Raw genomic sequence first — 115,343 nt, forward strand, 5'->3', positions numbered from 1 at the left:
GAGGTACTTACACAGAATAAAGTCTACATACTCAATTTGCCGGGCAGCTTTCAAGCAGCGGATCTCCCAATCCAGATCCGCGCTGAGATTATCAGTTGGGTAATCAGGCGCAATGGTACGTTTCGCAACGAAGGCCTGGTGACAAACTTTCATGCCCAGCGCCATATCGCGCCAACTCAAGTGTTCAGGCAACGTATGAGGTGTAACCTGACTACGTAAACCTACCGGATCACCGTTTTCCTCTACAAACAGTGCGTCGCTATAATAGACATCCGACTGCGTGGTTTGAATTCGCGCTAGTAGGTTAGGTAATGTGTCTGAACTGTAAAGCTCATCACCGGCGTTCATGAACCAGACGTAGTTGCCGGTGGCCATGTGCAACCCTTTATTCATCGCATCGTAGAGGCCTTTGTCGGGTTCGGAAATCCAACGCGTGATGCTTTTTTCGTATTTCCTGATAATATCCAGCGTACCATCCTTCGAGGCTCCATCAACTACAATGTATTCGAAGTCGGTCACTGGTTGGGCGACGACACTCTGAATCGTGCGCTCCAGGAATCGCTCGGCATTGTACGTAATGGTGATGATGGATACGGTTGGCATGTTCAATGAGTGAAAGGGCGAAAGAGTGAAAGAGTGAATAGAACAAGCGCTCTTTCACTCTTTCGCCATTTCGCTCATTAATTCTTTGTAAAGCTCAACGTGTTTCTGCGCAACAACTTCTTCGGAAAAACGGGCTTCGGCTGATTGTCGGGCGTTTTGGCGTAGGGTTTCCGGTGCAGAATGATTCAGAACAAAGGCTAGCCCATCGGCCAATTCCTGCGCTGATCCGACGCTGGCCAGATAGCCGTTTTCCTGGTGGTCGATCATTTCGGGAATACCGCCCGTACGAAAGCCCACGACCGGCGTTCCGCAAGCTAATGACTCAATGACCGTATTGGGCAGATTGTCTTCTAAAGACGGTACAATCATCGCGTCGGCTGCGTTATAAGCCGCAACAATGTCTTCCTGACTGGTTAAAACACCAAGGTGACGTACCGTGTAGGGCAGTTCATCGAACAGATAGCTTCGCCCTTTTCCGAATATCAGAATTTCAGGGTTTAAGCCGGGCTGTTGTTGGTGCAATTGCTTTAATGATTCGGCAAAGTACCGAAAGCCTTTACGCGCATCCGTTACGTTCGCGCTGCCGAACAGAAACCGGGGCTGGTCGGTGTCTGGAATCTCCAGACGGGCGTTTGCATCTGCCCGGTCGATAGGCGCAAACGTCTGCTTGTCAATGGCGTAGGGGATCACGCTAAATGGAAATGTACATAGTAACGAGCTACGCAACCCCTCGTCAGCCAGCCAACGACTAGGCGGGGTGAAATGAACGGTAGCATCTTTGAAGAGCTGTGTCTTTTGCTCAAAGATCCGGTACGATAAATCGGTAGCATGCGGCTTTTTCAGGTACGGACAGTCGTGACAGTGCCTCAGAAAGTGGTCGCAGCCGCGTGAGTAATGGCAGCCACCCGTAAAGGCCCATTGGTCGTGTAAAGTCCAGACAATGGGTTTGCCGAGCGAAAACAAGGCACGTAGTCCGTCGATGGAAAGAAAGCCAAAGTTAATCCAATGCAGATGCAGTATGTCGGCTTGCCGGATGGCATCGTGATACGTTAAACCTGCACCGAAAGCCGCTGGCGAAAACTGAAATCTGACCGAGTGATCACGCTCATAGGGCAGAAAATAAAGACGTTCGGCCACAAATCGACCGAACGCCAGTTGTTCAGATAACAGGTTGCCTGCCAGATACGTAACACCGGGGGCGGGCTGGTGCTTTTCCTGTCGATTCGACGTGCCGATGAGCATCGTGCTGTCAACTCCTTGTTTGAGCAGCGCCGTATGTAGCCGAGTTGCCGCGACAGCTGCCCCGCCGAAAAGGTGATAGGTGCTCAGGTGCGTAACTCTCACCGGCCAAGGACTTGATTAAACTTCTTGACGACTTCGGGCCAGAAGCCAATACCCCAAACGCGCCCCCAAATCCGCCGACGGGAATACCGCTCCATCTCCGTAAAGATCGGATCGGTAAAGCGAGCTTTCGCCTTTTGAGTTAAGATCAAGGCGAATCCGTGCTGCTTAAGCGTCGTGGCGAACACCCAGCCCAATAGAACGTTACGTTGGGTAAGCGTATCCTCATCGGCAAACCGGTTCAGGTACGTCATTTCACCCCAGACGGCGCTGTTTTTGAGTGAGAATAAGACAAACTTCTTGAGCAACGGCTGTGTCGTGAAGCTGTCCAGCAAAGCGGGCGTAATACGTGGCGAACCCTTTGGCAAGAGCTCGGCAAGCCAGTGGCTACCGGTTTCTTCCATGTATTGCAACACTTGGTAGAGCTTATCTTCTCCATCGTAAATGGAGGCAATACCGGGCTCAAACTCGGCGGTTAGCACCCGTCGGGCGCGGTCGTTGCCAAGGTTACGGAACAGCCGGAGATCGGTACCCTGCGAGTCGGTTTTAAACCAGTCGACCTGACCAATGTTCAGGCTGTCAAGCGTCGAGCGAAGACTACGTGTCTTTAACTGAACCACCTTGGTCGGCTCAAATTTTGGGGCAAAAGCGTACTCCTGAATCAGATCGGGCCGTGGCTTGAGCAGACTAGAGCAGTGGGGTGAGACAGTGAGGTAGAAATCAGCGGTTTCAGTTTCGGTCTCTGCCGAACGCGGCCCGGTAACGATGTGATTGAACGTGTATAGTTTCCGAAAATGACTTGATTCGCTTTCGACGTAACCGAAATCGCGGTCGTCGGCGTCAAAGGCAATACAGACCGAATACTTGGCGAATGGCTTCCAGCGGGTATGTAATTGCCCCGAAGCGCCAATATCCACCAATACAGGCGGTTCGGTCTGAAACTCAGGGCGGCTTAAAATCTTGTCAATCATTGAAAGAATGGCATTAAATAGTCACTGGTTGTCATTGATGGTGAGCCCTTGTTTGCTGGCAATGCCAACCAACGACCACTTAATGTCAATAATGACTACGTTCTGTACGCAAAAATAGTCAATTGCAGGTCCATGACTGTATTGCCACGATACTGACGATTCACGAGTGGTTTAGTGCGATGCTGAGCCGTGTCAACGTAATAGCGGAAGCCACTGTCGGTCAGAATTTGCAACAGCTGAGGCAGAGTCTGAGGTTGACCAATGTAGGCGTGGTACTCGACAAACAGGTTCTGCACATGGGCTAAGGCGTCGCGGCAATCGTCGAGGACGGGTATTTCGGCCCCTTCAATATCAATCTTGAGCATGTCGATGCGTAACTCCTGCAAGAGCACATCGCGAAGCCGTACCGAGGGAACCCGGTGAACGTTAGTGGCAACGAAAACCGACGACACATCATCACCAGCGCTGCCGAAGTCGACGCCCAAGTCATCGGTCCAAACCGCTTTTTCTACAACTTCTACGTTGGTTACGCCATTGGTCGCCAGATTGCTACGTAGCGTTTTGGCGGTTTCGCCATCAGCCTCATACGCTACAATTTTAGCGTTGGGGTAGTGGCGGCTGAAATACACAACGCTCGTACCAATATTCGACCCGCAGTCGATAATAACAGGCTTCGGCGAAGTTGTTGGAAAGGCATAGCTTTCGTCGACAAAAATTTCTTTCACCTGCCAGAAGAACATCAGGCTATCGGGCGTCCGGAAGCGCAGACCGTTGTAGGTAAGCGTCGTCGATTGATTCCGTTGTATACCGCCATCCGTTACCAATAACCACAGGAATTTTCGACCGTTAGCGCTGCTAAGGAGCCGGTAGGCATCAGTGAAGAGGAAAGAAAATAATGTTTTCACGGGCGCAAGTTACGGACTAACAGACTTACGGCGGTTCATCCAGGCACCTAACACGAGCTGATTAATATCCGGCGAAATTTTCAGGAAATAAACCAATGCGCCAAAAGCGAGCGTAATGAACGCTGAACGCAGGGCTACGTCCAGGCCAACCCGCCACAGATTACCCGACAGATAAGGAGCCTGTACCGCAGCAACCCACACCAGCAAACCAATGGCGATAACCGCTACATTACGCCAGGTGAAGGGTTGCAGGCCAAATTTAAACCAGACAAATCCAGTCCGGGCGATATTGAACAACGCGGTAGCAATGGCCGCACCGATGGCCGCACCTTCCAGGCCAAAAACAGGGATCAGCGCTCGGGTCGTTAGAATGGTGACGACCACCATCAAAATAAAAAAAAGCGAGTCGTAGGCGTAGTAGCGCGACGTAGCCAGAATTGTACCGTTGACTCCGGTAGCCATGTCAATTAACTTGCCTAACCCAATCCACAAAATAACGTAGTAGCCAGCTTCGTAGCCTTTGGGCAGGACCTCAAACACACTGGGAAGATTCGCGGCAATGCCGATAAATACTAACGTTCCTATAACCAGTTGGCTCAGGCAGCTTTTGCGGTAAATACTGGCGATGTTGTTGAGGTCATTGGTCTTCCAGGAGTCAGCAATCACCACAGTTGATACTTTATACAGCATAGTGGCGGGCGCTGCTATTACCGTTCCAAAGTTGGCGCTGATGCTGTAAATACCCGTCTGGGCCAGACCGAGCGCGTCGTTCACCATGTATTTGTCGATGTGCAGAATCACCTGGGAAGAAAGTCCCGTCAGAAGAGTCAGCGCAGCGTAACGAAACAGCTCCCGGCGCAATTCCGGTGTTAGTTGTAAGTGTTTAACGTCGAGCGTAAAATGTCCATCGCGAATCACTTTCACGAGCATTAACGCTGTCTGTGCAAAATACGACCCCATCCACAAAATCAGCAGCGTTGGAAACGTAATCAAGCCCGCCCAGTATATGACTACGGCAAAAAGAAACAGCAGACGCTGCAAAAACTGCTGTAGAAACGTTCCCGTTACGCTGTCGTAAAGCAGTTTGGCGTAGTTGTCAAAAAGGTTAAAGAATAGTGTGAAAAAGGTGAATGGTATCAGCAGGTAATAATACTGAACAAATAAGGCCGATTTCTGGGCGTTTTCGGCAACGATATACGGCCGAAAGAGCAAAAGCAGCAACACACTTAATCCGAAGCCAACCAGCGATACAACGGTGGCCAGCAGCAGAAACCCTCCGTGGCCACGCTCATAATCGCGGAAATACGGAAAATAGCGTCCACCCGCGCCGTTAATGCCCAGATTTGAGAACTGCGTAAGAATGATGGATAGCGCAATTAACAAGCCGATCAGACCATTCTGGTCGGGGGTAAGAATTTTAGGCAGCAGCAGGCCCATCGTCACAAATCCGATGACGATGCCGGCGTACGTAAAAATCGTTCCCTGAATCGTTTGCCGCTTAATGATCCCCATCCGCAGCGAAAACAGCAGTTGATGAAACGAGATCCCAACGTAAGGCTGTACCTGCCGGAATGTCCTGCGTAGCCGTTTGGCCGAGAATGTCGTCGTAGTAGCGCGTGTGCAAACCGTTCGCCGGACGAATGCTACGTACGTTGTCAGCCGTGAGTAACTCACCGGCTTTAACATCCTTCACTACGTACAGCGACCGTTTGAATTGCAGGCTCTTTTCTTCTTTCGGCGTAAGCGTATAACTTACCTGCCCCATGGCTAAACGTGCTCGTTCGGTTTCAATAACCAGGCTTTTTAACTCTTCGGGTTCCAGAGAAAAGGCGGAATCAACCCCACCATCGGCCCGACGTAACGTAAAGTGCTTCTCAATCACTACGGCCCCAAGGGCCACAGCCGCTACCGATGCACCGATGCCCATCGTATGATCGGAGAGGCCTACAGGGACGTCGAACAATTGCCGCATGTGCGGAATGGTGAGCAGGTTCGTGGTTTCGGGCGTAGCCGGATACGTACTTGTGCATTTGAGCAGAATCAGCTCTGTACAGCCGTGCGCCCGTAACACCTTTACCGACTCGTCGAGGTCAGCGACTGACGCAACGCCCGTACTCATGATCACCGGTTTGCCCGTTTGCGCTACTTTTTTGAGCAGAATATGATCCGTGTTCTCGAACGAAGCAATCTTGTACAACGGTACGTTGAGCGACTCCAGGAAGTCAACGGCGGTTGTATCGAAAGGTGAGCTAAAGGCAAGCATGCCGTGTTGCCGGGCTCGCTCAAAAATTGGGGCATGCCACTCCCAGGGCGTGTACGCCTGTTCGTAGAGCTTATACAGGTTCTTATCGGCCCAGAGCGACTTCGCATCGCGGATGTAAAACTCTTCCGATGCTCCGTTGAACGTAATGGTATCGGGCGTGTAGGTCTGGAGCTTAAGGGCGTGAGCACCCGCTTCGGCCGCGGCATCGACAAGTTCAAGCGCCCGGTCAAGTGACTGGTTATGATTACCCGACATCTCGGCAATAATAAACGGCCGATGCGCCGGGCTAATGGTATAATTGGCAACCTGAATCGGTTGAGAATGCGTCATTGGCGATAATCCAAAATGGTGGCGTTCACACAAAAATAAAACTGTTCAACGCACCAAACCAGTCGAAAGGTTTCAGCGATACGTTGAACAGTTCTATAACGTAGTAGTAGCAGCTTATCTTTTTTTCAACGTATTTACCTCAAGTTGGAGCTGTTTAATCAACTCACTTTGCTTATTAATCAATAGTTGTTGTTCCTTTATTGCTTCCGTCAATAGTGGTATTACACCATCATAATTTAAAAACTTAATGCCCTCAGCGTTTTGTGATACCGCTTCGGGCAGCACCTGCTCCACCTCTTGCGCGAGAAACCCAACCTCGCGTTGAGTTACCTGACCTCGCCAGTTGTAAAAGTAGCCGTTTAAGCTATTAACTTTCTGAAGCGCTCCGGTCATTCGGGTTACATTTGATTTCGTACGTTCGTCTGACATCATACGTAATGTCCCGTACACAGCAAGTTTTGCACCTTCAACAGGGGCTCCGCCTAAACCTACGCTAGTACCATTGTCGGTTATCTGACTGTTCTGTAAGCTGCCTGATGCATTCAGCTTAGGTACATTATTCGGAGTCGACGCACCGCTAATCGAAGTCAGAGTCGAGTTCGCGGGTAAGTCATACCGGCTAAGGTTACCATTTCCATCGGCCATAATGAGACCAGTACCTAGCCCAGACGGAACACCCGCAAACCGAACAGTACCGGTGGTGTGCAGTTGTGCTGTAGCAGACATAGTACCGACACCAAGATTACCGTTCGCCTGCATCTGCATATAAACAGTAGTGTAATTACGCCAAGCAAATAAAGGTCTACTTGATATGGTGGTTCCTCCAGTCGTAATTGTATTGTCTGTATGCTTTCTTGCATCGAATAGCATCATTGGCCAATCTCCCGTGTCTCCATTGTAATCGGTTACACCTGCTAGAGTTAAGGTTGATCCACTTGGTAAGCTCTGATTATAAGCTAGTAGTACAGGGTTAAAGCCATTTGTCGTCGTTCCATTTCTGAACCCTATAAAATCGGAAGGAGCGTGGGTTACGCCAACACGGAGAAGTTCGTTAAATGTCTCAGCATTAGGGTTTCCTTTCAAAATAGATACTTTACCCGTAACAGTTGACGGAAGGGTAATCTGGGTTTCATCTCCGTTGTCTACCCATTTGTCGGGAGTTGGATCTTGCCCAAAGGTTCGAAGAGATACCAGAAGAAGTACGGAAGAAAGTACAAGACGCATGTAGTTGTTAACAATATATCTGTGAGTAAAACAATCGGATGAAATCGACTGCTAAAATTGCATTAAATGTCTACTTTGTACTATAATAATACACTAAGCTTTGTATACTTAGCTGATCCACTTTGTGCGAGAATGTAAATCCAGCTTTCTCAAACGACCGGATAGACGCCTGATTGTCAGCTTTAATATACGCGTGAATGAGTACGTCGCCCCATTGCTCTCGGCAAGCGACACAGCCTTGTCGAATTAATTCGCTGGCTAGTCCCCTTCCCCGGAAGTGAGTGTCTACTGATACCCCAATGATAACTTCACCTGATGTACGTTCGAAACGCACTTGCCCAACGGGTGTTCCCGCTTCGTTGCTGAACATGAGTAGCAACGCATTGGCATCTGCCAGCTTTCGGGAAAACCAACATTCATGGGTTTCCAATGAAATAGGGTCGGAGTTGAACGATTGACGACGCGTATCCGGATCGTTCGCCCAGTCAAAATAGAGCGGTGAATCTTCAGGAGTAGCTAAACGATAGGTGAGCATAAGCGGTCGAATAAAGCCCGGAAGCGTTCGGGGGAGCGGCCGTCGAAATATCGGCGCTGATTTTTAACGATGAGTTGCCGAACGTTGGCATATTCCGCAGACGTACCAATCCCAATGTTGCCCGCTATGTCATCAAGTGAAATAGTACTGGGACAAACGTTCGCTAAACTATTATTAACCAGAAATGAACTGATGCGGGCCTGATTGTCCGCCGTTTCAATGGCAATTAGTGGCCTGCCGATGCTGCACACTTCATACGCGACGGTGCTGCAGGAGGTAATGGCGAGCTGGCATTTCAGTAACTCGGCTACCATCTGGTCGGCCGTCAGATTCGACAGGATGTGAAGGTGTTTAAACTGACTTTGCAACGCTTCAACGGCTGGCCGGTTGCTCTGAAGAGGACCAACTACAATATGAATGCGCCACTCCTGCCTTATTTGGTCGAAATATCTCCGCAAACCGTTTAATACTCTCAGTGACGTATTGCTCGGATCGGCACCACCCAGACTAATAAAAATGGGACCTTCGGGAGGGACAGGCGTAGGTGGGATAAAAAACGCAGGACGCAGCAAGGCGTAGCGAGGACCTAACAGAAACTGTGTGTACACCTCCGCCTGATAATCTTCGGGTGTAAGGCTCCCTGCATGATTAATAACAATGTCAGCTACCTGATGGCTGCTCACCAGATCATCGATATACACCAGTTTCTTGGCCTTGGCTCGCACAGCTCGTTGGTACGATTCGTTGAAATCATAACCATCCAGCACAACGATTGTCTCAAGATCTAAACTGGGAAGGAAAGCAGCTACCTCGTTGGAATCCAGCGGGATCACCATCAGACCTTTCTCCTCAACCAGTTCGACTACCGCCTGTGAGGGTCGCACAATGGCGAAACGTCGTTCATAGTCGCTTCCGAGCATTTCGGCCAGAGCCAAACACCGCATGATGTGGCCAAGGCCAATCTGAGGGCTACCATCAGCGCGGAAAAGAATCGTTTTCGACATAGTGCTACGTCAGGTTCCGCTAGCAGTCGGTTTTATCGGTCGCTAGCGGGATAACAGTTGATATTTTAACTCGGCTACCTGCCAGTCTTCTTCGTTATCGATATCCTGCGCCTGCATTTCGGAGATGACAAGGCCACTCGTGTTATCGGTCAGTAATCGTCCCTTCTGTTGAAAGACCGTTACGTTAAAGAAATAGAACTGGCCAGCGTCGTGATAGGCTGGCTGCAAATCCTGCGATCGAGCTAGCGCATGTTCGGGCTGTAACCAGGTCAGCCGGTCGTCTTTGAACGTAACGGCCCGTTGTACCGGAAACCCGAACCGCTGTACGGGAAAGACGCAATCGAGAGCACCCGACTGGAGCTTGTCAAAAGCTTGCTGCAACAGTTCAGGGTTCACAAAAGGGGCCGTTGGATACAGGCAGCAGGCCATTGTGAATGTTTTGCCAGCCTGCGCATAAGCTGTGAGTACTTCGTTCAGGACATCGGCGGTTGTTGCAAAATCATCCGCCGTTGCCGCGCTTCGGCGAAAGGGTACAGAGGCACCATGCTGTTCTGCTAACTCGGCAATTTCGTCATCGTCCGTCGACACCATCACTTCATCGAACAAGCCTGATTGTAAGGCTGTTTCAATGGAGTACAACATGATCGGTTTGCCTAAAAATGGCCGAATAACTTTTCGTGGAATTCGCTTACTGCCGCCACGGGCGGTAATGATCGCTACGTTGCCCATAACTAACCGCAGTAGTCGCGTACGGACTTGATTACATACGCCTGTTCCTCATCCGTCAGCGTTGGGTACATCGGCAGGCTGAGGCAACGGGCGTAGTAGCACTCAGCGTTTGGAAAATCACCCGGTTTCCAGCCAAACTGACGGTAATAAGGCATTAGGTGCACCGGAATGTAATGCACCTGGGCCATTATATTCTGCATTCGTAAGAAGTCGTATAACCCTTTCCTGTCGTCGACCTGAATCACGTAAAGATGATAAGCGTGACCAACTCCGGCTGGCGGAATAATCGTTGTTACGTTTGTACCCGCAAAAGCTTCGTCGTAACGTTTTGCGATGGTCAGTCGGCGATTGAGCATGTCGTCGGCGCGCTGAATCTGGCTTAGCCCTAAAGCCGCCTGCATGTCGGTCAGGCGATAATTATACCCCAGTTCCTGCAATTCCATGTACCAGCCACCCCGTTCAGGGTTACCGGGTTCAAACTCGCTCAGCTCCGCTGGCTTATTCGTGATGCCGTGCGTTCTGAGTCGAAGCAAATGGTTGTACAGCGCTTCGTCATTCGTCGTAATCATACCGCCTTCGCCGGCAGCAATGTGCTTAACCGGGTGGAAGCTGAAAATCGCTAACTCTGCCAGTGAGCCGTCGCCACATCGATGAGTCACTCCTTTCTGGTCAACAAATGACCCTCCGGGCGCATGACAGGCATCTTCGAGCAGCCACAAGCCATACTCATCGGCTAATTGACGAAAGGTCGATAAGTCAACCGGGTATCCGGCAAAATCCACTGGAATAATACCGGAGAAGTATCCTTTGGGGTGCTGTTCTACTAACGCACGCACCGCGTTGATGTCAAGTAGAGCGGTGTTGGGGTCAATGTCAGCAAAATAGACTTCCCCCCCGCAGTACCGAACGCAGTTCGCTGAGGCTGAAAACGTAATAGGCGTTGTGATGACGCGGGTTCCTTCCTGTACGCCCAGCGCCATACAACACAGATGCAAAGCCGCTGTACCATTCGCCACCGCAACGGCGTATTGACAACCGATGTACTTAGCAAACGCTGCTTCAAAGTCGCCGATATGAGGCCCCTGGGTCAGGAACGGGCCACGAAGTACGTCAACGACCGCAGTAATATCTTCGTCGGTAATGTGCTGGCGGCCGTAGGGAATGGGGTGTTCAGGCATTATCTACTATACTACTAGAGTCTTGAATAATTTGATCGGATCGAATGAGGGGTAGGTAACATTTAGCTAAGACAGTTCCAGCAGTTTTAACGAATAAGATTCCTCGAATGGTTGGAGTAACAATATCCAAGAGAAAGCGGGCTAAATTTTTATCAAATACATACAGCTCGTTTTCTTGCCTAAAGACTTCCTCAAAGTTGCCAATATAGAAGGTCATCTCATTCACATACTTCAAAACTAGTTTAGCATTCACTGTGTCATAGTCTTGAACGTATCGTACTTCAGTGGTAAGCGTAATAGTCTTCGAATCTCCGTACGCAACCATATCTTTTCCTTCAATCTGAATTCCTAATTGGGACAGATCTGGATTCATGTCATACGAAAAGAGCGCAAAAAACTCTATATCACGAATGGATTCTATTCTTAAATCAACGTGTCCTTTCATAAATGAAGCTAGGCAGTCTGCACTCTCAAATCTTGGCTATACTTATCATCTTCGCTCGAACTCGAATAAGGTAGATCTTGAAGTTGATTAACTCGATATACCGCCTTGAATACATACGGAGAATTATTGGATCTGCGGTTGTCTTCAACGGTACATTCCTGCAAGTCTGAATACTGAATTTGAGGAACTTTGCCGATTGCCAGGGCCAAATCAACTAGTTTGCTGATCTTATGGTCGAAGTCGCCATTCAACAACTGAGAGACGTACCCCTTGGTTACATTTAACTGATCAGCTAATTGAGCACGAGATATTCCCTGCTCGTTCATGTACTGCTCAATCTGGCTGTATAGATCCAGCTGAATCTTAGTAATCCAATATTCTCTACTTCCAAGTAATTCTTCTCTGGTCATGGCTAAAGCGAATTTAAGTACTGTTCTTTCAAAGACCGGAAGCGTTTGAAGTCGGCTTTCTGAGTTGTCTTAAAACCGCCCAGAATTATAATTTTTCCGTTAGACTTTTTTATGGCGTAAACGCGTAAGTGTTTCGATTTGAACTCGTACTCTTTAACGACTACACCTTCTGGAGTTACGTCTCTGAACTTCGTATCAGGTAATGAGTTGCCGTTAGCAATGTATTCCATATAGGTGAGCAACGTTCTATACTCACTTAAAAAGCGCTTATCCGTTTTTTGTAACAACTCTTCGAATAGAGTCAGTTGCCCAATCTCATCTATCACTAATTCGTCTAACTCCTGTTTAGCATTAACTGCCTGCACTTTCCTTAATGCAAAGGTACTCATAAAGGTTTAGTTAAAGCTAAACTAGGCGGAAAGCGTAAAGGACTAAATGGAAAAATTTGGATCGACGTGCTCCCGAATCTGATCGCGTAGCTGCTCTACGTTCAACCAGTCGACGTTGGTACCCGAGTTGTACTTGAAGCCCATTTCGGTGACCCGTCCGTTGAATGCTTTCACATAGTCATCCATACTCCAGGTTGGTGTAGACGGTGTAATCACGTAGTATTTGTCCGTCTCGATGGTGTTCAGCGAGTCGGTTTCAGTAATCATCTCCTCATGTAGTTTTTCGCCGGGACGAATACCAACGATACGTTGCTCGCAATCTGGACCGATGGCCGTAGCTACGTCTGTGATTCGGTACGATGGAATTTTGGGAACGAAAACCTCTCCACCCCAGGCATGTTCCAGCGCATACAACACCATCTCAACGCCTTCTTCGAGCGAGATATTGAAGCGAGTCATGTCAGGGTGCGTAATAGGAAGTACACCGTCTTTCCGCTTTTCTAAAAAGAAAGGTACGACCGATCCGCGCGACCCGATGACGTTGCCATAGCGAACTACCGAAAAACGTAGGTCGCGGCTGCCTTTCATATTGTTGGCGGCCACGAACAGTTTGTCGGAGCAAAGCTTCGTAGCTCCATACAGATTGATCGGAGCGGCCGCTTTATCGGTTGACAGGGCTACAACCCGTTGAACCCCATTATCCAGGGCTGCATTGATGACGTTTTCGGCCCCAAATACGTTGGTTTTGATGCACTCCATCGGGTTATACTCGGCCGCTGGTACCTGCTTTAGCGCAGCTGCGTGAATAATAATATCAACCCCTTCACAAGCCCGCTTCAGGCGTTCACCGTCGCGCACGTCGCCAATGAAAAACCGGATGGATTTGTATTTCGACTGCGGATAGTGCTGCGACATCTCGAACTGCTTCAGTTCGTCGCGGGAATACACAACCAGTCGTTTCAGGTTTGGATACCGCTGGTATACCATTTCGACAAACTTCTTGCCGAACGAGCCGGTACCGCCCGTAATCAGAATTGATTTATTCGTTAAGTCAAGCATAAAAATCAGTTAGTGAGTCAGACAGTCGAACCGATCAACCAAGTAACATGTACAAGCTACTAGCCAACGGATCGGGTTACGGCCTGTCCTATTGTAATTCGCTCAAAGGCGTCGATGTAGCTTTTGGCGCTGGCATTTAAGATAGTAACACCCATGTGGTCGGCGTAGTTGCGTAGCACTTCATATCCTCGAAACACTTTGTGCAGAGATAAAAATTGTGACGCCATCGAGAACGTACGTTGCCGCTGCGCATCCGAATAAACGGGCTCATGACGAACATCTTTCGGCTTGTCGTAGAAATGGATTTGCTTAATCAGCAACTGGTTTTTCTCGTCGAGCCGGATCTGCTCGTGCCATGACGTATCAGCCCCGAACAGATAAATTGTGTTGAATCGTCGGTTGATCATTAACGTCAGGGCCGCAATAATAACCGTCTGAGCCCGAGGCATACCTAATCCTCTAGCGTATAGCCAATGCATTAACGATTGAAATCCACTGACAACGGTATAGTTAAAGTAAATTACCTGAATTACTGAGTTGCCCTGGGCAATCTGCCGGAGTAAGTACGAGCCTTTCGCGAAGTGCGGTACATACAACGTCATCGGCCAGTTTACCTGTTCCAGAAACACGCTGAGCGTTCGCCGGATATCGTCACGGTCAGTGGTTTTCTCTGTATACAAAAAGTAGTTTGGATCAGAAATAACGTAATGCTGCGGCTTCAGCTCCACAAAAATTGGCGCATGCGCAAAGTTATTGACGCAGACAATCTCGGTAGTTTTAATAAACTCAAAATGCTGCTCCAGCGATTCGTTCAGCGAAGGGCCATTGCCCAACACCGAACAAGTCGGTAACTGGCGGGCGGGCAAGTGAGTAGCATGGCGGCTGCGCAGGGCAACCTTTACCAACGACAGCAGCGAGGCAAAGAGCTCGCTCAGAAACTGACGGGCAGAATTGTAAATGGACTCAATCATTCGGTCGGCACGGAACAAGTGCCTCTTTTTTTTATACAAAATAACACAAAAAAAGGCAGACCGGCACGGGGCGAAGTTTCGGCACAGGAAGCGCCTGACTCATAATCTTTTCTCAACGACCAGCTTGGGTGATTCCTGGGCACCAAGGTTACGTTTGAACTGGATTAAGCTGGGTTTCGGCAGCTGGTTACCGTCTACGGATAGACCCAAATCGAGCAGGCTGATCCCTAGCTGCTGGCAGTAACGGTACAGTCCATCAATGAGCATAACCATTGGGCTGTAGGTTCGATAATCGGCATGAGATCCGGGAAGAAAGCTATACAGAATAGTGTCGGATACACGTACCGTAATCACAAGAGCGGCTATTCGTTCGTAGTTCATCACGGCAAATACTGAAAACTGATCCCGAAACTGATACAATACGTCTTTTAATCGTTCGGGCGTAATGCTGAGCCGGTAGCCGCGCTGTTGATACGTAGTGCCAAGAAACGTAATAGCGGCATCCATGTCCGGATCTTGCCAGTGTATAAACTGAAAGCCGGCACGCTGGCATTTTCTCAACCGTCTGCGTTCCGACTGGGCCAGGTGAGCCTCGAAAGGTTTGTGTGAAACCGGAATGTAAAATGTCGGGTGAGTAGACACCGTACAAAAGCCTTGTTCCGCAAAAAGTTGGTGCAATCGGTCGGTTTGTTCAGGGGCGTAACAGCGGGGGTAGTTGACGAGCCGCAACGTACTGGCCCCCGCTTTTTTACTTGTTTCGATTAGCGCCGTCAGGAGATCAAGGAGCACCGCATCGGGTAGATTCGAGGCAAATTCGATGGAGCCAAACGGAGCGGCCAGCGGACTAACCGTTGCGGTTGGCTCCCAAAAAATGGTGCAGCGGGCTTCGGCTAGCTGCGTAGCCTTGTTCAGTGCACTTACCGTGTAAAACGGCCGCTGACCTTGCTGACGGATGTGAGCCGGGTCATTGAACAGAAAACCGGTTTGCCAGAATTGAGGAGGAGCCGAAGGGCTATGTTGGCCAACTATCGTGTAAAAAGCCGTTTCTGTGCCCAACGCTTTTGAATCGGTTAAACGCGCTTCTTTTTCCGATAGTTAGAATAAACCAACTGGATTATCCCATCCTTTAAGCCCAGATCAGGCACAATGATGCGGGAGGCTCCGGCCCATTTCATGACCGAAATGTAAATGTCGGCAGCAGGCACGATTACGTCGGCGCGGTCGGCGTTCAGGCGAAGTTTATTGATTCGGTCTTCCAGACTAAAGCCGGCGATGTAATTACGAACCCGTTCAATCTCCTCCCGCGTAGTATCCACTTCGCCCGTTTTAGCGGCCAGATTAAACAACTTGCTGATGTTGCCGCCCGTACCGACGGCCGTTACTTCCTGCAAGGAGTCTACGTTCTCTTCGACCCAATCTTCAATTTTTCGCCACGCTCCTTTGGTCTCTTTGCCTTCCAGCAGTCGTACGGATCCGATCTTGAAGGATTTCGAATTGATTTTTTGCCGGTTTTTATAGATGTTCAGTTCGGTGCTGCCCCCGCCAACATCAATGTGCAGGAACTGACGGTCGTCCAGCGCCTGAACCACTACGTTATTGATGAGTTCAGCTTCTTTCTGACCGTCGATGATGTGAATTTTTACGCCGGTTGATGCTTCGATACGTTTAGCAATCTCGTGACCGTTGGAGGCCTCGCGCATAGCCGACGTAGCACACGCCATATAACATTCTACTTCATGCAGTTCCATCAGCAGCTTATAAACCTGCATGAGCTTAGCCGTTCGTGCTTCACTTTCGGACGTTAACTCGCCGAAGTTAAAGACGTCGTGGCCGAGTCGGAGCGGAAATCGTACGTATTCGACGCGTTTAAAGCTAACAACGTCGTCATTATGTAATACCGTTGAGATTTGCAGACGGGCTGCGTTGGAACCGATATCGATGGCTGCCAGTTTCATTGTGTAAAGCGTGAAAGAGCGAACGTTTTATACACTCATTCACTCTTTTGTTCGGGTCAAAAGTAACGCATTTTTGGCGACTATGACGAGATTCTGTACCTTTGCTAAAATGCTTATCAAGAAAGACGGAGGGATTGGACCCGATGATGTCTTGGCAACCAGCCGCTTACCGGAAAAGGTGCCGCGTTCCACCCCAGATAGATGTGGGGACAGATAAGTTAGCGTTTCCGCTGCCTTCGCCTGTTTCTGATAAGCCTTCGTTTTAGAACCAATATCATTTCGGTGCAAACATTCGTGTTTGTTTCGTTCTACGCTATAACTTGTTGTATCGCTTGAAATCGATTACAAACCTTCTCCAGGAACGTATCCTCGTGCTTGATGGCGCGATGGGGACGATGATCCAACGCTATAACCTCACCGACGCTGATTATCGGGGAGAGCGGTTTAAAGACTTCCCGCACGACATTAAAGGTAACAATGACTTATTGTCGATTACCAAACCGGTGGTTATTCAGGAAATCCACCGTAAGTATCTTGACGCAGGCGCTGACATTATAGAGACTAATACCTTCAGTAGTACGACAGTTGCTATGGCCGATTACTATATGGAGGATCTGGTCTATGAACTGAATTATGAATCAGCACGGATTGCCAAAGAAGTAGCCGATGAGTATACCCGTCAGAATCCCGAAAAGCCCCGGTTCGTGGCCGGAGCGATGGGGCCGACCAACCGGTTGGCTTCGATGTCGCCCGATGTGAACAATCCTGGCTATCGTGCCATTACGTTCGACCAGTTAGTCGAAGCGTTCTACACGCAGGTTAGTGGATTGGTAGAAGGGGGTGCTGATCTATTACTGGTCGAAACCATTACCGATACCCTTAATGCCAAGGCCGCGCTATTTGCCATTGATCGGTATTTTGCCGAAAAAGGCCAAACGTCGCTGCCTATTATGGTGTCGGGAACAATTACGGATGCTTCCGGACGCACGTTGTCAGGGCAGACAACCGAAGCATTTTTGTATTCTGTGTCACATCTGCCCCTGCTCAGCGTTGGGTTAAACTGTGCGATGGGGGCAGAGCTATTACGTCCATATGTACAGACGTTAGCAAAGGAATCTCCGTTCTATACGTCGGCCTATCCAAATGCTGGTCTGCCCAACGAATTTGGGGAATATGACCAAACACCCGATGAAATGGCTGATCAAATCGAAGGCTTCATTCGGGATAGTTTCGTCAATATAGTAGGTGGTTGCTGTGGCTCTACGCCGGATCACATCCAGGCGATTGCGCAGGTGGCCGCTAAATACCCGCCCCGGCAATTACCGCAACCTGAACCGTATCAGAAGCTGAGCGGTCTGGAGCCGCTAAAAATTACGGAGCAAACTAACTTCCTCAACGTTGGCGAGCGCACGAACGTAACGGGTTCGAAGAAGTTTGCCCGACTCATCAAGGAAGGTAATTACGACGAAGCGTTGAGTATTGCCCGTGGTCAGGTCGAGGGCGGAGCGCAGGTGATCGACGTCAACATGGACGAAGGTATGCTTGATTCGGTGGAGGCCATGACGACCTTCCTGAACCTGATTGCTGCCGAACCCGACATCGCTCGTGTGCCGATCATGGTCGATTCCTCGAAGTGGGAAGTGATCGAAGCAGGGCTGAAATGCGTGCAGGGAAAAGCCATTGTTAACTCCATTTCGTTGAAAGAAGGGGAGGAGGCATTCATCGAGCGGGCTAATCTGGTTAAGCGCTATGGGGCAGCTGCCGTGGTGATGGCCTTTGACGAAACCGGCCAGGCCGATTCCTACGAGCGACGTATTCAGATCTGCGAACGGGCGTACCGTATCCTGGTCGACAAGGTTAAGTTTCCACCGCAGGACATTATTTTCGACCCCAACATCCTGACCGTTGCAACGGGTATCGAAGAGCACAACAATTACGCCGTTGACTTTATCAATGCCACGCGCTGGATTAAGCAAAACCTACCACTGGCCAAAGTAAGCGGGGGCGTATCGAACATTTCGTTCAGTTTCCGGGGCAATGACGTAGTACGCGAAGCCATGCACTCAGCTTTTCTGTACCATGCCATCCGAGCTGGTCTGGATATGGGTATCGTAAATGCCGGTCAGCTCGAAGTGTACGACAACATCCCCAAAGACCTGCTCGAACGCTGTGAAGACGTCCTGCTTAACCGCCGTCCTGATGCTACGGAGCGTCTGGTTGACTTTGCTGAAACGGTAAAAGCGAAAGGCAAGGAAGTTGTTCAGGATGAAAGCTGGCGCTTGGAACCCGTTAACGAACGACTCAAACATGCGCTCGTTAAAGGCATTACCGACTATATCGATCAGGACGTTGAAGAAGCGCGGCAGCAATTTGAGCGCCCCCTCGAAGTGATCGAAGGTCCGTTGATGGACGGTATGAACGTAGTGGGCGATCTGTTCGGGGAGGGCAAAATGTTCCTGCCCCAGGTTGTGAAATCGGCGCGGGTCATGAAAAAAGCCGTAGCCTATTTGTTTCCGTTCATTGAGGCTGAAAAAGAGAAGAGCGGTAGCACACAGGTTGCCGGTAAAATTCTCCTGGCAACCGTAAAAGGTGACGTTCACGACATTGGCAAGAATATCGTTGGCGTAGTACTCGGCTGTAACAACTACGAGATCATCGACCTCGGGGTGATGGTGCCGACCCAGAAGATTCTCGAAGAAGCGCGTAAACAGAACGTGGACATTATCGGTCTGAGCGGTTTAATTACGCCTTCGCTTGACGAAATGGTTGGTGTGGCCAAGGAAATGGAGCGGCAAGGGTTTACCATTCCACTGCTCATTGGGGGGGCTACTACATCGCGGATTCACACGGCCGTCAAAATTGACCCGCATTACTCTGGCCCTGTTGTTCACGTGCTCGATGCGAGCCGGAGTGTGCCCGTAGCTGGTCGGCTGAACAATGAAAACCATACGGTTCGAGATGACATCTTCCGGGAAATAAAAGCTGAATACGTAAAGCTTCGTGAGGATCACGCCCGGCGTCGGCAGGACAAAGCCAGCCTGACCATCGAGAAGGCCCGCGACAATCGCACCGTTATTGACTGGAGCAAGTTCGAGCCAACTAAACCTGCGTTCCTGGGTAATCGTTATTTTGAGGAGTATTCTATAGAAGAGTTGGCCAAGTATATTGACTGGACGCCTTTCTTCCAGACCTGGCAATTGCACGGAAAGTACCCAGCCATTTTTGAAGACGCTGTAGTTGGTTCCGAAGCGCGCAAACTCTTTAACGATGCGAGCCAGTTGCTGCAGGAAATTATTGATAATAAGTTGTTGAAGGCAAAGGCCGTTGTTGGCTTTTTCCCCGCTAACTCAGCGGATGACGACGTATTACTTCACGATTTTGAAGAGTATACGCGTGAAATTCCCTGCGAACGGCACGGATCGCACAGTCATATCGAATACAAAATCTCGCGGGCGCAATCGCAGACTGCGGTTAGCTCAGCAGGTGAGCTGATCTACGATACCAAAACGGTGTTGCACTTCCTGCGCCAGCAGAATCAAAAGGCACCGGGTTTGCCGAACTTCTGTCTGTCTGATTTCATCGCTCCGCTGGAGAGTGGCCGTGAAGATTACATTGGCGGGTTTGCCGTAACGGCTGGCATCGGTATCGAAGCGTTGCTCGAAAAATACGAGCGTGACCACGACGATTATAACAGCATCATGGTCAAGGCTATTGCCGACCGGCTAGCCGAAGCCTTTGCTGAACGGATGCACGAACGGGTACGTAAAGAATTCTGGCCGTATGCTACCGATGAACGTCTGAGTAACGAAGAGTTAATTAAAGAAAAATACCAGGGCATTCGGCCAGCCCCAGGTTATCCGGCCTGCCCGGATCATACCGAGAAAGGTACGTTGTTCGAGTTGCTGGACGCCAATAAGATCGGGATTGAACTAACCGAAAGTTATGCCATGTACCCGGCTTCGTCGGTAAGTGGTTTCTACTTCTCACACCCTGAATCGAAATATTTTGCCGTTGGTAAGATCAACAAAGATCAGGTCCTGGATTATGCCATGCGGAAAGATATGCCCGTCGAAGAAATCGAAAGATGGCTGTCGCCCGTGCTGAGCTACGATGCGTAACTCTGGGTGAATGACGTAATTAAAAAAGCCCGGCTGAATAATCAGCCGGGCTTTTCTGATATAAACATGATGGATGCTTACTGAGGCAGCAGAACCGTATCGATAACGTGGATAACGCCGTTCGACTGGTTGACGTCAGGAATTGTTACCGTTGCCATACCGCCTTTCGCGTCGGTCAGCTCGATTTTCTTGCCTTTCTGCATCGCGGTCAGCGTACCACCTGCTACGGTTGTCAGGGTTGCTTTACCACCCCCATCAGCAATTGCTTTCATCAGGTCGGCCGCGCTCATCTTACCCGATACAACGTGGTAGGTCAGGATGCTGGTCAACGTAGCTTTGTTTTCTGGCTTTACCAGCGTTTCTACCGTGCCCTTAGGCAATTTGTCAAACGCCTTGTTTGTAGGAGCAAATACCGTGAATGGACCAGCGCCCTGAAGAGTTTCTACCAGGCCAGCCGCTTTAACAGCCGCTACCAGTGTGGTGTGATCCTTCGAGTTCACTGCATTTTCAACAATATTCTTCGATGGATACATGGGAGCACCACCGACCGTTACGGTTTTTTCTTGAGCGAACGAAACCTGAGCGGCTGTAAGTAAAGCAAGTAGCGAAAAAACGAATTTGAACGTTTTCATTTGTCTGTGTTCAGTTGAATTGAGAAAAAAGTTGTTATGTGTGATCGATCAACGGACAGACTTACGCAGGTGCTGGCGGGTTCGGATTTAAAAGCCGTAAAAAAACTGGATAAAGAGTAGAGCGAACGTAGCGGTAATAGGGCGGGAAGAGATGCCAAGGCCCTAAAAGTCAGATCGCCGGACCAAGGTCCGGCGAATCTGTTTGGGAAGGGAACATAAATGAATGTGAATAGAATAAGCGTTACAAAGCTCGCAGCTTCGTAGTTGAAAAAGTAGGGGGAATGCGCCTGAAAAAGACCGGAAAAAAGCGGTATTTAAATACGGGAAATTTCCCGTATTTAAGCAGATAGTTATTTTTATAAGAATATAATTTACTGATAGTCAAATTGTTGGCTTAAGGTTATTGTCCGATGTAATACTCTAGGCTTTTAAATTAACCACTTTAATCCTATTTTACTATGAATAATCCTTACCCGAAAAATTGATAAGTAATATGCTGGAATTTGTATTCAAAAAAGCCGAGATGAAGCAGCTGATCGACAGTTCAGGTGAAGCTGACGAAGGCAATGTCGTGGTCAGATTACGGTTTGATCACAAAACCGGCGATTCGTTCCCGGCTTACATAACCGCTTACTGCGAGCGAGCCGTGAACGAGATGACGACTCGAGAAATAGGCGGCTGTCCTCGCCCGCCCGGTTGCGATTAATGCGTATTTTTACCGGTATATAAACTAGCCGCCCAGCGAGCAATGTGGCATACACTTGCCCGAGTAATTGATTACCTCGATACTGTTCCTCCTTTGTTTTTACTAGTACTTGCTCTGACCTCGATGGGTTGGGGGAGGAGAGATTATATCCTGTACTACTTGGGTTGTCAGTTCCTGTTTAACGGATACGCTAATTTCCTGAATGAGTTGAAACGGGACAACCTATTCGCGTACTCGCTCAACTTCGCCTGGACCAATTTCCTGCTCTCCCAGTTTTTTATAAAGCTTTATTCAAATCGGTATTTTACCTGGCTGCTGCTATTGAGCACGCTGCTTTATCAGGTAAACGTATTGAGTACTACCCAAACGGCTTCCACAACGGCTACGTTTGATTCGTCATCGTTTGGCCTGGTTAGTCTGTTAATGACCCTCTATTGTATAGTATACTACACGAAGCAATTGTCGCAGCAACCGACAGAAAACATCCTGACGGTTCGCAATTTCTGGTATGTCAACGGGCTGTTCACCTATTATACCAGTAACTTCTTTATATTCTTGACGTACAATGCTTTAACTAAGATGAATGTTGCTAACATCGTCGTAATATGGAGGGTTCATAACGTAGTATTTCTGATAATGTGCGTATATTTCTTTGTCGGACTACGATGCAAAACTTCACCGGGGGAATAGAAATCGTCATGCTGGCGACTGCCTTCCTATTTCTTATTTCAGTGACTCCGATCCTGTTCGTGTTCCTGCATCGGCGCCAGTACCAGCGTTACCTGAGCGAGAAAGAGCAGCTCCGGAGCGTATACCAACAGGAACTTCTTCAATCACAGCTAGAAACCCAGAACCAGACTCTTCAGCAGATCGGCCAGGAACTGCACGATCATATCGGTCAGCTCTTAACGGTGGCGGTCATGCGCTTGAATAACCTTGAGGATGAAGTGACTGACCCCGATGCCCAGGGTTCGGTACAGCAAACGCGTGATCTGGTCAGTACCATCATCACCGATGTACGAACACTGGCAAAAACTCTGGATCATGATACGGTTCGTCACTTCGGTCTGCGCGATAGCCTTGCGTTTGAACTGGAGCGGATTCGTCATGTTGGTCGTCAGCAAACAACGCTTCAGGTAACCGGCGAGCCTTATTCATTAGGGGCAGATAGCGATGTGATTGTGTTCCGAATGATACAGGAAGCACTGAATAATGCGCTTAAACACGCAAAAGCCCAGGCGTTAACCGTATTGCTCGACTATCAAAAAACGACGCTTTCTGTCTCAGTCGTTGATGATGGCGTCGGATTTGTGATTAACGAATCAGCGGGTCGCAGCATTGATCAGATAGGCTCGGGTTTGCGAAATTTGCACCGCCGGGCTACGCTGCTGGGGGGAGAATGTTTGATACAAAGTAAGCCCGGTAACGGAACCTCCCTGCAAATTAAATTGCCACGTAACCATACCGTTTAAAATGTTGTGAGTTTAATGAGTAAAAATACCCTGATCGGGGTATTGTATTTGTTGATGTAACTGCCTACTTTTCAGCTAATAACCTCATACTACCCTGTTTTCATGTCCACCACCATTGCTATAGCCGATGACCACCAGTTGGTCGCCGAAGCTATGTCTGAATTAATCCGAAAGTTTGAGGGGTACGAGGTTGTGTTTGTGGTCGAAAACGGCCGCGAGTTGCTCGATCGAATTCGTCGGGGGCCCGTTCCCGACATTGCCCTTGTCGATTTAAGTATGCCCGTTATGGATGGCTTCGAAACGGCCGCCCAGCTCCGTCAGCATTATCCAACTGTTCGCGTGTTAGCCTTGTCCATGACCGACAAGGAGGAATCAATTGTGCGTATGATCCGAAGTGGCGCGCGGGGTTATCTATTGAAAGGCAGCCGACCATCTGAGCTGCGACAGGCCCTGAGCGACGTAATGACAAAAGGATTTTTCTACACCGATTTTTTAACCACTAAACTGATTGGTAACTTGAGTACTTCCCACACCTCCAACCCCTTAGGCTCGTTTAACCTCAATAATCGTGAATACGATTTTTTGAAGATGGCCTGTAGTGAACTGACTTACAATGACATCGCTGATCGGATGTGCGTTAGCCCGCGCACAGTAGACGGTTATCGAGAGGTCGTCTTCCAGAAAATGGGCGTCCGAACCCGCGTCGGAATGGTCATTGAAGCCGTTCGGCATGGATTAGTCCAGTTGTGATTGAACGTAGAACAGCACGTAAGGAGTTTGGATAAACCTGTACCTTTACACCCGAACTTCTTACGTTATTCTTGTTGCGATCACATTCATGGAGTTGCTTTTTCACCGCGTTGATCTTCGTTTAAAACATACGTTTACCATTGCTCACGATAGTCGTGATGTACAGCCGACCTTACTCGTAGAGCTACGTGACAGCGTCTACAGCGGCTTTGGCGAAGCAACAGCTACGCGTTATTACGGGATCACCATTGATGGCATGATTGCCGCTCTTGAAGCACTTCGGGAACGTATTGAATCGTATACCCTAACCGATCCGGAAGCGTTCTGGGCCGATATGCAGCCCCATCTGGCGCAGCATCCGTTTGCGTTATGTGCGCTGGACCAGGCCGCCTGGGACCTGTGGGCGAAGAAGCAGGAGCAACCCCTGTATAAGCTCTGGAACCTTGATCCCGCTACTAGTCCTCTGACGAATTACACCATCGGTTTAGATACGCCCGAGCGAATGCTCGAAAAGATGCAGGAATGGCCCTGGCCCTTGTACAAAATCAAGTTAGGCCGCCCGGAAACCGATCTGGACGTAGTGAAGCTGTTACGTCATCATACAGATGCATTGTTTCGGATTGACGCCAACTGTGGGTGGGAAGCGGCCGATGCCATCGCCAAATCGCGGGTTCTAGCAGACTTAGGCGTTGAGTTTATTGAGCAGCCGCTTCCGGCTAACGACTGGGCGGGTGCTAAAGCGGTGTTTGACCAGAGTGCCTTGCCGGTCATGGCCGATGAAAGCTGCATTGTTGAGGCCGACGTTGATCGGTGCGCGGGCTATTTTCACGGAGTAAACATCAAGCTAACCAAGTGCGGAGGGCTGACCCCCGCCCGACGCATGATTCGTCGTGCCCGTGAACTGGGGTTGCGCGTTATGGTTGGCTGCATGACTGAGTCCAGCGTGGGAATTTCGGCCATCGCTCAGTTGTTGCCCTTGCTCGATTACGCTGATCTGGATGGTTCGCTGCTCATTGCCAACGACCCAGCTACTGGCGTTACGTTCAACTACGGCCAGGTTATTTACGCTGCGGAAAATGGTACCGGAGCCCAATTGGTAGTGCGTGAATCCCGATAACGTAATGAGTGACACGTTTACCATCGATCACCTTCCGGGTCGTACGATTCAGTATAACGGGAGTAACTACTTATTTTTTAGCGGAACGGCGTACCTGGGCTTGCCACAACACCCTGCTTTTCAGCAACTGGTGCTGGATAGTATTCGACGGTACGGGAGCGTTTTCGGAAGCTCGCGGAACGGGAATCTCCGGATTGGCGTGTATGAGGAAGCCGAAGCAAAGCTGGCTGCGTTCGTTGGGGCACCCGCTGCCTTGACGCTATCGTCCGGAATGATGGCTGGTCAGGCCGTTGTTCGTTTATTGGAAGGGCAAAATCACGTATTCGTCTACGGGCCAAAGGCGCACCCGGCTCTCTGGAATCAGCCTACTGTTACGTTGCCAACGGCGTCGTTTGCGGACTGGGTAGCGCAGTTGCCCGGGCAGTTAAGAGCCATTGCCCGTGAGAATCATCCGGAACAACCCATTGCCGTGTTCGTCAACTCACTCGATGCGGTTTGTTCGGACTATTATGCGTTCGACTGGGTCGATACGTTACCCGCTGAATTGCCCATAACCCTCATTGTTGACGATTCGCATGGCTTGGGAGTGCTGAACGACGGTCGGGGTATATGGCCGCAGATTCCTCAAAAAACAGATACCTCTGGGAAGCAACTGCGCTTGCTGGTGACGGCGTCATTAGCCAAGGCGATGGGATTACCGGGCGGGGCTGTGCTGGGCGACTCCAAGCTGATTGCAGAGTTACGCCAATCCGCGTTTTTTGGTGCGTGTTCCCCCATACCACCTGCCTACCTGGATGCTTACCTAAAAGCCGACCATTTGTATACCGAAGGACGGGAGCGCCTTCAACAAAACGTGCTGCTGGCCGAAAAGCTGCTGCTCCCCACTGGCCTGTTTCGCCATGCAATGGGTTATCCGGTTTTCTTTACCGAACAGGACGACTTGTATCCTCATCTGTTGGCGCACAACATTTTTATCTATTCATTCGCTTACCCAACGGCGGCTGATCGGGCGAATACCCGAATTGTGATCAGTGCTTTTCACGAATTTGCGGATGTGCAGCAACTAGCCGAACGGGTGTATACGTACTGCTTTTAAGCAGGAGGCTCGACAAGACCGTTGCCTCGGTATTTAAAATAATCTACAGTTGCAGTAGGGTAATTGGCGTTTAGCAATAAACCGATTACCAAACTGTTATGAAAAAGAGTATTCTTTTCGTCTTGACTGTACTTGCCTTTGCTGCCTGTAAGAAAGACAATGATCCTGCGCCGAACGATCCGGCAACGGCTGTATCCGGCAATTATACGATCCGGTCGTTTCTATATATTGATGGAGCCGACACCATAAATCTGCCTACCTTGCCCGCTTCCAGTCAGGGCATATCCGTTTCCGGAACGCTCACCGCAGCCCGGAGCACGTCAAACTTCGTCAACCTACTATTAACGCTTAAGCAAACCGGAGCTACGGACAGCACGTTGCCAATTGATAGCGTTGAGGTACGTCAAACCGGCAACTCGTACGGGCTGTATCTGGACGATACGTCGTTAGGCACTGCCGATGGCTCCACGATTAACTTCAACGTAGCCGAGACGGACCCGCAAACGAATGAACCGTTTATTATACGGTTTGAGGCCCGCAAGTAGGGTTACTTTAAACCCGATAGAAAGGTGAGGCTGGCGGGTACCTGGTCCATCGATCGCGACGATTCATCTTCGATGAAGAAATGCTTGACGCCCGACTTTTTAGCTTGCTTCATAATGTCGGCAATGCCGATGTCGCCCTGCCCTAATGTTACGTTCGACTCTACGTCGGCGCGGCCATTGTTGCTGTCAGGGGTGCCCGGCTTACGGTCTTTCAGGTGCATGAGCGGGAAGCGTTTCGGGTACTTCTGTAGCAAGGCGACGGGGTTGTAACCGGGCGATTTTACCCAGAATACATCCATCTCAAAATTAACGTATTTGGGGTCGAAGTTTTCGGCCAGGTAATCGAAGAATGTACCGTCCTGATACGTCTGAAACTCGTAACCGTGGGTGTGGTAGCAAAATATAAGGCCGTTATCGGCCAGCAGTTTTCCAGCCGTATTGAATACGTCGATTGCCTGATCTGCATCCTGAATACGAAATGCATCACCTGGGTGGGGAATCCAGGCGCAGGTAACGTATTTCGCGCCTAATGCCTTCGCTTCGGCAATTATTTTAGGGACGTTTGAGTCGAGGTCTTCAAAACTGGCTCCGGTGCTAATGGCTTTGATGCCGTTCTGATCGAGCAGCTTCCGGAAGTCGGTGAGGCTGAGTCCGTAGGTGCCAGCAATTTCGGCTTCGCGAAACCCCATCTGCTTCACCTTGGCCATTGTGCCTGGAACGTCTTTGGCAAACTGGCTGCGAAAACTGTATAACTGGATGCCGACAGGCGCTGGTTTTTGAGCCAGCGCTGCGGTCGTCAGCAGGAGTCCGGCAATTAATGAGATTACACGCGTTTTCATGGTGGTTAAGAGTTAGGAGCGGGTCGTCTTTTATCGGTCCGTTTGCGTCGTAAATGTACTTTCGAAGATTTTATCGGCATTGCCGGTTTCAAAACCTTCGCGCCGATGGGCACGGGTGATCTCCTCGGCCGGAAGATGGTTGAACTGGGGTAATATCCGACGCTCGGCAAATTCGACGTAAGAGCCCGCAATTCGGAACGTATCACCGTCCGCAAAATCGGCATCAATCAGTTGGGCTACGGTTGAAGCCTGCCGTAGATCACCATCCGGACTTACCTTAATCGTGCCACCTGCTGAATTGAGTTTGAAGCCTCTGGCTTGCAGAAAAGCCACGAACTCATCGATTGTGTTATAACCGGGTTTGAGGTTATGCACACTGATGGTGAAGTGGTTGAGGTAATAACGGTTGTAAATTACCCAGGCGGCATATTCGCTTTCAGCCAGCAGTGTTTTGTAATCGCTGAGGGTGGGTGTGGTCCAAAGGGGCTGGTGCAGAAACTGGTCAACTGCCCCGGCATCGTCTAGGTCGAGGTCGTCAACGGGATCACTCGTTACGGTATCTGTGTAGCGGTGGACAATTTGCTGGGCTTCGTCGGACAGTTCCTGCACGCGCAGTTCACTAGCGAAAATACGAGGAAAACTAGGTTTGGGTGGCGCGTACCAATACGCCGTTAGCTTCTTCTCGGTGAAGTTGTATTCATCGCGCCTTTCGTAGCCGTAGTGCATGAATATCTTCTCGAACGAAGCTAATCCCAGGTTCGGTACGCCCATTGTCCGGAAAGCGATATGATCATTTTCGATTTCATCCGCCGACTGAACAATGCCTCCATCGATCATGGAATCGATTACGTTTTGTACATCCGGAACGCGTTCGCTGTACCGGCGCATTAAACCGTTCAGGACGGCTTCTGCTGTCTGAATTTTAGTTGGTGAAGTGGTCATGCCTATTTTGTTAGCAAGGAGGTTAAGGTAACGAATATACTACGTCCACCGGGTGCGGGCCAGCAGTACGTCTTTGCCTGAGTCGACCTGCTCAATCCGATGAAGCATACTAGACTCCGTTTCGTCCGCCGACTGTATCCGCAATTGATCCCGCCAATGACTTTCTGTTCGGAAAACTAAATCAATTTCGGCTAATTCCCGCGTTTGCAGCGTCTCATTGTCAACCGCTTCGAGCAGCCACTGCACGTACGCTACATTATTGACGTGCTGATTCTGATCAATACTAAGCCAGCCTACTTCGACCTGCCTATCGGCAATACCTTCGAAGGAAGCGTTCTGGAAATCGGGTTTGAGAGACAGTTTAGGCAATGGCTCAACGCCCGAAGGCACTGCTAACTGCCTGATAAAGTCGGGTAGAGGAACCATGGTACGTTTATCGATCGAGAACACAAGCCAGGTGCTTACCGCATCAGCCAGTAAGGTCCCATCCTCGGTAAGCACTCGAAAATCGCGATGAATAAAGAATTTTTCGACCGATGTGGGATAGGTCATCACCCGAATCGTCTGGCCGTAGCGCGGGTACTGATGAACCCGTAACCGAAAGCGCATCAGCATCCAGCCAAAGCCTCGTTGCGCCAGGTCAGCAATGCCGATGCCGTAGTCAATGGCGTTGCGATTGGCCGACTCCTGCATCAGATTCATTAAAGCCGGTATACTCATTCGACCGAATGCATCACACTCGTAGCCACGTAGGATAAACGTGTCTGTCTGGATAAAGCTCATGCAGTAAAGGTACTGCAGAGGGCACAAAAAAACTCCCCCGACGCGATTGACGTGACGGGGGAGTTTGGGGTAATTCGTACAGAAATCGAATTACTTGGTACCGTAGCGCTTGCGGAACTTGTCCACACGGCCGGCCGTATCGAGCAGTACGTTCTTACCCGTGTAGAATGGGTGCGACTGCGAGCTAACTTCAATCTTAACGAGTGGGTACGTTTGGCCCTCAAACTCGATTGTATCTCTGGTTTGAACCGTTGAGCGGGTCAGAAATTTGTAGTCGCTCGACAGGTCGTGGAATACCACATCGCGGTACTCCGGGTGAATGCCCTTTTTCATGGTCTAATGCTCAGTTTCTTGTCATCTTCTCGGTTTCCGTCCGAAAAGGATTGCAAAGGTACGGCGTTTATAATGGATTGGCAAGTCTTTTTGTCTGATCTTTTCTGTGTTGATAATCAGCACTATAAACTAGTGCCATTGCCTAATAAGAGTTCTCTGGCGGCTTGCTTTTCGAGTATGTCTTCCTACATTTAAGCACATAATCACTTCCTCAAACTGTGCGGTCGGCAAGTGTTGGCCTCCGCACACCGATCAGTAAATTCGCTCTTTTTAATTTCTTAGACTAGGCCTGCAATGGGGTATTGTTAAGTCACTAAGGCTTACGGCTTAACAATTTCTTAACCGATTCGCAGCTTTCTATTTTTCTAAGACAAGCAAAAACCGGTGAACCTTCCCGGTTGCTTTTCCGTCTATTTCAGCAGAACTTTAGAACGCAGTCGCGTTCTCGCGAGAGCCAAATTTAACGGATTGACCACGCCAGTCGGGCTGATCTGAACGTAACGAACGAATCAATATTTACTGCATATACCATTTTTCCTATATATTAACACTAGCTCAAACGCTCATGTATGTAATTAAACGCGATGGACGCCGGGAGTCGGTCAAGTTCGATAAAATTACCGCCAGGATTGAGAAGTTATGCTATGGCCTTGATCCCGCCTACGTGCAGCCTGTTGAGGTCGCTATGAAGGTTGTAAACGGCCTTTACGACGGCGTCAAAACGACGGAACTAGACAACCTAGCCGCCGAAACTGCCGCTTCGATGACAACCAAGCACCCGGACTACGCCATTCTGGCCGCCCGGATTGCCATCTCGAACCTGCACAAGGAAACGAACAAATCGTTTTCCGGTACCATCAAGAAACTGTACTTGTACGAAGATCCGAAGACTGGTGAAAACGCGTCGTTGATCTCGCGGGAGGTATATGACGTTGTTCGCAATAATGCCGCCCTGCTGGATTCTACGATTATCTACGACCGCGATTATGGCTATGATTACTTTGGGTACAAGACCCTTGAGAAGTCGTATCTGTTGAAAATCGACGGCCGGATTGCTGAGCGTCCGCAGCACATGCTGATGCGGGTTGCCGTAGGCATTCACATGGACGATGTTGAGGCAGCCATTGAAACGTATAACCTGCTCAGTGAAAAGTGGTTCACGCACGCAACGCCTACCTTGTTCAACGCCGGAACACCGAAGCCGCAGATGTCGAGCTGCTTCCTGCTGACGATGAAGGACGACTCGATCGATGGTATTTACGATACGTTGAAGCAAACCGCTAAAATTTCGCAGTCGGCGGGTGGCATTGGTCTGAGCATCCACAACGTCCGGGCGACGGGTACTTACATCAAGGGCACTAACGGTACGTCGAACGGGATTGTGCCGATGTTACGTGTGTTCAACGACACAGCTCGTTACGTCGATCAGGGTGGTGGTAAGCGTAAAGGTTCGTTTGCCGTTTATCTAGAGCCCTGGCATGCCGACATCTTCGAATTCCTGGATCTGAAAAAGAACTCGGGTAAAGAAGAAGTACGGGCCCGTGACCTGTTCTACGCCCTCTGGACGCCCGATCTGTTCATGAAGCGGGTGGAAGACAACGACGTTTGGTCGCTATTCTGTCCGCATGAGTGCCCCGGTCTGGCCGACTGCTATGGCGAAGAATTCGAAGCGTTGTATGAGCGGTACGAACGCGAAGGCCGCGCCCGTCGGACGGTGAAGGCGCAGGAGTTGTGGTTTAAGATTCTGGAGTCTCAGACGGAAACTGGCACGCCATACATGCTGTACAAGGATGCGGCTAACAAAAAGTCGAACCAGAAGAACCTGGGCACCATCAAGTCGTCGAACCTGTGCACCGAAATCATCGAGTACACAGCTCCTGACGAAGTAGCAGTTTGTAACCTCGCGTCGATTGCGCTGCCGAAGTTTATTACCCGCGGTACAGATGGTGTGATGCGGTTCGACCACCAGAAACTGTATGAGGTAACCAGAACAGCCACGCGTAACCTCAACAAGATCATTGACATCAACTATTATCCAGTTGAGGAGGCTCGTAGGAGTAATATGCGTCACCGGCCGATTGGCCTGGGTGTGCAGGGACTGGCAGATGCGTTCATCATGTTACGTATGCCGTTCGAGTCGGATGAAGCGCGTCGCCTGAACGAAGATATTTTCGAGACGATCTACTTCGGTGCCATGACGGCTTCGATGGAGCAGGCCAAAGAATACGGTCCATACGAAACCTGGAAAGGTTCGCCAATTTCGCAGGGTATTTTCCAGTTCGACATGTGGGGCACTAAACCAAAATCAGGTCGCTGGGATTGGGAAAGCCTCCGCAAGGACGTAGTGGAACACGGCGTCCGGAACTCGCTGTTGCTGGCTCCAATGCCGACCGCGTCGACTTCGCAGATTTTGGGGAACAACGAGTGCTTCGAGCCCTACACAAGCAATATCTACACCCGTCGCGTACTATCAGGCGAGTTCGTGGTCGTGAATAAGCACCTGCTCAAAGACCTCGTGAAGCTGGGTCTGTGGAACGATACCATGAAGAACAACCTGATCTTGGCCAACGGCTCGATTCAGGCGATTCCGGGTATTCCGCAGAATATCAAAGATCTTTACAAGACAGTTTGGGAGATCAAGCAGAAGCATATCATCGATATGGCCGCCGACCGGGGCGCGTACATCTGCCAGTCGCAGTCGCTGAACATCCACATTCAGGATTCTAACTTTGGCAAGCTGACGTCGATGCACTTCTACGCCTGGAAAGCGGGGCTGAAAACGGGTATGTACTACCTGCGCACGAAGGCCGCTGCCGATGCCGTCAAGTTCACGGTTGTTCAGCCACAAGCCGAGCCACAACTGGAGCCAGCCATGGCCGAAACCGCACCCGTCGAAAAACCACTCGATTACGCACAGTACGCCAAAGAGCACGCGACCAACGCGACTCCAACCCCTGTGCCGATGGTAACGGACCTTGAACAGCAGTATGCCGCTATGACCTGCTCACTGGACGACCCAGAAGGTTGTGAGATGTGTGGTTCCTAAACAGGTTAGAAACTTTAAATATGAACTCCCGGCTGCACAAGATGTAGTCGGGAGTTGTTATTATTGGATAATAGCAACTGACCCCTCCGTTCAGCGTAGTCTCAGACATACTAAAATCGAAGAGAATAACCGGTTAGCTTTGTTATATATTCTAATTCTAACCATGCAATATCGTACCGCATTCCATGCTGGAACACACGAAGACACCGAACGCTATCATGCCTAAACCAGCCCGCAACAATGGCTGAGCGGCTATGGGCAGTTATGTACCTCAATAGTGTTGTCTTTAACTATGATTTGAATAATCCACCCCGGCTTGATCGTCCCGCTTTTACTGCCCGCCGACACATCGAATAAATATTACAATCGTTTCTCTAACCCTATTAAGCTTATTTAGCTATATTCGTAAGCAATCAGTTAATAATTATGACGATTACGGACGACATACTTCTCGAAGCGAACATGAGCGAGGAGGAGGTTAAAACAGAACTGGCAGTATTACTTTATCAGAAAGGAAAACTGTCGATGGGGCAGGCTGCTCGATTAGCTGAGACGGATCGTATTCGCTTTCAGTTTCTGCTAGCTAGTCGTCAGATTCCGGTTAATTATGACGAAGTTGCTTTCCAGGAAGATTTGCAGATGATTCAGAAGTTAAGAGAAACACAGCATGGTCGTCGTCAGTGATACAACGACGCTGAGTAATCTCTTGATTATAGAACATACTCATCTATTAGCCTCCCTATACAACGAAATTGCGATCCCCCAAGCAGTAGCTGAAGAATTACATAAACTGACTAGCCATGAACTGTTAGTTAACCAATTTTTGTCTCAAAATTGGGTGATGGTACGAGCTGTTCAACGCGATGATTATGTTAACTTAATACATCAGCAAATAGATGCTGGTGAAGCAGAAGCAATTACTCTTGCTTTGGAGCTTAATGCGAATCTGTTAATCATCGATGAGAAAAAAGGTAGGGTTGTGGCAAAGTCAGTTGGTGTTCCAGTTATTGGCACATTAGGTATTCTTGTTTTAGCCAAACAAGTTGAGCTAGTTACTAATGTTGGAGAATTAATACACCGGCTAGCTACCGAAGCCGGATTCTGGATACATGACTCGTTAAGAAAACAGGTACTTGAATCAGTTGGTGAATAAGACTTTACTTCGAAGCAAAGTCTTATTCGCTCGTTTTATTGTTTACATCATCTGCGGTTCGGGGCCACGGAAGGCGTCGATCTTAGTGATAAGAGGAAGTTTAACAGGTTGTCCTTGTTGAGCCGATTGATAGATCGCTTCCATTATGCGGTGATCCTGTAAGCCCTCCTCGCCGGGTGTGAACGGACGCTTATCCTGTTGAACGCAGTCGGAAAAGTGGTCGATTTCCAGCGCAAACTGGTTCCGATTGGGTACTGATGTTTCGGCGGTTTGCTCATTCTGACCCTCGGCAAAGGATTGCTGTAACTCTAGACCTTCATAGGCAAAGGCATTGTTCATGTTCTGCCAGCCTCGTTCGTTTAACACTCGATACCATCGGGACTCGTGGGTGTAATAGTCGCTGGCGCAGTTGGCGATAACGCCACTCGGAAAGCGCATCTGCCACGTTATGAGTTCTTCAACCTCCCGAAACAAAGGATTGCCCGGCGTACTGTACTGATAGGCAAACACCTCGGTCGGTTCTTCCCCCAAAATAAACCGGGCCGTATTAAGGCAGTACAGGCCAATATCAGGTAAGGCACCGCCACCCGCCAAGGCCCGGATGTGTCGCCAGTGATTAGGATTGGCTTCCTGCTGGGCATTGTGCATGTCAAGAAATTTTGGCGCACCATATTTCTTCGTGCGTACTTGTTCACGAACCAGGCGGTTGTGCGGTTCGTACTGAATTCGGTAAGCGACCATTAGTTTACGTCCCGCTTTGTTGCAGGCGTCAATCATAGCCTGGCATTCGGCGGATGACGTAGCCATTGGTTTCTCGCACAGAATATGCTTACCGGCCTGCGCCCCACGGATGGTATATTCGGCGTGCATGGCGTTGGGTAGCACGATGTAAATTACCTGGACCTCCGGGTTATCTTTCAGCTTATCATAATTTTCGTAGCTATAGCAATTCTGGGGTTTGACGCCATACTGCTGAGCTACCTTCTGCAGCTTCTGTGGATTACCACTGACCAGCGCCACCACTTTCGACTTTTTACATTCGCCAAAGGCCGGTAGAAGTTGCTCTAGCGATAAGTGCCCCAGACCGACGATGGCATAGCCTACGCGAGAGTCGGGTGGCTGGGGTGATGGAAGGGGAGGGGTCTGCCGGTCAGCGTCTCCCCGAATGGGCTCCAGCTTGATCGGCTCGTCAACTTTGGGCGGAATCTCGGCGGGCGGTGAAACCGGTTTAATGATGGGAACATTGTTTGGAACTGTATCCAATGAAGCAACCGCCGATCGCTCGCCACCGCTACTAACCTGGGATTGGCCTTTTGTGGTGAGTATACCGCCTGCCGCACCTATGGCCAACGTTCGACCGGTTAGCTTAAGAAATTCCTTCCGTGACTGTAACGGTGCTGGCCCATCAATCAAGGATTTGATCAGTTCAGTAAAACGAGGCATAAGGCGGTTTTTTAAGTTGGTTGAGTTGATATACCAGTCCGATTAACAGCTTACTAAGCCGATAGTTAGGTGAAACGGCAAAAAATTACTTTGCTTAATCTATAGGTGAATAGGCTCATGCTCTACGCTCATTTCTGTACGTGTAGCGAGCCAGCAGACGAATAAGCGATTAGCGTTATGTCACTCATTTTCCGTTTAATCGATTTGCTATAAAATCTATAACTCTAGTTGACTTTAGTGGTATTGTAGGTTGGATCTATGTTCGTTTCTATCGTATCGGTTTATGGAGAACCAGTACCTAACGCAAACCAGCCGTTGGTGGCTGATGCTCATATGGATTATTAGTGTACCGGTAAGCACGAGGGCGCAGACAGCACAATCGTCAGTGATTCAGTGGCAGCGAACGCTGGATGGTGGCGATCTGACACCAACGTCTCACCTACGAGCGGTAAAAGCAAATGACGGTGGGTACGTAGTATTAGCTGGCAAAAACCTGGTTCGCTTCTCCATGACAGGCGATGTAACCTGGACAAAGCCGCTAAACGGTGCCTATCAGGATAGCATATCGAGCTACGTGCCAATTCGAGAAACGTTAGCCTTGACAACCACGCAGGACGGTGGATTTTTAACGTTGGGACTGGATGCTTTGAACCGCTATTACGTAACCAAGCTAAACGCGGAAGGAGCAATGGTCTGGACGAAAGCCGTGAACAACGCCAACGTAGGACCCAGCATTCGAATCAGCGACAATGCGATTACGTCAACGTCCGACGGCAGCATTTTGGTAGTCGGTACGTATCGTGATGCATTATCTTATCTGAACTTAACTAAGATCAACAAAGAAGGGGTAATCGTTAGCCAGTGGCGCGTGAACTACTCAAGTCCTCAGCCTGCAACACCGATTGTTGATAAAGTCTTAAACACCCGCGACGGGGGCTACTTATTGGTTGGTAAAGCGCTTGACAACGCGACCGCCAGCAGTCAGGGGCTGGCCATTAAGCTTAACGGTCAATACAGTCTGGCTTGGAAGAATACATATCCTGGTGTGGATTCGTTGAGCGACGTAATAGTCAACCCGTCAAACGACAATGCTTATGTTGCAGTCGGCTTGGGTGCTGGTGGCAATGGCCGTTTAATTAGCATTGCGCCAAATGGGGGTAACGACGGAAGCCCGATTGCTTCATTCACAGGCTCCAACGCGGTTGCGTCGCTGGCCAAAGATGGTGATGGCAACCTGACTGTACTCGATGGGATAGGGGCTAACAACGGTGATTTGCGTTTATTGAATGTGACAACGCAGTCGACTGAGCGGTGGCGGAAAACCGTTGGTGGGCCTGGCCGTGACGTACCGGCGAGTATACTGGCTACTGACGATGGAGGGTATCTGGTATTAGGAACGACGACGTCGACCAATGGCGATGTAGTGGGTAAGTCAACGAGTACCCTGGCGACATGGGTTGTCAAGTTGGGCACTTCGCCTGTCGTTACAACATTACGGTTGCTAGCCCCTCTCTACGATTGTCAGTCGGGCACCATTGTTTTCACCACAACTGGTGGGGATGGAACGCCCATTACGTATACAGCTCCGGGTGTAACTCGAGCGAAGGCCACCGATAATGTTGGGACCCTAGAACAGGGACTACGTAATGATCCTAAAGTAATACTGATTAAGGCGGCCCAAAGGGGCCAGACGGTTAGCTACGCATTTAATTTTGGGACGTATTGCCAGAACGTGCAGGCAACAAACCGCTCGTCTGACACCAGCCCGCTTAGGATGAGTCCGCCAACATATAACTGTCAGACAGGCGCTATCACGTTTTATACGACTGGGGGAGCGGGATCGTCGGCCGCACCCATTGAATACATGGCGGCTGGCATTACCGGTTGGACAACTAACCCCAGTCAGTTTGTCGACCCAGTGCTTCGGACGGCAACGGATGCACAACCGATCACGCTTGTAGCCCGTCAAGGAGAACAGATGGCTACGTACGTTCTTGACATCAAAGCCGCTTGTGGCCGGGCTCGAATGGCATCTACTGAACCCCTGGCCAGACCAACAATATCAGTGCTGGGTAATCCTGTTCGGGAATCGTTTCTAGTCGAAATAACCGGAGCACAGGACAAACCCTTGTCGATGCAACTCCTCGATGCTCGTGGTCGGCTAATCGAGCAACGGTCTGTAGAACAGCCAAGAGCAGCTGAGCGGCAAACGTTTGATGTCCGCCAACAAGCATCTGGTGTACTGTTATTACAGACAACGATCAACGGAGAGCTTCGGACGGTGAAAGTGATAAAACAGTAATGGGTAGTTATACATAAACGTATAGGGCAATACGTAATGAAATTAAGGCAACGTATTGCCCTATACGTGGCCTTTAAAAATTTATTACCTAAAAATATAGTTCATACGGGCAAAGGCCGCGATCAGTTCTGTTTACCTCCGAAAAGTTAATAATAGTTGCCAGGGTCAACTTATTTTCGTTATATTTGGTTTATTATCTATAAGACCGGGTTAACCCGCACGTATTGACTGATCGTCAATCGAATTGGCTCCCCTCTCTACAGGATCCCCCTGCTCAGTATCGGCAGGTTTATCTCATCATAATAATAATCCCGAATGGAGACATTTAGTAAAAAGGAAAAAGAAAAAGCAAGACAAAAAAAGAGGAAAGACAAAGAAGAAAAGAGAGAAGAACGGAAAGCGAATGCTCAAAAAGGGCAACGGCTTGACGACATGCTGGCCTACGTGGATGAAAACGGCAACATTACGTCGACTCCGCCAGACCCGCGTAAGAAGAGAGTTATTGATCAGGAAGACATTCAGATTGGGGTTGCCAAGCAGGAAGCGGCCGGACCCGAAGAAACCGTTCGGCGTGGCATCGTATCCTTTTTCAATGCCTCGAAAGGATACGGATTTATTCGCGATCTCCAGAGTCAGGAAAGCATTTTCGTGCACATAAACAGCCTGATCGATTCCATCAGCGAAAACGATAAAGTAAGTTTCGAAGTCACCAAGACTCCGAAAGGGCCGAACGCAGTTTCCGTCAGGAAGACTGAATAAGGCTCATATGCCTTTCTGGCGCCGGAAGGTATCCGGTTAATGAGTTAGATATGGTGCCAATCGGCACCAATTTTCATTTTTATTATTTATCCCAATGAGCAAACCAGTATACACCTCCATTCCGCCTACTACCGACAACGATTACTGGATGCTTAAGTATTCGGATGGAAAAACAAGTATTTACATCCCACGCGATAAAGAGCTTGATCGTCAATTAAAGGTGAAATTTCAGGCTGAATTGTCGGCCCGGACGTCGTTCAAACGCAAGAAGGGAGCGGGCAACTAAGGGGCAGTAATGCCTTGCCTAATTTGCGGCTCCGCCCAACCACAGGAGTCCATTTAACACGAGCTGGTTCTGCGTTTCATTTGCGAACGTAAAGGACAGCTCTCTGTTTGTTTTGTTCTCGTAGTCGATGTCGTTGTGGCCCATGTTGAGGTACAGCATTTTGTACTTTTTGTTGGTCCAGACAACCGGATAATACCCGTTATGCCAAATCTCGTGGGGTTTAGGCCCCGTACCGAGTGGGAAGCTACTCGGGTCGATCGACAGCAGGATGTCAATGTCAGGATTTGCCTTTAGGTCCTTTTCCCAGCGATACCATTCGTTCGGGGCCGATTTGAACGTTTGCGGGAGGTGCCTGGTTGCGGGATGCTTACGGTCTTCAACTTTCAGAATCGCCGAGGTGGGGCGCCAGGTGTTGCTACTATAGGAACCTGAGCCTAAAAATTGATTGTGATACCAGTTCCAGTCCTGTGGGTATTTGGATGGTGTCAGGGCAAAGGCGGCAAAATGAAAGCCCATCCAGCCTCCCCCGCGTTCCATGTATTTCTGAAAGGCTTCGCGCTGGGCAGGCTCTTCGGGGCGCGTATCCAGGAAAATTACGACCTGATACTGGGCCAGAAAGTCTGCGTTCAGATTCGCCCAATTATTCGTTGAATCAAATTTGAACTGGTGAAGATTCGCCATTTGAGCGAACCACCGATTGGCTTCGTGTACGTAGCTGATGTGCGCCTGGTCGTTCTTCGCGGTATAAAAGGCAATGACGTTGAACTTCGGTGCCTTGGTTTGAGCTAAGGCGTTATAAGCAACGAAAAACAAGCAGAGATAAGCCGTTAATAAGATTCGCTGATAAATTGAACGCATTGGATTCCTCAGAATAGTGGCAATACAAGAACAGAAAGACAGGCTCAACTTCCGTACAGATTTGTGCTCAGAAACTCGTTGCGGAATTTGCCTTGAGGATCGTACTCCTGAACCAGCTTCTTGAAATCGGCTAACTTTTCGTAACGTGACTGGAGTACAGATGGGGCTAACGTAAACAGCTTACCCCAGTGAGGTCGGGCGTTAAAAGGGGCGAGTTCCTTCTCGATCATTGGCAGCACCTTCCGAACCGATGCCCAATCCTGCTTCCAGGTAAAGTGAATAGCCAGGCTCGGCTGCTTGTAACATGGACTCATCCACAAGTTGTCCCCATCAATGGTACGTAACTCTGAAATGAGCAGGTGCGGACTGATGTGGTCGCGTAGTCGTTCCACGGCAAGAATAGCTTCCACCGCGTTCTTGCGGGGCACGAAATATTCCGATTGCAATTCTTTGCCACTGCTGGGCGTAAAACCCATCCGGAAGTGCGGAAGCCGCTCGTACCAGGGTCCGGGCACACCCATCTGCTCGGTGCAGTGTTCGGCCGATAATTCGGCAATGGGGTGGAGATTCTTTTTGGCAAGTTTAGCGCCGAAAAATTCAGGTTTAGCCGGTTGAGATTTTCCGTCGATAAGCTGTTTAAGCCAGACTTCGTTAATCCGTTGCTTTTGCCAGTCGGTGAACAAACTGACGCTGTAAGCGCTGGATGCAATAGCCTCAAAGTGCTCCTTCAACTGTGCCAGCGGCAGATTCTCATAGACGTATTGTCGCATTTTGAAGGTCGGCTGAAGATCGAGCGTAACTCTCGTTACGGCACCCAGTGCGCCTAAGTTAACGACAGCTGCCCGAAACGTTTCCCCGTCTTTTTGACGTGACAACTTCACCAAGTCGCCCGCGGCCGTTACTATTTCCATGCCCGAAACTGCCGTTGCCAGATTACCATTTTTCACGCCTGAGCCATGCGTGGCCGTAGCGCAGGCACCCGCAATGGAAATGTGGGGTAGAGAGGCTAGATTATGCAGCGCAAAGCCCTTTTCATCGAGGTATGGACTCAGTTGGCCATACCGCATGCTGGCGTCGACGGTTACGGTTTTAGCCTTCGCGTCCAGGGCAATCACCTGATCCATCTCCCGTAGCGAAACAAAGTTGTTTTTGCTATCGGCTATGCCGTTGAAACAGTGTCGGGTGCCCAGCACCTTGAGTTTGCTCTGTTTTTTGATGAAATCCTGAACCTGCCCGATTGATTTGGCCGCGTAGAGCTTGTCGGTACTGTAGGTATAGTTACCGGCCCAGTTTTTGAGCTTGTCATCGGCTACTAAATCAGTCAGAGGAGAGAGTACGGGAGCTGCCATTAAGGTTGACGATAACTTGATGAACGTTCTCTTTTTCATGGGTGCAGGTGTTAGGGTAAAGGTAATCAACAAGCTGGCAAGTCGTTTACTTCCGGGCCCAAATCAACCCATAATCCATTTGGGTAGGAATAGCATCCTCGGTCGGCGTTAAACCCACTTCCGTAAACCAACGGCGGTATTCAGCCCGGCTGTACGCCCGGCCTTTGGTATTCCAGAATAGCTGCGCCGAATAGTCCGTAACCGCCAATGGGCCGTCGAGTTCATCATTCAGAAAGGCATCGTGTACCCACAACTCACCACCGGGCCGGAGGGCATTGGCAAACCGTTGAGCCAGCATCTGACAGGTAGGCGTTGGCCAATCATGAAACAAACTGGCAGCCAACAGTAGATCGGTCTGCGGAAGCTCGTCGGTGAGCATGTCGCCCGGCAGAAATGTTACGCGTTCTTTGAGCGTATCGGCTCCTGGTCGACCACTTTTAGCAAGCTCATCGAGGAGTTCGGCGGCTACGTTCAGTACGGCCGGGCGATCTAAGAGCGTAGCTTTTGAGGAGGGATTGTTCAGCAGCCACTCATAGGTGTAATAACCGGTTCCTCCCGCAACGTCAAGCAGATGACCTTCTCGTTTCGACATATTAGCGGCTACAATTGGCGACAATTTTCGGGCTCGTCCGGCTAAGCCTAGCGTCAGGCTGCGGGCTAACTCCGGATCGTCCATGGGCGAAGGGCCTTCGCCTTCTTTCACGAACGAAATGCCTTCAGGAGCTTCTAGCGGACCATCGTTCTTTAAACGGGTTGCCATTTCGATAGCGCCGGGATCATCTTTTTCCAGTCCTACGTAGCCCGCTACGTTCGGTGTCTGGGATTGGGTCAGAAAGCGGCCTAACTCCGTTATTTGTAGTCTTCCGGACTCGTCTCGCTGTAATAAGTCCATAGCGCATAGCGCCGGAAAGAGCACCATAGCAGGACGTTCGTTTAGTTGAAGCCTGCGGCTGAGTTCATCAATCGTAAGCGGTTCCGCGCTTAACTCCTCGAAAACAGATAAGTGACTGACGGCTGCGATTAATAAGCGCGACCCAAACATAGCCCGCAAATGACGGGTAATGGGTGCAGGATCAGGGTGAAGACTAAACGGCATTGTACGGGTAGTTCGTCGCTGAGCAACTTAGCAAGGTAGATGCAACGAAGAAGGCAAAACCTTTGGGTATCTAACGTAGTGAACAGCTCATTTTGCCATCAAAAAAGTAGCCCGACTGTACAGAACGAAACAGCCGGGCTACGTTGTATGATGAGTCTTCGGGTCTACCGATTGCGGTAGCTATTCTGAGAATTGGCAAATTTGTGCTCAAGCTGGCGTTTGAGCTTACCCGTTACGTCATTCAGCAAGGTATCCCAGTTATCCCCGGATTCCTCGGCAAAAACGTCGCTGCCCGGTACGCCATATTTTATCCGCAGTGATTTTTCGTTGGGACCAGGGTGCGCTTCCTGCCGCATATACGCTTCCGCCGTGATCACATCACCACTATAATAGCGCCGAAGCTTACCTAACGCCTGAACAACCCGATCGCGAAACGCGTCGTCTACCTCGATATTGACGGCCTGGATATCTAACCGCACACCGTCTAATGACTCTTTATCTTCCATAATCAATTCGTTTAAGAAAAGATGACCCACACGGGGTTTTGTCTGTTAAAGACCAGATAAACGGATTTTGTTTTCTCGCCAAGCGAATGGCACGTACTGATTTTGTTCTTCATGAACAGGTCTGTTGCTCAAGCTAGCCGAATAAACTGGGCTACGAACCGTTCAAGGCGTAGAAATACCGTTCACGAAGATAGCGCCGGGGCGTCTAACAGAAATGGGGCGTTGTTACGTTTAGTAGGGTGATGATCCTCCCTAAACTAGCTATTCATGGCAAATGAACCCGGCGGCTGGCTCGGACGGTTGAGCCATCTGATTATTCCACCGAGCCGAACCGACGCCCATACAACCGCTGCTGTTACCAACAAACGTATTCTGGACGAGCTGGTTGATTCATTCGAAGACTCGATTCATCGGGAATCTGTGGGGTCGAGTATGCTGTTCAACGCTCACTTCCTGATTATCCTGCATCCTGATACGTATGAAGATCGACTCAACGCGTTTCCGGTCGTGGTTAACGAAGCGGTTCAGGCATTTAATGCGCTAATCGAGTCTAGTAAAGGACAATATACCTACGTATCGCCCGTGGCATCGAGCTGGTACTTTAAGTTTGGCGCGGGCCGCGAGTTTAACGGCGAACCGGTCGAGCCAACGGATATCAACGTGATTGGGGCGCTGACCGGAATTCTGCCCGGTACGGCGCAGCTTCAGGCGGCATCGGATAAGGTGAACGTAACGCGTCGGGTAAAGCAGACGAATCGCTACGAAAAGGTAGATGTCGATTTAAACGCGTTCCAGCATATTGACTTTCGGGAGCCGGGAGCCTTCGTCGTGAAATTTGGGTTTGCCCTACCGGCTACTTCCCAATCAGCTAGTCGTTCGTCGGTGGTAGGCGCAGGCGTTACGCGGCCGAACGCACCTAACCTGCCCCGCAGTCTGGATTCGGGCCTGGCTCAGCTCGACTACTACATTGCCGAAACCAATAAAGAGTATACGTATCTGATGCGTGATCGGGAGGTTGTTGTCGCCCGAAAAGAACCCGAAAATGAGTCTTTTCCCAATTATCTGCTGCTCGAATCGGCGTACGTATCAAACCCACACGCCCGGATTCGATACAACGAACCGACAAACTCGTTTCAGATCGCATCGTTCAGCCGGAACGAAACGCGGGTAAATGAACAGCTTGTGGCCCGTAGTGAACCTGCCGATCCGCATTGGGTAGACTTGCCCGACCGGGCGCAGATCCTGCTCAACAGCATGGTAACGCTTAACTTCCAACGTAACCTGTAGGGATATGATCGACGTTCTGCTTGTTTTTATTTTGTTAGCGTTCGTAGTGTTTCTGGCCCTCAGGCATTTCCAGGACCTGCCGAGGTAGCCTACGTAACAGTTTGAAGTCGGGTGTGTTTATGAACATACGCCAAGGTCTATAACCTACCTTCTCGTTTCGCATGCAGTCCATACAATTAGCTGGTCGGACGGATGTCGGCCAGCGCCGAACTGATAATCAGGATACGTTTATTTGCACACCGATCTGGTCGGATTCCAGTGCGTTGCTGGCGGTAATTGATGGCGTGGGTGGCTATGCCGGTGGCGACCGGGCCGCGGCTATTGCCAGGGAATCGATCGAACGATACATGGCCAAACCTAACGGCGATCCGCTGTCCATGCTGCAGGAGGCCGTTGTGTTTGCCAACAACCAGATCAATGAGCAACGCCAGCAGGAGGCTCGTTTGGGGCAGATGTGCTGCGTGCTGACCGCTGCCGTGGCGAATGCTGATACCGGAAAACTGTATTTTGTGCACGTAGGCGATACGCGTATGTACCGGTATCGGCAGGGAACACTCGAAAAACTCACCCACGATCATTCGCTGGTCGGTATTCGGGAAGATGCCAATGAACTGACCGAAGCCGAAGCCATGCAGCACCCCCGCCGAAACGAAATTCTGCGGGAAGTCGGCTCAATTCAGCACCGCGTGGATGATCCGGAGTTTCTAGAATCGGGTGAAACCGATTTTCAGCCGGGCGATCAACTGTTGTTTTGCAGTGACGGCCTGACCGATATGATCACACAAGCTCAAATCACGTCGGTGTTACGTCAGTCGATTCCGCTGGAACAGCAACTAAGCGAACTGATCGGACTGGCTAATCAGCAGGGCGGAAATGATAACATCACCGTTGTGCTGGCTACCAATAAAGCTGAGTCGAGCGAAACGCTGACCTCGGCGAAAACCGCGCAGCTGGTCGATACAACCAGACAAACCGCGCCCGTCCAACCGGCTGCGCAAACCCCAGCGCAACCGGCTGACAAACGTAACACGGGTTCGTCAACGGGCTGGTGGGTCGCTGGCGTTCTCGTGCTTTTAGGCGTTGCGGCTTTAGTATGGTATACATTTCAGCCGCCAGATCCAGCCGATTCGAACGGTATTGGTCCGGTTGCTGCCAGCGTTCAGCAGCCAGCCGCTCAGCCCGACACTACGTCCGCGCAGACAAAAGCGTCTGCTGAGTTGGATTCTTTAATAAAAGTGGCTTATCGTACCCCTGACCATCAATTGCAACTTGCCGACTACGACACCATTCGGCTCGAAGAACCCCTTGTACTGACCGATTCGTTAGGGACTATCCTGGGCCATAATCGACTAACAGTGATTGTGCCAGCCGATACTACGCAGGCGCAGGTGGCGTTACGGGTGCAGCAGCGGAAAAGCGTTAAGCTGGAGAACCTCATTATTTATGGATTCAGAACGGGTATCGAAACGACCGGGCCGGTGCAGCTACAATTGAATCAAGTATATTTTCGGAACGTCGACGTGCCCATCAGCGCTGCTGTTCAGCAGGATACGTTACGTAATGCGCTCGTATCGATTTCGGTACAACCGCAACCTGTTCCGCTTAAACCGTCTCGTCCCTGATGGCTACTATTCGATTCAATACGCAATTTCCCGGCTATGAGGTGCTGAGCGAACTGGGGCGGAGCAATGCCCGCATTCTCAAGGCGCGTCATCTGGCCACGGGCGATCTAGTAGCGATCAAACACTTTGCCCTCAACACGGATGAGGATACGCTTCGACGGTTCCAGCGCGAGTCGGCTATTATGACTAGTATCAATCACCCGAATATTGTGAAGGTGCGGGAAGTACGGCTGGATGCCGAGCTGCCGTATATCGTTATGGAGCTGATTGAAGGCGGAAATGTGCACAAGCTCATTGCTGAACAAGGTCGGCTAGACGTGCCAACAACAATTCGGCTGGGCCTGCAGATGGTGAGTGCGTTCAAAGCCATTCACGCTGAGGGAATCATTCACCGGGATATAAAACCCGAAAACATTCTGTATCGATCACTGCCTAGTGGTGAGCTGCATTTTTTGCTGACCGACTTCGGTGTTGCCCGCCTGCATGAGCAGTCGACAACGCTGACAGGTCATTCGCTGATGACGTACGAGTACGCATCGCCCGAGCAGTTCAACGATCCGAGAGGGCTAACGAAGGCAACTGACTACTATTCGCTGGGTGTGGTGCTGTACGAGTGCCTGAACGGTACGGTGCCGTTCTCCATGGGCGATCAGGCGGGGATTGTTACGTTCATGAACACGGTGCTGAACGAAGCTCCTCCGGCCTTAACCGTTGAGGCCAATGGGCAGCCACTGGGTCATATTGTCGATCTGATTCAGGGCCTGCTGCAAAAGAAAGCAACTGACCGGATCAGCGATCCCGATGAATTAACCTGGCTACTGAAACAAGCAGATTTAGATTACCTTAAAGCGAGCCGTACAGGTCAGTTTGTGCAACGAAGCGCTCCTCCGCTGGCCGCTATACCGCAAGAAGACAGGGTCGAGCCACCTCAACCCGTACAATCGGTCGCCAAAGCAGCAGTGGACGTACCGGCTGCTACACCCGTTCAACCGCGTGAGCCCCGAAAGAAGGCAGCAAGTAGTGACAACGTGCCTAAGTGGATTGGCCTGGGCCTTCTGGTACTGGCTGTAGGGTTCGGTTTGTATTACTTCCTGATCGCGAATCGGATGTCGTCCAGGATGGGTAACGAATTAAGTACAGCGAATGGGTCGGCCGGTAGTGCGAGTGCCAGTGAAGCCCGACGAGCGCAGGCTGAACGCGATTCGCTCGAAGCGCTTCGCAAGCGGCAGGCCGAAGAAAAACAACGGCTGGAACGGCTGCGGCAGGAAGCTGAGATTGCAGGCCGAAACCTGATTGCCGAAGCTGATAAATATGGAGTTGGGCTGTTCGGTGGTATCAAAGACGTAGTAATCAAACTGAGCAACCCCAGCGACGTAACGTTTAGCTACGTCATCGTTCGGGTAAACTACATAAAAGACAGTGGTAGCCTGTATAAGTCAGAAAAGGTTTACTTCAACAACGTAGGGCCCGACGCGGTTTTGACCCGACGAGCCCCCGACAGCGAACGTGGGACTAAAGTTACCTGTAAGATCCTGTCGTATGGGGCGCCGGTGCTCGACACGCCCGCCGATTCAGTAGATACGTCAATAGCAACTGATTCAATAGACTAATTTGCCAATGCCGACTGTTAGCGTGAATACGCACTTTCCGGGTTACGAAATATTAGGCGAACTGGGCCGCTCCAATGCGCGAGTCCTGAAAGCCCGCCATATCGCAACGGGCGATTTAGTGGCGATCAAGCATTTCGTGTTGGGCACGGATCCTGAAACGCTCCGTCGATTTCAGCAGGAGTCGACCATTATGACGAACATTCACCACCCGAATGTAGTCGGCGTGCGTGAGGTTCAGGTCGACATGCCCCTGCCGTTTATCGTGATGGAATGGGTTGAAGGGGGCGACCTCCGCTCGCTCCTTAAACAAGGGCCGCTGGACGTATCGGCCGTGATTCGGTTGGGTCAGCAAATGGCGGCCGCCTTTAGCGCCATCCATCCGCAAGGCATCATTCACCGGGATATTAAGCCGGAAAATATTTTGTACCGCCCATTACCTAGTGGGGAACTGCATTTTCTGCTGACCGATTTTGGCGTTGCCAGATTGCGCGAACAATCGAAAACGCTAACGGGTCAATCGTTACTGACGTACGAATATGCTTCGCCCGAGCAGTTTGAAAATCCGAGAGGCTTAACCGGAGCTACTGATTATTATTCGCTGGGTGTAGTGCTTTATGAATGCCTGACGGGACATCTGCCGTTTTCTATGACGGAGAGTGAAGGCATTGCTACGTTCGTCAAGCATGTGTTGCATACCCCCCCGCCTGAGATGGTGCTCCCGGCCGGGCATCACCTACCGCCTAGTCTCAACGAAATTGTAAACTGGACCCTGATCAAAAATCCAGCCGAGCGCCTGAGCGATGCCGACGAACTAACGTTACTGCTTGGGCAGGCTACCGTAGAGCAGTTACAGGCTAACCGCTCCATTGATCAGACGGCTCCCGTACGTCCACGACCCCAGACGGTGGCTGCTCCTGAGGTCGCAAATGAACTTGACGAAACGTACGCGCCTGAGTACGAAGAAGAACCCGCCGAGCGGTCGAACGGATGGATCATTGCCTTTGCGGTGATTGCTGTCCTGGCGATAGTTGGGTTGGCTATTTTTTACGTAAACAAACCGAAAGGAGCCTCTTCGCCTTCAGTTGCCGATACGACGGCAGTAGACGATACAATGGCTTCGGAAGATACCGCCGTTGACTCACCAGCCGATGGCGTCGATTATTCAGAGCAACAAAATCCACGCGATTCAACCGAAGTCAATACCGAGCCGAGTGCATCGCCCAACGCACCACCCAGCGTATTTTCTGACACAACAACCGTACCCAGGGTTGACTCAACCTCCGTCGCTGACTCCACCAATTCCGATACGTAACGCGGCCTTGTCGTATTTCGCATGAGATCAACCCCCGTACCGTCCGAACGATTCTATTTACTCGGCGCATCTGTTTTGTTACTGCTGCTGTTCGGACGACTGTATACCAATTTATTGCCTATTCTTGATCAGGCTAATCAGGCCTATGCAGCTGGGCAGGCCCTGAACCTGGAGCCGGGGCTTAAACCGGCCGCCGTTCGGCGTTTACTGACGACCGGTAACTACTACACTGATCCGAAAGACATTAGCCTGCTGGCTGATTCGTTACCGGCTAAGCTGGCTCGAAACGGTACGTTAGATAACGTGGGAAGCCTTAACAAACGACTCTTTGCTATAGCTGCGCCGGTTGCGTGGAGGAGCCCTATCGGAGGTGATGATTTTCAGAACCGGTTGCGGCTGTCACGCCAGCAGATGGGATTCGATTCGGTGTTGTACCGACGGGAATTGAAAGCGCCGAAAGCGTATGCCTCTACTACAAACGTTGGAACTGGTAATTTGTCGATCAGCGGTCGGGTTAGCCAGGAGGAGCGACCGATGGATGGCGTCTTGGTGCAACTTAAACGCCATTACGCCACAGCTCAACCCGATACGTTGTCGGATCGGTACATCTATGCCCGCACCGGTACCGATGGCCGATTTAGCTTTACGGGCTTGAAAGAGGGCGGGTCTTATAGCGTTGTTCCCCTAAAACCCGGTTTTGAGTTTGGTAGCCGACGGGGGACGAGTAAACTGACCGGTGATCAGGACTATATCTTTATCGCTCGACCGCATTATTTGCGGCTTATTGGGTCACTGGTGTATGGTCAGCTTAAAACCGATCGGGCCTTTACGGTACGTACGCCAGGCTCGTTTACCATCCAGTTTTGGGGGATTGTTTTGCTGTTTATCGGTTCGTTCTGGGCTGTGCATGGCATCTGGTCAGTCCGGCGCTTTCAGCCTGATCCGCTGCTGTTAACGGTGCTCATGCTGCTTACGGGTATATCGGTACTTACGCTGCTGGCGATTCAGGACCCGTTGCAGGATACGCTCTACGCCGGACAGACCCTGCAAGGCATCGCCCTTGGGTTAGTGGGCCTGACGATTCTGTCGCAGTTAAACATCGGTAAGTTTTATGCCAACTGGCGATACGACTGGTTATTCGCGTTTCGGAATCGGGCTTCTGTCCGGCTGTCGGGCTGGACCTGGTTAGTGCTGGCCATTGGCTTAGCGGCATTGACGTTGCTTTTTGGGTCGGGTCCAGAAGGTAGTGGCGTGCGGGTAAACCTATCCGTACTTGGCATGAGTTTTCAACCGAGTGAGATCACAAAATACCTGCTGCTACTTTTCTTCGCCGGGTTCTTCGCGGCCAATGAGCAACAAATACGGCAATTGCCCGATTTACGCTGGCGTTTCATCGTGAGCTTCGGAGCATTGGCCGGAGCGGTGTTTCTGATGCTGCTCTATCTGCTGCTGGGCGACATGGGACCGGCTTTGGTAGTGTGCTTTACCTTCCTGTTGTTCTACAGCATTGCCCGCGGCAACTTACGCTTAACCTTAGTTACGGGCGTTATCTACGGAGTTGCTTTGTGGTTACTGCCGGGCTGGATTGCTACGCTCGTTTGCCTGATTGCCCTCATTGGCTTCATGCTCTGGCAGGGTGAAGCACGGTCATCAACGGGCTTGGGTTGGGCGGCCTTACTGGTTGAAGCGCCCGTTATGCTGTTGCTGGTCATTGCCGTGTTTGCGTTCGGTGACCTGCTGCCTTTCGTGGGCGATCGCTTAGCCGATCGGAAAGCGATGTGGCTGAGTCCCTGGAATAATGATGTCTACGGGGGCGATCACCTGGCGCATAGTTTCTGGACTTTGGCTGCGGGCGGATGGACAGGGCAGGGGTTAGGTAAAGGATTTGCCAACGCTATGCCAGCCGCCCATACGGACATGATTCTGCCGAGTTTAGGTGAAGAGCTGGGCGGTCTGGGTGTCATATCTGTGTTTATTCTGTTCGGTATCTTACTGCACCGCACGTTTCTGCACGCCCGTCGGGCTGGTCAGCCGTTCAGCTTTTTTCTGGTAGCCGGCATCGCCATTGCCACGGGTGTCCAGTTTTTGATTATTGCCGGTGGTTCTATTGGCTTGCTGCCATTGACAGGAATCAGCGTTCCTTTCCTGAGTTACGGCAAGATTTCGCTGATTATCAACCTGACCGCAATGGGAGCCGTATTTAGCGTGGCGCACCGACCTGGAGCGGCTACGCAACGCGAATACCTCGAAAAACACTACGATACCGTACTCATGGCGGGTATCGCTGGTTTTCTGGCAGGCGTTGTGGTACTAATTGCGCGTTTACTGCCAATCGTCGGCTGGAACGGCGACGAATACATCGTTCGACCGACCCGAGTGGTTACACGTAACGGGGACCCAGTGTATAGCTATAACCCACGTATTGCGCGACTAACGCGGGCGCTGGCCGCCGGAACAATCTATGACCGAAATGGGCTGGTGCTGGCAACCAGTTCGCCAGAGCCAATCACGCGTCAGGCTGGTAAACTTCAACAGAGTGGGTTGCTACCGGATGAGTTGAAAACGCTGACACAAAAGCGGCAGCAGCGGTATTATCCGTTTGGCGAACACCTGTTTTTCTGGGTAGGCGATCTGAATACGCAACTGTTCTGGGGCCAGAGCAATGGGTATTACGCCGAAGCGACGCACTTAAGCGAGCTACGCGGTTTTAATAGTCGACCTCGCAAAACAGACCTTGTTACGACCGATTACCGGGCCGATCGATTTAGCCCGTCGGTGCATCAGACGCGGACGCTATCCGTTTACGATTATAGTGAACTAGCCCCAGCGTTACGGGCAGGACTGGACAGCCGCGAGGTTGAACGTCGGAAAGCGCAGAACCGGGATGTGTACCTAACCGTGAATGCTGAACTACAGGTTGCTTTGCAAAAGTCCCTGGCACAGTCGGATTATCGAAACAAGCGGCTGTCGGTCGTGGTGCTGGATGCGGCTTCCGGCGATCTGCTGGCCTCGGCCATGCACCCGTTGCCCAACCTCAAAACGCCCGACGTCATGCAACTGTCGGATCGTGACCGCCTGAAACTACCGTATCTGGTGACCGAACGTGATCTGGGCATGACGTTCCCCACCGCTCCCGGCTCAACTGCCAAGATCCTGACTGCGATGGCTGCGTTCAATAAACTAGGCGCATCCGCTTCCGACGTTACGTATCCGATTACGTGTCAAGAAATTATTCGCCGGGGGACTCGCGAGTCGGAGCCTTGTGGCGAACCCGTCGATATGCGAAAAGCCATCGTTCGATCGAGTAACGTCTATTTCATCCGTACGGCGAATGACAACCGACTGGACAACGAACTGGCTAATCTTTATCTGGCTACGGGGATGAACATCGATTTTATTGGTGGCTATTCGTTTACCGATACGCACACAGACGTCGAACGGGATCAGATTCTTAACCACTGGCGCGACTCCTCGTTTGCGGTTCGCCGGAGTTTGTACCAGAGCGATCGGTATCCGAGACGCTACCGGAGTGAATTCTCGGGCCTGGCCTGGGGACAGGGACAGTTAACGTCCACACCAGCTTCTATTGCCCGAATGGCCGGGGCCATCGCCAACAACGGTATCATGCAGCCCTCACGATACGTAGTGAGCCGCGCCGGAAAAGCGGAGCCCATAGCAACTGGGCAACGACTGGCCCGTCAGCCAGACTACGCCAATCAGCTCCAAGAGTTTATGATTGAGCAATCGAATCCGTCGGCGGGGCGAAGTAAAATTAGTGTAGCCAGAGTAGCGGGGAAAACTGGAACGCCGGAACGGATGGTGCTCGGTGAACGGGAGAATGACGGTTGGTACGTGTTTTTCGCGCCTACATCTGATGGTCGCTCACGTACGGTGGTTTGCGTGCGCATTGAGCTTGGCGACTCATCGGCCGACGCCGTTCAACTGGCGAATGACGTAGTGGCACCGTTGCTCAGACAACGCGGTTATTTAGGCAGCTTCTAATCCAAAACGTAGTAGTCATGAGCTTGATAGAAACGGTTAAAAAAATATTCGGACTGACACCTACTTCGTCTGATCCACCAGTCGAGCCGGTTGAGAAGAGCCCTGCAAACGTAGTGGTGCCTAAACCAGCGGCAACGGGTCTACCTCCAACGGCTCAACGGCGGGATCAGGTTTTGCGCTTTTTGCTGGAAAAGTTACGGCCTTACCAAAACGAACCCGGCGCAACGCCAACGGGGCTACGCCTTTGTATTCGTTGTGTAAATTCAGAAGAGGAAGAGCTGTATCGGGTTGCTTTATGGGCCAATCAACCCGGCAAATTTCAGGCGGAACTGAGTCGCCAACTCGCCGACAACTACATAACCCTGTCGAAAAACTGGCAATTTGACTATGAGCTTTTTGCCGATGAGCTTCCCGCCGAAGCCTTTCGCGAAGGGAATCTGGGGCTTATTATTTTTGATGAATCGAAGCCCGATACAACTCCGCTTCTGGCCCGAATCGTCACGCTGGTCGGCCAAACAGATCAGGACGAATACCTACTCGATCCAACCATGAAGGATTGTTATTGCATCGGACGGGGACGTACCAGCCAGACCACTTCGGGGCGAGTGCGCACGAACGATATTGTGATCTTAAACGAAGATGAGAATGGCTTTGACCCACAGCGGGGGGCAAACAATGCCGCGGTTAGCCGTGCGCACGCAACTATAAAGTACAACAAAGCGCAGCGTCAGTATTCGCTCGTTGTTGATACCGGCGGGTTACCGGCAAGCGGGAATAAGACAAAGATCGTTCACCCGAACGATCGGGTTGAACGAGCGGATATTGGTGGCCTGAATTACCCGTTGCAGGATGGCGATCAGATTGAGTTAGGTGGTGCTGTTACGTTACTGTTTGAGCTGCAACAATAAGGCTATCTGCCAAGAATTATGTAGAAAACTCGTGCAACAGAGCGCTTCGTCCTTAACTGGCATGCTGTTTCACCAAGCCTTCGAGTGCGTGCAATGACTGAACGCCCGACTGACGCCAGACAATCTTGCCGTTTTTAAACAGAATCATCGTCGGAATGCTCCGAATCTGATATTGATTGGCAGCGGCCTGACTGTGGTCAACGTTAACCTTAACGACCCGGACTTTATCACCGACGCGTTCAGTTAATTGTTTTAGAATGGGAGCCTGCTGTTTGCAGGGACCGCACCAATCGGCGTAAAAATCGACCAGTACCAGGGTGTCTCCGTTGATCAGGTCTTTGAAGGAGGCTTTGGGCTGACTCATAGAAGGTTGTGTTTATTGAACCGAAGTGCTTGTTTCGCATTATAATAACAGCTACAGACACCCGCCGGTTCGCGCTTAGAGCCGCTTCCGATTCGTTACTATGCGTATCTTTCATTTCATCCTGATTCCGTTACTGGCAACGGCAGCCGTAGCCCAAACGCCTTATGCCGAGCAGGTTGCCCAGCACCGACAAACGTATAAGCAGGAGTTTCTGACTATGTCGAGTAGTCCGCTCAGGACGAAAGAAGCCGTGGAGTACCTGCGGTTTTACGAACCTGATTCAACGTACCGGGTGGTGGCTACTGTAGAGCTTACTCCAAAAGCAGAGCCGTTTGAAATGCCGACGTATACCGGAAAGACGAGTACCTACGTCAAATATGCGTTGCTGTCGTTTTCGGTAAATGGTAAACCGCAGCAGCTGACCATTTACCAAAGCCTAAGTCTGGCTCGTATGCCGCAGTACCGTGATTATCTATTTCTTCCGTTCAAGGATGCTACGTCCGGTCTGGCTACGTACGGCGGAGGGCGCTACCTTGACCTCAGAACGGGCGACATCAAAGATGGTCAGCTAACACTCGATTTTAACAAGTCCTATAACCCATACTGCGCCTATGCTGAAGGCTATTCCTGCCCGATTCCACCCCGCAACAACGTACTATCGGTTGCTATTGAAGCCGGTGAGAAAACATACGGGAAAGTGCATTAAGCAATTAGTCATTTAGTCATCATTGGCCATTCAGTCATTAGTTGCACTCCGTTCCCGACTCTACTAATGACTGAATGGCCAATGATGACTAAATGACCTAACCTACATAGCCTGTTCCTGGTTAACCGGCTCAATGGGTTCAGTCATGATCGTATGACCCATCTTGTCACGTTTGGTCCGGAGGTAGCGTTCGTTGTATGGATTCGATGGGATTTCGATCGGTACGTTCTCGACAATCTCCAACCCGTAACCCATTAAACCTGCCCGTTTTTTTGGATTATTCGAAATAAGCCGAAGCTTGCGGATGCCAAGATCGCGGAGAATCTGAGCGCCGACGCCATAATCTCGGGCGTCCATCGGCAGGCCCAGATCGAGGTTCGCTTCAACCGTGTCACGACCCATTTCCTGTAGCTTATACGCTTTCAGTTTATTGATCAGACCGATGCCGCGCCCTTCCTGAAACATGTAGACCACGACGCCCTTACCGGCATCTTCAACCATTTGCATAGCCGTGTGCAGTTGACCTCCACAGTCGCAGCGGCACGATCCGAAAATGTCGCCCGTTACGCAGGAAGAGTGAACCCGCACCAAAACCGGCTCATTTGGCTCCCAACTGCCTTTGACCAGGGCCAGGTGCGTATCGCCGGTATTGCTTTGTTTGTACGCGATCAGGTCGAAGTGCCCCCATTCAGTTGGCATATCTACGCCGATTTCGCGCCGGATTAAGCTCTCGGTACGTAAGCGGTATTCGATCAAATCCTGAATGCTGATCAGCTTCATGCCGAACCGATCGGCCAGAACCCGCAACTCCGGCAATCGTGCCATCGTACCGTCTTCGTTCAGCACCTCAATCAATACGCCCACTGGCGACAGACCCGCCAATTTGGCCAGGTCAACAGCCGCTTCGGTATGGCCCGCTCGACGAATAACACCGCCTTCAACCGCGCGTAGGGGGAAAATATGTCCTGGGCGACCTAGATCCTCTGGCTTCGTAGCAGGATCGACCAGCGCCTGAATCGTTTTTGAACGGTCGGAAGCTGAAATGCCCGTTGTACAGCCATTTCCTAATAAATCGACCGAAACCGTGAACGGGGTCGTGTGAACCGACGTATTGCTGCTCACCATCATGTCGAGGCCCAACTCGTCGCAGCGTTCCTGTGTCAGGGGCGCACACATTAACCCACGGGCCTCCCGGATCATGAAATTTACCATTTCAGGCGTGATCATTTCAGCCGCGCAAATCATATCGCCTTCATTCTCACGATCTTCATCGTCCACAACCAGTACAATCTTTCCCGCCTTGATATCGGCGACAGCGTCTTCAATACGATCTAAACGTATTGGACTTAGTTCAGATTGGTCCACTGGTTCTAGGTTGGTATTATTATTGCTCATCTGTTTGACTGATGCGTGTCGGTGGAACTATAGTAGGTATACGGGTAAACTGTTCTATACAGATCGGATGCGATGGGATAGGACGGGTTTGATCTGAAAACTGATTTTAAGAAAGATACGTTTCGCCAAACGCGAAAATGTCCGTGGGTACGTTTTCACGGATAGGGCTGCTTGGATTATACGAACGATAAATTTTTTACCTTCCGTGCGAATTTTACGATCGAGGCTGGATGAAGTTGGAGCTAAGATGAGTTTGTGTGTGCATTGGCCACTCACCGTTACGATGCTGGCGCTAACCTGTATTTCTGGCTTTACACCTTCATTTAGCCAGAATGCCTGCACTAATCCGGCATATAAAGGGGACTTCTCGCTGGACAAAACCAGAACCTGTGTTGGCTCGGCCGTTACCATTACCAATGTGCCTACTACCTTAAGCAATACAGGCTACAATTTTCAGTATGATGGCAAAAGTTCAATCGAAAAGGTCGCGCTGACCACAGCGACATCGTTTACGTACACCCAACCGGGCACATATACCATTTTGCAGGGAGCCAGTGGCGCAGGATCAGGAACGGGCACTATCTTCTGCCGGGAAGTTACCGTGTTACCGTTGGAACCTATAAATTTTACGGCCAAAGCCTGTTCAGGTCGGCAGGTAACCGTTAATGCTACACTCGATGCGAAAACGGGCCAGTATGACGACTATATCATTGACTGGGGAAACGGAGTAAAAAGCAGCCCACTTAGCCGAACTGACATTGTAAAACCCCAGAGTTATACGTACAACAACGCGACTTCATACACCATCAAAATCATTGGCCGATATGCCGGCGTGAGCGGCTGCGATACGCCCGCCGACGTTGTTGCTAAAACGCAGCAGGTTGTCAATCTATCTCAGACCGTTACGCAGCCGGTTATCAACAAGCTGACAACGGTTGGCGAGAGTTCAATCTCGATTCAATATCAAATCACGCCCGGTACAAACGCACAACTGTATCAACGGGATGCCAATGGGATGTACCAGCCAACGGGCCAGACGGGAAATGGCACGGTGCCATTTTCTGTGTCTACGGATACCAAACAGGCGCAATGCTTCCAGGTAGTGGCCCAGGATGCCTGCAACGCGGCCGGACTACGTTCAGACGAGGTATGCAGTATAGTGGTTGACGCCCAGGCGATTGCTAAGCAGAATGACCTGCGCTGGCAGGCGTATCAGGGCACCGTGACGCCCGCTAAGCCATTCCGGTATTATCGGGTATTACGCAATGGATCGCCCGTTGGCGGTACATTAACCAGCCGGACGGCCACCTCATATTCCGACAACAACAAGATTGAATGCGGTACGCGGTACTGTTACGCCATTGAAGCTTACGTTGGACCAGCCATTGTAACCTCCGGACCGTCCTGTGTAACCGGTATCAATGGCGAAGTACCAACCAGTTTCACGAACATCGTTGTGTCGATAGAAGATGGCAAACCCCGTATCGTAGCGCAGTTGCCGACTACCGGAGCGACGGCGAGTTACACCATAAACGTTAGCCGGGCGAGTGGATCATCGGGCAGCTTTCAGCCGGTAGGCAGCGTAACGGGCAAGAATGTGTATATCGACGAAGGCGCGAATCCGTCGGCTGGCTCGTATTGCTACCAGCTAACCTTTCAGAGCAGTTGTGGGTTGAGTTCACCACCCTCCGAGCCGGTCTGCACCGTTTTTCTAAGCTCCCAATCCTCGGCCAGCGTCGATTGGACGACCGAGTCGCCATTTCTATCGGGGCCAGTAGCTAGTTATACCGTGGAAGTTATTGACTCCCTGAACGGCACAAAACGCGAAATTCCGGTAAGTGGCAATACGCGCTACGAACCCGACCCGGACGATCCGAATCTACAGTCTCAGAAGTACCGCATTATCTCGGTATCAAACTCAGGGGTAGTCAGTTACTCGAATTTCTTTACGTTCCGGCGTGAGGCTAAAATTCTTGTTCCCAATGCATTTACGCCCAACGGCGATGGGCAGAACGATGAGTTCGTTGCGAAGGGAATTTACGTGGATCAGTTCAGAATGACCATCTACGATCGGTGGGGCAGCGTAATCTACAGCACTACCGAGAAGGCAAAAGGTTGGGATGGTACCGAGAATGGTCAGCCTGCGCTGGCGGGTCAGTATATGTACCGGATAGAGGTCGAGGATTTGACAGGGCTGAAAACTGTTCGTACGGGTGCGTTGTTGTTAATCAGGTAGACCTGTTCACTCACCGGAAAATCGGTCTGTATCGACCGGACAAGGAACGTAACGGTTGACTCTTAACTCACTAGTCAAAGCAGTATGAATATGTTTGATATGTTCGGGAAAATGAAGGAAGTTCAGGCCCGAATGAAGGAGGCTCAGGAATCGCTCAGCACTATCACCGAAACCGGCGATTCGGGGGCAGGTATGGTGCGCGTAACGGTAAATGGTCTGAAAAACGTCCTGAAGGTTGAGATTGACCATGATCTCATTAAGCCTGACGACCGCGAAATGCTGCAGGACCTGATTGTCGCGGCAACCAATAAAGCCATGGCCAACGTAGAAACCAAATCCCGCGAACACCTCCGGCAGGCCACCGAAGGGCTGCTGCCCAACATTCCCGGCCTGAACCTGGATGGGTTGATGGGATAGTCAGGGAATCAGCCAGTTAGTTGATACGTTGATAATTCAGTCGGTTAGTGTACTCTTGTATTTGTGCATGAATTAACTAACCGACTGATTAACTGAGTAACTTGCCGACTGATTCACTCACCGAGCTTACTTTGTGAATACCCTCGCCATCGTAATTCTGAATTACAACGGTAAATCTTTTTTAGCCAAGTTTCTCCCGACAGTACTTGCCAATGCCGACGGCCATCCGGTTTACGTTGCCGACAGCGCATCGACCGATGGTTCAGTGGCTTTTGTTCGCCAAAGCTTCCCCGCAGTTCGCATCATTGAGCTGCCTCGTAATGAAGGTTACGCAGGCGGTTATAATCTGGCTCTGGAGCAGGTTCGTGTGCAATACGGTGGTGCTACGTACTACGTCTTACCCAATTCCGATATAGAAGTTACGCCAGGCTGGCTCACCCCTGTTCTGGAGTTGATGCAGGCGAACCCGCAGATTGCCGCCTGCCAGCCCAAAATCCGCTCGTACACCGATCGCACGTTGTTTGAGCACGCGGGAGCCGCTGGCGGCTTCGTCGACTGGCTGGGCTACGTATTCTGTCGCGGCCGCGTATTCGCTACGTTCGAAACCGATCGGGGTCAATACGACGACAATCAGCGCGTGTTCTGGGCTACTGGTGCCTGTTTATTTGTACGAGCCGATGTGTTTCACCAGGTTGGCGGTTTCGATGCCTCCTTTTTTGCCCATATGGAAGAGATCGACCTATGCTGGCGGGTTCAGCGGCTCGGCTATGAGGTTTGGGCCTGCGGGCAATCAACGGTTTATCACGTGGGTGGCGGAACGCTCCACAAATCCAATCCGCACAAAACCTATCTGAATTACCGCAACAGCTTGTTGATGCTGTACAAAAACTGGCCTGCTGATGGCTTACTGTGGGTAAAAATCTTTCTTCGGCTGGTACTGGACGGTATATCTTCGCTGTTGTTCCTGAAAGTTGGGCAGTGGCGCGACGTAGTGGCGATCTTGAACGCACACTTTGCTTTCTATGGCCGCTTGCCACAACTGCATCGTGAGCGAAAACGGCTGTTGAAGCAGCAAACAACATCCGTTCCGCTGTTTCCGCGTAGCATTGTCTGGCAGTATTTTGGTAAAGGAAGAAAGACGTTTGGTGAACTGGATAAAGGCTAACCGTAGGCTGATGGTGGCCGCTAATTGATGGGAAGGTGATTAGAGTTCCCAAATGGTTGGATGCGCGTGCCGCCGGAGATGCTTGTTCATCTCCATCCAGAAGGCCATAATCAGGTAAAGAACCACCGGTGAGCCCAGCGTCAAAAACGAGGTGTAGATAAAATACAGCCGGATGCTGCTGGCCGAGATATTCATTCGTTCGCCAAGCAACGTGCAAACGCCAAACGCCTGCTTTTCAACGAAATACCTGATCTTTTCCATAGCGTTTTAGTTTGTGAAGCGGACGTATATACGTTGAGTCTATTTTAAGTAGTTGTAACGGCTATCTAGAATAGAATGTTTGCTGTTTAGACCAAAAGCCGATATAAACTTAGTAAAAATGCCTAAAAAATTATCCAAACTACTATGAGATCGGAACATTTTTATTTTCTTTGTGTTGTAACCAAGTTAATATCAAGCCTACCTGATATTAACACATTTGCAAGCAAAGCCCGTTGATTCTCAGCCTAGTGCCCGGCCGTCGGCGTAGTATGGTGCCTGTTTCGCGTTCTTTCTTGTTAACTGACCCTTTGTATGTTTAATTGTTTAATTGTTTTTGTTTTATGCAAACAGGTGTAGTAAAATTCTTTAACGAGAGTAAAGGATACGGATTCATTGTTGAAGACGATACCAACCGGGACATCTTCGTCCACATTACCGGCCTGAACGGAATCACCATTCGCGAGAAAGATCGGGTACAGTTTGAAGTAGTTGACGGCAAAAAAGGACTCAACGCTGTAAAGGTGAAAAAGATAGACGGCGATTATTAAGCTGTCACGCCTAAGAAATTGAAACCCCACTCGGCTAACTGAGTGGGGTTTTTTATGAGTGAGCTGATTGAGTTTCGTTGTTGTACCCCTCCCAACCTCCCCTACAAGGGGAGGAGTTTTACCAGCAAACTCTGCTCCTCCCCTTGTAGGGGAGGTTGGGAGGGGTACAAATATCCTACTGACCCGCCCAGCCCCGTACTATCTCTAGAGTAGGCATGGGGACGTCCATCTTCAACTTTTTTCGGACTCCCCCTAGGTCGTTGAACAACTTGTTTGGGTTGGCCGTACGAAGTTGCTCAACCGTCAGGAAACCAAGCTTCTGAACGGCTGGCACCCATTCGGCGGGTACGCCCGCGGCCACAAAATCGATTTCGTCTGACTGTTCGAGTTTTTTCTCGGGTCGCATTTGCGGAAAGAACAGGACATCCTGAATGGAAGGCTGATTCGTCATGATCATGGTTAATCGGTCGATACCCAGACCCACACCCGCCGTTGGGGGCATACCATATTCGAGCGCCCGCAGGAAATCTTCATCCAAGGCCATCGCTTCTTCATCACCCCGTTCGGCCAGGCGCAGTTGCTCTTCAAAACGTTCGCGCTGATCGAGCGGATCGTTCAACTCCGAATAAGCGTTGGCAATTTCCTTCCCGTTGCAAATCGCTTCGAACCGCTCAACCAAGCCGGGTTTGCTCCGGTGTTTCTTGGTCAACGGCGACATTTCGACGGGGTAATCGGTGATAAACGTCGGCTGGATCAGGTTGGGCTCGCAGGCATCACCGAAGAGTTCGTCAATCAACTTCGACTTACCCATCGTACTGTCTACCTTGATGCCCCGGCTTTCGGCTACCTTCCGAAGCTCGTCTTCTTCCATGCTGGAAACGTCGATGCCGGTATACTCCTGAATGGCTTCGAACATCGTGAGCCGTTTCCAGGGGCGCTTGAAATCAATGACGTTTGGACCGACCGTAACTTTGGTGGTACCGGCGACGTCCAGCGCTACCTTCTCGACCATCTCCTCAATGGTGTCCATCATCCAGAGGTAATCTTTATAGGCAACGTAAAACTCGACCTGCGTGAACTCCGGATTGTGCGTGCGGTCCATGCCCTCGTTGCGGAAATCCTTAGCAAACTCAAATACGCCATCATACCCCCCAACAATCAGCCGCTTCAGGTACAGCTCGTTCGCAATACGCAGGTACAGCGTCATGTCGAGCGTATTGTGGTGCGTCCGGAAGGGGCGGGCAGCCGCGCCACCATGAATCGGCTGCAGAATCGGCGTCTCCACTTCCAGGTACCCTTTCTGGCTCAGGAACTGACGAATGGAGTTGACCAGTTTGGTGCGCTTAATGAACACATCCCGAACCTGCGGATTAACGATCAGATCGACGTACCGCTGGCGGTAGCGCTGTTCGGGGTCGGTGAAGGCGTCGTACGTTTCTTTCTCGCCTTTTTCGTTAACGACTTCTTTGACGACCGGTAGCGGACGTAGTGATTTATTCAGGATTTTGAACTCGCGGACGTATACCGACAACTCGCCGGTTTTCGTCGTGAAAATATGCCCACGAACGCCGATGATGTCACCAATGTCGAGCAGCTTCTTGAAAACGACATTGTACATCGTTTTATCCTCGCCGGGGCAAATGTCGTCGCGCCGGAAGTATAGCTGTATACGGCCGGTGGAATCCTGTAACTCCGCAAATGAGGCACTGCCGCTAATCCGAACAATCATCAGTCGCCCGGCGAGTTGGATGTTTCCCCAGCGTTCGTCGCCGGACAAATCCATTTCGGGTTCGATGGAAACCGTCGGTTGGGGCTGAAAAGCGGCCCGGATATCGGCAACGGTTGTTGTTACGTCGAATAGTTCGGCCGGGTAGGGGTCAATCCCCATCCGCAGTAATTCTTCCCGCTTTTGTCGGCGGTTTATCTCTTGTTCGCTTAGCTGCATAGCATTCAGACAGTTGGTCAGTCGGCTGACCCTACTAGTTAAGGCCGCAAAAATAGCGAAAAGGATTGTCGTTTATAGAGCTTATCCTGGGAAGAAACCCCGCAGGCCTGCGTCTCTTCAAAATCTCCGTCCTTATATACCGGTATAAACAGGTAATCAGAAAACCATAAGATGCTCTGGTTACCGGGCGGGATTGTGGCCTATCAAATAGCAGGCCAATCCTGTAATAAAAAAGCTGCTTGTCCACTTGTTGTCCTTCTCCGGTTGCCAATCAACGTATAGACGATTTATAATATGAAGTAAGTGTGTTAGATATTATTCCATAAAATACATAATTTAACAAAGAATATTTTTTAAAATTATTATTATGTAAAATTTTACATAGGTGATCGTTATATAATTAAAATTTAATTAATTAAAATTGACAGACCGTAAAACATTCATTCATGTCCTATGTAACCTCTCTATGAAGTTGTATGAACGCACGACTACTTGTTCTCTTCCTCTTAGTACCAGCGATTACGTTTGCCCAGCAACGTAGTATTCGTGGTAAAGTAAGCGATGCCGCAGAGAAGGCTGCATTGCCAGGCACAACGGTGACCGTAAAAGGCACTACCGTTGGCACCGTCACTGATGCACAGGGGGCTTACCAGCTAACTGTGCCCGACCGAACGGCCGTTCTGGTGTTTTCGTCCGTTGGATTTCAGTCCAAAGAAGTTGTAGCGGGTAACCAGCAGGTTATTGATGTCATTCTAACGGCCGACACCAAGCAGCTCAGTGAAGTTGTGGTAACAGCCGCCGGTATCAAGCGGGACAAAAACGCGCTCGGCTATGCGGTATCTACCCTGGACGCGAATCAGCTTGCCCAAAAATCCGAACCGGACCCGTTACGGGCGCTGACGGGTAAGGTCGCCGGGGTGAACATACAAGGGTCGGGGGGCGCGGCTGGGGGCGCTACCAACATCACGATTCGCGGTAACTCGTCGCTGGGTAACAACAACCAGCCCCTGTTTGTCGTCGATGGCGTACCGTTCGACAACTCCAGCTTTGGGAGCACTGATGGTACGGTGGGCGGCTCAACCATTACCAACCGTGCCTTTGATCTGGACCCCAATAATATTCTGTCGATGACCGTGTTGAAAGGGGCGGCCGCGGCCGCGCTCTACGGATCGCGGGCGGCTAACGGCGCCATTATCGTAACCACGAAGGCTGGAAAACGGCAAAGCCGGAAAGGGCTGGAGATTACGTATAATACTGGCTATTCAATGGAGACCGTTGCGGGCCTTCCCGATTACCAGACCAGTTATGGCCAGGGTACTAACTTCGATTATCGAAGTGGGGTGTTTGGCTCGTGGGGACCGGCGTATCAGGGCATTCCCAGCCTGATTCCGACCCGCGCTACCATTCCGCATCCATTAACGACCAACAACCGCTACCCGTCTTCCATCTTCCCCCAGTTTTATCAGGCCGATGGAACGCCGATTCAGATCCCGTATCAATCCTACGCGCAGAGCAACGCTAAAAACTTCTTCCGGACGGGCAGCGTTTTCGAAAACGCCCTGTCAGTATCGACCGGGAGCGAAAAAGGCAACTTCACGGCGGGTATATCCCGAACGGGTAACAAAGGTGTAGTGCCCGAGAACCAGATCACCCGGACGGCGGTCAACATTGGCGGAAATGCCCAGCTCGACAACAAGTTTTACCTGAGTGGCGCTCTGAACTACGTCAATACCGATCAGGTATCGCCCCAGGTGACGGCCGCGAACGGAAGTGGGAGTTCGATCATGGATATTCTAATGTTTGTGCCCACCAGCTACGACCTGACAGGCTTTCCGAATACAAACCCCATTAATGGAAACAACATCTACGACCGGGTAGGTACGGATAACCCATACTGGTCGGTGAAAAATAGTCCGACGCTGAGCAAAGTTGACCGCTATTACGGTAATGTCGTACTGGGTGTCGATCCGCTGCCGTGGCTGAATGTGCAGAACACCATCGGCTTTAACGCCTATACCGACCGACGTACCGTTGTGAACGGAAAAGGCGGTGATTATTTCCCGAATGGCAACATCACCAACGATAACATCTACCGGCGGGAACTGGACAATACGTTGCTGGTGACCATCAACAAACCGATCAGCGATAATCTCGGGCTGAAATGGATTCTGGGCAACAACATCAACCAGCGACTCACCGAGCGCCAGGTTGTGTTTGGCGATGGCATCATTTTTCGGGGTATCAATTCGCTCAATAACACGAGCGTAACGATTCCCCGCGTGCTGCCCAATAACCGGAACAACTTCAAGCAAGGCTTCTACGCGTTCTTCACCGACATTTCGCTGGATTATAAAAACTTCGCCTTCCTGAATCTGGTCGCCCGGAACGACGTATCGTCTACGCTACCCGCCAGCAACCGGAGCTACCTGTACGGCGGAGCCAGCGCGTCCCTGATTTTTACGGAAGCGTTACGTATCCCGAAGACGATTCTGTCGTTCGGTAAATTCCGAGCGGGCTACACCCGCGTAGGGAATGAAGCCACTCCGTATCAGACGCAGACGGTATTTATCGCCAATCCGGTACTGGGAGCCGGGGCATCGGGTACCGGTACGATTGCTTCCCCGTTTGGTGGGCAGAGCACGCTGACCGAATCTGATCTGCTGGCCAATGCTTCGCTCAAGCCCGAGTTTATCAACGAACTGGAGTTAGGAACGGAACTGCAATTTTTCAACAACCGGATTGGGCTGGACATTACGTACTACAACAAAATCAGTACGTCGCAGATCTTCACCGTCAATGCCGTACCCTCGTCGGGCTACACCCAGAAAGTGATTAACCTTGGTAAGTCGTCGAACGAAGGGGTTGAGATCGGCCTGAATGCCACGCCTGTGAAGCTGCCCAACGGATTCACCTGGACGGTCTCGTCGGCTTTCACCCTGAACCGGAACATCGTGCGTGACATCGGTTCGCTCACCGAACTGCCTTACGGGGGTTTCTCTGATCTGGGTAGTGTGCACATCGCGGGCATGCCTTACGGCATGATCCGTGGCTCTACCTACGCCAAAGATGATGAAGGCAACATTCTGGTAAACCCAAATACGGGCAAACCCATTCTGAGTGGTAAAACAGCCGCCATTGGCAACCCGAATCCTGATTTCATCCTGGGCGTAACGAATACGTTGTCGTACAAAGGCTTTACGTTCAGCGCGTTGTTCGACTGGAAAAAAGGAGGAGATATGTATTCGTATACGGCCTATGAACTCCTCAGTCGGGGCGTAACGAAAGACACCGAGGAGCGCGAAGCCATTCTGGTTGGCCCTGGCGTGCTGGGTGATGTCAATACGTTGAAGCCGTTGCTGGACGGCGAAGGCAAGAAAATTCCAAACAACATCGGGATTGCCGTGGCCGATTACTATTTCACCGGCGGTTTTGGTCCCGGCGGAGCGGCCGAGGTCAACATTCTCGATGCTACGGTTTTTCGGCTGCGCGAGGTATCGCTGGGCTATCAATTCCCCAAACGCTGGCTGGACAAAACGCCGTTCGGCTCGGCCTCTCTGTCGGTCAGCGGCCGGAATCTCTGGTACCTGGCTCCCAACTTCCCCAAATACCTCAACTTCGATCCAGAGGTTAGCTCAACGGGCGTCGGCAATTCGCAGGGCTTTGACTTTATCGGCATTCCGACCACGCGCCGGATTGGGGTTAACCTACGCTTTAGCTTCTGAGATCTATCAACCCGTAACGATCACGATTTTATGAGATTCATAGCCACAATACGAATCGTCTGTTTGGTAGGGCTGCTGGTATGCGCTGGAGCCTGCAAAGACTTAATCGAGAGTAACGTCGATCCCAACAACCCGACGACCCCCGTTCTGGAGCTGCTTCTGCCCGCTACGCAGGTGTCAATGGCGGGCAGCCTGCGGGATGTGAACGTAGGTACGTCCGTTCTGATGCAGCAGTTGTACACCAGCAACACAAGCCGCAATTTCCAGGATGGTACTGATTATCAGCAATCCTGGAACGGGCTGTATACGCAGGCACTCAATGATATTGAGATTATTATCCGACAGGCAACTACGCTGCAGCGCTGGGATTATGCCGCGATTGCTAAACTTGAAAAAGCGTACATCTACAGCATCATGGTCGACTTGTGGGGTGATATTCCCTACAGCCAGGCGACTAATGGGCTGACCGTTTCTGATCCGACGTTTGAGACCGGGGCGACCATCTACGACAAACTGTTTGCCTTGATCGACGAAGCGCTGGCGGATGCCAACAAGGGTGCCTTTGCCATCCAGCCCAACACGGCCGACATCATTTACAAAGGCGATAAAGCGGCCTGGATTCGGATGGGAAATTCGTTGAAACTGAAGCTGTTCAACCAGATTCGCCTGGTTGATCCGGAGAAAGCGAAAACGGGTATCAACGCGTTGCTATCGAGTAATGCACCGTTGATTACGACGAACGCGCAGGACTTCTCGTTCCGTTTCGGCTCAACCGAAACTCCGGCGAACCGGCACCCGTGGCACCGCGCTGAATACCAGGCCAGCAAGAGTTACTACATGAGCCAGGGGTTCATGGAGCGCTTGTTTGCAGCCGATGATCCGCGCCTTCGGTATTATTTCTTCCGGCAGACGTCGAACTATACGGTCGGCTTTACGCCCACCGGCAACGGCTATTTCGGGCGGTACACGGGCGACGCGACGGCCTCCCCAAACGATAATGCCCTGAAGGCGACGTTCGGCGTGTATCCGGCGGGTGGCTTGTACGACAATTCGCCAATCAATAACATACCGGCAAGCAGCGTATTTGTAACGAACACAGGCGCAACCGGAGGTCCTAAAGTGGTGACGAATATGGATGGTTCAGGAGCGGGCGTGTTTCCGTTCATCACCAACGCCATGGTGAAGTTCATCCTGGCCGAAGCCGCCTTAACGCTGGGTACCACCGGCGATCCGAAGCAGTTGTTTCAGGATGGGATCACGGCGCATCTCAATAGTGTCAACACCATCTCGACCACGGGGGGGAACTCGGCACCAAGTTTGCCAGCGGCTACCATCACCGCCTTCGTAGCAAACCGCACCAGTCAGTACGATGCCGCTGATGCGGCCGGTAAGCTGAACGCGGTAATGACGCAGAAATACATCGCGCTGTTCGGCAATGGGATGGAGGCTTATAACGATTACCGGCGAACCGGTCTGCCTACCCTGCCCGCGCCGATTGCTCCGCTGAACAGCTTCCCGCTACGTCTGTCGTATTCGATCACGGAATTGTCGACCAACGCGAACGTATCCGGTAAAGCCGATCAGGTTCAGACTGCTCAGCAAATCACGCCCGTTTTCTGGGACAAGTAATCCGACTGCCCTAAGTCGCTGTGTTCAGCGTGCCTGATACGTGTACGCTGAACACGAATTTAACCTCAGCAATCCATCATGAAAAAATCGCTTTTATACCTGTCGCTGCTTCTTCTGATTGGGCTGGATGCCTGCAAGACGGAAGATTATGTTTGGGAAAACTGGGCTTATACCGCCGTGCCTTTGGTGGCGGTGAACACGGCCAAGTCCGCATTGCCGACCCTGGCTACGGCCAATACGTCTTTCTTTGATTTAGGGGCCGCGAATCTGGCCAGCCAGGAGTTCGAATACACCCTGAAGTGGGAAGGGTTTGGCAAGGCGGAGGTAACTTCTATCGATGTATATCTCGGCTTCAATAAGGCAGCCGCTACGGGTAATCCGGCGTATCCGATCGTGGTTTCACAGCCGGGCGGCCTGTATCCGAGTGTCACACAATATCCGCTTCCGAGCCGGGTAGGCGCGTCGGATAAGTTGTACGCAACGGTTACAGAATTTCCTAAAACGTTTACCATCACGGCTGCTCAGATGGCTACGTTCACGGGCGCGAACCTAAGCACGGTGGCGCAGAACGACTATTTCCTCTTCAAGTTTATCCTGAACCTCAAAGACGGTCGGCGCATTGCCGGTTTCCAGGAGAACGTGTGCGACGAAGCGCGGGGCGAAGTGGGTGATTGCCGCGTCGGTGTTCGGTTCCGGAAGAAATAATTACTCTCTACCCTCAAATCCCTAAACTGATCCGTTATGGTGCGTTACTTTTTTCGCCCGCTGGTCGTGCTGTTGCTCAGCATGACCGTAGCCTGGGCTCAGTCGATTCCGTCCCCAAAACAGCATTTTGGTTTTGCTATCGGCAATGATTATAAACTCGCTACGTATACGCAGACCGAAGCATATTTCAAGAAGCTGGCGGCTACGTCCGACCGGGTTAAACTGGTCGATATTGGCCCCACCGAGGAAGGGCGTCGTCAGTACATGCTGGTGGTCTCATCACCGGCTAACCTCAAAAAATTAAGCCGTTATAAAGAAATCTCGCAGAAGCTGGCTCATGCCGAAAACCTGACCGATGAGCAGGCCCATGCGCTGGCCAACGAAGGCAAAGCGGTGGTCTGGATTGATGGCGGCTTACACGCAACCGAAACGGTTGGCACGATGCAGTTGATCGAAACGGCCTGGCAACTGGCGAGCCGGAAAGATCCCGAAACGGTACGTATTCTCGACAACGTCATTGTGCTGCTCACCCACGCCAACCCGGACGGGCAGGAGATCGTGACCAACTGGTATATGCGTGAAGAGAAGCCCGAAAAGCGCACGCTGGAAGGGTTGCCCCGGCTGTACCAGAAATACATCGGCCACGACAATAACCGCGATTTCTATATCATGAATATGAAAGAGTCGCAGAATATGGGTCGCCAGTTGTTCGTCGAGTGGATGCCGCAGATCATGTACAACCACCACCAGCGCGGCCCGGCGGGGTCGGTGCTGGCTGGACCACCGTATCGCGATCCGTTCAACCACGTATTCGATCCGCTGATGGTCACGGGCATCGACGCCCTGGGCGCGGCCATGTACAACCGACTGAATGTTGAGAATAAACCGGGTTTTACCCGGCTCAACGGCTCCAGTTTCTCGACCTGGTATAACGGGGGCTTGCGGACAACCACTCAGTTCCACAACATGATTGGTTTGCTGACGGAGATTATCGGCGGCCCAACGCCGGAGGAGGTGCCCTTGGTGCCGCAGCGCCTGATTCCCAATGGTGCAACACCAAACCCGGTTACGCCCCAGAAGTGGCATTTCAAGCAGTCGATCGATTACTCGCTTTCGCTGAACTACTCGATACTCGATTACGCGGCCCGCTACCACGATGAGGTGCTGTATAACATCTACCACATGGGTAAAAACTCGATCGAGAGGGGCAGCAAAGACTACTGGACACCGTATCCAAAACGGATAGAAGCCATTACGCAGGCCTACCAGAGCGATCAGAAAAAAAGTGGGACCCGAGACGCGAATAATACAGTCGTTGGTGATCCGTTCGGCTGGATGGCCCGCAATGGAATACCCGCTAAATACTACGACGGTGTGCTCAAAGAGCCTAAACTGCGTGACCCGCGCGGCTACATCATTCCAGCCAATCAGGCGGATTTTCCCACGGCCGTTGCGTTCGTGAATGCGCTCATAAAGACAGGTATCGCTGTGCAGAAAGCGACGGATGACTTCACGGTGGCGGGTAAGAGCTATCCGGCTGGCTCATACATCGTGAAAACGAACCAGGCTTTCCGGCCGCACGTACTGGATATGTTTGAACCGCAGGACTACCCGAACGATTTTCAGTATCCGGGTGGCCCGCCGATTCGCCCATACGATGCCGCAGGCTGGACGCTGGCGTACCAGATGGGCGTGCAGTTCGATCGGCTGCTCGACGAGTTCAAAGGTCCATTCCAGCGGGTGCCGTATGGTGAACTGCAAACGCCGAAGGGTACGGTGAAAACGGCACCTTCGGTAGCGGGTTACGTCCTAAGCCCACGAGCCAACGTATCGTATGCCGCTGTGAACGACCTGCTGAAAGCGGGTGCTGAGGTGTATCGCCTGGGCGGAAACGATAAGTCGCTGGGCGAACCGGGTTCATTCTTCACACCCGCATCCGACAAAGCAAAGGGCGTATTAGACAAACTGGCGGCTACGATGGGACTCGACGTAACGGGCGTTCCCCAACGACCTACCGGAGTTATGAACAAAATGGCACCGGTTCGGGTGGCGCTTTGGGATACGTATGGCGGCTCTATGCCGTCGGGTTGGGTACGCTGGCTGATGGAGCAATATCACTTCCCCACGCAGGTGGTCTATACGCAGGACATTGACGCAGGCGACCTACGGAAAAAATACGACGTAATCGTGTTTGTGACGCGGGCGATTCCGGCACCTGATGGTCAGGATAACGACCCGTACCGGATGTTTGCCCCGAAAGAGCCGAAACCGGAAGAACTGCCCGCTGAGTACCGCACCTGGTTGGGGAAAATCACGGCCGAAAAGTCCATTCCGCAGTTGAAAAAGTTCATGGAAGAAGGCGGCTCAGTGGTGACCATCGGGTCGAGTACCAACCTGGCGTATCACCTGAATCTGCCCGTAAAAAGCGCCCTCGTTGAAATGACCCCGAGCGGCCAGCCAAGACCCCTGCCGGGCGAGAAGTTTTACATTCCGGGCAGCATACTGCGCGTCACCATCGATTCAACCGAGCAGGCGGCCTGGGGTATGCCGTCGGAAAGTGATGTGTATTTCGATAACAGTCCCGTCTTCAAAGTAGCTACTGACGCCATCACCAACGGTAAAATAAAGCCGTTAGCCTGGTTCCCCAACAGCAAACCACTACGTAGTGGCTGGGCCTGGGGACAATCATATCTGCAGGATGGTGTGGCTGCGTTCATGGCGCCGATCGGCTCCGGACGATTGTATGCCTTTGGTCCGGAGATCACGTTCCGGGCGCAGGCGCACAGTACGTTTAAGCTGCTCTTCAATCAGCTTTACTCGACGGGGTCGGCCCCCGGCGTAGCTACCAACGGCAACTAAGTCTGAATAACCACGGTGGCCCCAGATACAATCCGGGGCCACAATTTTCCGCTCCTGCATTTTCTGCTAACCTAATCAATACCTGCTCAACCATGAACTATTGGTATCGTCGTTTATTACCGCTTTGCGTCGCCCTGTTGGCTGGGGTGATGGCGTTCGCTCAGGTGCCTAAACCCGCCGACGTCTTTGGCTTCGAGCCGGGTGCCGATTACAAATTGGCGAACTACAAAATGCTGATGGATTACTATCAGAAGCTGGATAAGGCCAGCAATCGGGTGCAGATGGTAACCATTGGTAAGTCGGTGCTGGGCAAGCCGCTATTGTTGCTGATGGTATCGAGCGAAGCCAATATGAAGCAATTGGATCGCTGGCGGACCGTTAGTGAGCAGCTTTCCCGCGCCAAAATCGATGAAACACAGGCCCGTAGTCTAGCGGCTTCGGGAAAAGCAATCGTCTGGATTGATGCCGGTATGCACGCATCGGAAGTAGCTTCTGCCCAGATGATGCCCGAATTAGCGTATCGTATGGCCACCGAAGAGTCGTCGGAGATGAAAAAAATCCGTGATCAGGTTGTGGCGTTACTGATGGTGGAAATGAACCCCGACGGACTTGATATTGTGGCCGACTGGTACAATGGCAACCTCGGAACGCCCTTCGAAACGACGCAGCCACCCTGGTTGTATCACCATTACGTAGGGCACGACAACAACCGGGACTGGTTTACGAACAATATGCCCGAAACAAAGGCTATCTCGGACGTATTGTATAATCAATGGTACCCACAAATTGTCTACAACCATCACCAGACCTCACCTGCCTGGACGCGCATTTTCATTCCGCCATTTGCCAATCCGGTTAATCCGCAGATTCACCCCGGCGTAACGGCTGGCGTAAACCTGGTTGGTACGGCTATGGCGAGCCGGTTTGCCATCAAGCGGATGCCGGGTGTGGTCGCGCAGCTGCGGTTCAGTATGTGGTGGAATGGCGGAATGCGCACGGTGCCGTACTACCATAATCAGATCGGTATTCTGACCGAAACGGCTCATGCTACGCCCTCTCCGCGTTTTTATCCGCCCGACTCACTGCCAAAAACGGTTGGCCAGGGCGTAACGGCGGCCACCACGGGCACCGAAATCTTCTACACTGATCCGTGGAAAGGCGGGCAGTCGAAGTTTCGCGATGCGGTCAATTACATGGAAGAAGCGTCGATGGCTACGTTGGTGCTGGCTGCCGACAAGCGCGAAGAGTTTCTATACAACATCTACCGCATGGGGCGCGATGCCATTGACGCGGCTGGTAAAGAAAAGCCGTATGCCTACATCATTCCGGCCGAGCAGTGGGACAAGAGCGAAGCACTCAACCTGGTTAACATGTTCCGGCAGAGTGGGGTAGAAGTTCACCGGGCTACCCAGCCGTTTCAGGCGAATAATGCGTCGTATGCGGCCGGTTCTTACGTCATTTATTGCACCCAGGCGTTCAGCCCGTACGTGGTTGATTTGATGGAGAAACAGGTTCACCCCAATCAGCGGCTGTATCCGGGTGGCCCGCCAATTCCGCCGTACGATCTGGCGGGATGGACCTTGCCGATGCAAATGGGGGTAAGCGTTGCCAAAACCAGCAGCCCGTTCAAGGCCGAAACCGAACTGATAAAAGGATTGGCTCCCGTTGTAGCCGGACAGGCGGCTAGTGCCTCCTATGGTTATCTGCTATCCCGGAATCAGAACGCCAGCGTTATGGCGGTGAACCGTTTGTTGAAAGAAGGCGAAACCGTATTGATGATGCCCGCCAGTGGTCAGTCGACTGAGCCGAAGAGCTTTTTGATTGAAAAAGGGTCGGCTACCGAAGCCCGTGTTCAGAAACTGGCTAAGGAATTAGGCGTAACGTTTACAGCGGTCGAGTCTAAACCTGCGGCTGCCGGTAAGCCACTGAAACTGCCTAAAGTTGGCTTGTATAAGTCGTGGGTCGCCAATATGGATGAAGGCTGGACGCGCTGGCTAATGGAAAGCTACGGGTTCCCGGTCGATACGCTACACGATGCCGACATTGCTAAAAAAGACCTGTCTGCCTACAACGCCATCATCATTCCGGATCAGGAAGTGAAGCGCATCCTGAACGGCCACGCGCCCAACACGATGCCCGCGCAATACGTCGGTGGATTGGGCTTGGGCGGAACAATGGCCCTGCAGCAATACGTAACGAACGGCGGTACACTGGTTGCGTTTGATGGAGCCAGCGATTTTGCGATCGAACTGTTTGGTCTGCCGGTTAAAAACGTAACGGAAGGTTTGTCGAGCCAGCAGTTTTACATTCCCGGTTCGTTGATACGTACCGTTATTGACACGAAGCACCCGCTGGCGTATGGTATGCAGCCCGAAGCGGCAGCCGCGTTCTCCAACAGCCGGGCCTTCGAGATTGTTCGGCAGCAGCGCGAGGGTGAAGGCGGTCGGGAAGAGGTAAAGGCCGCCCCGGAACCGAACGTTGAGGTGATTGCCAGCTACGCCAAAAAAGATTTACTTATGAGCGGCTGGGCCCTGAACGAAGACAAGTACATCGCGGGCAAACCAGCCGTTGTGCGGACCTTCCAGGGTAAAGGCAACGTAGTCTTGTTTGGGTTTAGCCCACAATTCCGCGGCCAGCCACGAGGTACGTATAAATTAGTATTCAATACCCTCTACGAAAGCACCCTGCCGAAAACCGGTAGCGAACTAGGTGCAAAAGCAGAAAAATAATACCAGTTCAAGATACGCAAACAGCACCATCCAGGCGGGTGGTGCTGTTTGCGTTTGTAACGAGTGTAGTTAATGGGGCTGCTGCATTAGCTCCTGCAAGTGCGCTACTGACGCCTGCGTATAATCCTCAATAACAAGATCGGCTTTAGCGAGTTCGTCGGGCGTATGCGTGGTTGTCAGCACCGCGACCTTCATGCCCGCGTCCTGCGCAGCCTGCACGCCGGGTTGTGAATCTTCAAACACGATACACTGACCGGGTTGGGCGAGTACCCGTTCGGCCGCCCGCCGAAACACTGTCGGGTCGGGTTTACCCACGTCAACATCCTCTTCCGATACGATACCCGCAAAAAACGGCTCAATGGGAATGTGGTCGAATACGAACCTGACGTTCATCATCGGAGCCGAAGTCGCCAACACCATCAGGAAACCGGCTTAGCGTGCTGAATTCAAAAACGGCAGCAAGCCATTGATGGGCTGGATCCTTGGGGCGTATAATTCCTGAAAAAGCGTTTCCTTTTCTTTGGTCAGTTCACGGATCCGTTCCTCGGTGCTATCGTCGCCAAAAAAGTGTCTGAGAATTTCGGGATTCATCCGGCCCGATATATACTTCATAAAGTCGTCATCGGTAAGCTCAATATCGTATCGCTTCAGAAACTGCGTGTACGCTTCCTTGTGGGTTGGATTACTATCGATGAGTGTCCCGTCCATGTCAAAAATGAGCACGGACAGAGTTGAATCATTAGTCATAAACTGGTTTACTGGGCATATGTCTGTACATCAGCAACGGCTGCCGTGTCAGTAGGTTGCCGGTAAACAGCCTACGGTCCCGCCTGGTGGGCTCTGCCCGTCAGATCACGACTGCTGCTCTGTTCAGCGGCAGATTCCGCAGAAAACGCACGCAGACCGTTCCTACAATTTTCTGGTACGGTAAGTCTAAATTTGCTATCATTGTGATATCAAGATGATAGTTTTTAAAACTAACCAATTCGATTTGCCATGACCGAAAAACCGCTTACCTCAGCTTCAGGCTACGTATACTTAGTAGCCGCAGTTCTATGTATGGGACTGGGCGTTCTAGTCGCCATTACAACCCAGAGTGGGTTCTTATCCGGATGTTTATTTGTGGTGGCAGTTTTCCTGGCCAAGGGTATCACCGTAATCAACCCCAACGAAGGGGCCGTCTGTACGTTCTTTGGCGCTTATGTTGGAACGGTGAAGCAAAACGGACTCCAGTGGGTCAACCCATTCTACAGCAAAACCAAAATAAGCCTGCGGGCCCGCAACCTGAATGGCCAGACGATCAAAGTGAACGATCGAATGGGTAACCCGATTGAGATTGCAGCGGTGGTCGTCTGGCAGGTGACCGACACGGCAAAGGCCCTGTTCGAAGTTGACAGTTATCAGACCTTCGTTCAGATTCAGTCGGAAGCCGCCGTCAGGTTTCTGGCGAGTTCGCATGCGTACGACAACATGGAGGATGAACACGAAACCGTAACGTTACGTGACAACACTGGCCAAATCAATAAATTTCTGGAAGAAGAATTGAACGAACGCGTTGGGCAGGCGGGTGTATACGTAACGGAGGCCCGGATCAGCCACCTGGCCTACGCCCCCGAAATTGCCGGGGCCATGTTGCAGCGTCAGCAGGCTACCGCCGTTGTATCGGCCCGGAAACAAATCGTTGAAGGCGCGGTCGGCATGGTAGAAATGGCCCTGGCCAGACTTGCCGAAAAAGACGTTGTTCAACTGGATGAGGAACGAAAAGCGGCTATGGTTAGTAACTTGCTGGTGGTACTGTGCGGTGAGAAAAGTGTAAGTCCGGTTGTTAACGCGGGAACACTTTATCAATAAACAGTGTCCAACGTAGCGTCATCAGCTGAATGCCGAACTGATGATGCTACGCTGATGTCGACAAACATGGCGAATGAGAAAAAAGCATTTGTGTTACGTATCCAGCCCGAGACCCTGAAAGAGCTGGAGCGTTGGGCGCAGGAGGAGTTTCGGAGCGTAAATGGGCAGATCGAGTATCTGCTCAATGACGCACTCCGGAAGCGTAAGAAACGAAACCGGGACACCGACGAGCCAGCGCCTGAACCAGACGCTTAACGGACTTTACTGGGGTCTGGTATCCGGCTCCCGGATTGAAGCCGTTTCCTGATCCTGCTGAACGAGTAAGTTGTACTGGTTAATCAGCACCAACCGACCTAGGATGGTCCGTTCGTTGATGTTATGGACGAGTTGATAACGCTGTAACTGCTCGTCGTACGTTTTCATCAGGGGCAGGTAAATATCGGCGTAGAAGTGGTCAAACGGCCGAAGTTCACCCTCGTCGTATACGTAGTAATCAAACTGATCGGTATTTTGCGCCAGTGTTTGCGTATCCGAGAAATTGCTGGGGTAGCTGAACGTTCGTTTAAATAAACCATGCGGTTTTCGTAACCGGCGGACTACCGTCAACGAACCGTCCAGGCAGCGTTCGTAGAAGCCGTGTTTCTGCCGACCCTTTCCGACTGCACTTGCTAAGGAAATGAAGGCGCGTTGCTTATGCTGGCTATGGTCGAACCAGCTAAACTGACGGACCTGCTGAGCGGATAGCGCCCGTATCTGCCCATTTGGTTGCCGGAACAGAACTGTTTCTGTCAGCCAGTTGTACGAGATCTCACCCGATAAAGCGCTGGTCGTCCACAATTGAATGTCGCCCCGTTGCCAGCGGGTTCCGGCCAGATTGCCTGCCCGGACGGAAACCCTAAAAAGTACAATTAATACTAGTGCTGTAAATAAACATGTCCTCTTCATAACTATTCAGGTTGTGTTGAATAAAGCCCGTACAAGCCTTGTTAGCTTCTGTTGATAACGAACGTTCGAGACGTGTGCGGCTTATGAAGATAACTGACTCGTATTTAGTTAGTTGTTCTCGATTTTGCAGTGCAATTTCTGGTTGTTACACTATCGAAGGATAAAATAGAACTGGTTAAAGACGAATGGCTCAGTATTGAATTTTCTGTTTTTAGAATGAAATTTTACGAGGAAGCTAAATCTACTAAACGGATAGGATTATTTTATCTATTAGAAACTAGTATTGAAATAGTGCAACAAATAAAGGCAACCCAGTCTGAGCCGGATTGCCTTCATTCCCTGGTCGTTTGCCGATTCTAACGGCCGACCGATAACACTTCGGAGTTGGCCACGGGTTGTGCTGCCGTTTCTGATTTTAAATAATTGTACTTATTAATCAGCATCAACTGAGCCGTTGTGCTGTTTAGATCGATTTGAAGATGAGTCGCATACTGTTTTAGTTCAACCTGAAACTCCTCCTGCATCTGCGGCCACATAAACCGGGTGAAGTCATCCAATGCTACAATGTCTTTGCCCTCGTACACAAAGTAGGTAAAGTTGTCTACGTCTTTTACCAGCTCCTCGTCGTTGCCAAACATCGACGGGTTGGTTAACTTGATAGGCTCCCGAATGTGCCGTAGACGGCGGTAAACCATCAGCGGCCCCGATACAAACTCTTCCAGAAAGAGCGGCCGACGTAAGGTTACCTTCACCGGAAAGTCGATGGCTACAAACTTTCGGATGGTGTTATGATTGTTATCGAAGAACTTAAACTCCTGTACCTGAAGCGCAGAATAAGCTTTTAACGTATTGTTTTGCCGAATCTGAACGATCTCTGCTTTCCAGTTATAATTCAGTTCGCCTTCCAGGCGGGTTCCGTTCATTAAAACAAGTTCCCCTTGACTCCACATGCCGGGGTTTTTGGCCAGCAAGCTGCTTCCTGTGCTGCTTAGCCAAATCAGTGTGATCCATAGATACTTTTTCATAACGCTGTCTGTCTTTAGTCGGCCATGCGGCCAGACAGCGCTTATACTGAAAAATACATGCCAACTAAGCGGATAAAGAAGCTATTAGTTAGGAGGTGAAAAAGCAGTCTGCTTATTGGACTTAACCGGTAAAATGGACTACATCAATGGTACTTAAACGTAGTGTATATGTGTACTGAAAATGTTTCAGCACTAGCTAAGTTTTTAGAAGTGAGGAGATTGGGTAACGCGTTCCTCACTCTGTGGAAGTCTACTTACAAAAAGAATAGTATGTTAGCGGGCACTACGTACCGTCTCGCCAATGAGTCGAACACCCTCCAGCGTCAGCGAAGGTACGACCTCGACAAAGGCGTCGTGCAGCGACTGAATTCGACCCGACAAGCCACCCGTAGCCACGGCAATGCAATCGCCATTGAGTTCGGCACGGATACGATCAATGAGCGAACGTACTAACCCTTCGTAACCCAGCACAACGCCCGCCTGTATGGCCTGTACCGTGCTTGTGCCCAGAGCGGAAGCAGGCACATCAATGGGTACTTCAGGTAGTTGGGCGGTATTGGCAAACAGCGAACGAATGGCGGTTTTAAGGCCCGGCGCAATGGCAACGCCCAGGATCTGCCCGGTTGCCGAGACGGTCGTAAAGGTCAGGGCGGTTCCAAAATCAACCACCACGCAAGTCCGTTGGTAGCGTGTATACGCAGCCAGCGCATTCGCCACCAAATCAGCGCCAATCTCGTGGGGACGTAACACCTCGATAGGTAGCAGCGGATAAATACCGGGGCCAACCACTACGGGTTCAAAAGCAAACAGGGTGGTAAGCATGTTCCGCATACCGGCGGTCAGGTCAGGAACAACGCTGCTTAGTACGGTACTTTCAATAGCGCTGATGGGAATGTTGGCTTCGAGCAGCCATAACCGCAACCGGCTGCCGTACGATTGAGCGGGTTCGTCGATCCGGGAAGGCGTACGCCAGACGTACTGCCATTGGGTTTGGTCGTAAAGGCCGAATACGGCATCGGTATTACCTACATCAACAATAATCTGCACGGGGAAGAGCGAACGGTTGCCGGGGCGAAATAAGGACAAAAACGGCAGACTGCCACATAATGTAATCGGGTCTCTCACGCAAATTAGAGCCTTTGTGACTCATCGGAACCCGTTTTCTATCGTTTGTTGGGTATACACCTCAGTATAGAGAGCGCTGACACGGCTGTCTTAATTCAGTAATGTGCTGCTAAATAAGCAGGCGAGGGAATAATGGAAACGTCAGCGGATACAATCATAAGCAGTGGGTTAAGTGGTGTAGAAACGTGCCGTAGCCAAGTGACAAGCCATCAGGTTTGCTTAACGGTTAGCCCCATAACCTAACTTTTGCCGTAGCGGCCAATCGCTTTCACCTCAGGTGAGTTATGAGGATAATGAGGTAAACCAGATGACGTTTATGGCTATGTGGATACGAATGTATGGACCGGGAAATGGTGACGATGGGGCAGACGCTGGCGATGGGCTGGAGGATGAAGATCTGGAGCGGATGGGGGAGGACGATTCAACGATATTAGGAGCAGGTGGCACGGCGGGTGGCTTATCGGGAGATGGCGAACGGACAGACGAATATGACGCTGCCGTATTTGGGCTGGATGATTGATGAATGGGTGATCATTCACAAAAGGCGTCGGATAGATGGTGAAGTCTATCCGACGCCTTTTACTTACGCCCTGTTTTAACGTAACGCCAGTCAGAGTTATACTGCTTTCTTCGGCTGCGTCGTCATAAAATCTTTAAGATAGAAGGGCTCAAACGTAACGGTATCTTCAAAACGACCTTCGCTGGCGTATAACCCTGCCAACACACCTACTGTACGGGCCGAAGGCGTGATCGGTTTCCCCAGAAACACAGCGTTGGGATGCTCGCTCAATAAAGGCTGGCACTTCTCCGCGCCGTCGCCGAAGAACACGACTGGCCCCTGATTCAGCCATTCCGCGAATGAATTGGCGTCGATAATCTGCGCCGACGTAGCGTTTACTTCCTGCCCGTCGGTCGTGTACAGCGCGCAGTACACTTCCATACGCCGGGCGTCGATCATGGGGCAGAGTGTGTACGATGGCGGAAAAAAAGCCCGAACCTGCTCGGCCATTGCGGCCAGTGTGTTGACCGCCAGCAGCGGTTTATCGAGAGCAAAACAAAGTCCCTTTGCCGTGGAAACACCGATCCGAAGCCCTGTGTAAGAGCCTGGCCCTTTGGCCACGGCAATGGCATCGACTTGCTTCAGTTCATGCCCAGTATGCGTAACGACCTCCTCAATGAGCGTTGTGAGCAGAGCCGCTGATGTGCGTTCGGTGAATAATTCATAGCAGCCGAGTAAGGTATGATCCTGATGAAGAGCAACAGAGCAGACAGTAGTTGAGGTATCGAGCGAAAGAATCAGCGGCATGTGTTGGGAAGTCGGCTATCAAAATGGCCACAATAATACGTAAAAAGGTGGCGACTACGTGAGCCGCCACCTTCGTTGAGGGGGTAAACCGACGGGTTGGTCGGTTCGCTGTTTATTTTTTCTTCAGCATCGCGTTGTACTTACCCATGTCTTTAAATAGGTCAAGGGCCGCTTTCATTTCCGGATCGGTCGTGAACGACGCTTCTTTGATGCCTTTCTGCAGGTAGTAATGACCGGCGATCTCCTGCTCCAGCAGCGTCTTCAGCTCACCTTTGAACGTATTCAAATCCGCATCTTTACTGTGCGACATCTTCGTTTTCAGCGATTTGAGTTGGTCCTGAATCAGATCGAAATACTTTTCTTTCTTGGCCGATGCTTCCAGCGTACCGAGGTCTTTTTCTACCTGCGTCGTATAGTCATACTCTTTGTCCCCGAGCCATTTCGTAAAGTCAGCGTATTCCGCGTCGGTCAGGCGAAACTCACGGGCGGGCTTAATGCTTGGGTGCTCCTGCCGGTACTTCACGGCATAATCGAAAATAAGTCCTTTGTTCGTCAGACTCAGGGCAATAGGCGTTGGCGTCTGCGCTTCCACGACTACATCGGGCAGCACACCCCCGCCGTCATATACCACGCGGCCTGCTTTAGTTTTAAAGGCCGTTTTGAGTGAGTCGGGGATTTTACCGACGCTGCCATCCGGATTCCGGTGGCTATAGTCAATCGCCTGGATACAGCGGCCACTGGGGATGTAATATTTAGCGGTCGTAATCTTGAGCTTCGTATTGAACGATAGCTCACGCGTGGTTTGTACAAGCCCTTTTCCGTACGTCCGCTGCCCAACCAGAACGCCCCGGTCGTAATCCTGAATAACACCCGATACGATCTCTGCCGCCGAGGCACTGCGGCTGTTGGTCAGCACAATCATCGGCATCTCTAAATCCAGCGGAGGATTCAGGGCCGTGTATGTCTTGTTCCATTCGGTCACCTTGCCCTTTGTGGTCACAACCTCCGAATCTTTCGGAATAAAGATGTTCGAAATGTCGATTGCCATATTGAGTAGACCACCGGGGTTCTCACGAACGTCGAGAATCAGCTTTTTCATGCCTTTGCCCTTGAGTTCCTGAAAGGCGCTGCGTACCTCCCGCGAAGCCGTAGCGGTGAAGTCTTTCAGGTCAATGTACCCGACCTCATCGTTGATCATCCCGTAATACGGTACGTTCGTCATTTTCACGACGTCACGCACAACACTTACCTCAACCGGGTCTTTCTGGCCGTAGCGCCGTACGGTTAGCTTAACGGCTGTGTTATTCTGCCCTTTCAGGAGCTTACCGGGGTCGGCATCTTTGCGCGTCTTGATGTCAACACCGTCTATCTTGATGACCTCATCACCGATCCGCAGGCCCGACTTTTCGGCGGGTGTGCCTTCGTAGATCATCAGGACAATACTTTTTTCCTGCCGCTGACCAATAACCGCTCCGATGCCGTTGTACCGGCCCGTGGTCATGGTCATGTAATCCTCGATCTCATCTTCGGCGAAGAAATTGGTATACGGATCAAGGGCTTTCAGCATGGCATCGATGCTAGTCTTCACCATGCGGTTCGGGTTCACCTCATCCACGTAATACAGGTTCAATTCCTTGAACAACGTAGCATAGATGTCGAGGTTACGGGCAATCTCGAAGAAGCGATCGTCGGTTTTAAACGAAAAAAAGCCAATTCCGCCCGCAACGAGGGCCGAGGAGGCTAGGAGGGTAAAGCGTTTGGGCAAGCGCATGTTGAGCAGAATCCAGATGGCCACATCCGGATGTCTATAGTATGGAACTGGCGACACTAGCCCCCAAACGTGGCCGTCCGGAGAAACGTTAGCGCAGCCTACAATTTCTTTAAAGCTAATTTCATACCTTTTTCTATCTCTTCAAACGAAATTATTTGCTTGGCGGTATACAAAAAGGCAATGTAAGCAGGACCTGCGTTTTCGGGGCCAGTAAAGGGCTTGTTTAGCCGATACGCTTCGCGCACCCGGCGCCGGATGAGGTTCCGGTCAACGGCGCGTTTAAAGGAGCGTTTCGGAACCGTAATGACGATGGCGGGCAGAGCCGACTGAGTATCCGACGTAGTGGGGAGGGGGGAGGGATGGGGCAGGTAAAGCACCCGAAATGGAAAAAGGTAGAACGTTCGGACGGACGGACTACCTTTCTTGAATAACTCTCCGAGAATTTTTTTGCTGCAAAGCCGTTCTGCTTTCGGGAAGGTTTGCGGCATAACACGGACTGCGTTGATGGGTTGGTTCGTAAGTTCAGATACGTCAGCTACTTACTCTTTGTCGACCACCAACTTACTACCGGTAATTACAATTTGAAGCGTTCGCCTTTTTTCTCGTCCGATACGGTCAGTTTCCAGCGACCTTTCGCACGACGGCGGGCCAGTACTTTGCGGCCATTAGCAGAGGCCATCCGCTCGCGGAAACCGTGTTTGTTTTTCCGTTTACGGTTCGATGGTTGGTACGTTCTTTTCATGATATATCTTGCCTAAAACCCTTATATTCCAAATGAGTCCGCAAAGATAGCTGAATGGCGTCAGTTTACCAAGTGCTGGTTCAGAAAAACGATTTGCCTTGTGGCGAGTTGCTTAGTAAGCTGGATAAGCGCTCGGAAGTTCGTTCCTGCGGCCTTACCTTAGTCGATTGTCCGCTGATTTGTTCGTTCCATTATTTCGATTACCAATGCATTATCGTCTGTCTGCCGATCGGGCCGCCGGAGCCTCCTCCAGTTCTCACTACATTGCCGTTGAAGCGCGGCTGACCGATATCACAACGCCCGAAGTGGAGCTTCAGTTACCCGCCTGGCGGCCGGGTCGTTATGAGTTGCAGCAGTTTGCCCGGAATATTCAGCGGTTCGAAGTTGTGGATGCGGAAGGTCAGCCGCTGCCGTTCCGCAAAATCACCAAAGACCGGTGGCTGGTGCAGACAAATGGCAGCACGGAGCTGATCGCTCGCTATAATTACTACGCCCTGCTGGCTACACCTAACCTGCTGAACGCCGGGACCAGCTACATCAGTGATACGTTGTTCTACGTCAATCCGGTCAATCTATGTCTGTATGAAGAAGGACGTATTGACGAACCGTGTCTGCTCGACGTAGTGATCCCCGACAGTTGGACGGTTGCGGGTGGATTGCGGCCGGGTGAGCAGACTACAGCCGGGGTCAGAACGTTTCGGGCGTCGGACTTTTATGAATTGGTCGACTGCCCGTTAATGGCCGCGCCCGCCATGCAGCACGTTCAGTACGAAGTACGGGGTGTGCAGTTTCACGTCTGGATTCAGGGCGGGCGTCGCACCAATGGAGACCCTACGTTTGATGCCGCACGCATCATCGACGATTTCAGCCGTTTTTCGGAGCGACAGCTCGATCTCTACGGTACGTTCCCCGAACCGGACTATCATTTTCTGGCGCTGGTACTGCCGGTGCCCCACTATCATGGCGTTGAACACCGCAATTCGACCGTACTGGTGCTCGGACCCAACGACGAGGGTGAAGGGCTATATCAGGATTTGTTGGGCGTGGCCTCACACGAGTTGTTTCACGCCTGGAACATCATCCGCATTCGTCCGGTGGAACTCTTGCCGTACGACTTCACTCAGGAAAATTATTTCCAAACCTGTTTTGTGGCCGAAGGCGTAACGACCTATTATGGCGACCTGATGCTACGTCAGTCGGGCGTGTTCGACGATGAAGCGTATCTGAAGGAACTACAGGTACTCTTTAAACGACACTTTGAAGCCAATGGCCGGGCGTTTCAATCGCTGGTCGAATCGTCCTGGGATTTGTGGCTGGATGGGTATGAGAAAGGCGTGCCCGACCGGAAAGTATCGGTATACCACAAAGGAGCCATTGCCGCCTTGATCCTGGACCTTCACATTCGTCGGGTAACCGATCATGCCCACTCGCTGGACGACGTAATGCGCCGGATGTGGGAGCAATTCGGAAAACCCTTCGTCGGCTATACACTGGCCGATTACCGGCTGGTCACCGAAGCGGTTGCCGGTGAGCCGCTGGATTGGTATTACGACCTCTGTATATTTGGCAACCAGCCGCTTGAGGTCAAACTAAATGAATACCTGGCGTGGGTAGGTCTGCAAATTATGTATGAAGAGCCGGGGCCGGAGCAGGCCGGAGGAATTCGCCTACTTATCCTTGATGATCAGCCGGGTCGTCACCAGCGAGATCGTTGGTTTACGGGGCGGCATATCGGGGTCCCACCAGCAGATCCTGACGCCCCGATACCGACAGAAATGCGGGCGAGAACGTAGTAGCAAACGAAACTGCCCTGCTTTTTAGAATGCCAACCCGATACCTTTTATTGATCCGGTAACTCATGCTACGTGTCGTTCTGTTATTTCTCTTGCCGGTTACGTTGCTGGCCCAGCCGCAGCCGGAAAAGCCGTGGATGCTGGGACCGTTCCGGAAGCAGAATGCCGATAACCCTATCCTTGACGCCAAAGCCAGCTCTATATTTCGTTGTCCGATTCGCGAGGAAACGGTACGCTGGGAGGAAAAGGACGTATTCAATCCGGCAACGGTTGTACGTAATGGCAAAGTATACATGATTTACCGGGCTGAAGACACGGTCGGTAAACATGCCGGTACGTCGCGACTCGGGCTGGCCATTAGCGCCGATGGCATTCACTTTACCCGTATGCCAACGCCTGTTTTCTACCCGGATAACGACGCCATGAAACCGTACGAATGGGAGGGAGGCTGCGAAGATCCCCGAGTCGTTGAAAGCCCGAATGGCGTTTACGTGATGACCTACACGGCCTACGACGGTGACAAAGCCCGCTTGTGCGTAGCCACCTCGCGTGATCTGATCCGTTGGCAAAAGCAGGGCCTGGCTTTCGATCAGTTTGATAATGGCCGGTACCGAAATCAGTGGTCGAAGTCTGGCGCAATTATTTGTAAACGGGTGGGTGACCGGCTCGTGGCTCAGAAAATTAACGGACATTACTGGATGTACTGGGGCGATCAGCCCCAACTTCGTGTCGCTACTTCAGCGGATCTCCTGCATTGGATACCGCTCGAAACCAGTACTAACAAGCCACTCGCCGTAGCGGAGTCACGCAGCGGAAAACACGATTCACGCCTGCTCGAACCCGGTTCGTTTGCTATGATAACTCCTGCCGGTATTGTGCTGATCTACAATGGCATGAACGATGCCAAGCAGGGTGATCCTGATTTGCCAAAAGGAGCCTATACGGGCGGACAACTGCTTTTCGACGTTCGGGACCCGACAAAGCTGCTCGATCGGTCCGAACAGTATTTCATTAAACCTGACCAACCGTACGAGATAGAAGGACAGGTAAATCAGGTTTGTTTTCTGGAAGGTATGGTGCCGTTCCGGGGCAAATGGTTTTTGTATTACGGCACCGCCGACTCGAAAATCGGGGTTGCTGTGTCGCCCCAGTAACTCTGCAAAACGTTTTAACCTAAGCCCGCTTATGCAAACCTCTTCCGTTCAGACTTTACCCTTCGATGAGTACGTTACCCATGACGCTACGGCGCTCGCTGAATTGGTGAGTTCGGGAGACGTTACGCCCGCTGAACTGCTCGCTACGGCGATTGCGCGGGCGGAGGCCGTTAACCCTGAGATCAATGCTATAGTTACGCCCCTATACGAACAGGGCATTGCCATGACGAAGCAACTGCCTAAGTCCGGTACGTTTTGCGGGGTGCCTTTTCTTTTGAAAGATCTCGAACTGGAATGGGCCGGGACACCCATGAAGTCGGGCAGCCGGGGTTACCAAAACTATGTATCAACGGCGGATAGTGAGGTGCTGAAACGCCTGAAAGCGGCCGGACTGGTATTTTTTGGCAAGACGAATACGCCCGAATTTGGCCTGACGCCCTATACGGAGTCGAAGTTGTATGGCCCTGCCCGTAACCCCTGGAAACTGACGCATTCGCCGGGTGGGTCGAGTGGCGGATCGGCTGCGGCTGTGGCGGCTGGCATCGTTCCGGCGGCAACCGCTTCCGATGGGGGTGGGTCGATCCGTATTCCGGCTTCGTGCTGTGGGCTATTTGGACTAAAGCCATCTCGGGGGCGTGTGACCCTGGGTCCCCGCTTCGGCGAACTGTGGAATGGCGCGGTGGTCGGTCATGCGGTTACGCGTAGTGTGCGCGACAGTGCTCGCTTACTCGACGCCGTGGCGGGTCCGCTGGCGGGTGATCCGTATTTCTTACCCGCTCCCGAACGGCCGTTTGCGGAGGAAGTAGAGCGGGAGCCGGGCCCATTACGTATCGCTTTCTCAACGCAGTCGTTAATGCCCTCGCAAATCATTGATCCGGAGTGTGTACAGGCTGTGGAGAAAACCGCCCGTCTTCTGGAGCGGTTAGGACATACGGTAGAGGAGGTGCCGCTTCCTTACGAAAAAACAATCGTGACCGAAGCTTTTTTTGTGAGTGTCCTGAGCGAAACGGCAGCTACGTTACGTGAACTAAGCCTGTATCTGGGTCGGCCGGTTCGGCGCGACGACGTAGAACTGAATACGTGGGCACAGGCTCGTCTGGCCGATGGCTTTTCGGCCGCTGACCTGTCTTTTCAGAAACGGCGCTGGAACACGCTGAACCGGATTATGGGCCAACTGCACGAAACCTATGACCTGTTTCTGACGCCAACGCTGCCCCGTTCGCCTATACCTATCGGAACGTATCAGAACAAAGCCTCCGAAGAGCGTCTGCTGAAACTGGTCGACGCGGTAGGCGGGCTGAAGTACTTAAACGGAACCCGAACGGTGGAAGAACTGGCCGAGCGCTCGTTGGGCTACATCGCCTACACAGTCATTACCAACATGACCGGTCAACCGTCAATGTCGGTGCCGTTGCACTGGTCGGCGGGGGGGCTGCCCATTGGCGTTATGTTTGCCGCTAAACTCGGCGACGAAGCCACGCTGTTTCGACTGGCGGGTCAGTTGGAGCAGGCTGAACCCTGGTTCGATAAACGACCGGGGTTGTAAGGGTATTCGTTAGACCTCGTACTCCAGTAAATCGCCTGGCTGGCAGTCCAACGCTTTACAAATGGCCTCGAGCGTGCTAAATCGTATGGCTTTTGCTTTTCCGGTTTTCAGTATCGACAGATTGGCTAAAGTGAGATCCACTTTCTCCGAAAGCTCATTCAGGGACATTTTACGCTTAGCCATCATTACATCCAGATTTACAACAATTGGCATGGTTTATACGGTTAATTCATTTTCGGTTTGAATTTCCACACCTCGTTTAAAGACCTGTGAGATAATGAATACTAGGCCAGCCATATATAAAAAGTTGTCGGTAGATATACCCTCAAAATGCTCTCCGGTTCGTTTCAGTAGCCAGGATGTGTAAGCACTGCTTAACTGGCCGACAAACCAGGTTCCTAACAAGAGATAGCTGACCTGTTCGAGGGTGTTAGCGACTTCCATCTTAAACGGATTGGCCAGTGTGATCTTTGATAAGATTTTAATGGCCAGGTAAAAGACGTGTGCTTTCATTATTGAAATAGCCACGATGAAGGAGACAAACGAGACGTAGTAATCGACGTTAATCTGCTGGAGGTTGTGTAGGTCCAGCCCTTTGTAGAGGTCTTTTGCGGCTTCTGGGTTTACGAAGCTAACGCCGAAAGCAATTAGAATCGCCCCAGCTTTTATGCAGAGCCCAATGTAGACTATCCAGGTGATGACTTGCATCACGCTCAGAACCTGACTCGTGTTAACTAATTTGCGTTTCATCTTATTGGTTTATGATAAATACGCATCAAATATAGATAAATATTTATTGCAAAACAATAAATATTTATCTATTTACGAAACGGCTATTGTGACATCAACAGCTAGATCACTTTTCAGATGGGCTTATACGGGGGCTCCGGCGGTTTCCAGTGAAGCAGGATACGTATTCAAATCGGTTTAGGGGCTACTGGAATCAGTGACTTACGGTTGCTTGTATTGCCAATACTATGTGAGATGGAATGTTCTGAACGCCGAAACTACTCCGTGTAATCCAGTTCCTTGCCGAACGTTTCTTCCATTGACAATAGCGACCAGACTCCGATACCAAAGCAGATGCAACTCACAACCGCGGCCGCGCCTAATACGCCGATAGCCGGCTTCATGGCCTGGAATGCGGGAATCGTCAGCAGCGTAGTCGCCCGAACGTTGTTGGCCACCGAGGTGGTGGCCGTTGCCCGAAGGTTTGTTCCGAAGCTTTCGGCGGTGATGGTTAAAAACATGGCGATGTAGCCGATGCTAAAGCCCATGCCCATGCAGACGGCGTAGAACGTAGTGGCCGAGTTAACAACGCCTGAGAGGTAGATCAGTACGAACACGGCCGTTAGCCCCATCATCAACCCAATCGCTTTCCGGCGTGACTGTAAGTGCTGGCTGAGCGGCCCGCTGATCAAATCGCCGACCACCGTGCCGATGTACGTAAACATCACGCAGCGCCCCGGCTGAATCGCTTCGGTTACACCCAGGGCTCGACCAAACTCATTGCCGAACGTAGCGAGAATGCCAATGACGAGATACGTAGGTACGGCGATACCCATGCACCGCAGGTAGCGTTTCAGGCGGTTGCTTTCCTGAAAAAAGGCCCAGAAATTTCCTCGGCTCACGTTGGTTTCCGCCACGCGTTTGAACATACCCGATTCGAGTACGCTTACGCGCAGAACGAGCAGGCCGAGACCGAGTCCACCCCCAATGAAGTACGTAGTGCGCCAGTCAAACAACGTAACGGTGAAGTAGCCCACAACGGCCCCCAGCAGACCGACGCCCGCCACCAGCGATGAGCCGTAGCCGCGCAGGTGCTTCGGCAGAATTTCGCTGACCAGCGTAATGCCCGCGCCCAGTTCACCCGCTAACCCCAGTCCGGCAACAAACCGCAAACCCGCGTATACGTTGGCATCCTGCACAAATCCGCAGGCAATATTGGCCAGCGAATACGTAATGATGCTGCCAAATAACACCGATAACCGACCCCGCTTGTCGCCCAAAATGCCCCAGACAATGCCGCCAATCAGCAAGCCTGCCTGCTGAAAATTTAGGATCCTCCCGCCGATCAGGGATATATCGGCTTCGGAGAGTCGGAGATCGTTCAGGCTGGGAACCCGGACAATATTGAAGAGTAACAAATCATACACATCCACGAAATAGCCCAGCGCGGCCACAATGACCGGAAGCGTAAACAAAGGACGTAACGACGTCGCCGATGCAGGAGGAGAGGAGGTCATGGGCAGTTGGTCGGTAAAACACAGATGACACCCTCGTAAAAAGATGTCATCCGTGCTTCAAAGAAAAAATGAGTGCTGAACTACCAGAACCGCACGTACAGTACCATAATCAGCAGCACAATTACGACGGTCAGGGCCGTTGACGAGGGATTCAGGCGGAACATGCTCGAATCGATGACAAAGGCCTTCGGGTTCAGGGCTGGTCCGGCCAGGCTAATGACGACCATGAGCAGCACGGTAAATACAAAGGCCCAGCCCATGCAAATCAGGAACGGAATCTCGTAGCCACCATTACCGTTCGGGTAGGCAGTATACAGGAAGGTTTCGTTACCAAACAGCGCAGGCGCGTAGTTATTGAACAGAACTGACAACGCAAAACCGCCCAGGATACCCGCAACGGCCGCTGGACCCGTGGTACGTTTCCAGAAAAAGCCGAGTATGAACACCGCAAAAATGGCCGGGCTGAGGTAACCGGTATACTTCTGAATGAACGTAAATCCACCCTCACGACCAACGCCAAGAGCATCTTCCCAAGTCAAGGCAATCGACAGCAGCATAGAAACAAAGATGGCGATACGGCCCACCCACACCAACTGCTTTTCGCTGGCGTTCTTTTTGATGTATTTCTGATAGATGTCGAGCGTAAAAATCGTCGAGATTGAGTTGGCTTTACCGGCCAGCGAAGCGACGATAGCTGCCGTCAGGGCCGCCATCGAGAGGCCTTTCAGTCCGTTGGGCAGGAACGATAAAATAGCCGAATACGCATTATCGGCCAGAAGCTTACCACCCGGCGCCATTTCATTCTGGAGACTGCCGTTCTTGTACAGTACAAACGCAGCGATACCGGGCAGCATAACGATCAGCGGCATGAAGATTTTCAGCAGAGCCGCGAAAAGAATACCGGTACGGGCCGTTTTCAGATCGGCTCCGAGTGCCCGCTGGGTAATGTACTGATTACAGCCCCAGTAGTTCAGGTTCACAATCCAGATACCGCACAGGTACATAGCTATACCCGGCAGCGTCAGGTATTTGTTGATGTCAACCTGGGATGAATTCGGCCCTGGTTTCTCGAAGATCATGTGGAAGTGGTCGTCGGCGTCGCGCATCATGGCCGTGAATCCCGCCAGTACGTCATTGCCTAAGCCGAACTTCTGGCTCACCAGCGTAAGGGCCAGATACGTAGTGACCAGCCCGCCAATTATAAGGACAAGCACCTGAATTACGTCGGTATACCCAATGACTTTCATACCGCCCAAGGTAATGATGATGGCGAAAACGCTCAGGCCGATTACAATCGCGTGGAATGACTCCGCACCAACCAGGTTGCTGATCGCCAGCGCGCCCAGGAACAGAATAGAGGTCAGGTTAACAAAGATGTACAAGAACAGCCAGAAAATGGCCATGATCAGGCTGACCGTTTCGTTATACCGCGTCTTCAAAAACTGCGGCATCGTGTAGATGTGGTTCTTCAGGTAAATCGGCATGAACCACACGGCCACAATAATGAGCGCAAGGGCGGCAAACCATTCGTAAACGGCGATGGCAACGCCGAACGTAAAGCCGTTGCCCGACATACCGATGAACTGCTCCGCCGAAATATTCGACGCAATCATCGAAGCCCCGATGGCCCACCAGGTCAGCGAGCCTTCGGCCAGAAAGAAGTCTTTAGTGTCGAGGTTGGTTGTTTGTTTTCGTTTGTAAATCCAGTATCCGTAGGAAGAGACACCGACAAAATAGAGGAGAAAGACAATGTAGTCCGTCAGGTTCAATTGATTCATTGGAACGCGCAGAAAGTAAGTTTTGGATCAGCCTGTAAAAAAGCAATTAATTCTTGAAATAGGCTTTATTTCTTCCAAAATCATTTGCATTCTGAGCGTTTAAACCAACTTTTTCATAAAAAAAGCACGAAGCCGGGCTCCGTGCTAATTCAGGGGTATGGTAGTGGGGTGATTAGTTCATCGAGATCAGGCGAATGGGAAGCTGCTCGGTCAGGGTAGGGGTCGTTAGTTTGAAGGTCATCTCCTGCGATTGAGCACCGGCTGATACCCGGAAGGTGTACTTACCGTCAACAATCTGGCTCATGTCGAACTGCTGCCGGAAACAGTTGTTTTTGCCGCCTTTCTTAGGCAGCTTTTCCCGGAACAGCACTTTTCCTTTCGCGTCTATCAACTCAAGGTTAATCGGTTCATCGGTTTTGTATTTTTCCAGATGCAGCCACAGCTTCGAGGCATCGGCCGCCGGGAACATGGCCACGGCAAACGCTTTTTTAGAGGTTAAGTCATCCTGTGCCATACTCGGTGAGGAAACCGATACAGTAGCGGCCAGCAAGGCCAGGCCGAATGTGAGTTTGAGGAACGTTTTCATTGAGTTGAAGAATTAAGTGGAACCTTTATTGTCAACTTAATGATGCAGAAAAGCCCCTCAGCCGCTGGCCTTCGGGAGAAACGGTTTAAGTAAATGATAAACGGTCGGGCCTCATTCCACGAAGTCTAAATTCTTGCCGAACGTCTCTTCCATTCGGCTGAGCGACCAGAAGGCCAGGCCATACACGACGACGCCCAGGATGCCAGCCGCCACCAGGGCGCCGACCGAAGGCTTCAAGGCCTGGAAGAAGAGGGTCATTGGAATTAGCGTACCGCGCACCAGGCTCGGGGCCGACGTAGTGGCCGTGTTGCGCAGATTCGTGCCGTATAATTCGGCCACCATCGTCAGGTACATGGCGATATAACCCGTACAGAAACCCGCCAATAGGCACACGGTATAGATGCCGCTGGCGGTTTTCAGGCCACCGAACAGGTAAACGCTGCTCAGGAGCATACTGAACAGCAGCAGGCCGGTGATGGCCTTGAGCCGCGACTGTAGCCACTGGCTTAAGGGTCCGCTCAGCAGATCACCACCGGCTAGCCCAACGTAGATCAACATCACGCAGCGACCTGGCTTCACCACTTCGGCAATACCCAGGGCCTGCCCGAATTCATTGGCAAACGTAGCCAGTATACCCACAATGAACCAGGTCGGAACACCGACGGCTACACAGCGAAGGTATTTGATGGCCTGTGGCCAGCTGCTGAAAAAGTGGAAGAAGTTGCCCCGGCTAACGTCCTCGTGCTGGGCTTTCATGCGATTGAAAATGCCCGATTCAAAAACACTGACCCGCAGCAGAAGCAGGATGAGGCCCATGCCGCCACCTACCCAGAATGCCGTTCGCCAATTAAAATACTCGACGGTCAGATAAGCGACGCCCGCCCCCAGATAGCCAATACCAGCTACCATTGAGGAGCCGTAGCTACGGATTTCTTTCGGGAGGATTTCGGATACGAGCACAATGGCCGCGCCAATCTCGCCCGACAGACCGATACCCGCTACGAACCGCAGAAAGGCATACGTGTTGATGTCCTGCACAAAGCCGCAGGCAATGTTGGTCAGCGAATAAGTGAGGATACTACCAAATAGCACCGACATACGGCCGCGCTTATCGCCCAGGGCTCCCCACAAAATGCCGCCCAGCACTAGCCCTGCTTGCTGAAAGTTCAGAATAAACGTACCGGCCTTCGATACGTCAGCCTCCGACAACCCCAACGACTGCAGACTCGGTACGCGCACAATGCTGAAAATTAGCATATCGTACACATCGACAAAAAAGCCTAAGGCCGAAACGATCACGGGTAAGGCCAGTAGTGGCCGATACGAAACGCGGGCTGGAGTAGAGGAAACGGTTTGCATAGGCAGTGAAAAAACGGAAGGAACGGGCGAAAGGATGGAGTAAACCGGGATGAGTAAACGTAAAAGAGGAGACCAGCTAACCTGTCTCCTCCTGTTACTCTGTTTGTCAATTTGTCTACTCTTCCAGGTAGTTCAAATCCTTACCGTGGGTTTCCGAAATGGTCAGGATGGAGTAGAAGCCAATAATGAAGCTGATGAGGCCTACGACGGCTCCCGCATTGATGATGTCGAGCGAAGGTTTCAGGGCCCCGTATAGGCTGGTCATCAGAATAACGGTACCCCGTACCATGTTGGGAACGGTAGTTGCCGCCGTAGCCCGCAGGTTCGTACCAAACTGTTCGGCTCCAATCGTAACGAACATGGCCCAGTAGCCAATGCCGAAGCCCATCGCCAGGCAGAGGCCATACAGCACCGCTGCGCTTTTGATGCCGACGTATAAATAAACGAGGCCAAACACCAGCGCAATGGCCATCAGCAGCGCCACCGCTTTTTTGCGGGAGGCCATCGCCTGACTGATAAACCCACTGGCCAGATCGCCGAATGCTAAGCCAACGTAACACCACATAATAGCCAGTCCCGGCTGAATCTCTTCGGTTACCCCCAGGGCTCGCCCAAACTCGTTGCTGAATGTAGCCAGAATGCCAATCACAAACCAGGTAGGCAGGCCGATGCCAATGCATTTGAGGTAACGGACCAGCCGGTCGGCATTCGTAAAAAACGACAGAAAATCACCTCGGCTGACGTCCTTCTGCTCCGTTACGTCTTTAAACATACCAGATTCAACGACGCCTACCCGCAGCAGTAACAGACCGAAACCGAGTCCGCCACCGACGAAGAAGGCCGTCTGCCAATCAAACAGTTTAACGGTGAAATACGCGACCACGGCACCGAAAAGGCCGATACCCGCGACGAGCGAGGTACCAATAGCCCGTTTTTCCTTGGGCAGAATCTCACTAACCAACGTAATGCCTGCCCCCAGCTCACCCGCCAGGCCAACACCCGCCACAAACCGCATCAGCGCGTAGTACGTAGTGGGCGACATGAACGTAACGTCTTTGATAAAGCCACAGGCAATATTGGCCACTGAATACGTAATGATACTGCCGAACAAAACCGAGAGCCGCCCGCGCTTATCGCCAAGAACGCCCCACAGAATACCGCCCAGCAACAGACCGCCCATCTGCCAGTTCAGAATGCTGGCCCCAACGGTCGAAATCTCGTCGGGAGTAAGACCGAGGTCCTTGAGACTCGGTACGCGAACGATGCCGAAAAGCAGCAGATCATAGATGTCAACGAAGTATCCCAACGCGGCCACAATTACGGGCAGGCCGAATATACTGGCCGTTGGAGTTTCTGATTTTGAGGAAAGGGTAGGAACAGCCATGCGGCAGATTCAGGAATTGAAATCAAAAGATTCTGCAATTATACGAAAGGACCGAAGAAGATTAGGAATAGTCCGCCAATACAAACCAACGAAAGTTACTGGCGCACCACTTTGCGCGTCAGCGTTTCGGTGCCGACCTGTATCCGCAGCAGGTACGTACCAGCAGAGGCAGGCATAGCAATCGATTCGGTTACAGACAATACCGCGCCAACGAATTTGTGAAACACCTGTCGACCCTGCGCATCCTGGAGCGCCAGTGTAACTTCCTTTTTCTGCGTTAGCGAGATATCCACACGCACGGTCTCGTGGGTAGGGTTGGGATAGATCCGCAACTGGCCACCGGCGAACGTTTCGGTTTCGGTGGGGAGCAACACGGTTACGGTTGCCAGTCCGGTACCCGTACCTTTTCCGCAACTTCCCTCTAAGCTGGTAACACCGAGCGTAGTCGACTGGCTAGGCGAAACGGTGAACGTCGTCACGTTTGTCACAGCCGAAAAGGCGGTTCCGTCGGAGAGCGTACCCCGCCAGGGACCTTCCCCCGTAAAACTAAGCGTGAGCGAAGCGGGTTGCCCCTGCAGAACGGTAGTCGAGCCGCTCAGCGTGGCGGTGGGTGCTGAACTTACTGCAAACTGGCCGCTGGATACCAGTTCAGCGTAGGCAATGCCGCGCGGCCGAACGCGTAACCGGTACCCCGTTCCCGGCGCTAACGTAGTGGGCAACGTGGCCTTCAACGCATTGAGCGCGCCCGAGCCAACAACCTGCTCGGCCGAGAAATTACCTGAGGCATCGGATAATAAGACGTCATATTGCCAACCGGCGGCTTTGGTGGTGTTTTCGGGCGTGGCCGTGACGGCAATCGTACTGCCCGCACAGGCGGAGGCCGGGGCCTGAGCGGTTACTTTCGGCGGTTGCTGTACCGTGACCACAAACTGGTCGGTCAGGCATTGCCGCGTGTCCGCTACATTGATTGTAAACTTACCCGGCAGCGCTCCTACGTAGCGGATGCTTCGATTCGTCGATCCGGTTGCCCAGCTATACCCACCCGGCGAATCGGGGCCGGTAGGCCAGGAGGCTGTCAGCAGGAGCGTATCGGCAAATTCGGTGGTGAGGGTGGTCGTTTTGTTGACATTCTTCATCATGGTGAACCGATCCTGAACCGACCCGTCGGCGGCTATGAACTGCGCATCCAGGCGGTTGTCCAGTACGTCCAGCAGCATCGACCCCCCAATGGGCGTGTAACCCGTTACCATGCCTGGGTGCGGGTAATCCGGCGACAGGCCACCCAGGGCACCACCCGACCCGTTCACAACGTATACGGTGCCTTGTCCTTTGGTCAGAATTGGGCAGGAACCCGGCGAACCGTCGTAGCGGGCCGTCGTATTTTCGGCTACGTGCTTGGCCTTATCGAACGTATTGGCTAAACCCGTTTGTCCGTTGAGCCGGTAATAGCGCTCATAATTATGGCTATGCCCATTCAGAACTAAGTCAACGTTGTACCGCTCCAGAATGGGTGTCAGATTCTGTCGAATGAGCCGCATCGACTCCTCGGTATCGGAATTATGACCGCCTTTGCTGTAAGGCGGGTGGTGAAAAATGACGATGGTCCAGGGTAGTTTATTGGCGGCCAGGTCGCGTTTGAGCCACTGCACCTGCGTTCCGGTTGTGTCATACAGCCGATATTGCCCAGCTTCGTTGCCCTGTGAATCGAGCGAAATCAGGTGCACATTGCCGTAATCGGCCGAAAAATAGGACTGCGAGCCCGAAGCCACACCGCCCGCTTCGCCCTTTGTCGGCATGGAGAATAGTTTGTAATACGCAATATCGAAATTGTTGCTGTTGTCGGCGTAATCATGGTTGCCCGGCGTCATATAGATGGGCAGATTGCGGAGCGTCGGGCCGTATACATTAAATACATATTGCTGAAACTGATCGTCGGTGCCGCAGCAATAGGCGTTGTCGCCGAGCCAGAGCCACAGATCGGCCGGATGAGCGGCTGTGGCGTTTTGATACGCCTGGTATACGTTGCGGGCGTTGGCGCTGCCGTCGCCAAAATCACCCAGAGCCCAGATGCGGAGCGGAGTTGTGCTGCCCGCAGCGGGCGCTGTTCGTACGTACTGGGTTGCATCGCTGGCCAGCACCGTTGCGGTAGAGCCAATGGTGTAATAGTACGTAGTGGCCGGTTGAAGACCCGTTAGCGTAACCAGGTGCTCTGTGGTCGACTGGGCCAGAGCAGCCTGCTGCGTAAATTGGCCAGATTGAGTGCCGTACGTAACGCGGCTGTCGGTCGGTTGATCGGTGCGCCAACGAACAAGAACCGACGTTGGCGTCACGACTTGTAAATAAGGCCCCCGCGTGATTTTGGGAGCCTGGCCGTATGAGATCGAACTGAAAAAAACGAAGTAACTGAGCAGGCAGTAAAGATACGGTTTCATAAGACACAGGTTTGTCACCGTAAAAGTACATTCCTCGATACGAATAATTGTATCGAGGAATCATTTCGCTCAATTACCTGATTACCGCTGGGCGTCCATCAAAGCGCGGTGCATACGTAACAGTTGCCTGACGGGCCAGTCGGTTTGATTGTATGACTCTAACTGGCTGACTTTGAGTAGCAACGCTCGCTCGCTTTTTCGTCGTTCATCGGCCGGAAGGGCTTTTAAACGAGCAGGCAGTTCGTGCAGTGCCTGGGTCAGCAAAGCGCAGGCCGTTACGGGCAGTGAGAAATGGGCGGCCAGTCGCTCCACGTCCGACAGTTTCCAGAGGTCTGGTTTGGCACGTCGGTTCCGAATGGCATTACCGCTAACCCCCAGGGCTACACCAAGCTGCTCGTCATTGAGCGAACACTCCCGCAGCCGCCACATAATGGCCTGGTAGTTATTGGTAAACGAATGTAAGGCGGTACGTAAATAGTCTATCAACGTTGTGAGTAGGTTAAGATCTGCCAGGGAGCTAAGCTGCTGACAAATCGGTTTGAGATAGAATGAAGAACGGCTGATCTAGACGCCCAATAGCTGCCCTGATTAAGACGAGTTTTGAAAAACGCATAACCTTCATCAGGTCGATGACGTATAGAACTAGTTCAGGTAAGAGTATTTACAACATTCATGCCATTGCGAGAAAACGTATACAAATGAGTTTCTGGTTAATTAAATATGTATACTAAATCAGATGGCACTGATGTTTTGTTGGCGTTGAGCAGAAAGTAAAAACAAACTGCCGATCGGACATATCCGATCGGCAGTTTGTAATAACAGTTCAGTAAGTTGCTAAACCTGCTAAAACCTTAATTTGCTACGGTTACTTTCACGCGCAGCAGGAACTCATCCATCTCAATTTCGACAGCCTCGCCGTTCAAGTCATTGACCAGATTCAGGGCTATAGCCTGGACCTCCTGTTGAATGTACGGGCTATTCGTTTCGATGGCGTTCGTGAGGACTTCGTTGTTCCGTTCAAGCGCAATCGTGATCTTATCCGTTACGTTGAAGTCGCGGTCCTTGCGCAGGTTCTGAATCCGGTTCACAAAGTCGCGGGCGATGCCTTCCCGGCGAAGTTCATCCGTTACTGTTACGTCGAGGGCAACGGTCAACCCACCTTCGCTAGCCACCAGCCAGCCGGGAATATCCTCCGTCAGGATCTCAACGTCAGAAAGCTGTAAGCTATACTCGCCAAGCTGCAAACTTCCGGCCGCTTCGAGTTGCTTCAACTGCTCGTCGGTCATGGCCGTAATTACAGCCGCTACGTCTTTCATCTGTTTGCCGAACTTAGGGCCGAGGGCTTTAAAGTTGGGCTTGACCTTTTTCTTCAGGATACCCGACGCGTCATCGACAAACTCAACGGCTTTCACATTGACCTCGGACATAATCAGGGACGTAACGTGCTCAATTTGCCGACGCATATCCGGGTTGAGTACCGGAACCAGCACCCGGCTCAGCGGTTGACGTACTTTCAGTTTGTGGCCTTTGCGAAGTGAGTGCACCAACGACGACACCCGCTGCGCTAACTCCATCGACTGCTCCAGTTCGGAATCAATAATGGATTGGTCAGCCGCTGGAAAATCGGTCAGGTGTACCGACGTAGCGCCTTCCACCAGATTACGATACAACCAGTCGGCGTAGAACGGCGCAATCGGCGACATCAGTTGCGACACAGTCGTTAAACATTCGTGCAGCGTTTCGTAAGCCGCGCGTTTGTCGGTGGTCATCTCTCCCTGCCAAAAACGCCGACGGGCCAGGCGAACGTACCAGTTCGAGAGCTGATCATTGACGAAGTCCTGAACCGCCCGACCGGCTTTGGTTGGGTTGTAACTGTCGAACTGCTGGCCAACTTCCAGAATCAGCGATTGCAGCTTCGACAGAATCCAGCGGTCCAGCTCGGGCCGCTCGGCAACGGGGACGGTACGTCCCGCAAACGAGAATTGATCGAGATTGGCGTAGAGGGCAAAGAAATTATACGTGTTCGACAACGTACCGAACAGCTTCCGCTGCACCTCGCCAATACCGTCGACGTTGAACTTCAGGTTATCCCAGGGCTCAGCGTTGGTGATCATGTACCAGCGTGTGGCATCAGCCCCGTATTTTTCGAGTGTTTCAAAGGGATTAACGGCGTTACCCAGCCGTTTCGACATCTTGTTGCCGTTTTTGTCCAGCACTAGACCCGTTGACACGACGTTCTTGAACGCCACCGAATCGAACAGCATCCCCGCAATGGCGTGGAGCGTAAAGAACCAGCCGCGCGTTTGATCGACGCCTTCCGAGATGAAATCGGCGGGAAATGCCTTGTCAAATATGTCGTTATTCTCGAACGGATAATGCCACTGCGCGTAGGGCATTGCCCCCGAATCAAACCAAACGTCGATCAAATCCGGTTCGCGCTGCATCAGGTTGCCCGATTCTGAAACGAAATAGATTTCGTCGGAATACGGCCGGTGCAGGTCATACGTACCCTCTTTATAAGCCGAAAGGAAGGCCGTATTTTTATCAATGTGTGCCTGGAACTCAGTTTTCCCTTGAGCTACCCATTCACTCATTCGCTCGTTCGCCCGTTCGCTCTTTTCAACCAGTTCGTCTACTGAGCCAACGCACACTTCTTCGCCGGTTTCGCTCCGCCAGATCGGTAGGGGAGTACCCCAGTAACGACTACGCGACAGGTTCCAGTCGACGAGGTTTTCGAGCCAGTTGCCAAAGCGACCGGTTCCGGTGCTCTCGGGCTGCCAGTTGATGGTTTTATTCAGTTCAACCAGCCGGTCTTTTACCGCCGTCGTGCGAATGAACCAGCTATCGAGCGGATAATACAGAATGGGCTTATCGGTCCGCCAGCAGTGTGGGTACGGGTGCTCGTATTTCTCAACGCGGAAGGCCTTGTTCTCTTCTTTAAGCTTGATGGCGATCAGTACGTCCGTCGGCTTAAACTCCGGATCGGCACGCTCCTCGTCCGAATAATATTCTTCTTTAACGTAGCGCCCGGCGAAGTCGGTGATCTCCTGCACAAACCGGCCCTGCCGATCGACAATTGGCACCTCTTTGCCGGTTTCATCCTTTACCATGATGGCCGGAATACCCGCTGCCTGCGCTACGCGAAAATCGTCGGCCCCGAACGTTGGTGACGTGTGCACTACGCCCGTACCGTCTTCGGTGGTGACGAAGTCGCCCAGGATCACGCGAAAGGCAGGTTGGCTTGGCTGCACATACGGCATCAGTTGCTCGTACTCAACACCTTCCAGATGTTCGCCTTTGAACGAGGACAGTACGGCCCAGGGAATGACTTTATCATTGGGAAGGTACGCATCGAAAGCCGCATCCTTGGATGATCCAACCCTCCCTTTTTCATTGAACCATCGGCTAACCAACGCTTTGGCCAGCACGACATTGATCGGCTCGAAGGTATAAGCGTTGAACGTTTTGATCAGGACGTAGTCAATATCTTTCCCGACCGTCAATGCCGAGTTGGCGGGTAACGTCCAGGGAGTTGTCGTCCAGGCCAGGATGTGGATATCCTCATCGGCTGAGTCGTAAAATAAAAAGGCCGACTTGCCGGTTGGTTTGACCTTGAACTGGGCGACAATGGTCGTGTCGCGAACGTCCTTGTACGTACCGGGCATATTCAGCTCGTGCGAACTGAGTCCGGTGCCCGCCTTGGGTGAATACGGCTGAATGGTGTAGCCTTTGTACAGCAGATTTTTCTCGTATAACCGCTTGAGCAGATACCAGATCGATTCGATGTACTCGTTTTTATACGTTACGTACGGGTTCTCCAGGTCTACCCAGTAGCCCATTTGCTGGGTCAGCGTATTCCATTGGTCCGTAAACCGCATCACCGTTTCGCGGCAGCGCCGGTTGTATTCCTCTACGCTGATGGATTTGCCAATATCGTCCTTGGTGATACCGAGTTCTTTCTCGACCTGCAACTCAATGGGCAGGCCGTGGGTATCCCAGCCCCCTTTGCGCTCCACCTGAAAGCCGCGCAGGGTTTTGTACCGGCAGAAAATGTCTTTAATCGTCCGGGCCATCACATGGTGAATACCGGGCGCTCCGTTGGCCGAAGGGGGACCTTCGTAGAACGTAAATGTTGGCTGCCCCTCGCGGATGGCGACGGACTGCTCAAAAACCTGGTTCTGGTTCCAGTAAGTTAACACCTCGGCCGCGATCTGTGCGTAATCGAGGGATTCGTATTGCTGATAGTTCACGCCTGGCAAGGTCGGTACGCCGAAACGATTGAAAATAAGTGCAAAGATACGGAATTGTCCCGGACGCAGGGTCCGCAGTTTCGGACACTGTTCGGGAAACTCCTGTCTTAGCGCAACAAAAAAGCGAGCCGCCACGGTTCGCTTTTTCAAATTTGTCGGCTAATGATTAGCTAATCCGCTTCGTGCTTCTGAAGGGTTTGGATGACTTTCCCGTTCTCAATAAGTCGGGTTTTCAGGACACTTTGCTTCGGTATAGCCACCAATAAGGTCGGCTGCACCCGACTAGCCAGCGGAGCCTTCGTGAGCGTGGTATCCGCCATGCGGACGTACCGAACGGTCAGCACAGAATCCTGCACAAATACTTTGCTAACCGAAATTTTTGGTGGCGTATTGGTTGGGGATAAAGCAATGCCGACTACCATTTCTTTCGTGAAATTCGGCCGGTCGGCCCGGTGGGCGGGTTGAAATACCTTGTCTAAGGTTTCGTTTTGCTCGAATACAAAAAGTGTTGGTTTGCCTTTGTTGACGGGCGCGTCGGTGTTCAGCGTGTAGCCGTTCAGCAGCCGATATTTAAGATTTATCTGGGCTATTGTCAGCAGGCTGATTGTTAAGCAAGTAAGCGACAGAAACGAGATTCGAAGGAGACGTTGGTTTTGTTTTACAATTCCAAGAAACGGCATAATCAGACTTTAACTACGTAGTAACACTCTATTTTCAACGTCTGATTGGCGCTTTCGGTGTGTTGCTGGCCGAAAAAAAGCCGGACGTTTCTGTCAACCGTTGAACCAGGATCGTGTTGTTACCACCAGAAAAGGCCCAAAAACCGCGTCGGACGATACGTAAAACGGGTCAGCTTAAACTGTTTTTTTCGGGTGTTGTAGCGGTAATAGTGCGAACCCACCCGGATCACCGATTTATTCGACATATCCTGAGGTTTGAGATCGTCTTCCAATGTATGTAAACTACCTTTTGTTCGGCTGGCAATAGCGAAGTAATCGTTTTGAAATGGCAGCTCCGTCGTACTTCCGGTAGTTCCACAGAGCACGACATGAACCGGTAACGTTACGTTGTTGAGCAGGCGCATGTCTTTAACCGTGCTGATGTTATCTGCAATCAGAATCAGATGCTTCGCCTTGGGTAACGTTTTTTGAGCATACAGCAAAGCTTCTACGTCATTTTCAGCCTCATCATCGTTTTGAATCGTATTTCGAGCTGCTTTGAGCATTAGCGGAAGTGCTTTCATAGCGTCCCGGTCACGGCTAACGAACATTTGTCCCGGAGGACCATCCGGACGGGTTTGTTGACCAAGACTATCGCAGTCGGTAAAAAACACAAATCCCTTAATCGACGGATTTTGGGCGTTTTTTCGTAACCACGCAAACAGTTGCGTAGTATACGGATACATACTCGTGGTCAGGTCGCACACAACAACCGCGTCGGGCCACTGGGAGAAGTTACGAGCCAGTGTTTGATACGAAGTTGAATCATGACCAAAATCTGCCGTTAGCATCTGCTGTTGAATGGCGGTTTCTTCCGGGCTAAATACGACGGGTAATCGGCTAAGGGCAAGCGGGTGGTTGGCAGGAAGGGGAACAAGTTGCCGATGCGGCTGTATGGGTGTCACGAATTGTTTTTCGGCAGGCGCGGGCGGAACGGGTTTGCGCGCAACAACCGAATGCTTTTTGATCCGTTGGACTTCAGCGGGTTGGGACACGTCTGATGGGGCCGGTGAACGCAACTGGCTTTTTTGATCAGACGTAACAGAACCAACTTTGATTTTGCTCTTACCCAAGTCTGCCGGTACCGAAGTAGACAGTGAGCCAAGCAGATACCAGCCGATAGTCGAAACAATTAGGAGACTGACTACGCCAAGCAGACCAAGACGCCACCAGCGACGGCGACGGATCAGGCGCTGCATCTGCTTCCAATCCTGGGCGTTATAGCCAGGACGGTAGCTATGCAACGACTGACGTACCCAGTCGTGAAGTTGTTTATCGTCCTGTTCGCTCATGCTTTTTTGAGGTTTGTGCCGTTAATGCCCTCCGTAACAGTCGGTTTGCTTCGCTGAGGTGGGCGCGGGAGGTGCTTTCGGCAATACGTAGTTGTTCGGCGATTTCTCGATGAGTGTATCCTTCCAGCACGTAGAGACTAAATACCATCCGATAAGGCACGGGTAGCTGATGCAATACCGCCAGGATGTCTTCGGCAGAAAGCTGCGCAAAAATTGCCTGATCGTTTAAATACGGTTCTTCAAGGGTATACGCTACTGAGTCGGCAGGTATCTCGACCCGTCGTTTTTGATTCTTCCGATAATAATCAATCGCGGTGTTGACCAGAATACGTCGTAGCCACCATTGCAACGCATCCTCATTGTTTAGCTCCCCAAGGCGCTTAAACGCTTTAAGGAATCCATCATTAAGCATTTCGCGGGCATCCTCCTCATTGCTGGCATAGGCCAGGCAAACCGACAGGGCATAGCTGTAGTAACGTTCGTAAAACGCCTGCATGGCTGCCTCCTGACCTCGGCGGCAACCCTCAATAATATCGGCAAACGAACGACTGATCAAGCGCAGCGGACGGTTGAATACGAGAATCTACTGACAACCGGAATACGTGTACGTTTCGGTTGTGACGACATCCTGCGAGGAAGCCGCCGGATTCGGATGTCTGGTGGTACTGCTGACCTTGTCAACAAGATTCTGTGCGCTAGCCTGTATGGTATACACCGTTTCGTCATACTGCTCCATCGCCCCTGTTACGTCGTTCCGTATAAATGATTTTCGGGACGTTAACACGCCGTCCTGACCAAATTCGGATGCGGGCAACACAACCGAAAACCCTTTAAACGCCGGTAGTACCGATAAAGGGCTCTTTGCATCGCTCCATGTCTGGGTATAGTATCGAATCAACTGCCCATTGGCGTATTCTTCCTGTTTGGTAACGCGCTGCTGGTTGTCGGTTTCAATACGTAGCTCATAATTCGAACCCGTTAATCGGGTCACGACTCCGTTCTGAATCGTCAGTGGGCGTTGTACTACGTCACCCATCTGTTCAACGTAATCAACTAACCGATTCTTTTGATACGTCCAGGTCTTCGTGCCCCCGGCGGAGTTAGTCGGAATTTCTTTGGCGATTGACGGGGCGTGGACTTCGCTGGTGCTGGTTTCAGTTTTGCTGATCAGATCACCTGCCTCATCATACGTAAAGGTATCGGTTGTCATCGTTGTGATTCCATACGCTCCTACTCGTTTTGTTACGGAAGCCGACAGCCTTCCGTTGACGTAGGAATAACTTTTTGTGGTTGTTATCTGCTCGCGGATAGTTTTATCCGGTGTGGCGATTGTTACGTATAATTCCTGCGACGTACTGGCTTTCAAATAGCCGTCTGCATCGTACGCATAGCTAACCGTTACGGTTCCGGTCTGATTGCCAATGGTTCCACTCGTAACTCGTTTGTCTGTTGTGGCGGTGGTTCTTGACAGATTCCCCTGCGTGTCGTACGCGTAGGTCGTTTGGCGATTTTCGGTAAAGAGCTTAGCCGTTGACACAGCTTCATAGGCCAGTAATCGACACGTGGCTTGAGGTGCCGCTTCCGGAGCCGAGGGTTGGCTACAGCCACCACTCAGGTAGCCGATCAGGATGCATAAGACAATAGAATAGGAAATTTTGACGAGCCGTTTCATCGCGTGTAAGTTGAGTAAATACCAGTTAAGGGTCTTTATACACCAAGACGAAGCAACGGTTGAAAACGCTGGCAACAAATGATATTTTTTCTGAAGTCGTATTAATGAGACGAGCCAGCATACAAACGGGTGCATGCTGGCTCGTCTCGTGATGATACGTATCGGAGTGCTATTTCGGGGGTTGCGTTTGCTCGGCTGACTCGATTGGGTTGTGTACGGCCATGCCCGCTACGTTAAAACAGGAGCTTTGATTGTCGCTTTTGCACTCAAAGAGGTCAAACGATTCTACGCCTTTGTCGAGCCGCTCGAAATAGAGCACGAAAGGCACTTTTTCATCATTCTTGATTTCCCTCGTCTGGGGCGACATCGGAATACCTTCGGTTTTCAGTAAGGCATACGTCTTTTTGCCGTCCGACGACGCCAGTACCGCTTTCGGATTGAACGAAATGCTGCTGGCTCCGAAGTAATTGTTATTCCGTTCGTTCGGATCCTTGCCGAATGTCATGTAGAGCACCGTATAACTAGCCGTCAGCCGGATATCGGTTACGCGAATATCGGGGTCCTGCGAATGGCCCAGGCCACCGTGCGGGTCAGGATAGATTCGGGGCCGGAGCGCGTACGTCGTTTGATTTGGCTGATAATACTCGGCGCCATCGGCCGGAGCATTTACCGCCGGAGGTCGACTCGATGTGCAGGCCGCGCCGAACAGAAGCAGGAGGACGACAAGAGCTTTCATGATGAAATTGTTCGTTGTCAATAACCGGCAAGGAGACTGATTTGTTACCCCGCGTTTTTGTGCCCAATTTAATGAGTATCAGCCAGTAATTATGCAGGTACGCCCGCCGAAATCATCTCCCAGATTTGATCATACACCGCGGTAGCTGATAAAGACTGACCGACGTTGCGGCTACTCACAAATACCGGATGATGTTCGCGAGCGGTACCGATACGTCCGTGCGAACCCTTAACGAGCGTTGCATCGAGCGAAATTACGTTCATCAGGTAACGGAAGCCGAGCAGTTTCCGGCCGAGTTTGTATCCGGCTTTGAGCTTGATCAGTGGGTTAGTTTGATCCATGAACATCTCAACGGGGTCATAGCCAGGCTTCTGGTGAATGGCAACTAATCGGGCATAGTCCGGAGCGCGGGCATCGTCGAGCCAGTAGTAATACGTAAACCAACTATCGGCATCGGCCATGACCACAAAGTCACCGGAGCGCTCGTGATCGATGTGGTATTGCTTCTGCTGTTCCTTATCGAGCACTAACTCAATGCCCGGCGTTTTCTCCAGCATTGAGCGAACGGTCCCGTATACGGACGGGTCATTGATATACACATGAGCAATCTGGTGGTCGGGCGTAGCGAAAGCGGGTGAAGCGCCCGCGTCGAATACTTCCAGACCCCGTTCTTCGCGGTAACGAATCAGACCGGCCTCGCGCAGCATCCGGTTGATGTGAATCGGCTTGCTGACGTTCGTGATGCCGTATTCCGAAAGGACAATGACCTCGGCATTCTGCTGTTCGTAGTGCTGAATCAGATCCCGGCAAACGTCGTCGATCTCCCGAAGGTCGTTGGCGATTTTGGTAAAATCCTGACCAAATTTTTGAAGGCAGTAATCGAGGTGAGGCAGGTAAATTAAGGTCAGCGTTGGGTTATGCCACTTGTCGACCAGCAACGACGCATCGGCAATCCAGCGGCTGCTCTTGATGGTTGTTGAAGGGCCCCAGAACTGGAATAAGGGGAACGTACCCAACTCTTTTTGCAGTTTATCGCGCAGGTCGCCGGGGTGCGTATAGCAATCGGCAATTTTCATTCCGTCGGATGGATACTGCGGGCGGGGAGTGGCCGAAAAATCAGCGGTGGAATACATGTTGTACCACCAGAACATCTTCGAGACGGTGAAGTTGGGATCGATCTTTTTCGCGCGTTCCCAAATTTTTTCGGCCCCAACCAGCTTGTTCGACTGCTTCCAGAACTTTACTTCGGAGTCGGTACGGTCGTACCAGCCATTGGCCACAATACCGTGTTCGCTTGGCCATTTACCCGTTACGTAGGTCGATTGAACAGACGTTGTCACGGCGGGCAACATAGGATCAATGGTCGCCTGATGTTTGTTGGCAAACCACTGTTTGAGAAAGGGCGTATGCTCGCCGATCAGCGAATACGAAAGGCCCACTACGTCGAGTACTACGGTCTTTTGCATAGATCAATGGACACTGTCTACTAGATAACAAAAATGACGTAACGTCATCCCACTGTAGATTACACACGAACCTTCATTCGTTATATATGATTGATAACCCACTTGACTTCCCGTTCGATCGAGTTAACCAGATCAGCTTTCAGACCCTCTGGTAAAACGTCCCAGGTGTAGGTTTCGGCCTCAAACTGGTTCGTAAACGCCCGATCGGCCTGCAACCGTAACACCTCCACGATATCGTCCTGTGTTGACTGCAATACGCCGTAATCCTTAACAAAAAGTGGTACGTGAAAATGAGCCCGCCACTCGACATGGTTCTCGTTAAAAGCGGCCAGGGCTTCGGGTAAATCCGGAAAACGAAGCAGCCCGCCTGACTTGGTTCTGGCGACAACCTGGTGCAGATAGGTCGGCTCGTTGAATCGCTCGAACGCCTGCCGGACAGCCTCACGCTCCTCTGGATCCTCCGGGAACTCAGCTTTCAAAGCGGCACTGATCTGCACTTTACCTACGCGTAAGCCATAATTTTTGAGCTTGGCCAGCACATCGGCCGGTTGCTCGTACCCCACCGCAAAATGGCAGACATCGTAACACAACCGAACGTGGTCGCAGATGGCGGTTTCGGCGGCTTCGTCGGTTAAGCCAAACTGCTCGGTTAACTGCTCAATGCCCATCGGCAGCAGATAATCCGTGAACCAGGCAATGAACTCATCGGCGGTTTCGATCACGCCATCGGGCTCCGGTTCCAGGTCGAGGTGCATCAGCCGGTCGGTTTGCTGCCGGAGCCGGATTAACTCGGCGACGACTTCCAGTACGTTCTGGGTTGTCTGCGAATAGATGTAATCGCGGGCGGCTGGTTGATCCCACTCGAACCAGTGTCGATAAGAGAGGGGAGAAGTCGATACGCCACCCGTAATGGGATTGCCTAACTCATCGACCGGCAGCAGGATCGACAGGAGCCGGAACAACCGCTTGGTATAGTCAACCCGCGCTTCGGTTGTCCAGTCGGGTGTATGCACCTGATCTTTAACAACTGTGTGGTGAAAGCCACCGAACGGGAAGCCGTTCATGGTGAACACGTAGCAGTCGTTGTCGGCTAGCCAATGCTGAAACGCCACCAGGTTTTCGGGCTGCTCCAACTCTTCGCTCGCCTGGTTCGATAACCGTAGCCCGATACCGAAGGGGGCATCAGGCGAAAGTCGTTTTTTTACTTCAGGAATGGCTTTTTGCAGGGCGGCAAAATGATCGGCCCAGCTTTCGCCGGGGTGTATGTTCGTGCAGTATCCGAGGTGTCCGAGAGAGGTCTTCATCACATAAGAAGACCTGCCGGGTAATGAACCGGGCAGGTCTGGTGGTTTGGTTAGGCGGGTTGAGATTCGGCGGTTGGCTCCTGTTCTTTCAGGGTCGCGATGGCCTGCCGGATGCGGCTGGTGTCCATTTCGTGCACTTCAACGCCCCGGCCAATTTCATTTAGCAGCATGATGGTAAGCTGCCCGCCGAGGTGTTCACGAAATTCGCTTAAGCCTTTCAGGATGCCCGCGCTGTCGTCGGCGTCGAGCATAGGCTGGTACAGCGCGAAGCCGAGCGTACGTAACGTAGTCAAAACCCGGTTTGTATCGGCGTCAGTTAGCCAGCCGAGTTGATTCGAGTAGATCGTGTCGAGGGCGATACCAATCGCGACGGCTTCGCCATGCCGTAATTCGAAGTTGGTGAGCTGTTCCAGTTTATGGGCGCTCCAGTGGCCGAAATCGAGTGGCCGGGAAGAACCCATTTCGAACGGATCGCCACCGGCAATGTGCTGTAAGTGCATTTCGGCACACCGATGCACGAGATAGTACATGGCGTTCATGTCGCGGGCGGCCAGCGCTTCGGCATTCGTTTCAATCCACTCGAAGAACGCCCGATCTTTGATAAGCGCAACCTTAATCGCTTCGGAAATACCGGCCCGCCAGTCGCGTTCGTCGAGCGTAGTAAGAAATACGCTGTCGTTAAACACGGCAACTGGCGGCACAAACGTACCCAGGAAGTTCTTTTTACCCCGGTAGTTCACGCCATTCTTCACGCCCACGCCCGAATCGTTCTGCGATAAAACCGTCGTTGGAATCCGGATATGCCGGATGCCCCGGTGCGAAATCCCAGCCGCGTACCCAACCATATCGAGCACCGAACCACCGCCAATTCCAGCGATGAACGAATGCCGGTCAATGCTATAGCGATCTACAGCGTCCACGATCGTTTCGATGAGTGCCGGATCGTTTTTGGCCGCTTCGCCACCCGGAACGACCAGTATATGGGGTACGAGTTCAACGAGAGCGTTATGCTTGGCGAAATAAAGCTTGATGTCTGTTTCCAGCTCAGGATGAGCACTTACTACGCCCGAGTCCAGGACAATCAAAAGTTTTTTGCGTATCACTTCCGTGGCTTGCTGCGTAAAGAAGTCGGCAAGGGTATTATTGTTTGTATCGAAAAGGCGCTCCGTAAAAAAAACGTTGTACGTAAACCGAACGCTGAAAGTTTGATGCAGGTAATCCATGAAGGAAGAAAGGCACGATTAAATACAGATGCCTTCATCTTTCAAAAATACAATCAAATCGCTAATGGTTCCTCATTGTGTCATTTAGACGCAGAAAATAACGGCTGTTGCGCTAACAAATCGGTAACCTCCTGCATAACGCACTCCAACGTGGCCTCTCTTTCCAGAACAACGCGGTGTTTAGCCTCATCCAGCGGTGCCCACTCGGCGGGTTTGGCGGAGGTGAAAATGACCACACTCGGCGCATGACAGGCGGCCGCTACGTGCGACACTCCCGTATCGTTACTAACCAGCACGGCCGCACCATCGAGCAGGGCGGCTAACGTACCCAAGTCGGTTTGCCCGGCAAGACTGACGGCATTGTGCTTCATCTGGGCCTGCACGGTGTCGATAATGGACTGTTCACCGGCTGTGCCCGTTAGTATGATATGATAACCTTGTTCAGCCAGGGCATCACCCACCTCGGCAAAGCGACGTTCGGGCCAGCGACGACCCGATATGCCTCCCGCGTGCAGAATGGCGTACCGATCCTGCGGACCTAGGTAGTTACTAAGACATTGTCGGGCTTTAACGCGATCCTGCTCAGTAATCGGAAATTCCAGGTCGTAGCCCTGGGTCTGAATACCGGCAAACTCCATCAAATGCACCCAGCGCTTCACTTCATGTTCGTGTTCCGGATAGGGTGCGAACAGGTCAGGATTAGGGAAAAAACGTTCGGGATGATGCATCGGGTGGTAGCCAACTACCGCTTTCGCGCCAAACAAGGTTGACATTGCGTTGACCAACGTACCGTTGCCCTGCATTTGAAATACCACATCCCAGTTACGCGCCTGCATCTGTTGCAAAAACGCGACGGAGCGTTGCGCATCGAACAGCTGTTCGGGCAGACCGGGCCAGCCGGGAAAGCTGATAAACTCATCGAAATAATCGGCGTATCGGTCTACAAACTCCGTGGCCCAGGGCAAACTAATCAGGGCAATGTGCGCCTGGGGATAAGCCCGACGTAACGCTCGGAAAGCTGGTACCGCACAGAGCAAATCACCTAGTTTGATGGCCCGGAACACCGCAATACGTTCCGGTGGGTGAGAAAGAAACTTGTTAAGTGCCATTCGATTCAGGTTTATAAGGACATCCGGGACATTGACGTAACGCCCGGACTAGCCTAAAACAAAGAGTGTCGGGTTAGAAGGCCCGACACTATGTTACGTTTTACCCGGCGTTACCAGTACATCACTCGGTATTTGAACGCGCCGTACAGTCGCCAATACACGGACAGGAACGGCGTGGCCAGTCCCGTCAGCAGGGCATGTTTCAGATCGAGCCAGGTGATTCGGTCTTCGGGCAGGTAACGTACCACCAGGTCAGCAGTGAGCAACGTCCACAGCCCTAAACCCGTAGACGCCACCATTCCCTGACCAAGCACGAGTCCGATCAGACCAAAGAAAAGACCGGCAACCAGTATATAGTACTGCAACACGAGTCCCCGGTACGTAGGGATACGCTCGCGGAATAAATGCGGATGGCGTTTGTAGAGCAAAGCGTCGTAGCTGTTCTTCCGTTCGTCGCGTAGGGGCGCATACCAGGGGTACTCGCGCAGCGGATGCACGATGATTGCTTCCGGGCACTTGCCAATCGGAATACCAGCCTGAATGAGCTTGAATTGCAGATCACTGTCTTCGCGCCAGGCAATGTCGAAGGCTTCTTCAAACCCGCCAACCCGTTCCAGAGCCGTTCGGCGACAGAAGCAGTTGGCGGTGATAAATTCGGCCGTTTCCAGAAAAGCCGTTGTGCGGTCGTAGGCCGATGGGTTGTCGGGTAAGGGCATCCGCAGCTGACCCGTTATGACCTGGGCACCGCGCTTAAACGAAGGTAGAGCCGCCGAAAGCCATTCGGGTTCAGGTAAACAGTCGTCGTCGGTAAAGGCCACCACATGACCGCGTGCCGCCCGCCAGCCGCGATTCCGGGCCGCGGCCGGGCCGCGCCGTTGGGTCTGCCCCAGGTAACGCACTTCCAGCGGACCACCCGACCGCGCAATTTGTTTGGCGAAGAGCGCAACGGCCGTTTCGGTTTCAGGAGAGTTGCCATCGTCAACAACAATAATCTCAAACTGATCGCGTGGAAGTCGCTGGCGCCCTAAGGCGTCGAGGCATTTAAGTAAAAGAGCCGGTCGCTGATACGTGGGAATTACGACCGAAAATTCAGGGATCATAAGGTTGTTTGTGAATGAGGATTTAGTTGGGTCGCCGTCGCTGCTGCGTAAAACGACCAGGCTAGTGCTGTAAGTTCAAAATTTAAGATTCTTTGAGTAAGCGGATATACTTACGGAACTAGCCTAATCAACATCCTGCAAAAACTTAACCAAAAATTGGCTGAAACTCTTTTGAAACGGCTTCGCTGCTCCGTGACCAGCCTACACCAGTCTTCTCTAACATAAACGAACCGATTACCAAAGCGTCTAAAGGCGATGTCCAAAACGATTCAATGGCATCGCGTGGGCTGCAAACAACCGGCTCGCCCTGCGTATTAAACGACGTATTGACTAAAATAGGAACGCCGGTCAGCTTATGAAACGCTTTTAACAAGTTGTAGTACGGCGCGTTCTGACCCGCGTTAACCGTCTGAATCCGGGCCGTTCCGTCGGTATGGGTCACGGCCGGAATTTCGTGTTTTCTGGTTTCGTGAACCTCATTCACAAACAGCATGAACGGTGATTTTCGGGCGTTGATAAAATAATCAGCTGCGTATTCTTCCATCACAACGGGAGCTACCGGCCGAAAATCCTCGCGATCTTTCAGGTCGTTCAGCCGACCCTGCATTTCGGCCGGAAACGGTGGCGCTAAAATTGATCGGGCACCCAACGCCCGCGGACCAAATTCCATGCCTTGCTGCATCCAGCCAATAATGTGGCCGTCGGCCAGGTACTCGGCAACTTCTTCTGCTACGTTATCGAGCTTCCGGTAGGGGAGTTTCGACCACTGCAGAAACCGCTCAATCTCCGCATCGGTATACGCCGGACCCAGATACGCGTGTTCCATTTCGTAAACCCGCTCGTTACTCTGACGCTGTTGGGCATCAACCCACATAGCCGCGCCGAGCGCCGTTCCGGAATCGCCCGCTGCGGGCTGCACCCAGATGTTTTTGAAGGGGCCTCGATCGCGCAGCCGGGCGTTCATGACGCAGTTGAGCGCCACACCGCCCGCCATACAAAGGCTGTCGGCACCGGTACGTTCGTGGAGCCAGTTGAGCAGTTGCAGAACCGTTTCCTCCAGCACCGTCTGGACGGAGTGGGCAATGTCGAAGTGAAGCGCTTCGAGAGGACCGCCTTTGGCGCGGGCTGGACCAAACTGTTGCTCCAGGTTCAGGGGCGCGATCGTGTACTGGCCGTTTTCGCCGAGCTGGATCAGGTTCCGGAAATAGTCGACGTATTTCGGTTGGCCAAAAGAAGCTAACGCCATCACTTTGTATTCGTCGGACGAATGAAGAAAGCCGAGATACGTGGTCATTTGCTCGTACATCAGCCCCAGCGAGTTGGGTAAAGCAACCTCACTCAACAACTCCATCTGATTTCCCTTGCCCAGCCAGTACGTAGTGGACACCTGTTCGCCCCGGCCATCGAGTACCAGCACCGCTGCATTCGGGTAGGGGCTGGGTAAAAACGCACTGGAGGCATGCGCCAGGTGGTGATTCACAAAATGCCACCGCTGCCTGACCTGATCGAGTGTTACGCCCTGGAACCGCTTCGACAGGTGCAGCGGTACGCCATCGACCAGGTGACCGGGGGCATTCAGAATTGAGGCAAGAAATAATCCTTCGTATGGATTCTGGAAGCCCGGTATGCCTGCCTGTACGCCTTCCGGACGAAATGGGATCTCGACGGTCAGGGCGTCGTTCCGGTCGCCAAGCAGCGGATATGGATCGAAAGAATACGCGATATGATCGACTTCGGCCAAAGTAATGCCCGCGGTTTTCAGGCAGAAATCAATGGCGTTGTACGGGAGCTCCCAAGTGGAAAAGGGTACAGGTCGTTTGCCGTGCTTGATGTGGGTGAAGCGTTCTTCTTCGGCAGCAGCCAGTACAACACCATCGTTCACCAGAGTGGCGGCCGGGTCGTGAAAAGCCGCGTTAATGCCAAGGGTATACATGCGTTATGTTGAGTTGAGATGTTTGAGTTCGTAATGGTTTTTGCTGGTGAGGGTCTTATCGCACGGATGCGGTAACCAGTTCGCGCGCCAATTCTTTTACGGCCGCTACTACCGCATCGGGTGAGGCCGTTGGTTGCGCCGGTTCCGGAAATTGTTGCAGCAGGACATTTTGGGAACGAAGTTCGGTTGGTACGTCGAAATACAACACGCGACTGGGCACCTGCCAGGGCGTGTGCTGTGGGTTCGTTTTGGCGTACAGGACAATAACGGGCGTACCCAGCGCTGCCGCCATATGTACCGGACCCGTATTATTGGCAATGAGTACCGGTGCTTCGGTCAGCAGACCAGCTAACGTACCCAGGTCCATCGTACCAGCCAGATTGAAGGCATCCTCACCAATTTGCTGGCAGATAGTATCGACGTACGCCCATTCGGAGGAGCTACCCGTCAGCAGAATCTGGTAATCGTGGATGTCGGCCAGCCGATGGGCTGCTTTGATAAACCCACTGGCGGGATAGCGTCGTTTTTCTTCGCTGACACCCGGATGCATGATCAGCCAGGGACGCGATAAATCAACTCCGGCTTCGTATACCTGCTGCATAGCGCGTTCGCGTGCGCCATCAGGCAGCTGTAAAGACAGCCGTTTATCGTCGGTACGGCAGCCCAGCGTCGCGACCAGATCCAACTGCCGTTCAACCTCATGACGCGTGGCGACCAGAACTTCAGGGTCAGGTACCCAGTTGGTGAGCAGTTGATAGGGATTCTCGCGGCAGTAGCCCAGGACGTCAGGAATACCGGCCAGGTAACAAAGCATGGCCGCTGGCAACGGGTTCTGGCTTTGAACGGTGAAAATAATAGCCGCATCGAAGGCCGCGCTACGTAACGTCTGGGCCATATCCATCACCTGCGCCGACGTATTGAACGAAGCTTCGCGTTCGCTAGTTGCGCGAACCCACGGTACGTCGAACGCGATAACGTCGTCGATTTCCGGGATCATCGGCGCTATGGCTGCCCCAACTGAGGAAGTCAGCAGAGTTAGGTGACAGGTAGGCCAGGTTTGTTTCAACGCCCGGAAGGCGGGTGTCGTCATCAGGACATCTCCGAAATTGTCGAGCCGAACGCAAAGAATCCGCAGTGGACCGTTATGGCCCTCGTCCCAGTTCATCGTATTATTCATCGCGTTGAGTTCGTTTAGGTAACTGCCTACAAAGACGTACTCGTCAGTTGTTGGCTTGTCATTGGGCGGAGGGGAGTCGTTTCAAGAATCACCGTGGCCGCTTCTTCTAAATTTTGTACTACGCTGGTGGGCGTGCGGTAAGGGCCGGGTTGCCATTCCGTTTCGTGACCACGGTCGACCAGAATCGAACGGCACCCCGCCCGGTTTCCCGCTTCAACATCGTTCAGAATATCCCCGATCATCCACGAGACTGACAGGTCAATGGCGTATGTGTTGGCGGCATCGAGTAACATCCCCGGTTTTGGTTTACGACGATCGCAATCAATGGCGTAGGCCTCAACCGTTCCGGCGGGATGATTGGGGCAATATTCAAACCCATCCAGTTTCACCGCGAATGGACTGAGTAACTCATTCA

Annotated in this window: 98 protein-coding genes, 1 pseudogene and 1 riboswitch (2 of these 100 running past the window's edge); of the genes and pseudogenes, 36 read left to right on the top strand and 63 right to left on the bottom strand. The window is 51.6% G+C overall.

The window, feature by feature from the left end; translation table 11 throughout:
* From ACYVIY_RS02340 to ACYVIY_RS02425, 18 genes are all read right to left on the bottom strand, one after another.
* Window positions 1-603: the 5' portion of a glycosyltransferase family 2 protein gene (locus tag ACYVIY_RS02340; protein ID WP_460974645.1), read on the bottom strand. It extends 153 nt beyond the left edge of the window; only the first 603 of its 756 coding nucleotides appear in the window; its start codon is at window positions 601-603; the stop codon falls past the left edge of the window.
* Window positions 604-657: 54 nt separating this feature from the next.
* A complete protein-coding gene (locus ACYVIY_RS02345) occupies window positions 658-1,947 on the bottom strand; it encodes a glycosyltransferase family 4 protein (RefSeq protein WP_460974647.1) in 1,290 nt (429 codons plus the stop codon).
* Window positions 1,944-2,915: a hypothetical protein gene (locus ACYVIY_RS02350; RefSeq protein WP_460974648.1), complete on the bottom strand. Its 972-nt coding sequence runs from the start codon at window positions 2,913-2,915 to the stop codon at window positions 1,944-1,946. The genes ACYVIY_RS02345 and ACYVIY_RS02350 overlap by 4 nt, the downstream gene beginning before the upstream one ends.
* A gap of 95 nt (window positions 2,916-3,010) precedes the next feature.
* Window positions 3,011-3,820: an FkbM family methyltransferase gene (locus ACYVIY_RS02355; protein WP_460974649.1), complete on the bottom strand. Its 810-nt coding sequence runs from the start codon at window positions 3,818-3,820 to the stop codon at window positions 3,011-3,013.
* 9 nt (window positions 3,821-3,829) lie between these two features.
* Complete coding sequence (locus ACYVIY_RS02360) at window positions 3,830-5,332, bottom strand: lipopolysaccharide biosynthesis protein (RefSeq protein WP_460975139.1); 1,503 nt, start codon at window positions 5,330-5,332, stop codon at window positions 3,830-3,832.
* The gene (gene pseI / locus ACYVIY_RS02365; RefSeq protein ID WP_460974650.1) at window positions 5,319-6,413 is read right to left on the bottom strand and encodes a pseudaminic acid synthase; all 1,095 of its coding nucleotides are present in this window, start codon (window positions 6,411-6,413) and stop codon (window positions 5,319-5,321) included. Before pseI ends, ACYVIY_RS02360 begins: the two co-directional genes overlap by 14 nt.
* A gap of 114 nt (window positions 6,414-6,527) precedes the next feature.
* Window positions 6,528-7,637, bottom strand: a complete 1,110-nt coding sequence (locus ACYVIY_RS02370; protein WP_460974651.1) for a tail fiber domain-containing protein — start codon at window positions 7,635-7,637, stop codon at window positions 6,528-6,530.
* A 70-nt stretch (window positions 7,638-7,707) separates the two neighbouring features.
* The gene (locus ACYVIY_RS02375) at window positions 7,708-8,172 is read right to left on the bottom strand and encodes a GNAT family N-acetyltransferase (RefSeq protein WP_460974652.1); all 465 of its coding nucleotides are present in this window, start codon (window positions 8,170-8,172) and stop codon (window positions 7,708-7,710) included.
* The gene (gene pseG, locus ACYVIY_RS02380) at window positions 8,154-9,176 is read right to left on the bottom strand and encodes a UDP-2,4-diacetamido-2,4,6-trideoxy-beta-L-altropyranose hydrolase (RefSeq protein ID WP_460974653.1); all 1,023 of its coding nucleotides are present in this window, start codon (window positions 9,174-9,176) and stop codon (window positions 8,154-8,156) included. Before pseG ends, ACYVIY_RS02375 begins: the two co-directional genes overlap by 19 nt.
* A 42-nt stretch (window positions 9,177-9,218) precedes the next feature.
* Window positions 9,219-9,905: a pseudaminic acid cytidylyltransferase gene (gene pseF, locus ACYVIY_RS02385; RefSeq protein WP_460974654.1), complete on the bottom strand. Its 687-nt coding sequence runs from the start codon at window positions 9,903-9,905 to the stop codon at window positions 9,219-9,221.
* A 2-nt stretch (window positions 9,906-9,907) separates the two neighbouring features.
* On the bottom strand, window positions 9,908-11,083 hold the full coding sequence (pseC, locus tag ACYVIY_RS02390) for a UDP-4-amino-4,6-dideoxy-N-acetyl-beta-L-altrosamine transaminase (protein WP_460974655.1): 1,176 nt from the start codon (window positions 11,081-11,083) through the stop codon (window positions 9,908-9,910).
* Window positions 11,076-11,528: a hypothetical protein gene (locus tag ACYVIY_RS02395; protein ID WP_460974656.1), complete on the bottom strand. Its 453-nt coding sequence runs from the start codon at window positions 11,526-11,528 to the stop codon at window positions 11,076-11,078. Before ACYVIY_RS02395 ends, pseC begins: the two co-directional genes overlap by 8 nt.
* 8 nt (window positions 11,529-11,536) lie before the next feature.
* Window positions 11,537-11,938 (bottom strand): helix-turn-helix domain-containing protein, encoded by a 402-nt coding sequence (locus ACYVIY_RS02400; RefSeq protein ID WP_460974657.1) that lies wholly within the window; start codon window positions 11,936-11,938, stop codon window positions 11,537-11,539.
* 2 nt (window positions 11,939-11,940) lie between these two features.
* On the bottom strand, window positions 11,941-12,327 hold the full coding sequence (locus ACYVIY_RS02405; RefSeq protein WP_460974658.1) for a hypothetical protein: 387 nt from the start codon (window positions 12,325-12,327) through the stop codon (window positions 11,941-11,943).
* A 42-nt stretch (window positions 12,328-12,369) separates the two neighbouring features.
* Window positions 12,370-13,386, bottom strand: a complete 1,017-nt coding sequence (gene pseB / locus ACYVIY_RS02410) for a UDP-N-acetylglucosamine 4,6-dehydratase (inverting) (RefSeq protein WP_460974659.1) — start codon at window positions 13,384-13,386, stop codon at window positions 12,370-12,372.
* A 59-nt stretch (window positions 13,387-13,445) separates the two neighbouring features.
* Window positions 13,446-14,357, bottom strand: a complete 912-nt coding sequence (locus tag ACYVIY_RS02415; RefSeq protein ID WP_460974660.1) for a hypothetical protein — start codon at window positions 14,355-14,357, stop codon at window positions 13,446-13,448.
* A 99-nt stretch (window positions 14,358-14,456) separates the two neighbouring features.
* Window positions 14,457-15,413 carry a GNAT family N-acetyltransferase gene (locus tag ACYVIY_RS02420; protein ID WP_460974661.1) on the bottom strand — a complete coding sequence of 319 codons (957 nt, stop codon included), beginning with the start codon at window positions 15,411-15,413 and terminating at the stop codon, window positions 14,457-14,459.
* Window positions 15,414-15,427: 14 nt separating this feature from the next.
* Window positions 15,428-16,312, bottom strand: coding sequence for a Ppx/GppA phosphatase family protein (locus ACYVIY_RS02425; protein WP_460974662.1), 885 nt, complete (start codon window positions 16,310-16,312; stop codon window positions 15,428-15,430).
* Window positions 16,313-16,422: 110 nt separating this feature from the next.
* A riboswitch (SAM riboswitch) is annotated at window positions 16,423-16,532 on the top strand.
* Between the two features lie 112 nt (window positions 16,533-16,644).
* Here ACYVIY_RS02425 and metH point away from each other — a divergent pair.
* On the top strand, window positions 16,645-20,430 hold the full coding sequence (gene metH / locus ACYVIY_RS02430; RefSeq protein WP_460974663.1) for a methionine synthase: 3,786 nt from the start codon (window positions 16,645-16,647) through the stop codon (window positions 20,428-20,430).
* A 77-nt stretch (window positions 20,431-20,507) separates the two neighbouring features.
* Here metH and ACYVIY_RS02435 read toward each other — a convergent pair whose 3' ends face one another.
* Window positions 20,508-21,062, bottom strand: a complete 555-nt coding sequence (locus ACYVIY_RS02435; RefSeq protein ID WP_460974664.1) for a fasciclin domain-containing protein — start codon at window positions 21,060-21,062, stop codon at window positions 20,508-20,510.
* 493 nt (window positions 21,063-21,555) lie between these two features.
* Here ACYVIY_RS02435 and ACYVIY_RS02440 point away from each other — a divergent pair, with 493 nt between their 5' ends.
* The 7 genes from ACYVIY_RS02440 to ACYVIY_RS02470 all read left to right on the top strand — a co-directional run bounded on the left by ACYVIY_RS02440 (window position 21,556) and on the right by ACYVIY_RS02470 (window position 26,748).
* Window positions 21,556-21,768 carry a hypothetical protein gene (locus ACYVIY_RS02440; RefSeq protein ID WP_460974665.1) on the top strand — a complete coding sequence of 71 codons (213 nt, stop codon included), beginning with the start codon at window positions 21,556-21,558 and terminating at the stop codon, window positions 21,766-21,768.
* A gap of 42 nt (window positions 21,769-21,810) precedes the next feature.
* A complete protein-coding gene (locus tag ACYVIY_RS02445) occupies window positions 21,811-22,458 on the top strand; it encodes a hypothetical protein (RefSeq protein ID WP_460974666.1) in 648 nt (215 codons plus the stop codon).
* Complete coding sequence (locus tag ACYVIY_RS02450; RefSeq protein WP_460974667.1) at window positions 22,434-23,240, top strand: sensor histidine kinase; 807 nt, start codon at window positions 22,434-22,436, stop codon at window positions 23,238-23,240. Before ACYVIY_RS02445 ends, ACYVIY_RS02450 begins: the two co-directional genes overlap by 25 nt.
* 102 nt (window positions 23,241-23,342) lie before the next feature.
* Complete coding sequence (locus ACYVIY_RS02455) at window positions 23,343-23,990, top strand: response regulator (RefSeq protein WP_460974668.1); 648 nt, start codon at window positions 23,343-23,345, stop codon at window positions 23,988-23,990.
* 88 nt (window positions 23,991-24,078) lie between these two features.
* The gene (locus tag ACYVIY_RS02460; protein WP_460974669.1) at window positions 24,079-25,107 is read left to right on the top strand and encodes a dipeptide epimerase; all 1,029 of its coding nucleotides are present in this window, start codon (window positions 24,079-24,081) and stop codon (window positions 25,105-25,107) included.
* Window positions 25,108-25,111: 4 nt separating this feature from the next.
* The gene (locus ACYVIY_RS02465; RefSeq protein ID WP_460974670.1) at window positions 25,112-26,203 is read left to right on the top strand and encodes an aminotransferase class I/II-fold pyridoxal phosphate-dependent enzyme; all 1,092 of its coding nucleotides are present in this window, start codon (window positions 25,112-25,114) and stop codon (window positions 26,201-26,203) included.
* Window positions 26,204-26,301: 98 nt separating this feature from the next.
* The gene (locus ACYVIY_RS02470) at window positions 26,302-26,748 is read left to right on the top strand and encodes a hypothetical protein (RefSeq protein WP_460974671.1); all 447 of its coding nucleotides are present in this window, start codon (window positions 26,302-26,304) and stop codon (window positions 26,746-26,748) included.
* 2 nt (window positions 26,749-26,750) lie between these two features.
* On the opposite strand, the gene ACYVIY_RS02475 is transcribed toward ACYVIY_RS02470, so the two are convergent.
* From ACYVIY_RS02475 to ACYVIY_RS02490, 4 genes are all read right to left on the bottom strand, one after another.
* On the bottom strand, window positions 26,751-27,587 hold the full coding sequence (locus ACYVIY_RS02475) for a sugar phosphate isomerase/epimerase family protein (RefSeq protein WP_460974672.1): 837 nt from the start codon (window positions 27,585-27,587) through the stop codon (window positions 26,751-26,753).
* Window positions 27,588-27,617: 30 nt separating this feature from the next.
* Window positions 27,618-28,529 carry a 2-oxoadipate dioxygenase/decarboxylase family protein gene (locus ACYVIY_RS02480; RefSeq protein ID WP_460974673.1) on the bottom strand — a complete coding sequence of 304 codons (912 nt, stop codon included), beginning with the start codon at window positions 28,527-28,529 and terminating at the stop codon, window positions 27,618-27,620.
* 39 nt (window positions 28,530-28,568) lie between these two features.
* Window positions 28,569-29,312 carry an acyl-[acyl-carrier-protein] thioesterase gene (locus tag ACYVIY_RS02485; protein WP_460974674.1) on the bottom strand — a complete coding sequence of 248 codons (744 nt, stop codon included), beginning with the start codon at window positions 29,310-29,312 and terminating at the stop codon, window positions 28,569-28,571.
* 90 nt (window positions 29,313-29,402) lie between these two features.
* On the bottom strand, window positions 29,403-29,645 hold the full coding sequence (locus ACYVIY_RS02490) for a type B 50S ribosomal protein L31 (protein WP_460974675.1): 243 nt from the start codon (window positions 29,643-29,645) through the stop codon (window positions 29,403-29,405).
* A gap of 565 nt (window positions 29,646-30,210) precedes the next feature.
* Between ACYVIY_RS02490 and ACYVIY_RS02495 the strand changes: the two genes are divergently transcribed.
* The 3 genes from ACYVIY_RS02495 (at window position 30,211) to ACYVIY_RS02505 (ending at window position 33,844) form a co-directional block, all read left to right on the top strand.
* The gene (locus ACYVIY_RS02495) at window positions 30,211-32,691 is read left to right on the top strand and encodes a ribonucleoside-diphosphate reductase subunit alpha (RefSeq protein WP_460974676.1); all 2,481 of its coding nucleotides are present in this window, start codon (window positions 30,211-30,213) and stop codon (window positions 32,689-32,691) included.
* Between the two features lie 426 nt (window positions 32,692-33,117).
* Entirely contained in the window at window positions 33,118-33,375 is a 258-nt protein-coding gene (locus ACYVIY_RS02500; RefSeq protein ID WP_460974677.1) for a UPF0175 family protein, read from the top strand.
* Window positions 33,359-33,844, top strand: a complete 486-nt coding sequence (locus tag ACYVIY_RS02505; RefSeq protein WP_460974678.1) for a DUF3368 domain-containing protein — start codon at window positions 33,359-33,361, stop codon at window positions 33,842-33,844. Before ACYVIY_RS02500 ends, ACYVIY_RS02505 begins: the two co-directional genes overlap by 17 nt.
* Before the next feature lie 42 nt (window positions 33,845-33,886).
* On the opposite strand, the gene ACYVIY_RS02510 is transcribed toward ACYVIY_RS02505, so the two are convergent.
* Window positions 33,887-35,287, bottom strand: coding sequence for a Gfo/Idh/MocA family protein (locus ACYVIY_RS02510; protein WP_460974679.1), 1,401 nt, complete (start codon window positions 35,285-35,287; stop codon window positions 33,887-33,889).
* A 283-nt stretch (window positions 35,288-35,570) separates the two neighbouring features.
* Here ACYVIY_RS02510 and ACYVIY_RS02515 point away from each other — a divergent pair, with 283 nt between their 5' ends.
* The 3 genes from ACYVIY_RS02515 to ACYVIY_RS02525 all read left to right on the top strand — a co-directional run bounded on the left by ACYVIY_RS02515 (window position 35,571) and on the right by ACYVIY_RS02525 (window position 38,634).
* Window positions 35,571-37,589 carry a T9SS type A sorting domain-containing protein gene (locus ACYVIY_RS02515; protein WP_460974680.1) on the top strand — a complete coding sequence of 673 codons (2,019 nt, stop codon included), beginning with the start codon at window positions 35,571-35,573 and terminating at the stop codon, window positions 37,587-37,589.
* Window positions 37,590-37,904: 315 nt separating this feature from the next.
* Window positions 37,905-38,348, top strand: coding sequence for a cold-shock protein (locus ACYVIY_RS02520; RefSeq protein ID WP_460974681.1), 444 nt, complete (start codon window positions 37,905-37,907; stop codon window positions 38,346-38,348).
* A 94-nt stretch (window positions 38,349-38,442) separates the two neighbouring features.
* Window positions 38,443-38,634 (top strand): hypothetical protein, encoded by a 192-nt coding sequence (locus ACYVIY_RS02525; protein WP_460974682.1) that lies wholly within the window; start codon window positions 38,443-38,445, stop codon window positions 38,632-38,634.
* A gap of 18 nt (window positions 38,635-38,652) precedes the next feature.
* Here the strand turns inward: ACYVIY_RS02525 and ACYVIY_RS02530 are convergent, their stop codons facing one another.
* From ACYVIY_RS02530 to ACYVIY_RS02545, 4 genes are all read right to left on the bottom strand, one after another.
* Window positions 38,653-39,492 (bottom strand): ThuA domain-containing protein, encoded by an 840-nt coding sequence (locus ACYVIY_RS02530; RefSeq protein WP_460974683.1) that lies wholly within the window; start codon window positions 39,490-39,492, stop codon window positions 38,653-38,655.
* A 44-nt stretch (window positions 39,493-39,536) separates the two neighbouring features.
* Window positions 39,537-40,880, bottom strand: a complete 1,344-nt coding sequence (locus ACYVIY_RS02535) for a D-arabinono-1,4-lactone oxidase (RefSeq protein WP_460974684.1) — start codon at window positions 40,878-40,880, stop codon at window positions 39,537-39,539.
* A gap of 46 nt (window positions 40,881-40,926) precedes the next feature.
* Window positions 40,927-41,976: a methyltransferase gene (locus ACYVIY_RS02540; RefSeq protein ID WP_460974686.1), complete on the bottom strand. Its 1,050-nt coding sequence runs from the start codon at window positions 41,974-41,976 to the stop codon at window positions 40,927-40,929.
* Between the two features lie 164 nt (window positions 41,977-42,140).
* Window positions 42,141-42,482 (bottom strand): HPF/RaiA family ribosome-associated protein, encoded by a 342-nt coding sequence (locus ACYVIY_RS02545; protein WP_460974687.1) that lies wholly within the window; start codon window positions 42,480-42,482, stop codon window positions 42,141-42,143.
* A 267-nt stretch (window positions 42,483-42,749) separates the two neighbouring features.
* Here ACYVIY_RS02545 and ACYVIY_RS02550 point away from each other — a divergent pair, with 267 nt between their 5' ends.
* The 6 genes from ACYVIY_RS02550 to ACYVIY_RS02575 all read left to right on the top strand — a co-directional run bounded on the left by ACYVIY_RS02550 (window position 42,750) and on the right by ACYVIY_RS02575 (window position 53,223).
* On the top strand, window positions 42,750-43,769 hold the full coding sequence (locus ACYVIY_RS02550; protein WP_460974688.1) for an FHA domain-containing protein: 1,020 nt from the start codon (window positions 42,750-42,752) through the stop codon (window positions 43,767-43,769).
* Between the two features lie 161 nt (window positions 43,770-43,930).
* Window positions 43,931-45,391: a PP2C family protein-serine/threonine phosphatase gene (locus ACYVIY_RS02555; RefSeq protein ID WP_460974689.1), complete on the top strand. Its 1,461-nt coding sequence runs from the start codon at window positions 43,931-43,933 to the stop codon at window positions 45,389-45,391.
* Window positions 45,391-47,001, top strand: coding sequence for a serine/threonine protein kinase (locus ACYVIY_RS02560; protein WP_460974690.1), 1,611 nt, complete (start codon window positions 45,391-45,393; stop codon window positions 46,999-47,001). Before ACYVIY_RS02555 ends, ACYVIY_RS02560 begins: the two co-directional genes overlap by 1 nt.
* Before the next feature lie 7 nt (window positions 47,002-47,008).
* A complete protein-coding gene (locus ACYVIY_RS02565; protein ID WP_460974691.1) occupies window positions 47,009-48,313 on the top strand; it encodes a serine/threonine-protein kinase in 1,305 nt (434 codons plus the stop codon).
* Window positions 48,314-48,334: 21 nt separating this feature from the next.
* Complete coding sequence (locus tag ACYVIY_RS02570; protein WP_460974692.1) at window positions 48,335-52,315, top strand: FtsW/RodA/SpoVE family cell cycle protein; 3,981 nt, start codon at window positions 48,335-48,337, stop codon at window positions 52,313-52,315.
* A 17-nt stretch (window positions 52,316-52,332) separates the two neighbouring features.
* A complete protein-coding gene (locus ACYVIY_RS02575; RefSeq protein ID WP_460974694.1) occupies window positions 52,333-53,223 on the top strand; it encodes an FHA domain-containing protein in 891 nt (296 codons plus the stop codon).
* A gap of 52 nt (window positions 53,224-53,275) precedes the next feature.
* Here ACYVIY_RS02575 and trxA read toward each other — a convergent pair whose 3' ends face one another.
* Window positions 53,276-53,587 carry a thioredoxin gene (gene trxA / locus ACYVIY_RS02580; RefSeq protein ID WP_460974695.1) on the bottom strand — a complete coding sequence of 104 codons (312 nt, stop codon included), beginning with the start codon at window positions 53,585-53,587 and terminating at the stop codon, window positions 53,276-53,278.
* A 100-nt stretch (window positions 53,588-53,687) separates the two neighbouring features.
* Between trxA and ACYVIY_RS02585 the strand changes: the two genes are divergently transcribed.
* Entirely contained in the window at window positions 53,688-54,293 is a 606-nt protein-coding gene (locus ACYVIY_RS02585; protein ID WP_460974696.1) for a DUF1684 domain-containing protein, read from the top strand.
* Between the two features lie 102 nt (window positions 54,294-54,395).
* Here the strand turns inward: ACYVIY_RS02585 and ACYVIY_RS02590 are convergent, their stop codons facing one another.
* Window positions 54,396-55,688: a bifunctional 3,4-dihydroxy-2-butanone-4-phosphate synthase/GTP cyclohydrolase II gene (locus ACYVIY_RS02590; protein ID WP_460974697.1), complete on the bottom strand. Its 1,293-nt coding sequence runs from the start codon at window positions 55,686-55,688 to the stop codon at window positions 54,396-54,398.
* Between the two features lie 205 nt (window positions 55,689-55,893).
* Here ACYVIY_RS02590 and ACYVIY_RS02595 point away from each other — a divergent pair, with 205 nt between their 5' ends.
* The 3 genes from ACYVIY_RS02595 (at window position 55,894) to ACYVIY_RS02605 (ending at window position 59,506) form a co-directional block, all read left to right on the top strand.
* Window positions 55,894-57,924: a T9SS type B sorting domain-containing protein gene (locus ACYVIY_RS02595; RefSeq protein ID WP_460974698.1), complete on the top strand. Its 2,031-nt coding sequence runs from the start codon at window positions 55,894-55,896 to the stop codon at window positions 57,922-57,924.
* Window positions 57,925-58,008: 84 nt separating this feature from the next.
* On the top strand, window positions 58,009-58,341 hold the full coding sequence (locus tag ACYVIY_RS02600) for a YbaB/EbfC family nucleoid-associated protein (RefSeq protein ID WP_460974699.1): 333 nt from the start codon (window positions 58,009-58,011) through the stop codon (window positions 58,339-58,341).
* 133 nt (window positions 58,342-58,474) lie between these two features.
* A complete protein-coding gene (locus tag ACYVIY_RS02605; RefSeq protein WP_460974700.1) occupies window positions 58,475-59,506 on the top strand; it encodes a glycosyltransferase family 2 protein in 1,032 nt (343 codons plus the stop codon).
* Between the two features lie 39 nt (window positions 59,507-59,545).
* On the opposite strand, the gene ACYVIY_RS02610 is transcribed toward ACYVIY_RS02605, so the two are convergent.
* The gene (locus ACYVIY_RS02610; RefSeq protein WP_460974701.1) at window positions 59,546-59,767 is read right to left on the bottom strand and encodes a PspC domain-containing protein; all 222 of its coding nucleotides are present in this window, start codon (window positions 59,765-59,767) and stop codon (window positions 59,546-59,548) included.
* 341 nt (window positions 59,768-60,108) lie between these two features.
* On the opposite strand from ACYVIY_RS02610, the gene ACYVIY_RS02615 reads away from it, so the two are divergent.
* Window positions 60,109-60,315: a cold-shock protein gene (locus ACYVIY_RS02615; protein WP_381519668.1), complete on the top strand. Its 207-nt coding sequence runs from the start codon at window positions 60,109-60,111 to the stop codon at window positions 60,313-60,315.
* A 175-nt stretch (window positions 60,316-60,490) separates the two neighbouring features.
* Here ACYVIY_RS02615 and lysS read toward each other — a convergent pair whose 3' ends face one another.
* Entirely contained in the window at window positions 60,491-62,260 is a 1,770-nt protein-coding gene (lysS, locus tag ACYVIY_RS02620) for a lysine--tRNA ligase (protein ID WP_460974702.1), read from the bottom strand.
* A 476-nt stretch (window positions 62,261-62,736) separates the two neighbouring features.
* Between lysS and ACYVIY_RS02625 the strand changes: the two genes are divergently transcribed.
* The 5 genes from ACYVIY_RS02625 (at window position 62,737) to ACYVIY_RS02645 (ending at window position 73,904) form a co-directional block, all read left to right on the top strand.
* On the top strand, window positions 62,737-65,982 hold the full coding sequence (locus tag ACYVIY_RS02625) for a SusC/RagA family TonB-linked outer membrane protein (protein ID WP_460974703.1): 3,246 nt from the start codon (window positions 62,737-62,739) through the stop codon (window positions 65,980-65,982).
* Window positions 65,983-66,012: 30 nt separating this feature from the next.
* Window positions 66,013-67,611, top strand: coding sequence for a SusD/RagB family nutrient-binding outer membrane lipoprotein (locus ACYVIY_RS02630; protein ID WP_460974705.1), 1,599 nt, complete (start codon window positions 66,013-66,015; stop codon window positions 67,609-67,611).
* A gap of 78 nt (window positions 67,612-67,689) precedes the next feature.
* Window positions 67,690-68,316: a hypothetical protein gene (locus ACYVIY_RS02635; RefSeq protein ID WP_460974706.1), complete on the top strand. Its 627-nt coding sequence runs from the start codon at window positions 67,690-67,692 to the stop codon at window positions 68,314-68,316.
* Between the two features lie 36 nt (window positions 68,317-68,352).
* Entirely contained in the window at window positions 68,353-71,175 is a 2,823-nt protein-coding gene (locus tag ACYVIY_RS02640; RefSeq protein WP_460974707.1) for a M14 family metallopeptidase, read from the top strand.
* 92 nt (window positions 71,176-71,267) lie between these two features.
* Window positions 71,268-73,904 carry a M14 family metallopeptidase gene (locus tag ACYVIY_RS02645; RefSeq protein WP_460974708.1) on the top strand — a complete coding sequence of 879 codons (2,637 nt, stop codon included), beginning with the start codon at window positions 71,268-71,270 and terminating at the stop codon, window positions 73,902-73,904.
* Window positions 73,905-73,973: 69 nt separating this feature from the next.
* On the opposite strand, the pseudogene ACYVIY_RS02650 reads toward ACYVIY_RS02645, so the two are convergent.
* A pseudogene (locus ACYVIY_RS02650) lies at window positions 73,974-74,651 on the bottom strand (HAD family hydrolase).
* Window positions 74,652-74,900: 249 nt separating this feature from the next.
* On the opposite strand from ACYVIY_RS02650, the gene ACYVIY_RS02655 reads away from it, so the two are divergent.
* Window positions 74,901-75,755, top strand: a complete 855-nt coding sequence (locus tag ACYVIY_RS02655; protein WP_460974709.1) for an SPFH domain-containing protein — start codon at window positions 74,901-74,903, stop codon at window positions 75,753-75,755.
* A 66-nt stretch (window positions 75,756-75,821) separates the two neighbouring features.
* Window positions 75,822-76,010, top strand: a complete 189-nt coding sequence (locus ACYVIY_RS02660; RefSeq protein WP_460975140.1) for a type II toxin-antitoxin system antitoxin — start codon at window positions 75,822-75,824, stop codon at window positions 76,008-76,010.
* A 6-nt stretch (window positions 76,011-76,016) separates the two neighbouring features.
* On the opposite strand, the gene ACYVIY_RS02665 is transcribed toward ACYVIY_RS02660, so the two are convergent.
* The 3 genes from ACYVIY_RS02665 to ACYVIY_RS02675 form a co-directional block, all read right to left on the bottom strand.
* A complete protein-coding gene (locus tag ACYVIY_RS02665; RefSeq protein ID WP_460974710.1) occupies window positions 76,017-76,700 on the bottom strand; it encodes a hypothetical protein in 684 nt (227 codons plus the stop codon).
* Window positions 76,701-77,056: 356 nt separating this feature from the next.
* Window positions 77,057-77,725 carry a hypothetical protein gene (locus ACYVIY_RS02670; protein WP_460974711.1) on the bottom strand — a complete coding sequence of 223 codons (669 nt, stop codon included), beginning with the start codon at window positions 77,723-77,725 and terminating at the stop codon, window positions 77,057-77,059.
* A 273-nt stretch (window positions 77,726-77,998) separates the two neighbouring features.
* Window positions 77,999-78,772, bottom strand: coding sequence for a type III pantothenate kinase (locus ACYVIY_RS02675; RefSeq protein WP_460975141.1), 774 nt, complete (start codon window positions 78,770-78,772; stop codon window positions 77,999-78,001).
* A 394-nt stretch (window positions 78,773-79,166) separates the two neighbouring features.
* On the opposite strand from ACYVIY_RS02675, the gene ACYVIY_RS02680 reads away from it, so the two are divergent.
* Window positions 79,167-79,370 carry a hypothetical protein gene (locus ACYVIY_RS02680; protein ID WP_460974712.1) on the top strand — a complete coding sequence of 68 codons (204 nt, stop codon included), beginning with the start codon at window positions 79,167-79,169 and terminating at the stop codon, window positions 79,368-79,370.
* A gap of 96 nt (window positions 79,371-79,466) precedes the next feature.
* Here the strand turns inward: ACYVIY_RS02680 and tsaB are convergent, their stop codons facing one another.
* The 4 genes from tsaB to rpmH all read right to left on the bottom strand — a co-directional run bounded on the left by tsaB (window position 79,467) and on the right by rpmH (window position 82,669).
* Window positions 79,467-80,156 (bottom strand): tRNA (adenosine(37)-N6)-threonylcarbamoyltransferase complex dimerization subunit type 1 TsaB, encoded by a 690-nt coding sequence (gene tsaB / locus ACYVIY_RS02685; protein ID WP_460974713.1) that lies wholly within the window; start codon window positions 80,154-80,156, stop codon window positions 79,467-79,469.
* Between the two features lie 112 nt (window positions 80,157-80,268).
* Entirely contained in the window at window positions 80,269-81,927 is a 1,659-nt protein-coding gene (locus ACYVIY_RS02690) for a S41 family peptidase (protein WP_460975142.1), read from the bottom strand.
* A gap of 98 nt (window positions 81,928-82,025) precedes the next feature.
* Complete coding sequence (locus ACYVIY_RS02695; protein WP_460974715.1) at window positions 82,026-82,415, bottom strand: ribonuclease P protein component; 390 nt, start codon at window positions 82,413-82,415, stop codon at window positions 82,026-82,028.
* An 86-nt stretch (window positions 82,416-82,501) separates the two neighbouring features.
* Window positions 82,502-82,669, bottom strand: a complete 168-nt coding sequence (gene rpmH, locus ACYVIY_RS02700; RefSeq protein WP_460974716.1) for a 50S ribosomal protein L34 — start codon at window positions 82,667-82,669, stop codon at window positions 82,502-82,504.
* Between the two features lie 206 nt (window positions 82,670-82,875).
* Here rpmH and ACYVIY_RS02705 point away from each other — a divergent pair, with 206 nt between their 5' ends.
* The 3 genes from ACYVIY_RS02705 (at window position 82,876) to ACYVIY_RS02715 (ending at window position 87,162) form a co-directional block, all read left to right on the top strand.
* The gene (locus ACYVIY_RS02705) at window positions 82,876-84,462 is read left to right on the top strand and encodes a M61 family metallopeptidase (RefSeq protein WP_460974718.1); all 1,587 of its coding nucleotides are present in this window, start codon (window positions 82,876-82,878) and stop codon (window positions 84,460-84,462) included.
* Window positions 84,463-84,527: 65 nt separating this feature from the next.
* On the top strand, window positions 84,528-85,616 hold the full coding sequence (locus ACYVIY_RS02710) for a glycoside hydrolase family 130 protein (protein WP_460974719.1): 1,089 nt from the start codon (window positions 84,528-84,530) through the stop codon (window positions 85,614-85,616).
* 31 nt (window positions 85,617-85,647) lie between these two features.
* Window positions 85,648-87,162: an amidase gene (locus tag ACYVIY_RS02715; RefSeq protein ID WP_460974720.1), complete on the top strand. Its 1,515-nt coding sequence runs from the start codon at window positions 85,648-85,650 to the stop codon at window positions 87,160-87,162.
* Between the two features lie 9 nt (window positions 87,163-87,171).
* Here the strand turns inward: ACYVIY_RS02715 and ACYVIY_RS02720 are convergent, their stop codons facing one another.
* From ACYVIY_RS02720 to ACYVIY_RS02830, 23 genes are all read right to left on the bottom strand, one after another.
* Window positions 87,172-87,375: a helix-turn-helix domain-containing protein gene (locus ACYVIY_RS02720; protein ID WP_460974721.1), complete on the bottom strand. Its 204-nt coding sequence runs from the start codon at window positions 87,373-87,375 to the stop codon at window positions 87,172-87,174.
* A gap of 3 nt (window positions 87,376-87,378) precedes the next feature.
* Window positions 87,379-87,912 carry a DUF2975 domain-containing protein gene (locus tag ACYVIY_RS02725; RefSeq protein ID WP_460974722.1) on the bottom strand — a complete coding sequence of 178 codons (534 nt, stop codon included), beginning with the start codon at window positions 87,910-87,912 and terminating at the stop codon, window positions 87,379-87,381.
* A gap of 257 nt (window positions 87,913-88,169) precedes the next feature.
* Entirely contained in the window at window positions 88,170-89,408 is a 1,239-nt protein-coding gene (locus tag ACYVIY_RS02730; RefSeq protein WP_460974723.1) for an MFS transporter, read from the bottom strand.
* Window positions 89,409-89,488: 80 nt separating this feature from the next.
* Window positions 89,489-91,186 (bottom strand): sodium:solute symporter family transporter, encoded by a 1,698-nt coding sequence (locus ACYVIY_RS02735; protein WP_460974724.1) that lies wholly within the window; start codon window positions 91,184-91,186, stop codon window positions 89,489-89,491.
* A gap of 172 nt (window positions 91,187-91,358) precedes the next feature.
* Window positions 91,359-91,772, bottom strand: coding sequence for a hypothetical protein (locus ACYVIY_RS02740; protein WP_460974725.1), 414 nt, complete (start codon window positions 91,770-91,772; stop codon window positions 91,359-91,361).
* Between the two features lie 111 nt (window positions 91,773-91,883).
* Window positions 91,884-93,131, bottom strand: a complete 1,248-nt coding sequence (locus ACYVIY_RS02745) for an MFS transporter (RefSeq protein ID WP_460974726.1) — start codon at window positions 93,129-93,131, stop codon at window positions 91,884-91,886.
* Between the two features lie 115 nt (window positions 93,132-93,246).
* Window positions 93,247-94,515 (bottom strand): MFS transporter, encoded by a 1,269-nt coding sequence (locus ACYVIY_RS02750; protein WP_460974727.1) that lies wholly within the window; start codon window positions 94,513-94,515, stop codon window positions 93,247-93,249.
* A 95-nt stretch (window positions 94,516-94,610) separates the two neighbouring features.
* Window positions 94,611-96,947: a metallophosphoesterase gene (locus tag ACYVIY_RS02755; protein WP_460974728.1), complete on the bottom strand. Its 2,337-nt coding sequence runs from the start codon at window positions 96,945-96,947 to the stop codon at window positions 94,611-94,613.
* Window positions 96,948-97,028: 81 nt separating this feature from the next.
* On the bottom strand, window positions 97,029-97,433 hold the full coding sequence (locus ACYVIY_RS02760) for a hypothetical protein (protein ID WP_460974729.1): 405 nt from the start codon (window positions 97,431-97,433) through the stop codon (window positions 97,029-97,031).
* Between the two features lie 365 nt (window positions 97,434-97,798).
* The gene (gene ileS, locus ACYVIY_RS02765; RefSeq protein WP_460975143.1) at window positions 97,799-101,206 is read right to left on the bottom strand and encodes an isoleucine--tRNA ligase; all 3,408 of its coding nucleotides are present in this window, start codon (window positions 101,204-101,206) and stop codon (window positions 97,799-97,801) included.
* Window positions 101,207-101,367: 161 nt separating this feature from the next.
* Window positions 101,368-101,877, bottom strand: a complete 510-nt coding sequence (locus ACYVIY_RS02770; protein ID WP_460974730.1) for a hypothetical protein — start codon at window positions 101,875-101,877, stop codon at window positions 101,368-101,370.
* A 119-nt stretch (window positions 101,878-101,996) separates the two neighbouring features.
* A complete protein-coding gene (locus tag ACYVIY_RS02775; protein ID WP_460974732.1) occupies window positions 101,997-103,208 on the bottom strand; it encodes a hypothetical protein in 1,212 nt (403 codons plus the stop codon).
* Window positions 103,189-103,764: an RNA polymerase sigma factor gene (locus ACYVIY_RS02780; RefSeq protein WP_460974733.1), complete on the bottom strand. Its 576-nt coding sequence runs from the start codon at window positions 103,762-103,764 to the stop codon at window positions 103,189-103,191. The genes ACYVIY_RS02775 and ACYVIY_RS02780 overlap by 20 nt, the downstream gene beginning before the upstream one ends.
* 27 nt (window positions 103,765-103,791) lie before the next feature.
* Window positions 103,792-104,880, bottom strand: coding sequence for a hypothetical protein (locus tag ACYVIY_RS02785; RefSeq protein ID WP_460974734.1), 1,089 nt, complete (start codon window positions 104,878-104,880; stop codon window positions 103,792-103,794).
* Window positions 104,881-105,049: 169 nt separating this feature from the next.
* The gene (locus ACYVIY_RS02790) at window positions 105,050-105,616 is read right to left on the bottom strand and encodes a hypothetical protein (RefSeq protein WP_460974735.1); all 567 of its coding nucleotides are present in this window, start codon (window positions 105,614-105,616) and stop codon (window positions 105,050-105,052) included.
* A gap of 89 nt (window positions 105,617-105,705) precedes the next feature.
* Window positions 105,706-107,082: an alkaline phosphatase family protein gene (locus ACYVIY_RS02795; protein WP_460974736.1), complete on the bottom strand. Its 1,377-nt coding sequence runs from the start codon at window positions 107,080-107,082 to the stop codon at window positions 105,706-105,708.
* Window positions 107,083-107,162: 80 nt separating this feature from the next.
* The gene (gene eboE, locus ACYVIY_RS02800) at window positions 107,163-108,386 is read right to left on the bottom strand and encodes a metabolite traffic protein EboE (RefSeq protein ID WP_460974737.1); all 1,224 of its coding nucleotides are present in this window, start codon (window positions 108,384-108,386) and stop codon (window positions 107,163-107,165) included.
* 50 nt (window positions 108,387-108,436) lie between these two features.
* Window positions 108,437-109,609, bottom strand: coding sequence for a 3-dehydroquinate synthase (locus tag ACYVIY_RS02805; protein ID WP_460974738.1), 1,173 nt, complete (start codon window positions 109,607-109,609; stop codon window positions 108,437-108,439).
* A gap of 80 nt (window positions 109,610-109,689) precedes the next feature.
* Complete coding sequence (locus tag ACYVIY_RS02810; protein ID WP_460974739.1) at window positions 109,690-110,718, bottom strand: glycosyltransferase family 9 protein; 1,029 nt, start codon at window positions 110,716-110,718, stop codon at window positions 109,690-109,692.
* A 110-nt stretch (window positions 110,719-110,828) separates the two neighbouring features.
* Entirely contained in the window at window positions 110,829-111,818 is a 990-nt protein-coding gene (locus ACYVIY_RS02815; RefSeq protein ID WP_460974740.1) for a glycosyltransferase family 2 protein, read from the bottom strand.
* Between the two features lie 145 nt (window positions 111,819-111,963).
* Complete coding sequence (locus ACYVIY_RS02820; protein WP_460974741.1) at window positions 111,964-113,751, bottom strand: carbamoyltransferase family protein; 1,788 nt, start codon at window positions 113,749-113,751, stop codon at window positions 111,964-111,966.
* A gap of 55 nt (window positions 113,752-113,806) precedes the next feature.
* Window positions 113,807-114,928, bottom strand: coding sequence for a glycosyltransferase family 9 protein (locus tag ACYVIY_RS02825; protein ID WP_460974742.1), 1,122 nt, complete (start codon window positions 114,926-114,928; stop codon window positions 113,807-113,809).
* Window positions 114,929-114,954: 26 nt separating this feature from the next.
* A protein-coding gene (locus ACYVIY_RS02830; RefSeq protein WP_460974743.1) for a D-glycero-alpha-D-manno-heptose-1,7-bisphosphate 7-phosphatase crosses the window boundary here: on the bottom strand, window positions 114,955-115,343 show its 3' portion. 214 nt of this gene lie beyond the right edge of the window; only the last 389 of its 603 coding nucleotides appear in the window; its start codon lies beyond the right edge, outside the window; the stop codon is at window positions 114,955-114,957.

The organism is Spirosoma knui, assembly GCF_054780635.1.

What these genes read in the sequence shown, in the direction of transcription:
- ACYVIY_RS02350 (WP_460974648.1), bottom strand. Translation starts at nt 2,915, where the DNA reads ATGATTGACAAGATTTTAAGCCGCCCTGAGTTTCAGACCGAACCGCCT.
- ACYVIY_RS02360 (WP_460975139.1), bottom strand. Translation starts at nt 5,332, where the DNA reads ATGGGGATCATTAAGCGGCAAACGATTCAGGGAACGATTTTTACGTAC.
- pseI (WP_460974650.1), bottom strand. Translation starts at nt 6,413, where the DNA reads ATGACGCATTCTCAACCGATTCAGGTTGCCAATTATACCATTAGCCCG.
- ACYVIY_RS02370 (WP_460974651.1), bottom strand. Translation starts at nt 7,637, where the DNA reads ATGCGTCTTGTACTTTCTTCCGTACTTCTTCTGGTATCTCTTCGAACC.
- ACYVIY_RS02375 (WP_460974652.1), bottom strand. Translation starts at nt 8,172, where the DNA reads ATGCTCACCTATCGTTTAGCTACTCCTGAAGATTCACCGCTCTATTTT.
- pseG (WP_460974653.1), bottom strand. Translation starts at nt 9,176, where the DNA reads ATGTCGAAAACGATTCTTTTCCGCGCTGATGGTAGCCCTCAGATTGGC.
- pseF (WP_460974654.1), bottom strand. Translation starts at nt 9,905, where the DNA reads ATGGGCAACGTAGCGATCATTACCGCCCGTGGCGGCAGTAAGCGAATT.
- pseC (WP_460974655.1), bottom strand. Translation starts at nt 11,083, where the DNA reads ATGCCTGAACACCCCATTCCCTACGGCCGCCAGCACATTACCGACGAA.
- ACYVIY_RS02395 (WP_460974656.1), bottom strand. Translation starts at nt 11,528, where the DNA reads ATGAAAGGACACGTTGATTTAAGAATAGAATCCATTCGTGATATAGAG.
- ACYVIY_RS02400 (WP_460974657.1), bottom strand. Translation starts at nt 11,938, where the DNA reads ATGACCAGAGAAGAATTACTTGGAAGTAGAGAATATTGGATTACTAAG.
- ACYVIY_RS02405 (WP_460974658.1), bottom strand. Translation starts at nt 12,327, where the DNA reads ATGAGTACCTTTGCATTAAGGAAAGTGCAGGCAGTTAATGCTAAACAG.
- pseB (WP_460974659.1), bottom strand. Translation starts at nt 13,386, where the DNA reads ATGCTTGACTTAACGAATAAATCAATTCTGATTACGGGCGGTACCGGC.
- ACYVIY_RS02415 (WP_460974660.1), bottom strand. Translation starts at nt 14,357, where the DNA reads ATGATTGAGTCCATTTACAATTCTGCCCGTCAGTTTCTGAGCGAGCTC.
- ACYVIY_RS02425 (WP_460974662.1), bottom strand. Translation starts at nt 16,312, where the DNA reads ATGAAACTGGCAGCCATCGATATCGGTTCCAACGCAGCCCGTCTGCAA.
- ACYVIY_RS02435 (WP_460974664.1), bottom strand. Translation starts at nt 21,062, where the DNA reads ATGAAAACGTTCAAATTCGTTTTTTCGCTACTTGCTTTACTTACAGCC.
- ACYVIY_RS02440 (WP_460974665.1), top strand. Translation starts at nt 21,556, where the DNA reads ATGCTGGAATTTGTATTCAAAAAAGCCGAGATGAAGCAGCTGATCGAC.
- ACYVIY_RS02445 (WP_460974666.1), top strand. Translation starts at nt 21,811, where the DNA reads ATGTGGCATACACTTGCCCGAGTAATTGATTACCTCGATACTGTTCCT.
- ACYVIY_RS02450 (WP_460974667.1), top strand. Translation starts at nt 22,434, where the DNA reads ATGCAAAACTTCACCGGGGGAATAGAAATCGTCATGCTGGCGACTGCC.
- ACYVIY_RS02455 (WP_460974668.1), top strand. Translation starts at nt 23,343, where the DNA reads ATGTCCACCACCATTGCTATAGCCGATGACCACCAGTTGGTCGCCGAA.
- ACYVIY_RS02460 (WP_460974669.1), top strand. Translation starts at nt 24,079, where the DNA reads ATGGAGTTGCTTTTTCACCGCGTTGATCTTCGTTTAAAACATACGTTT.
- ACYVIY_RS02465 (WP_460974670.1), top strand. Translation starts at nt 25,112, where the DNA reads ATGAGTGACACGTTTACCATCGATCACCTTCCGGGTCGTACGATTCAG.
- ACYVIY_RS02470 (WP_460974671.1), top strand. Translation starts at nt 26,302, where the DNA reads ATGAAAAAGAGTATTCTTTTCGTCTTGACTGTACTTGCCTTTGCTGCC.
- ACYVIY_RS02475 (WP_460974672.1), bottom strand. Translation starts at nt 27,587, where the DNA reads ATGAAAACGCGTGTAATCTCATTAATTGCCGGACTCCTGCTGACGACC.
- ACYVIY_RS02480 (WP_460974673.1), bottom strand. Translation starts at nt 28,529, where the DNA reads ATGACCACTTCACCAACTAAAATTCAGACAGCAGAAGCCGTCCTGAAC.
- ACYVIY_RS02485 (WP_460974674.1), bottom strand. Translation starts at nt 29,312, where the DNA reads ATGAGCTTTATCCAGACAGACACGTTTATCCTACGTGGCTACGAGTGT.
- ACYVIY_RS02490 (WP_460974675.1), bottom strand. Translation starts at nt 29,645, where the DNA reads ATGAAAAAGGGCATTCACCCGGAGTACCGCGATGTGGTATTCCACGAC.
- ACYVIY_RS02495 (WP_460974676.1), top strand. Translation starts at nt 30,211, where the DNA reads ATGTATGTAATTAAACGCGATGGACGCCGGGAGTCGGTCAAGTTCGAT.
- ACYVIY_RS02500 (WP_460974677.1), top strand. Translation starts at nt 33,118, where the DNA reads ATGACGATTACGGACGACATACTTCTCGAAGCGAACATGAGCGAGGAG.
- ACYVIY_RS02505 (WP_460974678.1), top strand. Translation starts at nt 33,359, where the DNA reads ATGGTCGTCGTCAGTGATACAACGACGCTGAGTAATCTCTTGATTATA.
- ACYVIY_RS02510 (WP_460974679.1), bottom strand. Translation starts at nt 35,287, where the DNA reads ATGCCTCGTTTTACTGAACTGATCAAATCCTTGATTGATGGGCCAGCA.
- ACYVIY_RS02515 (WP_460974680.1), top strand. Translation starts at nt 35,571, where the DNA reads ATGGAGAACCAGTACCTAACGCAAACCAGCCGTTGGTGGCTGATGCTC.
- ACYVIY_RS02520 (WP_460974681.1), top strand. Translation starts at nt 37,905, where the DNA reads ATGGAGACATTTAGTAAAAAGGAAAAAGAAAAAGCAAGACAAAAAAAG.
- ACYVIY_RS02525 (WP_460974682.1), top strand. Translation starts at nt 38,443, where the DNA reads ATGAGCAAACCAGTATACACCTCCATTCCGCCTACTACCGACAACGAT.
- ACYVIY_RS02530 (WP_460974683.1), bottom strand. Translation starts at nt 39,492, where the DNA reads ATGCGTTCAATTTATCAGCGAATCTTATTAACGGCTTATCTCTGCTTG.
- ACYVIY_RS02535 (WP_460974684.1), bottom strand. Translation starts at nt 40,880, where the DNA reads ATGAAAAAGAGAACGTTCATCAAGTTATCGTCAACCTTAATGGCAGCT.
- ACYVIY_RS02540 (WP_460974686.1), bottom strand. Translation starts at nt 41,976, where the DNA reads ATGCCGTTTAGTCTTCACCCTGATCCTGCACCCATTACCCGTCATTTG.
- ACYVIY_RS02545 (WP_460974687.1), bottom strand. Translation starts at nt 42,482, where the DNA reads ATGGAAGATAAAGAGTCATTAGACGGTGTGCGGTTAGATATCCAGGCC.
- ACYVIY_RS02550 (WP_460974688.1), top strand. Translation starts at nt 42,750, where the DNA reads ATGGCAAATGAACCCGGCGGCTGGCTCGGACGGTTGAGCCATCTGATT.
- ACYVIY_RS02555 (WP_460974689.1), top strand. Translation starts at nt 43,931, where the DNA reads ATGCAGTCCATACAATTAGCTGGTCGGACGGATGTCGGCCAGCGCCGA.
- ACYVIY_RS02560 (WP_460974690.1), top strand. Translation starts at nt 45,391, where the DNA reads ATGGCTACTATTCGATTCAATACGCAATTTCCCGGCTATGAGGTGCTG.
- ACYVIY_RS02565 (WP_460974691.1), top strand. Translation starts at nt 47,009, where the DNA reads ATGCCGACTGTTAGCGTGAATACGCACTTTCCGGGTTACGAAATATTA.
- ACYVIY_RS02570 (WP_460974692.1), top strand. Translation starts at nt 48,335, where the DNA reads ATGAGATCAACCCCCGTACCGTCCGAACGATTCTATTTACTCGGCGCA.
- ACYVIY_RS02575 (WP_460974694.1), top strand. Translation starts at nt 52,333, where the DNA reads ATGAGCTTGATAGAAACGGTTAAAAAAATATTCGGACTGACACCTACT.
- trxA (WP_460974695.1), bottom strand. Translation starts at nt 53,587, where the DNA reads ATGAGTCAGCCCAAAGCCTCCTTCAAAGACCTGATCAACGGAGACACC.
- ACYVIY_RS02585 (WP_460974696.1), top strand. Translation starts at nt 53,688, where the DNA reads ATGCGTATCTTTCATTTCATCCTGATTCCGTTACTGGCAACGGCAGCC.
- ACYVIY_RS02590 (WP_460974697.1), bottom strand. Translation starts at nt 55,688, where the DNA reads ATGAGCAATAATAATACCAACCTAGAACCAGTGGACCAATCTGAACTA.
- ACYVIY_RS02600 (WP_460974699.1), top strand. Translation starts at nt 58,009, where the DNA reads ATGAATATGTTTGATATGTTCGGGAAAATGAAGGAAGTTCAGGCCCGA.
- ACYVIY_RS02610 (WP_460974701.1), bottom strand. Translation starts at nt 59,767, where the DNA reads ATGGAAAAGATCAGGTATTTCGTTGAAAAGCAGGCGTTTGGCGTTTGC.
- ACYVIY_RS02615 (WP_381519668.1), top strand. Translation starts at nt 60,109, where the DNA reads ATGCAAACAGGTGTAGTAAAATTCTTTAACGAGAGTAAAGGATACGGA.
- lysS (WP_460974702.1), bottom strand. Translation starts at nt 62,260, where the DNA reads ATGCAGCTAAGCGAACAAGAGATAAACCGCCGACAAAAGCGGGAAGAA.
- ACYVIY_RS02625 (WP_460974703.1), top strand. Translation starts at nt 62,737, where the DNA reads ATGAACGCACGACTACTTGTTCTCTTCCTCTTAGTACCAGCGATTACG.
- ACYVIY_RS02630 (WP_460974705.1), top strand. Translation starts at nt 66,013, where the DNA reads ATGAGATTCATAGCCACAATACGAATCGTCTGTTTGGTAGGGCTGCTG.
- ACYVIY_RS02635 (WP_460974706.1), top strand. Translation starts at nt 67,690, where the DNA reads ATGAAAAAATCGCTTTTATACCTGTCGCTGCTTCTTCTGATTGGGCTG.
- ACYVIY_RS02640 (WP_460974707.1), top strand. Translation starts at nt 68,353, where the DNA reads ATGGTGCGTTACTTTTTTCGCCCGCTGGTCGTGCTGTTGCTCAGCATG.
- ACYVIY_RS02645 (WP_460974708.1), top strand. Translation starts at nt 71,268, where the DNA reads ATGAACTATTGGTATCGTCGTTTATTACCGCTTTGCGTCGCCCTGTTG.
- ACYVIY_RS02655 (WP_460974709.1), top strand. Translation starts at nt 74,901, where the DNA reads ATGACCGAAAAACCGCTTACCTCAGCTTCAGGCTACGTATACTTAGTA.
- ACYVIY_RS02660 (WP_460975140.1), top strand. Translation starts at nt 75,822, where the DNA reads ATGGCGAATGAGAAAAAAGCATTTGTGTTACGTATCCAGCCCGAGACC.
- ACYVIY_RS02665 (WP_460974710.1), bottom strand. Translation starts at nt 76,700, where the DNA reads ATGAAGAGGACATGTTTATTTACAGCACTAGTATTAATTGTACTTTTT.
- ACYVIY_RS02670 (WP_460974711.1), bottom strand. Translation starts at nt 77,725, where the DNA reads ATGAAAAAGTATCTATGGATCACACTGATTTGGCTAAGCAGCACAGGA.
- ACYVIY_RS02680 (WP_460974712.1), top strand. Translation starts at nt 79,167, where the DNA reads ATGGCTATGTGGATACGAATGTATGGACCGGGAAATGGTGACGATGGG.
- tsaB (WP_460974713.1), bottom strand. Translation starts at nt 80,156, where the DNA reads ATGCCGCTGATTCTTTCGCTCGATACCTCAACTACTGTCTGCTCTGTT.
- ACYVIY_RS02690 (WP_460975142.1), bottom strand. Translation starts at nt 81,927, where the DNA reads ATGCGCTTGCCCAAACGCTTTACCCTCCTAGCCTCCTCGGCCCTCGTT.
- ACYVIY_RS02695 (WP_460974715.1), bottom strand. Translation starts at nt 82,415, where the DNA reads ATGCCGCAAACCTTCCCGAAAGCAGAACGGCTTTGCAGCAAAAAAATT.
- rpmH (WP_460974716.1), bottom strand. Translation starts at nt 82,669, where the DNA reads ATGAAAAGAACGTACCAACCATCGAACCGTAAACGGAAAAACAAACAC.
- ACYVIY_RS02705 (WP_460974718.1), top strand. Translation starts at nt 82,876, where the DNA reads ATGCATTATCGTCTGTCTGCCGATCGGGCCGCCGGAGCCTCCTCCAGT.
- ACYVIY_RS02710 (WP_460974719.1), top strand. Translation starts at nt 84,528, where the DNA reads ATGCTACGTGTCGTTCTGTTATTTCTCTTGCCGGTTACGTTGCTGGCC.
- ACYVIY_RS02715 (WP_460974720.1), top strand. Translation starts at nt 85,648, where the DNA reads ATGCAAACCTCTTCCGTTCAGACTTTACCCTTCGATGAGTACGTTACC.
- ACYVIY_RS02720 (WP_460974721.1), bottom strand. Translation starts at nt 87,375, where the DNA reads ATGCCAATTGTTGTAAATCTGGATGTAATGATGGCTAAGCGTAAAATG.
- ACYVIY_RS02725 (WP_460974722.1), bottom strand. Translation starts at nt 87,912, where the DNA reads ATGAAACGCAAATTAGTTAACACGAGTCAGGTTCTGAGCGTGATGCAA.
- ACYVIY_RS02730 (WP_460974723.1), bottom strand. Translation starts at nt 89,408, where the DNA reads ATGACCTCCTCTCCTCCTGCATCGGCGACGTCGTTACGTCCTTTGTTT.
- ACYVIY_RS02735 (WP_460974724.1), bottom strand. Translation starts at nt 91,186, where the DNA reads ATGAATCAATTGAACCTGACGGACTACATTGTCTTTCTCCTCTATTTT.
- ACYVIY_RS02740 (WP_460974725.1), bottom strand. Translation starts at nt 91,772, where the DNA reads ATGAAAACGTTCCTCAAACTCACATTCGGCCTGGCCTTGCTGGCCGCT.
- ACYVIY_RS02745 (WP_460974726.1), bottom strand. Translation starts at nt 93,131, where the DNA reads ATGCAAACCGTTTCCTCTACTCCAGCCCGCGTTTCGTATCGGCCACTA.
- ACYVIY_RS02750 (WP_460974727.1), bottom strand. Translation starts at nt 94,515, where the DNA reads ATGGCTGTTCCTACCCTTTCCTCAAAATCAGAAACTCCAACGGCCAGT.
- ACYVIY_RS02755 (WP_460974728.1), bottom strand. Translation starts at nt 96,947, where the DNA reads ATGAAACCGTATCTTTACTGCCTGCTCAGTTACTTCGTTTTTTTCAGT.
- ACYVIY_RS02770 (WP_460974730.1), bottom strand. Translation starts at nt 101,877, where the DNA reads ATGCCGTTTCTTGGAATTGTAAAACAAAACCAACGTCTCCTTCGAATC.
- ACYVIY_RS02775 (WP_460974732.1), bottom strand. Translation starts at nt 103,208, where the DNA reads ATGAGCGAACAGGACGATAAACAACTTCACGACTGGGTACGTCAGTCG.
- ACYVIY_RS02785 (WP_460974734.1), bottom strand. Translation starts at nt 104,880, where the DNA reads ATGAAACGGCTCGTCAAAATTTCCTATTCTATTGTCTTATGCATCCTG.
- ACYVIY_RS02790 (WP_460974735.1), bottom strand. Translation starts at nt 105,616, where the DNA reads ATGAAAGCTCTTGTCGTCCTCCTGCTTCTGTTCGGCGCGGCCTGCACA.
- ACYVIY_RS02795 (WP_460974736.1), bottom strand. Translation starts at nt 107,082, where the DNA reads ATGCAAAAGACCGTAGTACTCGACGTAGTGGGCCTTTCGTATTCGCTG.
- eboE (WP_460974737.1), bottom strand. Translation starts at nt 108,386, where the DNA reads ATGAAGACCTCTCTCGGACACCTCGGATACTGCACGAACATACACCCC.
- ACYVIY_RS02805 (WP_460974738.1), bottom strand. Translation starts at nt 109,609, where the DNA reads ATGGATTACCTGCATCAAACTTTCAGCGTTCGGTTTACGTACAACGTT.
- ACYVIY_RS02810 (WP_460974739.1), bottom strand. Translation starts at nt 110,718, where the DNA reads ATGGCACTTAACAAGTTTCTTTCTCACCCACCGGAACGTATTGCGGTG.
- ACYVIY_RS02815 (WP_460974740.1), bottom strand. Translation starts at nt 111,818, where the DNA reads ATGATCCCTGAATTTTCGGTCGTAATTCCCACGTATCAGCGACCGGCT.
- ACYVIY_RS02820 (WP_460974741.1), bottom strand. Translation starts at nt 113,751, where the DNA reads ATGTATACCCTTGGCATTAACGCGGCTTTTCACGACCCGGCCGCCACT.
- ACYVIY_RS02825 (WP_460974742.1), bottom strand. Translation starts at nt 114,928, where the DNA reads ATGAATAATACGATGAACTGGGACGAGGGCCATAACGGTCCACTGCGG.